The organism is Rudanella paleaurantiibacter (genome assembly GCF_009184635.1).
In the GTDB taxonomy this organism is placed as follows: Bacteria; Bacteroidota; Bacteroidia; order Cytophagales; family Spirosomataceae; genus Rudanella; species Rudanella paleaurantiibacter.
In genome coordinates this window covers 1-115,343 of sequence record NZ_WELI01000011.1, presented here as the reverse complement: position 1 = coordinate 115,343, position 115,343 = coordinate 1, and the positions used below count along the sequence as shown (strand labels likewise).

Annotated in this window: 75 protein-coding genes (1 of these 75 running past the window's edge); 43 read left to right on the top strand and 32 right to left on the bottom strand. The window is 56.1% G+C overall.

Going from position 1 to position 115,343, the window contains the following annotated elements:
• Window positions 1–1,028: the final stretch of a putative Ig domain-containing protein gene (locus tag F5984_RS22095; RefSeq protein ID WP_185155612.1), read on the top strand. 6,775 nt of this gene lie to the left of the window's left edge; only the last 1,028 of its 7,803 coding nucleotides appear in the window; its start codon lies beyond the left edge, outside the window; it ends in the stop codon at window positions 1,026–1,028.
• A 103-nt stretch (window positions 1,029–1,131) separates the two neighbouring features.
• Here the strand turns inward: F5984_RS22095 and F5984_RS22090 are convergent, their stop codons facing one another.
• A complete protein-coding gene (locus tag F5984_RS22090; RefSeq protein WP_152126394.1) occupies window positions 1,132–3,654 on the bottom strand; it encodes a hybrid sensor histidine kinase/response regulator in 2,523 nt (840 codons plus the stop codon).
• Between the two features lie 566 nt (window positions 3,655–4,220).
• Here F5984_RS22090 and F5984_RS22085 point away from each other — a divergent pair.
• The 3 genes from F5984_RS22085 (at window position 4,221) to F5984_RS22075 (ending at window position 10,381) form a co-directional block, all read left to right on the top strand.
• Window positions 4,221–8,192 (top strand): hybrid sensor histidine kinase/response regulator, encoded by a 3,972-nt coding sequence (locus tag F5984_RS22085; protein ID WP_152126393.1) that lies wholly within the window; start codon window positions 4,221–4,223, stop codon window positions 8,190–8,192.
• A 93-nt stretch (window positions 8,193–8,285) separates the two neighbouring features.
• A complete protein-coding gene (locus tag F5984_RS22080) occupies window positions 8,286–9,143 on the top strand; it encodes a chromate resistance protein ChrB domain-containing protein (protein WP_152126392.1) in 858 nt (285 codons plus the stop codon).
• Between the two features lie 89 nt (window positions 9,144–9,232).
• Window positions 9,233–10,381, top strand: coding sequence for a chromate transporter (locus F5984_RS22075; protein ID WP_152126391.1), 1,149 nt, complete (start codon window positions 9,233–9,235; stop codon window positions 10,379–10,381).
• A 92-nt stretch (window positions 10,382–10,473) separates the two neighbouring features.
• On the opposite strand, the gene F5984_RS22070 is transcribed toward F5984_RS22075, so the two are convergent.
• Window positions 10,474–11,322, bottom strand: a complete 849-nt coding sequence (locus F5984_RS22070; protein WP_152126390.1) for a hypothetical protein — start codon at window positions 11,320–11,322, stop codon at window positions 10,474–10,476.
• A 206-nt stretch (window positions 11,323–11,528) separates the two neighbouring features.
• On the opposite strand from F5984_RS22070, the gene F5984_RS22065 reads away from it, so the two are divergent.
• A complete protein-coding gene (locus tag F5984_RS22065) occupies window positions 11,529–12,572 on the top strand; it encodes an NAD(P)-dependent alcohol dehydrogenase (RefSeq protein ID WP_152126389.1) in 1,044 nt (347 codons plus the stop codon).
• 129 nt (window positions 12,573–12,701) lie between these two features.
• On the top strand, window positions 12,702–14,159 hold the full coding sequence (locus tag F5984_RS22060) for a PQQ-dependent sugar dehydrogenase (protein ID WP_246169265.1): 1,458 nt from the start codon (window positions 12,702–12,704) through the stop codon (window positions 14,157–14,159).
• A gap of 18 nt (window positions 14,160–14,177) precedes the next feature.
• Here F5984_RS22060 and F5984_RS22055 read toward each other — a convergent pair whose 3' ends face one another.
• The gene (locus F5984_RS22055; RefSeq protein WP_152126388.1) at window positions 14,178–15,074 is read right to left on the bottom strand and encodes a helix-turn-helix domain-containing protein; all 897 of its coding nucleotides are present in this window, start codon (window positions 15,072–15,074) and stop codon (window positions 14,178–14,180) included.
• A 365-nt stretch (window positions 15,075–15,439) separates the two neighbouring features.
• Here F5984_RS22055 and F5984_RS22050 point away from each other — a divergent pair, with 365 nt between their 5' ends.
• Window positions 15,440–16,036, top strand: a complete 597-nt coding sequence (locus F5984_RS22050; RefSeq protein WP_246169263.1) for a hypothetical protein — start codon at window positions 15,440–15,442, stop codon at window positions 16,034–16,036.
• Window positions 16,037–16,365: 329 nt separating this feature from the next.
• Here the strand turns inward: F5984_RS22050 and F5984_RS22045 are convergent, their stop codons facing one another.
• From F5984_RS22045 to F5984_RS21990, 12 genes are all read right to left on the bottom strand, one after another.
• On the bottom strand, window positions 16,366–16,746 hold the full coding sequence (locus F5984_RS22045) for a hypothetical protein (RefSeq protein ID WP_152126386.1): 381 nt from the start codon (window positions 16,744–16,746) through the stop codon (window positions 16,366–16,368).
• 78 nt (window positions 16,747–16,824) lie between these two features.
• A complete protein-coding gene (locus F5984_RS22040) occupies window positions 16,825–26,790 on the bottom strand; it encodes a beta strand repeat-containing protein (RefSeq protein ID WP_152126385.1) in 9,966 nt (3,321 codons plus the stop codon).
• Window positions 26,791–26,817: 27 nt separating this feature from the next.
• Window positions 26,818–28,386, bottom strand: a complete 1,569-nt coding sequence (locus F5984_RS22035) for a lysyl oxidase family protein (protein WP_246169261.1) — start codon at window positions 28,384–28,386, stop codon at window positions 26,818–26,820.
• Window positions 28,387–29,513: 1,127 nt separating this feature from the next.
• On the bottom strand, window positions 29,514–30,218 hold the full coding sequence (locus F5984_RS22030) for an HlyD family efflux transporter periplasmic adaptor subunit (RefSeq protein ID WP_152126384.1): 705 nt from the start codon (window positions 30,216–30,218) through the stop codon (window positions 29,514–29,516).
• A gap of 3 nt (window positions 30,219–30,221) precedes the next feature.
• A complete protein-coding gene (locus tag F5984_RS22025; protein WP_152126383.1) occupies window positions 30,222–32,513 on the bottom strand; it encodes a peptidase domain-containing ABC transporter in 2,292 nt (763 codons plus the stop codon).
• Window positions 32,514–32,525: 12 nt separating this feature from the next.
• Complete coding sequence (locus F5984_RS22020; RefSeq protein WP_152126382.1) at window positions 32,526–33,758, bottom strand: radical SAM protein; 1,233 nt, start codon at window positions 33,756–33,758, stop codon at window positions 32,526–32,528.
• A gap of 13 nt (window positions 33,759–33,771) precedes the next feature.
• Window positions 33,772–33,951 (bottom strand): hypothetical protein, encoded by a 180-nt coding sequence (locus tag F5984_RS22015; RefSeq protein ID WP_152126381.1) that lies wholly within the window; start codon window positions 33,949–33,951, stop codon window positions 33,772–33,774.
• Between the two features lie 339 nt (window positions 33,952–34,290).
• Window positions 34,291–34,485 carry a hypothetical protein gene (locus F5984_RS22010; RefSeq protein ID WP_152126380.1) on the bottom strand — a complete coding sequence of 65 codons (195 nt, stop codon included), beginning with the start codon at window positions 34,483–34,485 and terminating at the stop codon, window positions 34,291–34,293.
• Window positions 34,486–34,487: 2 nt separating this feature from the next.
• Window positions 34,488–35,549, bottom strand: a complete 1,062-nt coding sequence (locus F5984_RS22005; RefSeq protein WP_152126379.1) for a hypothetical protein — start codon at window positions 35,547–35,549, stop codon at window positions 34,488–34,490.
• A 3-nt stretch (window positions 35,550–35,552) separates the two neighbouring features.
• Window positions 35,553–37,742 carry a peptidase domain-containing ABC transporter gene (locus tag F5984_RS22000; protein ID WP_152126378.1) on the bottom strand — a complete coding sequence of 730 codons (2,190 nt, stop codon included), beginning with the start codon at window positions 37,740–37,742 and terminating at the stop codon, window positions 35,553–35,555.
• A 52-nt stretch (window positions 37,743–37,794) separates the two neighbouring features.
• Window positions 37,795–38,988 carry a lanthionine synthetase LanC family protein gene (locus F5984_RS21995; protein WP_152126377.1) on the bottom strand — a complete coding sequence of 398 codons (1,194 nt, stop codon included), beginning with the start codon at window positions 38,986–38,988 and terminating at the stop codon, window positions 37,795–37,797.
• 164 nt (window positions 38,989–39,152) lie between these two features.
• Window positions 39,153–41,546 (bottom strand): outer membrane beta-barrel protein, encoded by a 2,394-nt coding sequence (locus F5984_RS21990; RefSeq protein ID WP_152126376.1) that lies wholly within the window; start codon window positions 41,544–41,546, stop codon window positions 39,153–39,155.
• Window positions 41,547–41,904: 358 nt separating this feature from the next.
• Here F5984_RS21990 and F5984_RS21985 point away from each other — a divergent pair, with 358 nt between their 5' ends.
• The 10 genes from F5984_RS21985 to F5984_RS21945 all read left to right on the top strand — a co-directional run bounded on the left by F5984_RS21985 (window position 41,905) and on the right by F5984_RS21945 (window position 52,303).
• Window positions 41,905–42,645 (top strand): LytR/AlgR family response regulator transcription factor, encoded by a 741-nt coding sequence (locus F5984_RS21985; protein WP_152126375.1) that lies wholly within the window; start codon window positions 41,905–41,907, stop codon window positions 42,643–42,645.
• 12 nt (window positions 42,646–42,657) lie between these two features.
• Window positions 42,658–43,872 carry a sensor histidine kinase gene (locus tag F5984_RS21980; protein ID WP_152126374.1) on the top strand — a complete coding sequence of 405 codons (1,215 nt, stop codon included), beginning with the start codon at window positions 42,658–42,660 and terminating at the stop codon, window positions 43,870–43,872.
• Between the two features lie 119 nt (window positions 43,873–43,991).
• Window positions 43,992–44,141: a hypothetical protein gene (locus F5984_RS26615; RefSeq protein WP_185155611.1), complete on the top strand. Its 150-nt coding sequence runs from the start codon at window positions 43,992–43,994 to the stop codon at window positions 44,139–44,141.
• Between the two features lie 6 nt (window positions 44,142–44,147).
• A complete protein-coding gene (locus tag F5984_RS21975) occupies window positions 44,148–44,360 on the top strand; it encodes a hypothetical protein (protein WP_152126373.1) in 213 nt (70 codons plus the stop codon).
• Between the two features lie 120 nt (window positions 44,361–44,480).
• Window positions 44,481–44,669 (top strand): class I lanthipeptide, encoded by a 189-nt coding sequence (locus tag F5984_RS21970; protein WP_019991145.1) that lies wholly within the window; start codon window positions 44,481–44,483, stop codon window positions 44,667–44,669.
• A 146-nt stretch (window positions 44,670–44,815) separates the two neighbouring features.
• The gene (locus tag F5984_RS21965) at window positions 44,816–45,010 is read left to right on the top strand and encodes a class I lanthipeptide (protein WP_019991146.1); all 195 of its coding nucleotides are present in this window, start codon (window positions 44,816–44,818) and stop codon (window positions 45,008–45,010) included.
• Between the two features lie 59 nt (window positions 45,011–45,069).
• Window positions 45,070–45,450 (top strand): LytR/AlgR family response regulator transcription factor, encoded by a 381-nt coding sequence (locus tag F5984_RS21960; protein ID WP_152126372.1) that lies wholly within the window; start codon window positions 45,070–45,072, stop codon window positions 45,448–45,450.
• 120 nt (window positions 45,451–45,570) lie between these two features.
• The gene (locus F5984_RS21955) at window positions 45,571–48,708 is read left to right on the top strand and encodes a lantibiotic dehydratase (protein ID WP_152126371.1); all 3,138 of its coding nucleotides are present in this window, start codon (window positions 45,571–45,573) and stop codon (window positions 48,706–48,708) included.
• A gap of 445 nt (window positions 48,709–49,153) precedes the next feature.
• On the top strand, window positions 49,154–49,864 hold the full coding sequence (locus tag F5984_RS21950) for an HlyD family efflux transporter periplasmic adaptor subunit (RefSeq protein WP_152126370.1): 711 nt from the start codon (window positions 49,154–49,156) through the stop codon (window positions 49,862–49,864).
• A gap of 3 nt (window positions 49,865–49,867) precedes the next feature.
• Window positions 49,868–52,303 (top strand): S9 family peptidase, encoded by a 2,436-nt coding sequence (locus tag F5984_RS21945; protein WP_152126369.1) that lies wholly within the window; start codon window positions 49,868–49,870, stop codon window positions 52,301–52,303.
• Between the two features lie 14 nt (window positions 52,304–52,317).
• Here the strand turns inward: F5984_RS21945 and F5984_RS21940 are convergent, their stop codons facing one another.
• Both F5984_RS21940 and F5984_RS21935 read right to left on the bottom strand, forming a co-directional pair.
• Complete coding sequence (locus F5984_RS21940) at window positions 52,318–53,001, bottom strand: response regulator transcription factor (protein ID WP_152126368.1); 684 nt, start codon at window positions 52,999–53,001, stop codon at window positions 52,318–52,320.
• A gap of 35 nt (window positions 53,002–53,036) precedes the next feature.
• Window positions 53,037–54,401 carry a sensor histidine kinase gene (locus tag F5984_RS21935; protein WP_152126367.1) on the bottom strand — a complete coding sequence of 455 codons (1,365 nt, stop codon included), beginning with the start codon at window positions 54,399–54,401 and terminating at the stop codon, window positions 53,037–53,039.
• Window positions 54,402–54,522: 121 nt separating this feature from the next.
• On the opposite strand from F5984_RS21935, the gene F5984_RS21930 reads away from it, so the two are divergent.
• Window positions 54,523–55,311 carry a GLPGLI family protein gene (locus F5984_RS21930; protein ID WP_152126366.1) on the top strand — a complete coding sequence of 263 codons (789 nt, stop codon included), beginning with the start codon at window positions 54,523–54,525 and terminating at the stop codon, window positions 55,309–55,311.
• Window positions 55,312–55,366: 55 nt separating this feature from the next.
• Window positions 55,367–58,171: a TonB-dependent receptor gene (locus F5984_RS21925; RefSeq protein ID WP_152126365.1), complete on the top strand. Its 2,805-nt coding sequence runs from the start codon at window positions 55,367–55,369 to the stop codon at window positions 58,169–58,171.
• Window positions 58,172–58,272: 101 nt separating this feature from the next.
• Here the strand turns inward: F5984_RS21925 and F5984_RS26610 are convergent, their stop codons facing one another.
• The 3 genes from F5984_RS26610 to F5984_RS21915 are packed head-to-tail and all read right to left on the bottom strand — an operon-like array spanning window position 58,273 to window position 58,941.
• Window positions 58,273–58,437 carry a hypothetical protein gene (locus F5984_RS26610; RefSeq protein ID WP_185155610.1) on the bottom strand — a complete coding sequence of 55 codons (165 nt, stop codon included), beginning with the start codon at window positions 58,435–58,437 and terminating at the stop codon, window positions 58,273–58,275.
• A 41-nt stretch (window positions 58,438–58,478) separates the two neighbouring features.
• Complete coding sequence (locus tag F5984_RS21920; RefSeq protein WP_152126364.1) at window positions 58,479–58,709, bottom strand: hypothetical protein; 231 nt, start codon at window positions 58,707–58,709, stop codon at window positions 58,479–58,481.
• Between the two features lie 19 nt (window positions 58,710–58,728).
• Complete coding sequence (locus tag F5984_RS21915; protein WP_152126363.1) at window positions 58,729–58,941, bottom strand: hypothetical protein; 213 nt, start codon at window positions 58,939–58,941, stop codon at window positions 58,729–58,731.
• 568 nt (window positions 58,942–59,509) lie between these two features.
• On the opposite strand from F5984_RS21915, the gene F5984_RS21910 reads away from it, so the two are divergent.
• Window positions 59,510–59,743, top strand: coding sequence for a hypothetical protein (locus tag F5984_RS21910; protein ID WP_152126362.1), 234 nt, complete (start codon window positions 59,510–59,512; stop codon window positions 59,741–59,743).
• 59 nt (window positions 59,744–59,802) lie between these two features.
• On the opposite strand, the gene F5984_RS21905 is transcribed toward F5984_RS21910, so the two are convergent.
• Entirely contained in the window at window positions 59,803–60,930 is a 1,128-nt protein-coding gene (locus tag F5984_RS21905) for a fatty acid desaturase family protein (RefSeq protein ID WP_152126361.1), read from the bottom strand.
• A gap of 557 nt (window positions 60,931–61,487) precedes the next feature.
• Complete coding sequence (locus tag F5984_RS21900; protein ID WP_246169258.1) at window positions 61,488–62,615, bottom strand: DUF5700 domain-containing putative Zn-dependent protease; 1,128 nt, start codon at window positions 62,613–62,615, stop codon at window positions 61,488–61,490.
• A 221-nt stretch (window positions 62,616–62,836) separates the two neighbouring features.
• Between F5984_RS21900 and F5984_RS21895 the strand changes: the two genes are divergently transcribed.
• Window positions 62,837–64,591 (top strand): helix-turn-helix transcriptional regulator, encoded by a 1,755-nt coding sequence (locus F5984_RS21895; RefSeq protein ID WP_152126360.1) that lies wholly within the window; start codon window positions 62,837–62,839, stop codon window positions 64,589–64,591.
• 115 nt (window positions 64,592–64,706) lie between these two features.
• Complete coding sequence (locus F5984_RS21890; protein WP_152126359.1) at window positions 64,707–70,097, top strand: beta strand repeat-containing protein; 5,391 nt, start codon at window positions 64,707–64,709, stop codon at window positions 70,095–70,097.
• A gap of 66 nt (window positions 70,098–70,163) precedes the next feature.
• Here F5984_RS21890 and F5984_RS21885 read toward each other — a convergent pair whose 3' ends face one another.
• Entirely contained in the window at window positions 70,164–71,033 is an 870-nt protein-coding gene (locus F5984_RS21885) for an AraC family transcriptional regulator (RefSeq protein ID WP_152126358.1), read from the bottom strand.
• Window positions 71,034–71,161: 128 nt separating this feature from the next.
• On the opposite strand from F5984_RS21885, the gene fucP reads away from it, so the two are divergent.
• From fucP to F5984_RS21830, 11 genes are all read left to right on the top strand, one after another.
• Window positions 71,162–72,433, top strand: a complete 1,272-nt coding sequence (gene fucP / locus F5984_RS21880; protein ID WP_152126357.1) for an L-fucose:H+ symporter permease — start codon at window positions 71,162–71,164, stop codon at window positions 72,431–72,433.
• 3 nt (window positions 72,434–72,436) lie between these two features.
• Window positions 72,437–73,159, top strand: coding sequence for a (Fe-S)-binding protein (locus F5984_RS21875; protein WP_152126356.1), 723 nt, complete (start codon window positions 72,437–72,439; stop codon window positions 73,157–73,159).
• 160 nt (window positions 73,160–73,319) lie between these two features.
• Complete coding sequence (locus tag F5984_RS21870; protein ID WP_152126355.1) at window positions 73,320–74,723, top strand: lactate utilization protein B; 1,404 nt, start codon at window positions 73,320–73,322, stop codon at window positions 74,721–74,723.
• Window positions 74,716–75,306: a LutC/YkgG family protein gene (locus tag F5984_RS21865; RefSeq protein ID WP_152126354.1), complete on the top strand. Its 591-nt coding sequence runs from the start codon at window positions 74,716–74,718 to the stop codon at window positions 75,304–75,306. The genes F5984_RS21870 and F5984_RS21865 overlap by 8 nt, the downstream gene beginning before the upstream one ends.
• On the top strand, window positions 75,303–76,985 hold the full coding sequence (locus F5984_RS21860) for a UxaA family hydrolase (RefSeq protein WP_152126353.1): 1,683 nt from the start codon (window positions 75,303–75,305) through the stop codon (window positions 76,983–76,985). Before F5984_RS21865 ends, F5984_RS21860 begins: the two co-directional genes overlap by 4 nt.
• A gap of 93 nt (window positions 76,986–77,078) precedes the next feature.
• Window positions 77,079–78,422, top strand: a complete 1,344-nt coding sequence (locus F5984_RS21855; protein WP_152126352.1) for an alpha-L-fucosidase — start codon at window positions 77,079–77,081, stop codon at window positions 78,420–78,422.
• Window positions 78,423–78,503: 81 nt separating this feature from the next.
• Window positions 78,504–79,268 carry an SDR family NAD(P)-dependent oxidoreductase gene (locus F5984_RS21850; RefSeq protein ID WP_152126351.1) on the top strand — a complete coding sequence of 255 codons (765 nt, stop codon included), beginning with the start codon at window positions 78,504–78,506 and terminating at the stop codon, window positions 79,266–79,268.
• Window positions 79,269–79,383: 115 nt separating this feature from the next.
• Window positions 79,384–80,256, top strand: a complete 873-nt coding sequence (locus tag F5984_RS21845; protein ID WP_152126350.1) for a fumarylacetoacetate hydrolase family protein — start codon at window positions 79,384–79,386, stop codon at window positions 80,254–80,256.
• A gap of 69 nt (window positions 80,257–80,325) precedes the next feature.
• On the top strand, window positions 80,326–81,327 hold the full coding sequence (gene fbp / locus F5984_RS21840) for a class 1 fructose-bisphosphatase (RefSeq protein WP_152126349.1): 1,002 nt from the start codon (window positions 80,326–80,328) through the stop codon (window positions 81,325–81,327).
• Window positions 81,328–81,397: 70 nt separating this feature from the next.
• Entirely contained in the window at window positions 81,398–82,177 is a 780-nt protein-coding gene (locus F5984_RS21835; RefSeq protein ID WP_152126348.1) for an L-fucose dehydrogenase, read from the top strand.
• A 151-nt stretch (window positions 82,178–82,328) separates the two neighbouring features.
• The gene (locus F5984_RS21830) at window positions 82,329–86,087 is read left to right on the top strand and encodes a hypothetical protein (RefSeq protein ID WP_152126347.1); all 3,759 of its coding nucleotides are present in this window, start codon (window positions 82,329–82,331) and stop codon (window positions 86,085–86,087) included.
• A 320-nt stretch (window positions 86,088–86,407) separates the two neighbouring features.
• Here F5984_RS21830 and F5984_RS21825 read toward each other — a convergent pair whose 3' ends face one another.
• The 5 genes from F5984_RS21825 to F5984_RS21805 form a co-directional block, all read right to left on the bottom strand.
• Window positions 86,408–87,187, bottom strand: coding sequence for a hypothetical protein (locus tag F5984_RS21825; RefSeq protein WP_152126346.1), 780 nt, complete (start codon window positions 87,185–87,187; stop codon window positions 86,408–86,410).
• Window positions 87,184–88,011: an SDR family NAD(P)-dependent oxidoreductase gene (locus tag F5984_RS21820; protein ID WP_152126345.1), complete on the bottom strand. Its 828-nt coding sequence runs from the start codon at window positions 88,009–88,011 to the stop codon at window positions 87,184–87,186. Before F5984_RS21820 ends, F5984_RS21825 begins: the two co-directional genes overlap by 4 nt.
• A gap of 12 nt (window positions 88,012–88,023) precedes the next feature.
• Window positions 88,024–88,485, bottom strand: a complete 462-nt coding sequence (locus F5984_RS21815; protein WP_152126344.1) for a DUF2147 domain-containing protein — start codon at window positions 88,483–88,485, stop codon at window positions 88,024–88,026.
• An 81-nt stretch (window positions 88,486–88,566) separates the two neighbouring features.
• Window positions 88,567–89,175 carry a TetR/AcrR family transcriptional regulator gene (locus F5984_RS21810; RefSeq protein ID WP_152126343.1) on the bottom strand — a complete coding sequence of 203 codons (609 nt, stop codon included), beginning with the start codon at window positions 89,173–89,175 and terminating at the stop codon, window positions 88,567–88,569.
• A 202-nt stretch (window positions 89,176–89,377) separates the two neighbouring features.
• Window positions 89,378–90,373: a DsbA family protein gene (locus tag F5984_RS21805; protein ID WP_246169255.1), complete on the bottom strand. Its 996-nt coding sequence runs from the start codon at window positions 90,371–90,373 to the stop codon at window positions 89,378–89,380.
• 163 nt (window positions 90,374–90,536) lie between these two features.
• Here F5984_RS21805 and F5984_RS21800 point away from each other — a divergent pair, with 163 nt between their 5' ends.
• Window positions 90,537–90,905, top strand: a complete 369-nt coding sequence (locus F5984_RS21800; protein ID WP_019991245.1) for a winged helix-turn-helix transcriptional regulator — start codon at window positions 90,537–90,539, stop codon at window positions 90,903–90,905.
• 40 nt (window positions 90,906–90,945) lie between these two features.
• On the opposite strand, the gene F5984_RS21795 is transcribed toward F5984_RS21800, so the two are convergent.
• Window positions 90,946–95,070 (bottom strand): hybrid sensor histidine kinase/response regulator transcription factor, encoded by a 4,125-nt coding sequence (locus F5984_RS21795; RefSeq protein ID WP_152126342.1) that lies wholly within the window; start codon window positions 95,068–95,070, stop codon window positions 90,946–90,948.
• Window positions 95,071–95,327: 257 nt separating this feature from the next.
• Here F5984_RS21795 and F5984_RS21790 point away from each other — a divergent pair, with 257 nt between their 5' ends.
• The 9 genes from F5984_RS21790 to F5984_RS21750 all read left to right on the top strand — a co-directional run bounded on the left by F5984_RS21790 (window position 95,328) and on the right by F5984_RS21750 (window position 113,173).
• Window positions 95,328–97,172 (top strand): glycoside hydrolase family 88/105 protein, encoded by a 1,845-nt coding sequence (locus tag F5984_RS21790; protein WP_152126341.1) that lies wholly within the window; start codon window positions 95,328–95,330, stop codon window positions 97,170–97,172.
• 26 nt (window positions 97,173–97,198) lie between these two features.
• Window positions 97,199–100,591 (top strand): SusC/RagA family TonB-linked outer membrane protein, encoded by a 3,393-nt coding sequence (locus F5984_RS21785; RefSeq protein ID WP_185155609.1) that lies wholly within the window; start codon window positions 97,199–97,201, stop codon window positions 100,589–100,591.
• Between the two features lie 21 nt (window positions 100,592–100,612).
• Entirely contained in the window at window positions 100,613–102,481 is a 1,869-nt protein-coding gene (locus F5984_RS21780) for a RagB/SusD family nutrient uptake outer membrane protein (RefSeq protein ID WP_152126339.1), read from the top strand.
• Between the two features lie 344 nt (window positions 102,482–102,825).
• Window positions 102,826–103,794 carry a DUF5017 domain-containing protein gene (locus F5984_RS21775; RefSeq protein WP_152126338.1) on the top strand — a complete coding sequence of 323 codons (969 nt, stop codon included), beginning with the start codon at window positions 102,826–102,828 and terminating at the stop codon, window positions 103,792–103,794.
• Window positions 103,795–103,933: 139 nt separating this feature from the next.
• On the top strand, window positions 103,934–105,244 hold the full coding sequence (locus F5984_RS21770; RefSeq protein WP_185155608.1) for a DUF4861 family protein: 1,311 nt from the start codon (window positions 103,934–103,936) through the stop codon (window positions 105,242–105,244).
• Window positions 105,241–108,408 (top strand): hypothetical protein, encoded by a 3,168-nt coding sequence (locus F5984_RS21765; RefSeq protein ID WP_152126336.1) that lies wholly within the window; start codon window positions 105,241–105,243, stop codon window positions 108,406–108,408. Before F5984_RS21770 ends, F5984_RS21765 begins: the two co-directional genes overlap by 4 nt.
• 19 nt (window positions 108,409–108,427) lie before the next feature.
• Window positions 108,428–110,230 carry a hypothetical protein gene (locus F5984_RS21760; RefSeq protein WP_185155607.1) on the top strand — a complete coding sequence of 601 codons (1,803 nt, stop codon included), beginning with the start codon at window positions 108,428–108,430 and terminating at the stop codon, window positions 110,228–110,230.
• An 11-nt stretch (window positions 110,231–110,241) separates the two neighbouring features.
• The gene (locus F5984_RS21755) at window positions 110,242–111,477 is read left to right on the top strand and encodes an SGNH/GDSL hydrolase family protein (RefSeq protein WP_152126335.1); all 1,236 of its coding nucleotides are present in this window, start codon (window positions 110,242–110,244) and stop codon (window positions 111,475–111,477) included.
• Window positions 111,478–112,303: 826 nt separating this feature from the next.
• Window positions 112,304–113,173: a DUF5694 domain-containing protein gene (locus tag F5984_RS21750; protein WP_152126334.1), complete on the top strand. Its 870-nt coding sequence runs from the start codon at window positions 112,304–112,306 to the stop codon at window positions 113,171–113,173.
• Window positions 113,174–113,207: 34 nt separating this feature from the next.
• On the opposite strand, the gene F5984_RS21745 is transcribed toward F5984_RS21750, so the two are convergent.
• From F5984_RS21745 to F5984_RS27040, 3 genes are all read right to left on the bottom strand, one after another.
• Window positions 113,208–114,176 carry a DUF4886 domain-containing protein gene (locus F5984_RS21745; protein ID WP_152126333.1) on the bottom strand — a complete coding sequence of 323 codons (969 nt, stop codon included), beginning with the start codon at window positions 114,174–114,176 and terminating at the stop codon, window positions 113,208–113,210.
• A gap of 68 nt (window positions 114,177–114,244) precedes the next feature.
• Window positions 114,245–114,958, bottom strand: a complete 714-nt coding sequence (locus tag F5984_RS21740; RefSeq protein WP_317163135.1) for a sulfite exporter TauE/SafE family protein — start codon at window positions 114,956–114,958, stop codon at window positions 114,245–114,247.
• Window positions 114,959–114,994: 36 nt separating this feature from the next.
• Window positions 114,995–115,192 (bottom strand): DUF4249 family protein, encoded by a 198-nt coding sequence (locus tag F5984_RS27040; protein ID WP_152126331.1) that lies wholly within the window; start codon window positions 115,190–115,192, stop codon window positions 114,995–114,997.
• Window positions 115,193–115,343 lie beyond the last annotated feature (151 nt).

The window sequence follows — 115,343 nt, the reverse complement described above, 5'->3', positions numbered from 1 at the left end:
TCACCGGCGGCAACGGTTCACCCGTAGAGTACCTGGCCATCGGGATCACCGGCTGGACGACTAACCCCAATCAAGTGATTGAGGCCGGTCTGCGGGCCGACCCTAAACCCGTCACCGTGCAGATTCGCCAGAACGGCGTGCCCGGCGGGTCGTTTGTGTTCGACTTTGGTAGTTTCTGCTCGGGTAACCCCCAGCCGCCCACCAATACGGCGCCCACAGTGGTCAATGGCGTAGGCCCACAATCAGCGACGGTCGGCGTGGGCTACAGCCTCAATGTAGGTAGTGTGTTCACCGATGCCCAGACACCGGGTAGCATCGTACTTTCAGCCTCGGGTTTACCCGCCGGGCTGAGCCTGAGTGGCAGCACCATCACGGGCACGCCCTCCGCTTCGGGCGTGAGCACGGTGACGCTGACGGCCACCGATCCGGGGGGTCTGAGCAACAGCACGAGCTTTGTCATCACCGTGAGTGGGGCAGGCGGCACCACTCCACCCGTAGGCGGGCCTCTGGCCGCTACGGTCGTGAGCTACAACTGCCAGACTGGGGCCATCACCTTTGGCTTTACGGGGGGCAATGGGGCCGCAGTGGAGTACTTTGCGATCGGGATAACGGGGTGGACAACGAACGTCAACGGGGTGATTGAGGCCGGTCTGCGGGCGGACCCCAAGCCGGTGACGATTCGGGTGCGGCAGAACGGCGCGGAGGGCACTCCGTTTGTGTTCGACTTCGGCCAATTCTGTAGCCGACCCGCGCGGGTGGCTAAGATGAGCGAAACACCACTTACTCTGACCGTATTAGGCAACCCAACAAGCCTCGACGTTGTCGATGTGGTAATTGAGGGAGCCCAGGGGCAACCGCTCTCCATTCAGGTAGTGAACAACTCGGGGCACCTGCTTCATGGGGAAACGCACGCGGTAGCGCCTGTGAGTCTGCGTCAGCAGCTACCGCTGCGGGTTGGGCCGGGCGTGTACCTGATTCGCGTGAGCACCCCAACAGGAACCGTAACGCAAAAAGTCGTGCGGTACTAATTCGATTGGGCTATCCATTTCAGACGAAACGCCCAGCGCATGCGCTGGGCGTTTCGTCTATTTATACGGACTTTTCATTACCGGAACGTATCCCCCTACCCCATCACTGAGTGTCCCGGCTAGCGGATAATGACGCCAGTAACTGTCCCAATTGAGCCATATCGACCGGTTTCACCAGATGATCGTCGAACCCGGCTTCACGGCTGCGCTGACGGTCTTCGGCCTGCCCGTAGCCTGTCAGTGCAACCAGGGTCAACTCGGGGCCAATGGGCAGTTGCCGAATCAAACGGCAGGTTTCGTAACCATCCAGATCCGGCATTCCAATATCAAGCAAAACAAGCTGAGGACGAAGAGTTTGCAGGGCTTCGACCGCTTCGATGCCGCTGTACCGGGTGTAAACTTCGTTTTTAAGGATTTTCAACAGCATGGAAAGGGTATCGGCCGCATCGCGATTATCATCGACGACTAATATTTGGCGGCCCGCCCCTTCGGGTAAACTCAATTCATGGAACGGATTCATGTTTTTTAGGGAAGCATGGTGTAGTGGCAGGCTGATAATAAACTCACTCCCCTGACCCAGTCCCTGACTATGCGCTTCAACGCGACCACCGTGGAGTTCAACAAGTTTCTTCACCAGGGTCAGGCCCAACCCGAGCCCACCCTGCGACCGGGCTAAGGATGTATCGACCTGCACAAACAAGTCGAAAATAGCCGTAAGGTGCTCAGGGGCCAGGCCAATCCCGTTATCAGCCACCCGAAGCTGAGCCTCGTGACCGTTTTGCGTGAGTGTGAGCCAAACCTGCCCACCCTCGGGCGTGTACCGGGCACCGTTGGTCAACAGGTTAACAACGATCTGCGTGAGCCGGGTTGCATCGCCATTTACATACAGAGACGAGGGCGGCAGGGTTGCCCGGAGCAGCCGTCGGCCACTGTCGTAGAGAGGCCGCGTGGCGTCTACTGCCTGCCCCACCAGGGTAGTCAAGTCAACGAGCTGATGACGAAGCTCAATCTTACCCTGACTAATGCGGCTTAGATCCAGCAAATCGTCAATTAACCGAGTCAGATGGCTTACCTGTCGGCTCATCATGGCTATCCCGGAACGCAGCGTTTCGTGGTCACCCTCCGTCATAGAAAGCACCAGCAACATATTGCGGATAGGAGCGAGTGGGTTACGTAATTCATGGGCGAGCATAGCCAGAAACTCATCTTTCCGTTCGTCGTTTTCGCGCAGGGTCTGCTCCATACGCTGCCGGTCGGTAAGGTCGCGGGCAATCTTCACGTACCCGACCAGCTGCCCATCGGCGTCAAACAGGGGGGAGAGCACCCCCGACACATACAAACGCGACCCATCGCGCCGGATGTGGTAGCGCTCATCGGCCGCCCGACCCTGTTGGCGGGCTGTGGTCATCTCGGCCTCGGGCACCCCGTCGGCCCGGTCTTCGGGCGTAAACGTAATAGCCCCCGATTGACCAAGGGCTTCCTCGGCCGTGTACTGAAACATATGCCAGGCCCCCAAATTCCAGCCAGTAATGAGGTTGTGGGTATCCGTGGTGATAATGGCATGATCGGCAATGCTTTCGAGCACAATCCGTAATCGTTCCTCCCCGGCCCGGAGGGCTTCCTGAGCGTGTTTCCGATCGGTAATGTCAAACATCACCCCACTCATTCGGGTCGCTTGCCCGTTTTCTTCTGCCGTTACGCGCCCGTAGCCGCTCATCCAGCGGACAGCCCCGTCGTCAGTGCGCAAGGCACGAAACTCGGCATCGTAGACACTTTTTTCCCGGATAGCCACCTCTAACTGGTTCCGAATCAGGTCAGTATCGTGCGGATGAATATGCCCGAAAAACACCTTGGGCAAAATGGGTTGGCTATGGGGTGTCAGGCCGAAAAGTACAAAATGCTGCTCGTTCCAGTACACCTCATCCGTGAGCAGGTTCCACTCCCAGGTGCCCATATTGGCCGCTTCTACCGCAATCCGGGTGCGGTCTTTCTGCCGACGAAGGGCTCGCTCAACCCGGGCACGACCAACCTGTGATCTGTGAAGAAGGGCCATAGCAACGGGTGCCTGGCTGATGAGCTCTTCGAACTGACGGCTGCGGGCCTCCAGCACCCGACCGGTAGGCACAGACCGGGTAGCCTCATGCCCAACCGCCAGCACACCGGCCACCCGCCCCGTTTCATCGGGCACGGCGCAATAATTGAAGGCCCAGTACATGTTCTGAGGCTGACCGTTTCGCGTTACCGGAATAGTCTCGTTTTCAGAGCAGGTACCCTCGCCCGTGTTGCGAACCTGATCGATGAGTGGCTTAATAGTGGGCCATTTATCGCTCCAGCAGTGCATTGCCTGCTGACCCAGCACCCCCGGATGCAAGCCGGAGTCGGCCAGCACCTGCCGAAACGCATCGTTGTAAAATTGCACCAGGTCATCGCCCCACCACAACAGCATCGGCAACTTGCAGGAGAAGAGGGTACCCAGCATGGTTCGCAAGGGTTGCGGCCAGGCGGATGGCGGCCCCACCGACGTGTCGGACCAGGGAAAGGCGCGCATCAACGCGCCCATCTCGCCCCCGCCCTCCAGAAATGGATACAGGGTATGTACTGAGTTGGTGCCCATAGGTGTGTTCATTAATCAGAAAGAAAGGGCGGTGAGCGTCCGGCGTTGCTGCTAACGCAGGCATCCGGGCACGAGTCGGTGAGATACCGATCGGCACGGGTGGCTGAGCCGTTAGCTAGTCCTGTGGTTTAGCAGATTGGCCTGTAGGGGGCCGGGAGATCACTGGATCCACTGTCGTCTGAAACAGTTGATGAAAAGGAACTTCGAGGAATGAACACAGGCCGGTCCATACGGATTCGGCCAGAAAAATGTCCCTACTGGGCAACCAGACGAAATCAAATTTAACCTAATATGTCAAATAGTCTTCTACTTCGATGTATAAACCGATTTAAAGGTTAATAGAAAGCTCCGGCAGCGGGGCAGAACCGGGGCCGTTGCCGGAGCTCCTCCGGCTTGCGTATGCCCTAACGGCTTAGCTCTGGGCGGGGGTACCGCCTACTCGCAGCTGGTTAGGTGCGGTAGATAAGAAAATAGACAAATCACTTACTTACCCGTGCGGGCATGCCATCTTTCGGACTATTTTATGCTGCAAACCCGTCTTTTAGTACTGCCGTACTAACCTACCCAACCTCCTGGTCATGCCCTCTACCTCAACTCCTTACCCCTCCCTCTCGGTCGACGAGTGTCAACTCGTAATGAGCTCTTTAGCCAACGCCGTTTGGGAAGCCGATTCAGCCGGAAAGGTACGTACCGACGCACCCAGTTGGCGTGCCTACACGGGGCAATCGGTGGCAAACTGGCTTCGCGATGGCTGGCTCGGTACGGTGCACCCCAACGACCGCCCTGTGGTTGAAGGGGATTGGAAGCAGGCAATCAGGAAAGGCACGCCCCTGAGTATGCAAGTTCGGGTAACGGGTAGAGATGGCGACTGGCATTGGATTCATCTGCACGCAACCCCCGTTGCAGATGCGGCAGGGGTTATCCAAAAATGGCTGGGATTAGCCATTGACATAAGCGAAACGAAGAAAAGCGAAAAAGCCTCTGATCGGCAACGGCTTCGGCTCGAAGGGAAACTTACCCAACAAACGGCCGAGGTTGAGGCCGGGCAGCGCCTACTGAACGCAACGCTGGATAGTTCGCTCGATATGATTCAGGTTTTTGAGGCCGTTCGGAACGAGCAGGGAGTAATCGTTGATTTTATCTGGGTGTTGCTCAACCATGCTGCAGAGACTTTCTACGGGCCGGTCATCGGGAAAAGGTTACTGGAAGAAAATCCCGGCGTGGTGAAAGAGGGCATATTTGAGACCTTCTGCCGGGTAGTCCAAACCGGTGAACCCGACCAGTCGGAACGGCATTACACCCACGAACAGTTTAACGGCTGGTTTTTGCAATCCACCGTAAAACTGAACGACGGTGTCGCCACCACAACCGCCAATATTACCGACCCAAAAGAAGCCGAAGAGCAACTCCGACGCAACGAGATGTTTTTACAATCGGTGATTGACAGCTCGCTCGATATTATTCAGGTTTTCAACGCGGTTACCAACGAGCAGGGCACAATCACTGATTTTGTCTGGGTCATGAACAACAGCAAAGCTCAGGTTCAAAACGGCGATGTACTGGGTAAAAGTCTGCTGACAGTAAATCCCGGCGTACGGGAGTCGGGCATTTTTGACCGGATGGTAGAGGTGGTGCAAACCGGCCACCCGTTTGAACAGGAACTGCACTACACCCACGAACAGTTTGACGGCTGGTTTTATCAGGCGTTGGTGAAAACCGACGGGGGTGTGGCTATGACCACCCGCGACATAACCCGGACCAAGCTGGCCGAGCAGGCTGTTTTCAAAAGCCGTGAGTTACTCCATGCCACCATCAACAGCTCCCTCGACCGGATTCATGTGCTCGAAGCGATTCGGGATGAGAAAAAAGAGATTATTGATTTTCGCTGGATTCTGATGAACGAAACCGCGCGTCAGAAATACGGTGACTATGAAGGTAAGCGGCTCCGGGAAACGCATCCGGGGGTGGTTCCGTCCGGTATTTTCAGCCTATTCTGCGACGTTGTTGAATCAGGGCAACCGCAAACGTACGAAATGTACTACGATCACGAAGGCGTAGATGCCTGGCTGCATCAGCGGGTGGTAAAGCTCGGCGACGGTATTGCCAACGCCACCACCGACATTACCGAACGTAAACGGGCTGAAGCTGAAATTCACCGGCTGAACCACGAAATAGCGCAGCGGGCGTCGGACCGCTACTATTCTATTTTCAATTCAATCAGTGAAGGCTTCTGCATTATCGAGCTTTTGTATAACACAGAGGGTTCAGCCATTGATTATCAATTTATTGAGGTGAACCCGGTTTTTGAGAAGCAAACCGGCCTGCGGGAGGTTGTGGGTAAACGTGGCGGCCAACTCACTCCCGGTCTTGAACACTATTGGGTAGCGTATTACGACCGCGTGGCCCAGACCGGCGAACCCGCTGATGTCGAAGATTACCATGCTGCTACCAACCGCTGGTACGTAGCCAATGCGTCGCGCGTGGGCGGGGCGGGGAGTCGGCAGGTGGCCATTGTGTTTCGAGACATAACCGAACTCAAACGGCGTGAGCAGGCGCAGGCCTATTTGCTGGCCTTGAACGACACCTTCCGGTCGGTTGCCGATCCGATGGCCATTGAGCAAACGGTGACCGAAGTAGCTATGGCCCATTTCGGGGCCGATCGGTGCTATTATGCCTCCATCGAGGGTGCCTATGCCACTATCCAGTGCGATGCGTCCTCGGCCGACCTACCCTCGGTAGCGGGCACCTATCCGCTCGAGCAATTCGCCATTTTCAAAAAAGTGGTGGATAATGGGGGACCTATTGTGGTAGAAGATACCGCCAAGACCGATGTATTGGACGACCCCCTGCTCGACATCTGCCGACAGTTGCAGGTAGTCTCGTTTATCAACATCCCCGTAATCAAACAAAATCGGGCTGTTGGCATCTTCTCGCTTGTACAATCAACACCCCGGAAATGGACCGAAGCCGAGGTTGAACTGGTCATTGAAACGGCCGAGCGTACCTGGTTGGGTGTCGAACGCGCCAAAGCTCAACGCGAACTGGTCCGCAGTGAGGCTCAGTTGCAAGCCATTTTTGAACGGGCGCAGGTGGGTATGTCCGAAATCGATGCGTCGGGGCGCTTCACCCGCGTCAACAGTAACTTGTGTCAGTTATTGGGGCATAGCCGCGAGGAATTACTAGCCCTGACCGTAGCCGACGTAACGTATCCCGACGACGTGGCCGCCAGTCGAAAGGCACTACACCATCTGATTCGGACCGGCGAGGCTGTTACACTCGATAAACGGTACGTTCGCTCCGACGGGCAGCAGGTATGGGCCAACAGTTCTGTTTCCAGACTCCCCTCTGCCCAGGGCAGCCCACCGACGTTTCTGGCCATAACGGTTGATCTGACCCAGCGCCGACTGGCTCAGGAGGCCCTCCGCAAAGCCGACGCCCGCAAAGACGAGTTTCTGGCCATGCTCGCCCACGAACTGCGTAACCCGATGGCCACCATTCGAAACGGGTTGCAGATTCAGGACCTGACTACGAAACCGGGCGAAATAGCGCACGAAACCGTGGCGATGATGAACCGCCAAACCGACCATCTGGTGCGTATGGTCGATGATCTGCTCGATGTGAGCCGTATCAGCCAGGGAAAAATTGAACTCAAAACCGAACGGGTCGATCTGGTCAAACTGGTGCAGGAAGCCGCCAAAAGTATGGAGCCGCAGTTTCGGGAAGGGGGCAAATCGCTGACGATATCCGTGCCCGCTACGCCAATCGAGTTGGAGGGCGACGCTACCCGGCTGAATCAGGTAATTACCAACCTGCTCACCAACGGCCTTCGGTACACCGGCCCAAAGGGTATCGTCTCTGTTACGGTTTCGCAACAGAAGCAGCCCACTGGGCCACCAGAAGCAGTCATTCAGGTAGCCGATAATGGCATTGGGCTGGCGGCCGAGCAACTGTCGGCGGTATTTGAGTTGTTTGTTCAGGTCGATCACTCACTCGACCGCTCGCATGGTGGGCTTGGGCTGGGACTTACGCTCGTGAGGCAGTTAGTCCAACAACACGGCGGCCGGGTAGAGGCCCAAAGCGCCGGGCTCGGGCAGGGCAGTACGTTTTCTGTCTACCTGCCTACCTTACCCGCCCAACCAAGTGCCCCACCTCTACCCACCCAAACCGCACCCGAACCCGTGGTCAATCGTCGGATTTTGGTAGTCGACGACAATACCGATTCGGCGTTTACACTGGGTTTGCTGCTCAAGCTGAAAGGCTACGAAACCCATACGCGCAACAGTGGGCGAGAGGGCATCGAAGCCGCCGAGCAACTCAAACCGGCGGTGATTCTGCTGGATATTGGTATGCCCGGCCTCGACGGCTTCGAAACCTGTCAGCTTATCCGTCAACAACCCTGGGGGCACAACATCGTCATTATTGCCCTGACCGGCTACGGGCAACCCGAAGACATTCAGCGAACGCAACACGCAGGCTTCAATGCGCACCTGGTCAAACCCGTGAGCCTGGCCCATATCACCGGCCTGCTGCGTCAGTGGGTGAGCGTCTGACAAGTTTGTTCCGTAAGGGTATCAACGGCTCGACCGGCCACTGTGGTTGCTTTTTCGTAATCGATACCGTTTCTTTCGTCAAAGCACCCAACTATGCACTGGATTACCCGTGAACGACCCAAAATTGACCGGCTGGCCTGCCCCTGGCTTATTGTGCGGTTCATTGATCCATCGGCAGTGATTCATTTTGTACCTGAAGGCGAGGTCATTACACAGGCCAAAGCCCTCGGAGCTATACCGTTCGATGTGCCGGGCGTAGAATACAGCCATTACGAAGACCGCTGCACCTTTGATTATTTTCTGCACAAACACGCCCTTACTGACCCCGCCCTGCACCGGATGGCCCCAATTATACGCGGAGCCGATACCGACGACCACAGCCTAACCACACAGTCGGCGGGTTTGTGGGCCATTTCGGCGGGGCTGGCCCACAACCTTACCGACGATCAGGCCCTAATGGCACAGGGTCTGGTGTTGTACGATGCCCTCTTCAGCTGGGCCAAACATCTCCAATCGGTACGGCACACCCGAAGCCCCACCGAACAACTGTTGTTGGCCGTACTGCACAATTACCTTGGAGCGAAAGGGCGGCAAAAAGTACCAGCCTGGGTTGGGGAGCTGAAAGAAGCCATTCAGGATCAGATTGATACCAATTTGTCGCTCAGCCTGAGTACCCTGGCCGAAAGCCTCGACATTAACCCAGCGTACGTATCGCGCACGTTCGCCCGCTACTTCGACGACCTGTCGTTTGGCGAGTACATTCGGAAGTTGCGTCTCGACAAAGCCCTCCACTTACTCGATACTACCTCGTACACCCTCACTGAAATTGCTTACCTAACCGGCTTCTCCGATCAGAGCCATTTTACCCGGATTTTTAAAAAACAGATGGGACAAAACCCTTCCGAATACCGAAAACAAAGCCGAAAAAGTAAAACAGGTACAAAAGGTTAAATCTGTTCTATTTTGGCTCCTGCGGCCACCTGTATTCTTGCATCGATTGAGGTGGCCGGGCGGGTGTACCGGGCCCTCTTTCGACCGTTATGACTACAAAAGCGCCTTATTCTCTTACTGATCTGGTTCGTTATTTTCTGCGTCTGGGCACGCTTGGCTTTGGTGGCCCACCGGCGCTGGTCAGCGCTATGCACCGGGACCTAGTCGCCGAGCGAGGCTGGATTGCTGAAATGGACTACCGCGAAGGGTTGGCCCTGGCTCAGCTGGCTCCTGGTCCGCTGGCAGCCCAACTAGCTATCTACCTTGGTTACGTACATTACGGTGTGTGGGGCGCTACCCTCACCGGGGTTGCCTTTGTAATCCCCTCCTTCATTATGGTGCTGGCCTTGGGCGTGGCTTACGTACAGTTTGAGGGGCTCCCCCCCATGCAGGCCCTTTTTTACGGGATCGGGGCCGCCGTAACCGGGATTATTGCCGTTGGCACCTACCGACTTACCCGCAAAACTGTCCGGGCCGACGACCCACTCGGCTGGCTTCTACTGGGCATTTCGGCCGGGGCCACTATTCTGACCGAAACCGAGCTGCTTTGGCTGGTTCTTTTGTCGGGCGGTGTTTACTGGCTGTTCAACCGTCGGCCCGGCCTTATCCGGTTCAATACCGGCAACAGTGTGGCCCTTGTGCTGGCGCAGGCGCTCACCCTACCCACCGATTCTATTCTGTGGAAACTAGCCCTATTTTTCACCAAAGCGGGCGTTTTTGTGTTTGGAAGTGGGCTGGCCATTGTGCCTTTTCTGTACGGTGGGGTAGTAAAGGAATACGGCTGGTTGACGGAGCAGCAATTCCTCGATGCCGTAGCAGTAGCCATGATAACGCCCGGTCCGGTGGTGATAACGGTAGCGTTTATCGGATTTCTGGTCGCGGGGTTTCCGGGTGCTGGGGTGTCGGCGCTGGCTACATTTTTACCCTGTTATCTGTTCACCATTCTACCCGCTCCCTACTTTCGGCGATGGGGCAAACATTCCGGTGTAAAAGCCTTTGTCGATGGCATCACGATAGCAGCCGTCGGGGCCATTGCGGGTGCGGTGGTCGTACTGGCGCGTCGGCAACTGACCGACTTACCAGCTACAGCAATGGCCCTCATAAGTATTGGCTTACTGTACCGGTTTCCCAAGCTACCCGAATTGGTACTTATTGGCGGAGCGGCTTTGGCCGGTCTCCTGATACGGTATTTTTTCTGAGAAGACCAGTCTTTTAGCCTCTTGCTTGACAGACGGGGTATGTTCATCAAGGAGAAGCCGGGGCTGGCAAAACCAGCCCCGGCTTCTCCTTGTTACCGGCGCGCGTAGGGCGTTTTTCTCCGGTTCAAGGTGTAGCTAAAATCTTCATTCCCAACGAGCGGCAACCCATCGACACCCGCAAAGAACAGGATGTTGTCATCGCCCTTGAGCAACCGGAGGGGCTGGGCCCATTGATCGAAGCTGAGCAGATAGACTATGCGGCCATCTGGTTCGGTACTGATTTGCCACGTACCTCTTGCCATGTTCTCTTTTAGGTAGCCGTTTCCGGCCATCTGAAAGTACGTGGGTTTACCCGTTAGCGAATCGCTGTGAAGCTGAAAGTACCATTTTATTTTGATGCAGGCGTCGCTTTTGGTAATGCCAATCAGTCCGGGTATTTGATTGCACGGGGTTCGGCCTTCAAACACAAGGGGGCTCGAGGCATTGGTTGGCCTGGCCCGAACATGCACCTCGTTTGTTGAAACCGGGCTGGCGTTGTTCAGGGCGTAACTGTATCCCCCGTTTCCGATCAGCATGCCGTTGTTGCTATCCAGCAAATGCAGGACATTGGCATTCAACTCCGAAATGGCAAGCTGCTTGGTATTGTGCGTCAGTTGATACCCGGTTTCGGACCGGGTAAGTTTACCGTCAAACGCGACACGTTGCTCATTAGAAAATCCATTCGTGCTCGGCTTCGACAGGCCGTACTGACACTGAAGGGTAAATTTTTCAGGATTCAATTCGAGCTTCCACCGGATAAAATCAATGGAATCGGTGGCCGAAATCTGGAGAAATTCGCGCACTGTAGCGTGGGCAGGTGTACTACCTACATACGTTTGCGCAGTTGCGCTGCCCCAAACGCCAATCAGCATGGAGCACAGCAGGTAAAGGTGGGGTTTCATCCGTTTCAGGGGTTTAGAACTGTGTACGCATAACCATTTACTAAACATAGAGTTGATAAAACAGGCGAGCGTTGCACGGCCCCGTTTATTTGGGGCCAGTAAGAGTAGCTTGCCTATGCCGTCGACATTTGAATTTTAATAGCTCTGTCGATTACGGGCTCTCAAAACATCACCAGCAATTTAATCTATTTAACCCTCTACAGTTTATGGTTGCAGCGAAAGGTTATGCCGCGCAAAACAAAGATACAGACCTAGCCCCCTGGAGTTTTGAACGCCGGGAGGTAGGTCCACACGATGTGCAGTTTGATATCATGTTCTGTGGCGTTTGCCACTCCGACCTGCATCAGATTCGCGACGAATGGGGCGGCAGTATTTTCCCGATGGTTCCCGGCCACGAGATTGTGGGGCGGGTTGTGGCCGTGGGCAGCGCCGTAACAAAGTTTAAGGTGGGCGATCTGGCCGGAACCGGCTGTATGGTGGACTCGTGCCGCACCTGCGAATCGTGCCAGCATGGACTGGAACAGTACTGCTACAACGGCAACAGCCAAACGTACAACGGCCGGGAGCAGGACAGGAAAACCCCAACCTACGGGGGCTATTCGAACACCATTGTGGTGAACGAAGACTTTGTGTTGCGCATCCCCGAAAACCTGGATCTGGCGGCCGTGGCTCCGCTGCTTTGCGCGGGTATCACTACGTACTCGCCCCTGCGCCACTGGAAACTTAAACCGGGGCAGAAATTGGCCGTACTCGGTCTGGGTGGTCTGGGCCACATGGGCGTTAAATTTGGCGTGGCCATGGGGGCCGAGGTGACCGTGCTCAGTACGTCGCCCGCCAAAGAAGCCGACGCCCGGCGGCTGGGCGCACACAACTTTGTGGTTACGAGCGACAGGGAGCAGTTTAAGAAAGTCAGAGGTTCGTTCGATTTTATTCTGGACACGGTGTCGGCCGAGCACGACTACCAACCGTACCTCTCCCTGCTGAAAGTCGACGGGGTACATATCTGCGTGGGTGCGCCCCCAACGGCTTCGGCCATTAAAGCGTTTAGCCTGATTATGGGTCGTAAAAGTATTGCTGGGTCGGGTATTGGTGGCATTGCCGAAACCCAGGAAATGCTGGACTTCTGCGCCGAGAAAGGCATTGTGTCGGACATTGAGTTGATTAACATCAAAGACATCAATCAGGCTTACGACCGTATGTTGAAAGGCGATGTGCGTTACCGGTTTGTTATTGACATGGCTACGCTCTAGCGGGTACGATCTGTAATTACCCGGCCCTGATGAGGGTCGGGCTTTTTTATGCGCTTCCCCCAGCCGGTTATACTATTCACCCAAACGGCTTTACATTGTAGAAAGTAGCCTCGGCTGCCAATAAATCAGATGAGAAACCGGATACCATTTACAGCGCAGATACACGAGTTTTTGACCCGATTTTGGGGATGTACACGACTAAGCCTGCTGGCTGCCTGTCTGATAACGTCAGTCCCTTCGGTGGCACAAAACGCGCAGATCATCTACAAAAACCATTGTGCTGGCTGCCACGGGGCTCAAATGCAGGGTAGCGCCGGTCCTGCCCTGAAAAAAAAAGAATGGAAACACGGGGGCGACCGGGCTTCCATTTTGAAAACCATTCGGCAGGGTGTACCCACCACCGAGATGATGAAGTTTGAAGGCATTCTGTCGGCCAGGGAAATAGAAGCCGTTACGGATTTTATCGTCAACGCCCAAACCGCCCCCCAACTGCTCAAAAAAGACGAGCTGCCCCTGAGCGTACAGACCAAGCACTACAAACTAAAGATTGAAAAACTCGTAACCGAGGGCCTGAACAGTCCCTGGGGTCTGGAGTTTATCGACGGCAACCGCGCCCTGATTACCGGAAAGAACGGGGATCTGTATACGCTCGAAAATGGTAAGCTGGACGCGCAGAAAATTACGGGATTACCCAAGGTTTACGGTACGGATTTGGTTGGCGGGATGATGGATTTAGCCCTCGACCCGAATTACAAAACGAATGGCTGGATTTACCTTGGGTTCAGTCACAATCCCCAAAACAGCCCGGACAAAAAGACGCCCGGCATGACCAAAATTGTGCGGGGCAAACTCCGCGATCACCAATGGGTAGACGAACAAACCTTGTTTCAGGTGCCCGACTCGCTGCTTGTGACGGGCGGTACGCGCTGGGGGTGCCGGTTTCTGTTCGATAAGCAAGGCTACCTCTATTTCACTATTGGCGATATGAACCGGGCGAACGATTCACAGATTCTGACCCGGCCCTCGGGTAAGGTATACCGGATCAACCCCGACGGCTCTATCCCGAAAGACAACCCGCTTTATGGCCAGCCAAACGTGTTGCAGGCCATTTACAGCTGGGGCAACCGCAACGTACAGGGGCTGGCGCAGCACCCTGTTACTGGAACTATTTACGCCACCGAACACGGGCCGCAGGGGGGCGACGAACTCAACATCCTGAAAAAAGGAGCGAACTACGGCTGGCCGGTAATCACCTACGGCATCGACTACAACGGCAGCATTGTCTCCACCGAAACCCAACGGGCGGGCATGGAGCAGCCCCTCACCTACTGGACGCCCTCTATTGCCGTAAGTGCCATTGAATTTGTAAAGGGTGGGCAGTTTCCGCGCTGGCAGAACAACCTGCTCGTGACCGCGCTCAAGTTTGAAGAAATCCGGCGGCTGGTCGTAGACGGCGACAAGGTACGCGAACAGGAAGTGCTGCTAAAAGGCTACGGCCGGGTACGCGACCTAAAAATCGGCCCCGACGGTGCCCTGTATGTACTCACCAACGCCCCGGATGGAGTGTTAAGGATCACTAATGAGTGAGTGGGCGGCTTCACCATTTCACTCTTTTACTTTTAGGCCCCGGTATTCATTCGGGCTTACGCCTACCTTCTGCTTGAAGAAGCGGGTGAAGTGCTGCGGGTATTTGAAACCCAGTTCGTAGGAGACTTCACTGACGGATTTGGTGGTATCGAAAATGCGCTCTTTGGCCAGATCGAGCAGTTGTAGCTGAATGTATTCGAGCGCGGTTTTACCGGTTTCTTTCTTGATCAAATCACCGAAATAATTGGCCGACAAATTCAACTCGCCCGCAAAGTGAGCCACGCCCGGAATACCATTCGTTTGTAGCATTTCACTGCGCAAGTACCCGTTTAGCTTCTGGTCAAACTGCTCCAGAATACCCTGATTTACATGCTCACGCGTGATAAACTGCCGCTCATAAAAACGAGAGCAGTAGTTCAGGAGTAACTCCAAATTAGCGACAATCAGCTTTTTGCTGTGCCGGTCGATATTCTGCGTAATCTCCGTAGCAATGTTCCCGAAGCAATTATCGACAATCCCCCGCTCCGAATCAGACAGGTGCAGGGCCTCGTTGGACTGGTAGCTAAAAAACGAGTATTCGTGAATCTGCTTGCCCAGACTCGTCCCCTTAATCAGGTCGGGGTGGAAAATAAGTGCCTTGCCGTAAGGCTGATGGATCTCGCCCTCGGGTTCGTTGATAACAACCTGGTTCGGCGCAAAAAATAACACCGTTCCTTCTGAATAATCGTAATACCGATTCCCGTAGCGCAAATCACCACAGTTCGTTTCCTTGATAACAATGGCATAAAAATCAAGCCGGAATCTGGTGCGTGCCAGCGGAGCCCCCTTGTTTAAATCGACGAAATTGATGAGCGGATGGGGCGTCTTGTTGTTGAACCTCTCGCTGTATTTCCGGATGGTATCGTAAATAATCATGGTAACAGTTCGGCATGGGCCACCCCCTGCCATCCGATTTTTGGTCAAATCTACACATCTCCAATATAGGCAACCCGGTGATCGGTAAAACTGGTATGTAAAACCGTAAAATAGATACAGGCGGGCGCATATGCGAGGTCTACCTTTGCACCCAATCTACTAACTTGTTCTATAACAGTCTTTTAATGTTGCGTTTCTTTACACTCGTACTCGTTACTATTCTTGGATTCATGCCGGGCCTCAGCGCCGGCCAATCGTCTGCCGACAGCACAAAATCCATTTCAACCTTTTCCGGTTCGGTAGGTATTACCAACAATGGTTTTTCTATTGTTCCGACATTCTCACTCAACCGGCCGGCCGCGATTATGAACTTCTACTGGCGTAAAAACCGGTTCAGTTTCGACCCGGACATTCGGCTGGTTTCGGATGCCAGCAAAGGGGGCTTTATTTTCTGGTTCCGCTACCGCCTGATTGAGCAGAAGCGGTTCAGCCTGCGCGTGGGCGTACACCCGGCGTTTTCGCTCGTGCGGAAAGTGGTCAGTGAGAGCGGCACCGACCGCGAGATTACCGAGATGCTCCGGTTTGCAGCGGGCGAAATTGTACCGGCCTACCAGGTTACCCCAAACTGGACCATCAGTGCGGTGTATTTGCACGGCAACGGTCTGCAAAACCACGGCCCACAACAGACCAACGTCCTGTTTTTGAATAACAGTTTTTCAAACATCCACGTTGGGGGCGATTTCCGGCTGACCCTCGTCCCAACGGTGTTTTTTCTTAAAGTAGACGACCATAGGGGCAGCTATTTTTCGGGCACGGCCATCGTATCAAAAAAGGGGTCGCCATTTACCGTGCAATCCACAATCAACCAAACGTTCCGTTCAGATATACCCGGCAACAAGAACTTTATGTGGAATGTGATGCTGGCGTACAACTTCAAAAAGACGCTGCGAGTGATGCCTTGAGTGCTGTTTTTTATCCACCCGTCGAATCTCCATTAAACCTTGCAGGTCTTTGAGACCTGTAAGGTTTGGCAGCAGTACAAAAAACAAACAGAGATGTCATCTCTTAGGGAGCCCTTGCCCCAAAAGGAGACCGGCTTGATTGTCAAATCATTAAACCTTGCAGGTCTTTGAGACCTGTAAGGTTTGATAGCAGCACATAAAAACAAATAGAGATGTCATCTCTCCAAACGAGATGACATCTCTTAGGGAACCCTTATCGCAAAACAGACCGGCTTGATTGTCAAATTATCAAACCTTGCAGAACTCAAAGACCTGTAAGGTTTGAACCCTCAAAGAGCCTCAGCAATTCGTTGCAACTCCCAAACTTTCCAGTAGTTGTAGTTCGTTTGACGAACCAATAGTTTCCGCCGGGTCAACTGAGCCCGATGTAAAACCTGCCGCTGTTTAGAGTCGGGTAGTAGCATCAACAGCGAAGCTAATTGACGAATGACTTTCAGGGTCGTGGATTCATGCCCCAACGCTACCGACAATTTACTCAATTCATCAATTGTCCAGAGTTCGGGATTCTGCCGACGGAGAGTTAAGCTACCTGGGTTGATTTGTGCGATAGACATAACCTCCGAACTGGATAAATCGCCATACGTGATGGCACGAAGAATACTGGCTCGTAGATAGAGAAACGAGCTGATTTGTTGCTTTATCGTAGACATCTGAAAAACAGTTGTAGGAAAGACTGGGTAAAACCGGCGCGAGGATGGTTGCCAGCCAGTTTTACCCAGTCGAACAAACTACTTGATCTTACGCACAACTACCGGTACGCAAACGTTGGTCGGGCAGGCACAGGACTCCACTACGGCCACCGTCAGGTCGCGAGGACAGGCGGGCTGTCCGTTGATCATCAGCCACACCCGTACCGTGTAATTACCCGGTAACAGACCCGTGGATACTACCCCGTTGGCCGGAATCGCAGCCACTGCACCTGCCTGAGCCGGGTTAAAGCTCGTACCCGGCGACACCTGATAGTAATAGCGGCCCGCTGTGCCCAGGTTCACCAGGGTAATCTGACCGTCGGCCTGCGGAGTACTGCCCACACAACTGCTGTTTTTCACCAACGCCGTGTACGAAGGCACCGCTACCTCTTCTATCACGATCGGGCAGCAACCCTGGCTGGGGCAGGTATTGGCCAACCCGCTATCAATGAGCACACTGTAGCTGCCCGGCAGGGTCGCCGTGAAGCTGTTGAGGGTGCCATCGGCCACCAGCGTTGAGGTTGTAGCACCGGGCGCGGTCAGGTACCATTGGTAGCGACTGTACCCCTCAGGCGCATTCACCTTAATCGCGAAGGGTTCGCCCTGACATACCTGCATCGGAACCGTCAGGCACGTTTTTACATCTGTGGTCGGTACACCGGGTATGCTGGCCGTGTTGTATACAAGGCCTTCGCCGGTGATGCTGGCCGAGTAGGTCAGTGTAGCTGTAGCTCCGGCTGGCAGACTGGCAATCGCCCATTGGCCACCATTGAGGCCCGGCGTAAAGCTACCCGCCGAGACGGTCACTGAACCGGGCAATAGGCTCAGACCCGCCGTATGCGTATCGCTCACCACAACGCCCGTGGCCGAAGCCAGACCCGTGTTGGCCAACAGTACCGTAAAGCTTACAACTTCACCCACCTGCGCCTGTCGCTTGCTCACCAGTTTGTTCAACTCCAGCTTAGGTAAACCTATGGCCGTGGTGCTGTAAGGTTGCACGGCTGTGCAACCGTTGGCGTCGGTGAGGCTCACCGTGAAGCTCGCCGGGGTATTGTCGGTGGGGGTTCCCGCCAGCACACCGCCAGTCGATAGGCTCAGGCCCTGGGGTAGGCTACCCGCTACCACCGCGAAGGTGTAAGGTGCCCGCCCCCCGTTGCCGGTTAGCGTCTGGCTGTAGGCTACGCCCACGGTAGCCGCCGGCAGAATAGCCGGGCTGATGGTCGGTTGGCCAAAGACGGTCAGCGTACCGGTGGCCGTAGCCGAGCAGCCCGCAGCCGTGGTCCCTGTTACCGAGTAGGTACCGGCCACACTCACGCTGATGGTCTGTGTGGTTGCTCCGTTACTCCACAAATAGGTGTCGGCGCCGGTAGCAGTCAGGGTCGCCATTTCACCGGCACAGATGCTGGCCGATGTGACCGTCACCACCGGTGCGGGGTTGATGGTCAGCACGCGGCTCACCTGATCAGCGACACAGGTACCGGTTCCATCGGGATCGGCCGAGGTCAGCGTCAGGGTTACACTGCCCGCAGTGGCGTCGGCCAGAGAGGGCAGGTAAGTTACCGTGGCCATGCCGCTAACGACCGATTGGCTGAACGTACCCGTGCCCGAGCTGGTGAGCGAAGCCGAGGTAGCTCCGGCTACCCCGACCGTGAAGCTAACGGGGACCTCTGGGCAGGTTTGCAGTGCAGTGGGCACGAAAGTCAGACTAACGGGCGTCTGGCAGGCGCAGTTGACTACGATCGATTCGGTAGCCGTACAGCTACTGCCCTGCGTGCGAACCACGATCACGGCAGTAGTGCTGACGGGGGCGTTCAGGGTAAAGCTGTTGGCGGTCTGGAAAGCCCCGCCGTTGAGGCTGTACTCAAGTACACCCGAGCCGGTGCTGGTCGCGTTGACAGTCAGGCTGGCCACGTTACCCACGCAGATCGTGCTCTGGTTGACGCTGATAATCTGGGGCTGTCCGTTGACTGTCACGGTGCCCGTAGCCGTGGCCGAGCATCCAGCCGAGCTGGTGCCAGTCACAGAATACGTGGTCGTTGCGGTAGCGGAAACAACGATGCTTTGGGTTGTTGCCCCCGTGCTCCAGCGGTATGTAGCCGCTCCTGAAGCGGTCAGCGTGGTTGACTCCCCGGCGCAAACCGTGGCCGAAGTAACTGTCACGACAGGTGTTGGATTCTGTACTACGGTCGTAGTAGCCGTGCCCGAGCAACCAGCGGCTGAAATGGCCGTTACCGAGTAGGTGCCCGCTGCACTCACCGAGATGGTGGCCGTGGTCGCGCCGTTGTTCCACTGGTAGGAGGCCCCACCCGAGGCTGTCAGGGTGGTTGACTGGCCTGCGCAAATGCTTAGACTACCCGAAACACCAGCCGAACTGATGGTGGCGGTTACGGCCGGATTCACCGTCACGGTACCCACCGCAAAGGTCGTTGAGGTAGCCGTCGTACAAGTCGCTGTGTAGTTGGTGGTCTGCGTGAGGGCCGGAGTCACGAGCGTATTGCCCGTAGTTCCGTTGCTCCAAGTTACCGTACCGGTGCAACCAGCAGCCGTCAGCGTGGCTGATGAACCGGAGCAGATCGTGGCCGATGATACTACAAGAGAAGCAGGCGCTTCGGTGTTCACCACAATCGAAGCCGTTGTAAAGCAGCTTGGCCCCGTCGTACATGTTGCTGAGTAGGTTTGGGTAGCCTGCATCGGCATCACCACGATGCTTGCTCCAGTCGAGCCGTTGCTCCAGGCTACTGATCCAGTGCAACCAGTGGCCGTCAGGGTGACGTTGCTTCCTGCCGTTACCAGCGTCGAGCTGGCTGACAGATTAATTACCGGCAGAGGCAGTACCGTCACGGTGCCCGTGGCCGTGGCCGAGCACCCAGCCGAGCTGGTGCCAGTCACCGAATACGTGGTCGTTGCCGTGGCAGATACGACAATGCCTGGAGTTGTCGCCCCCGTGCTCCAGAGGTACGTAGCCGCTCCTGAAGCGGTGAGGGTGGCTGAGCTACCCGCACAAACCGTGGCCGACGTAACCGTCACAACAGGGGCCGGGTTCTGTACCACGGTCGTAGTAGCCGTGCCCGAGCAACCAGCGGCTGAAGTGGCTGTTACCGAGTAGGTACCAGCCGTGCTTACCGAAATAGTTGCGGTGGTCGCGCCGTTGCTCCACAGGTAGGAGGCCCCACCCGAGGCTGTCAGGGTGGTTGACTGGCCGGCGCAAATGCTTAGATTGGCCGCACTGATGGTCGCGGTTACGGCCGGATTCACCGTCACGGTACCCACCGCAAAGGTCGTTGAGGTAGCCGTCGTACAAGTCGCTGTGTAGTTGGTGGTCTGCGTGAGGGCCGAAGTCACGAGCGTATTGCCCGTAGTTCCGTTGCTCCACGTAACAGAGCCGGTGCAACCAGCGGCCGTCAACGTGGCTGATGAACCGTGGCATACTGTAGCCGATGAGACTACAAGAGAAGCAGGCGCTTCGGTGTTCACGACGATGGATGCGGTGGTAAAGCAAGCCGGACCTGTCGTACACGTTGCTGAGTAGGTTTGGGTCGGTTGCGTCGGGGTAACGACGATGCTGGCTCCCGTGCTTCCATTGCTCCACGCTACTGTACCCGCACAACCTGCGGCAGTCAAAGTCACGTTTGCCCCAACGGTCACCAGCGTAGCACTGGCACTCAGATTAAGCACCGGTTGCGGCAGCACCGTCACCGTACCCAACGCGAAGGTGGTTGCACTGGCGGTGGTACAAGTAGCCGTGTAGCTGGTGGTCTGCGTGAGGGCTGGAGTCACGAGCGTAGTACCCGTAGTCCCGTTACTCCACGCTACCGTGCCCACACAGCCCGAAGCCGTCAGCGTGGCCGAGTTGCCGTAGCATACCGTGGCCGAAGTGACATTGATGGTGGCAGCTACTGAGCAGCTAGCCGGAGCGTTGTAGATCGCTGTGGCCGTGGCGCAGCCGGGCAGGCTGACCGTTACCGTGTGCGAGCCCGTACCCGAGGTTAGGCCCGTCAGCGAGTAAGCGACCGAGGTGGCACCGGCGGGTACCGTGACCGTGGTGCTCTTCGCACCGTCGGTGATGGTGGCCGTGCCGGCTGTGGCACTCGTCAGGCTAATGGTACCCGAAACCGTGTACTGATTGGTCGCCGGATTACAGGTGCTGGCTGTAGCCGTGGTCGCAACTGCGCAGGGAATCAGGCAGGGCGTGTGGAAGCAAGTTGCATTGAGATCAATCCCGTTGGCCGTGCTTAGCAGGTTGATTGGTTCGAATATAAGCTCAATAGCGCCAATGTTCGACAGGTCTGCCCCGCTACCTACTGTGGCGGTAAACGTCGTAAACTCAACCGGGATATTGCTATTGAGGTTTCCGGGCTGATCCATCGAGAAGTAAGACTCCGATACCCGGTTCGCGTCGGTGTACAGGCGGAGTGTAACTTTAAAACGAGCTATATCGACAGCATTTATGACGAAACCGAAGTTTCCGGCTCCCGAGAAGTTAAGGCCGCCCAGCCCGGTTGGATTTAGTGCAGCGGCTGAATTGTCCACGCCATCCCACGAAATCACGACTTTAGAATAACGCCCTGGCCCGTTAGACCATTCAAAATTACCCGCTTCGAGCGCGGCCCCATTACCCGAAAGAGCAAGGCCTGATAAAAACTGGAAACTCAGATCGGTTTCGCCACCCAGTGAACCGGGGTACGACGCCGATTTGTAGAGGGTAGTTGCTGTAGAGCTACCATACAACGAGAGAACGCCGGTCATGGAATCCCACAGGTTATTACAGGTGGGGGCGAGCTGTTGGAAGGTTATCACAACCTGATCAGAGCAACCACCGGGCAAGCTATAGGTCAAGGTATAGGTACCGGGGCTGTCTACAAAGGCGAACGTTGTATCATTGCTATCGTAGAACCTAATATTGGCGCTCGACGCGGTCCAGGTACCTCCCGGAATGCTCGGCCGCAAAACAGATGTGGCCCGAATGCCCGCACTACTGTTACACGACAAATCCTGATCAGGGCCCGCATTGAGGGTAGCACAATCAACCGAGCAGCTGGCCGGAGCGTTGTAGGTCGCTGTGGCCGTGCCGCAACCGGGCAGGCTAACCGTTACCGTGTGCGAGCCCGTACCCGAGGTCAGGCCCGTCAGCGAGTAAGCGACCGAGGTGGCACCGGCGGGTACCGTGACCGTGGTGCTCTTCACGCCGTCGGTGATGGTGGCCGTGCCACCCGCTAAATTGTTTGTCAGGCTCACTGTACCGGTTACAGCATACCTATTCGTAACAGGGTCACAATTGCCGGGCGTAGCCGTAGCAACCAGTGTGCAGCTGTTACAGATATAGGTGTACTCCACCGTCGCGTAGGCATAGGCTTTGGTCCACTGCTTGTAGATCAGATTGCCACCGCCCCCCGAAAGCGTCAGACCATTGAGGGTTGAAGCCGTTAGCGGAATCTGACCGGTACCAATAAACTGAGTCAGATCCCCCGTTGCCGTGTAGCTGTTGGTGCCGCTAAACGTCAGGCTCAGGGGCGGCATCACATACATATCATCGTCCGTGGTGGGATTACCCGTTGCATTGGTTACCCAGCGGGAATCCAGGCGGGGATCGCTGTAGATGTCGATCATAACATCATCCAGCCAGCTTCCCATCCCAAATAAAGTCGACAGTCGTTGGGTGGGCAGGGGCCCGTATAGTACATCTCCGCCATAGGTTCCCTGAGCGGCCACGGTGATACTGGCCGGGGCGGTTTGCGAGCCGGGGGTTGCAGTGGTGGTTTCTGTAGACAGGTTTGTGGCACCCAGATCAATGAAAATGTCAGCGGTTACCGTAGGCCGGAACACCGAGGGAGTAGCGGCCGTATTCTCGAAAAGGAGATTCGTCGCTTCGAACATGCCGTAGGTGAGCTTTACGCCCGTCAGCGTCCGGGTACCTCCACCATCATCGAACTTGGGCAATAACAGCGGAACACTGTTCAACTCGGTCGGCTGGAATGGGGTACGATACGTGTTCGTCACCGTTTGTGGGGTTGCACCCACACAGGCAGCGGCTGCACACTCACCCGGATCAACCACGGTCACCTGCGTAATGCACGTGGTGTTGGTAACGTCGGTGAGCGTCAGGATGATGTTGCCATTTCCCGCCGAACCAACCGGAGCACGGAGGGGTTTCGGGTAGGCATAACTTAAAGCCGTAAACGAACTGCCATCCGACAGGCTCAGGCTGACCGGATTACCATTTTGGGTGGCCGTCAGCGTGAATCGACTTCCCTGCACATTGCTGTACGGCGTCAGCAGAATGTTGATAAAATCGTCTGAAGTGACATCGAGCGTGCCATTGTTGTTACAAGTGGCTTGAGCCGTGGCCGAGGTTGAACACGGTGCCACCGTGCAGCTGGCCGGAGCCACGTACATGGCAGTCGCTGTACCGCAACCGGGCAGGCTTACCGTTACCGTATGTGAACCCGTGCCCGACGTAAGACCGGTCAACGAATAGGCCACCGTTGTTGCACCGGCTGGCACCGTAACCGTGGCGGTTTTGGTGCCATCGGTGACCGTTGCCGTACCGCCCGTGACATTGTTCGTCAGGCTGATGGTGCCCGATACCGAATATTGATTGGTAGCCGAATTACACGTACCGGGGGTAGCTGTCGCCGTAAGCGAGCAAACGAGTGGAACATCGCAGTACACATACGTGACAGTGGCTACGGCATCGGCCGCCGTTCGAATCTGCGTAACCAGATTTCCAGCTCCACTAACAAGAGAAGCACCACGGGCATTGGCTCTTAAATCGAGATTACCCGTGCCGATAAAATTCGCCAGATCGGCCGTTGCACTGTACGAGAAGCTCTTTGAGCCATCCGAAAAGACCGGCGCGAAGTACGTCATGTCATCGTCGTCCGTCGGGTCGCCGGTCACGTTTGTCACCCAGCTCGGCGACAGGGTCGGGTCGGTCAGGCTATTCAAAGCCGTCGTGACAAACGGCATTGCCAGCAATGTTGAGGGGAATGTAGGTGCCGTGTTATCGCCCGGCCACGAGCCCGTTGCCGGAACAAGAACGGCGGCACTGACCGTTTTGGGATAATTGGTTGCCGCAAACACGTTGCTGACAAACGCTACCCCGTTCAAAGAGAACGACGTAGTCCCCGTGGTTTCGATATTCACCTCGGTGGCTTCCGTATCCTGGCTTTCGGCTACGCCCCAGTTTCGGATTGACTGGTTAACCGTAAAGAGAACCGATTTAAGCACCCGTGTTCCGCCCTGCGTATCAAATTTAGGCAACGGCATGGCTTGGGTCCAGTTCGTGGTCGTGAGCGGAATAGCATAGCTGTACGACTCCACACCGCCAGTTTGGGGGCTAACACATACCGATGGCAAACACAGTACCGGGGCTGTATAGCCAGCCGTTGCTGAGCAGGTACCGTTACTGAATGTAGCGATGACAGTCCCCGTTTGCCCGTCAGAGTTGAGCCCGCCAATGGAGTAACTAAGTGGGCTGGTAAAAGGCGCGGTAAAGTCCTGATAGCCTTTGCCGGGTATCCGAACGCGCAGCACCCCCGCCGATGGGGCATTGGTAAAGGTAAGTTGCCCGGTTACGCTGTATTTGTTGGTAGCCGGGTCGCAGCTACTTGCATTGGCCGTGATGGCCAGAGTGCAGGCAACAGTACAACTAGCCGGAGCCGAATAGGTCGCCGTTGCCGTACCGCAACCGGGCAGGCTAACCGTTACCGTATGCGAGCCCGTGCCTGAGGTGAGGCCCGTGAGTGAGTACGCCACGGCGGTAGCACCCGCTGGTACACTGATCGTGGTGCTCTTTGTTCCGTCGGTGATGGTGGCCGTGCCAGCTGTCGTATGGGCCGTCAGGCTAATGGTACCACTAACCGTGTACCCATTAGTAGCCGAATTACAGGCGCCGGGGGTAGCTGTTGCTTTGATTGCACACGTTGCACTGCTTGAGCAGGCCGTTGCGCAGATCCCGTCAATAGCCACACCGTTGTTCGTGTTGGTAGTGGACAGGTATATCCGCATCCGGTCAGACGTGACGGCTGGCGTAAAGTCCAGACAGATGTACTGCCAATTCAGCGTTTTCCAATCGACCACTTGCCCAGCGGCACCTGTGTAGGTAGCACCGGTTGTGGTTTTGACGTTTGTAGACGCGGGCAGTGTCCATGATATGGACTGAAACGAGCCGGATGTACTGGTCGCCGTGGGGGCAATTGAAAAGTTAGACGCTACCCCAGGGCTTAGTACACCAAAGCTGTCTTCGTATTCAAAATTGAAAATGGAAGTTAGCGCAGCGTTATTCGGCGATGCAGGATTAAACTGGGCGGCCCAGAAACAAATTCGGTAGCAATTGCCGCTGGTGTACGCAAACCCTAACGATGAATTAGGGAACAGACACTTATTGGCACCCACATTGGCCGGAATGGCAAAAAGCCGGTTGGCATCCTTGGCACCCAGACCCCCATTGGTTGTCGCGTCGACCCAATACCCTGTATTTGCCCGGAAGCCGGTTATGGGTGTATCGGGTAAGGTATTTCCCCCTGGGTCGGCACTCAAAAAGACGGACTGACTACCACCATAGGTCATCAAGGTGCCGGAAATGCTCGGATTACTTGTGGTGAAGTTGTTGAAATTCCCATTTTCCAGACTCCCATTGCTCAAAAGGTTACCCGGACATCCATCAACTAGGGCTACCACGGTCACACTACGCGTAGCCGTAGCCGTACAGCCGGTTCCATTACTGACGAGCACCGTGTAGGTGTACACACCCGCCGTGGCCGGGGCTACCAGCGTGCGGCTGGCAACGGTAGTAGCCGTGGGGCTGCTGATACCCGATCCGCTCCAGGTATAGCTGGTGCTGCCCGGGGTGGTGTTGCTGGCCGATACGCCCAGGGTCACGGTGGCACCGGGTGCAGGTGTGCCGGGGACGGCCGTCAGGGTAAGGTTTGAGGGCGCTACGCACAGGTCCGCCGACGCGCAGAGATTGGGGCTACAATCAACCGTGTAGACGACGTTGGTCGATGGGTTGTTGGCCTGCACGACGTCGAAAACATTGCCCGCTGTATTCTTATCGCAGAACGCCATATTGGTACCGTTGTAGGCACCTGATAGCGAGATGGTACTCACCCCATTGTTGACAATAATGCGGCCGTTGGCACCCGAAACGGGTTTGTTGATGGTCAGATTGCCCGTTACTTCCAGCGTACCGTTTACAAAACCCGGTCCGTTAAAGGTTACGGTACCGGTTACACTCATACACCCCGTATTGCTGATACTGAATATCTTGCCCGGCCCTTTATCGCCCACAATAAACTCGCAACCCACGCTACCAAACGGCCCGCAGATGGTATTGATCTGTCCGTCGTTGATGATGTTGCCGTGGTTGAAGAAATACCGACCAATGGTGATGGTGGCTCCCTGCGCGTTCCGAATATCGCTTTCCGCGTTCTCCAGGTTGGAGAATGTCATCAGGTTATCGTTCTCTACGTAGCTGTTCGTACCTAACTTAAAGAGCGTAGTCGCCGTGGCCGATACAATACCGGTGGTGGCATTGATAAGCGTAAACGACCCTTCGTTGGTGATAGCACCGGTATTGGTGAAATTGAGGGTACCCTCGTTATTGATCCGAATGGAATTGCCAAAGCCGGGCGTGTTGGTATTCATGGTAGCCCCCGGCTTGATGTTGAACACCGCCTGATTACCCGTTCCGTTGACGTTGTAGCTGCCGTTGGCGTTGATGGTGCCGTACACATCAATGGTCAGGCTGGTGTTGAAATTCAGACCAAACCCGATGGTCCAGGTAGCGCCCGAAGCCACACATATTTTGTTACCCGTACCGCTTACGTTCAGGTTAAAATCACCCACGTTGCCCGTGATACAGAGGGTCTGATTACCCGTGAGGTTGTAACTCCCCCCCGTGACAGCGGTATTCACGCAGCTGGTGCATTGCGCCCAACTTAGCCCACTGCCTGCTGTACAGAGCGCGAGCGTCAGAATGAACAATAGAAATAGACTTTTTTTCATGGAAAGATATATCAGATGGGTAGTGTTTTACTGTTTGGAAAGATGAATAGGCATGGTAAACAGGTTATTGGCTCGGTCGCGCTCCCGAATAGAGCCCGTGGGGTCAATCTCGATTTCGAGTTGGTACGTACCCTTGGGCAGTCCTCGGGGCAGTTTGATAAACTGCCCTTCGTACATCACGCCGTAGGTATCGTACCCGCCCACGCTAATGCCCTGTTTCATGGATTTGCATTCGCCGTAGTTGCCAAGCCCATAATTGGGCAGGTTGCGCTCTCCGTACACCGTGCCGTTGCAGGTGCAGAGGCTATCGCTGTTGTTGCAAATCCCCGAGTCGAACAGGCAGTAGCTGACTTTGCGCCCTTTAGCTATCACCTGCCGACGGGGCCCTGCCCGCGTACCAGGCTTGATCTTGACTAACCGGAACTCCACCCAGTCGTCGACGTGGTAGTGATTGTGTCCGGGCTGATTATCGTAATAGTTCGTGCCGGCCGGTCGGTCGGTGGTGATGAGTTTGTCGCCCTGTTTTTGGTAAACCCGCTGATAAATGCGCTGCCGGGCATACGAACCGTCGGGGCAGCGCACTGTCGAATCCACACGTTTGTCGCCACAGTACCACTCCTGTTTGCCCCAGGTTTCGAGCGGCCCGTCCCCGATGTTGCCAATACTGGCGGCAAAGCGAAGCTGACCGGGGTAGTTGGGGTCGTTCCAGGCATATTCTTTTATCTGGGTCTGGGTAAACCGGGGCAGAATAACCAGATCGGGCAGTAGCTCGCAGTTGGTGCCGGGCGGGCATTGGCAGTAAGCGGGGTTCTCAAACGAACAGGGCGGTTGACCGGCATTGGGCGTGGGGTCGGTCTCGAACGTGAGCGAAACGATGTTGAGGTTGCCCCGTACGCCCGCCCGCAGGTCGGTTACGAGCAGATACCAAAGACCGTTTGGGTCGGTATCGTTGTTCAGAAACGTAAAGCGCCCATCGGGCATGTACTCGCCCTCAAACGGGGCCTTGCCCTGATGAATGTACCCCGAAAAGCCGTTGGACCGGAAACAGGTATTGGCGTAATGTTGCCCATTGTCGCCCCCGTTGCGGTTAGTGAGCCAAATACTTGCCCCGGCCGGGTTCACCAGCTCGACTTTAATATCGGACGACCGGGCGTGAAATACGCTCAGACACACTTTGGCGAGGCCAAAGGTCCGGTTTATCCGGTTCGGCAATCCCTGTACCCGAATCGGGAACGTATCGGCTTTGGCCGTCCCGCGGAAGTCGCGGATGGGGCCACCCTGAGCCGTAAACGTTTGCCCTTGACCAACGGTTGGCGTCGTCCAGAGCAAAAGGAAGAGGCCAAAACTATACAGAAGTCGATAAGCGGAGAATCGAGTCAGCCGATGCGGGCGATGATTAGCAGCGCGGTACCGGGCGAACGGTTCGTTTATAAACGTTGCCCCTCCTGCTACCGGCGATGTACAAAACATGGCAGCCCGGTTGGACGCGTTCTGCCCATCCCAAACGCAATGAGCCGACCGGTGTTCTGCCGGGATGGCCGACAGCCACGAAACGACCATGCGAAACGGATGAATTTTGTACACGTTATTGTTCATAGACCGGGCTCATTTGGGCCAATACAATGGCTCGAACGGTTACTTGCAAAAGGCCTGCCTACTTTTCTGTATGCACTACAATTCGGGTGATAAACCGCATTTTTTGGTAGATAGCCTACATGCGATGCTGGCCCGAATTATACCACTACCATAAATAACTAAGCATAATTACTTACTTTTTCGTCAGACACTTTCTATATCAACTTGCGTGCTAAACTTGGCCCTAACCGCGCCATTTACTGTGCCAATTGTTTAAAAGGCCCTGGTATTCCCTCAAAATCGGTCTGGATGGGTAAGCAAATCTCCGTGGGTAGCCTGTCCAAAAAACACCATCAGACACAGGGTATCCAGTCATTTTTCTTACAGATTTATGCTCGGTATTTGCCCTGAAACGAGATACCTGGAAATAAGCGGCCGCACCGTGATAACTCGCGAAAGTTTTGTAAACTTGCTCAATCGGACGGGGCAATGTTCCTATTTAGATAGACTTTTGGAAAGATTCAATTATAAATTTCCAATTTTTCGCTCTTTAACATCTTGTCAATCAGGCTTGTCACCACTTGAACTCTCAGAGTCGCACTTCCATTACAACAAGGATTAAGACACAAAGATCGGAGAACTAACAAAGGCGTCTTTCGCGCTCAGAGTCGCACTTCCATGACAACAAGGATTAAGACTCCTGTACGTCCTGTACGTCCTGCTCAGAGTCGCACTTCCATGACAACAAGGATTAGCCAAACCTTGCAGGTCTCAAAGACCTGTAAGGTTTTACCGGGTCGAACTTCCGAAACGACGAGGATTGACCAAACCAGATGATATTCGCATCGTGCCGGGTTTGATTAGAGAACGACTTCCGGTAAGCAATGTCTCTCGGTTAAAGATGTCATCTCTCCAAACGAGATGACATCTTTAACCGAGAGACATTATCGTTTCTAACCGGGGTAACTCCACCCAAAAAATACTAACGTATACCTATATACGTTTTACGTTTCGGGGCTTAGTTGGGATATATAGAAGTGGGGATGTCGGGGGCTCGAAGGCCCGCAACGGGGTTGTGACCGATACGGGAATCGAACCCGTGTTTCCGCGGCTTGGCCCGGTTCGGCAATCGCAGAGAAAGAGGCCGGTTAGTGACTCTGAAACAGCCGTTGCAACAGGCTGCGGTCGTCGAGGTAGATGTTGGCATTGCCCACCAGGTGATACTGCACCGGGATGGTGTCGTTGCGGTCGGTGTGGAGGCCGTTGAGCAGGCGCACCGTAGCCTGCCGGTGGTTGTTCAGAATGGTGGGCGAGATCGAGGTGATAACCCCTTCGAGCGCCCCAAATTTATAACTGGGGTAGCTGTCAAGGTGCACGAGCACCCGCTGCCCCACAGCCACCTGACCGTCGCCCCGAGGGGGAATGTTCACGTAGGTTTTGTACTCCGATATAGTCGGGTGGATAATCACCGTGTTTTTCTTCGGGTTGTTTTCAAACCCCTTGGTAATGAGCACCCGGCCGCCAATGGGCGCGAGGGTATAGCTCACCTTGCCGGTTTCAATATCTTCTTCAATCAGCACGGTATCGCCTTTCTGCACGGTTTGGCCCTCACGCACGGGGGTGCGGTAAATGAGGTTGCCCGCGCTGTACCAGCTGGTGTACGAGGGCTGTTCGGAGGCCGTAATCATGACCCGCACCGTCAGAATCTCAGGAAACGAAATCAGGTGGGCACACCCCACACTCACCCCAAACAAAATAATGAGTAGTGAGATACCCCACCGCACAATCCAGGGCGGCACGTGGCCAATAATCTCCTGCATGTCGAGGCTGCTGTCGTTCGGAATAGTCGCCATAGGTTACAGGGTTTCGAGTTGCAGCTGATTTTTGACCAGTTCGTAATAATGCCCGCGTCCCATCACGGTCAGTTCGTGGTGTGTGCCAACTTCCACCACCTCGCCCTTGTCGAGCACCACAATCTGATCGGCATTCATCACGGTGCTGAGTCGGTGGGCAATCACCAACACGGTGCGGTCTTTGAAAAACGTTTGCAGATTATCCATCACAGTGCGCTCATTGTTGGCGTCGAGGGCGCTCGTGGCTTCGTCGAAAAACAGGTAGTCGGGGTTTTTGTACACCGCGCGCGCAATGAAAATACGCTGTTTCTGCCCCCCGCTCAGACCCGCGCCCGTGTTGCCAATGCGCGTAGCAAAACCGAGCGGTAGCCGCTGCACAAAATCGTCCAGATTAGCCACCCGAATGGCGTACCGGAACCGGGCTTCGTCGATCGGTTCGCCGTCTACGGCAATGTTGCGGGCAATGGTGTCCGAAAAAATATAGCCCTCCTGCATCACAGTGCCGCAGCGTCGGCGCCATTCGCGGGCGGGGTACTGTTTCAGGTCGCGCCCTTCCACCGTGATGTCGCCTTCGTTCAGCGCGTAAAACTTCAGTAGCAGTTTGAGCAGGGTGGTTTTGCCGCTGCCACTCGCGCCCACAATGGCCGTTACTTTACCCTTCGGAATGGTCAGGTCTACGTCCCGAAGCACGGGGGTATTGCGCTGCCCCCCGTACCGAAACGTGACCCCGCGCAACCGAATCCCCTCCGTGGTGTTTGTCCGGCGGGCGTTGGCCTGTAGCAAGGTGTTCAGCCGCTGCGACTCGTAAAATGATTCGAGCGAAACGCCATCGGGCTCGTTCGCCGGGGCCGTTGCCCGCTCGTCTTCGTCCTCATCTTCGTCGGGGCGGTTATGAATTTCGCCGAGCCGTTCGATGCTCACGCGGGCGTCCTGCAGGTTGCGCAAAAACCGCGACAGTTGCGCAATGGGCTCGTTCATCTGCCCCACAATGTACGAGATACTGAGCATCACCCCCAACGAAAACTCATGCTCCATCACGGCAATAGCCGCCATGTACGACACCAGAATATTCTTAAGCTGGGTCAGAAACGTAGCCCCCACCTCCTGATACTGCTCCAGCGCCAGGCTCTCAATATTGATTTTGAACAGCTTAGCCTGAATCCGCTCCCAATCCCACCGCCGTCGGCGTTCGCAGTGATTGAGCTTTATCTCGTACATGCCCGTAATAATCTCGTAGATGCTGTTCTGGTGTTCCCGCAAACGCTGAAACCGCTTGTAATCCAGATTTTTACGTCGGCGCAAAAACAGTAACGTCCAGCCGAGAGTAAGCCCGCTACCGAGCGAAAACAACCCCAAAATAGGCAAGCTGTGCATCCCCAGCACGACCGAAAACACCACCAGATTAACGAGCGAAAAAAGCATTTGGAGTGTGGACCCAGTCAGAAAGCTTTCAATGCGGTGGTGATCGCTGATGCGCTGCGAGATGTCGCCGATGTTTTTGGAGTCGTAAAACTGAATGGGCAACTTCATCAGCTTTACCAGAAAGTTAGAGATAATCGACACGCTCACCCGCGTATTCACGTGGAGCAGAATCCAGTTACGAATCAGGTCGACGCTGATACTGCCCAAAAACAGAATCAACTGGGAAAACAGCACAAGGTGAATAAACCGAAAATCCTGCCGCTGAATGCCATAATCGACCAGCCCCTGCGTCAGAAACGGCATAATGAGCGCCAGCACACTCGAAAACAGCATCCCGAACAGAATCTGAATGATGTACCGCTTGTAAGGCCGGAGGTACTGATACAGAAACCGCAGGTCGCGGGGTTGGGCGTCGGCCGGGGCGCTCTGCTCGTAAAAAGCAGGCGTGGGTTCGAGCAGGAGCGCAATCCCTTTCCCCTCGGCCCCGCACCAGCCGTGCATAAACGTTTCACGATCAATCGAAACCATGTCGTGGGCCGGGTCGGCCACCACAAACCGGGCCTCTTTGCGGCCCCATCGGGCGGGCGACACCTTGTGCAACACCACAAAATGCTCGCTGTTCCAGTGCAAAATGCAGGGCAAGGGCGCGTTGTCGAGCAACTGATCGACTGACAGCCGCACGGGCAGCGTTTTGAACCCGATTTTTTCGGCGGCCTCGTTCAGGTCCATCAGGCTCACCCCCTGTTTGGTGATGTGCGCGTTGGCCCGCAGGTAGTCGAGCGAGTAGTCGCGGCCGTAGTACCCCGCCACCATTTTGAGGCAGGTGGGGCCACAGTCCATAAAGTCGAGTTGTCGGTGGAAGGTAAAGGCCATACGTCGAGTGAGTTAGTGTAAAACCGGGCGCTGCGGATAGAGGCTTTCGAACCGCAACCGACGCAAGCCCGTAGCCCGACGGGCGGGTGCAGGCAGGGCGTCGAGCAGCCGGTTCTGAATGTGGACAATAAGCCGCTGAAGGTCGTGGCAGTACACCGAGGGGTTGTCGAAACCCCGTTCCGGGCTGTACCGATGCGGCAAAAATCCACCTCCGCATACCTCCACCACCCGGCAGGCCCGGCACGCGGCCGCAAGCTGATGGTGACTCAGGTGGTACAGCTGAATCAGAGGCACGGCCAAAGCCTCGTCGAAGTCGTGGGTGCGCACATTGGCCCCCACTTTGGTAAAGCCATCCCCACAGGCTTTGAGCGTACCCACAGGTTCAATGGAGCCATCGGTTTCGATAATCAGAAACTCGTTGTGCCGCCCCCCGAAGTACTCAAACCCGTTGTCGATGCCCAGTACCAATCCCATAATCTGGTCAAAGAGCCGGATCGAGACGCGCACAGGCCGGTCATCCATCCACCGGTCAAACAGTCGGATAAGCCAATCGGCAAACGGGGCCCGGTCCATATCGCGCCAATGGTGTAAACCAGTGGGTAACAGGCCGTGGTGGGCGTCGGGCAGGGCAAAGTCGAGATATGGCATTCCCAGATCGGCGAGGTGCTCGTACACCGCCACCGGATCGGCCTGCACGTTGATCACGCTCATCAGGGCGGGCGGGGCCAGCAGGTGAGCCGACCGCCGGGCCAGCTCAATTCCCCGCCGAACGGCTTCGTACGAGCCCCGGCCCTGATGGTCGCGCCGAAACTGATCGTGAGCATCGGGGGTCCCGTCGACACTGATGCTCAGGTCGATACGCAACCGACCGAGCAATTCACACCAGGCATCGGTCAGCAACGTTCCGTTGGATTGTACGGAGAAATACACCCTCACCCCAGTCAGTTGAAGCCGGGCCTGCGCCACAAAGCGTTCATAAAACTGGGGCGGGGCCAGCAGGGGTTCCCCCCCGTGAAAGATAAACCGAAACTGCCGCAAGCCGTGCTGTTGGCAGTGGGTCTGCACCCGTTGCAAGAGCCAGGCAACGGTATCGTCAGCCATGAATTTAGGTTGACGCCGGTAGGTGGTATCGCCCAGATTGTACATGTAGCAATAGCTACAGTTCAGATTACACAAACTGGCCACTTTCAGAATGGCCGTCTGGCAAAAGGTAGGCGCGGGCACGGGGGCGTCGGTTGGTTTCATGGCAAACAATGGGTTAACGGGAGGCTGTGCTCAGCGGGTCGGTATCGTCGATACGGAGCTTACCGGACTCTTTCCAGCCGCCAAAAATTTTGTCGGTGGTCATGTCGATACCGGCCTCTTTAAGACTGTCGAGCGTCTTTTTACGCGTCTCGTCGTCTTTAGGTTTCAGAAAAAACGGCTTCTTTTTGGGCATAGCTAATGAGTGATTGAATTACATGGCACCTTGTATTTGAAGTGGTTTAGGGTCGTCGACCCCACCCCCAACCCCCTCCCCGTTAGGGAGGGGACTTTTAACGCCGACACTCCCCCTCACCCTTCAGTGAATGGCTCTTGACGCCGGGAACTTTCCCGTCTCTGACGAGGAGTGGCTGGGATTAACTCCCCCTCCCTGATTGGAAAAAGGTTCTTCACTCAGGTGACTCCCCCCTCCCTAACGGGGAGGGGCTGGGGGTGGGGTTTAATGAGAGTACGATTGAGCGGGCGAAGCCCGGACACTTGCCCTCGGCCATTCACTCAATCGCTCATTCACTCATTACCCCAGTTGCACCAAAAACCGGGGCATTTGCCAGAGCTCGTGGAGCGATTCGGCTTCGGGTCCCATGGGTGTAAACTCTTTGTCGCCCCCGCGAATCTGTTGCAGGGCCGCTTCATCGAGCAGGTCGATGGCGTCGGGTTGGTCGGCCCCACGGGGCGCGGTCAACTGTTGGCGAAGTGCATCAAGGTACATGGCTAAGCGAGCTGGTTCTGACCGGTTTGACCCGGCAATAGGAAATTAGATTGACCCGGTTTGTACGAAAGTTTGGTGTGGATATACGTCTGAATACGCGCTTCGAGCAGAGGGGCCCGGATACTACGGGATTGCAGACCGAACAGCAGGTTCTGGCAGAGTGAGAATTTTAGCACGTCGAACCGGCGCTCGTAGGGCTCGGCCAGAAATTCGGCCACCTCCTGCGCAAACTGATCAAACGCACCTCTGAAATACACCCGCTTCAGGTACAGCCAGTTATACAGCACTACCCGCTCCAGGCTCGGTGCGGCAAACTCCCCGATATTGCCCAGCAGTTCCTCAAAATGACCCGCTTCGGCTTCGGGGTTGGCGCCGGCCGTCCGAATCAGCATACCGGCGGCTGTTGCCACGTAGGTTTTGAGACACCCCTCGGCCACAAACGCCAGGTACCCCGACCGGAGCTGGGGCACGCTATCGGCAAACGCCGTTCCGAACAGGGCCGAATCTGTCTCACCCAACAAGAGGTACCGAATCAGGCCATTGAGCATCCGTCGTTCAGCGGCCACATTACCCTGTCGGCTGTAGACCAGACACAGGTTTATGTTTTGTTCCAGACTCCTGAACAGCATAGACGGGCAACCCAGCCGCACCAGATAGTCGTTGAGGCCGACGCACTCCACGGTCTGGGCAAAGGCCAAATCGTACCGCCCTTCCTTGTAGGCATACAACGCATCGGCCGACAACTGGAACTGCCGGGCGTAGAGGTGCGCGTACGGGTGTGTGAGCGTTTGCAATGCCTCGACCCCTTGCCGCAGCAACGCCCCGACCGACTCCATCTGTCTGGTTTTCAGCTGATCAACAGCCCGAAAAAAGTAGGTAGTCACGGCCTTAGCCCGGCTGTATTCGTCGGCGGGCATCAGAGCTGTCATCTCTTTGTCCACAAACAGCGTCCAGAGTTTGCGGTCGTCGTGTACGGGTTTGGGGGCCTGCTCAGCCGACGGAAACTCGGGGAATCGCTCGGTCAGGTCGGCGAGGGTTTCGGTAGCGCAGTGTGTCGTGGTCATGACTTAATTCCCGAGTTCGAGTTGGTTTTTGATAAGCTCATAGTAGCGGCCGCGCTGCGACACCAGTTCGGCATGACTGGCCTGCTCCACAATCCGGCCACGTTCGAGCACAATAATCTGATCGGCGTGTTTAACCGTACTCAGCCTGTGGGCTACAACCACCACGGTGCGGCCCTGGCAAAACTTGTTCAGATTCTCCATGATGACCCGCTCGTTGTTGGCGTCGAGGGCGCTCGTGGCTTCGTCGAAAAAGATGATATCCGGGTTTTTGTAGACCGCCCGTGCAATCAGAATCCGCTGTCGTTGGCCCTGGCTGATGCCGTTCCCCTCGGCCCCAATTTTGGTGTTGTAGCCCAGGGGCGAGTTCTCGATAAACTCGTACAGGTTGGCCACGCGGGCGGCTTCGTTCAGGCGTTTTATATCGGGTTGCTCGTCGGCAATGGCGATGTTTTTGGCGATGGTGTCGGAGAAAATAAAGCCCTCCTGCATCACCACCCCGCATTTAGAGCGCCAGAACTGATGGCTGATACTTTTCAGATTGTGGTTGCTCCCGATCCGAATCTGCCCTGAGTCGGGGTCGTAAATGCGGAGCAAGAGCTTAATCAGCGTGGTTTTACCGCTGCCGCTACTGCCCACAATGGCGGTTGTTTTGCCCTGCGGAATACGCAGACTCAACTCCCGCAGAACGGGCTCATTACCCGCACCGGGATAGGTGAAGGAGACCTTGTCGAAACAAATATCCTGATGATCGGGCAGGTGATTGGTGAGGTGTTTCGAGGGGGCCTCCTCCTCCTCAATCCCGTGAATGTCGTTGAGCCGTTCGATGCTGATTTTGGCATCCTGCGCTACCCGCAAAAAGCTAATGAGCTGCTCTACGGGGCCGTTCATCTGGCCGGTGATATACTGAATCGCCAGCATTTCGCCGAGGGTAATGTGGCCCTCCACCACGCCTTTGGCCGCCAAAAAGATGATGAAGATGTTTTTTCCCTGATTGATAAAAAACGCCCCCACCTGCTGATTCTGACTCAACGACAGGCTCTTCACGTTCAGCTTGAATAGCCGGGCCTGAATCTTTTCCCACTCCCACAGTTTCTGGGTGCCGCAGTCGCTCAGTTTGATTTCGTGCACGCCCGTGATAAACTGGATAATGTTGCTCTGATTCCGCGCCGACACTTCGAACCGTTTGTAATCCAACTGCTTACGCTTATTCAAAAACAAGACAATCCAGGCCGCGTACAAAGCACTCCCCAAGGCAAACACCCCCGCTATGGTCAGGTTATAGTACGCCAGAATAGCCCCAAACACCAGCAAATGAATAAACGAAAACAAGGTGCTAAGGGTGGTATTGGTCAAAAACCCTTCAATGCGCTTGTGATCGTTGATGCGTTGCAGAATGTCGCCCGTCATTTTGGTATCAAAAAACGACAGGGGCAACTTGAGCAGCTTGACCAGAAAATCGGACAAAATCGAGATGTTTACCCGTGCGCTGATGTGGAGCAGAATCCACCCCCGCACGAACTCAATGGCTGTTTCGCCCACCGACAAAAACAGCTGCCCGAACAAGACAAGGTAGATAAAATGGATGTCGTTGTTGCTCACGCCCACATCCACAATGGCCTTCGTCAGAAACGGGAACAGGAGTTGCAACACACTGCCGGCCACCATGCCCACCAGCAACTGCACCAGCAGCGACCGGTACTGCATGAGGTATTTGAGCAATTGACCGATGCCCAGCGTAGAGCCTACCTCGTCGGACTGCTCGTAAAAATTGGTTGTTGGCTCAAGCAGGAGCACTACACCCTCTTTCACCCCGTTTTGCTGCGTACTCGCCCAATGGTTCAGAAACTCATCGCGCGAGTACGTCATGAGCGACTTGGCGGGGTCGGCCACGTGGACTTTTTTCTTCGTGATCTTGTGGACCACCACAAAATGGTTCTTGTCCCAGTGGGCCACGCAGGGGAGCATGACGCCTTCTTCGAGCTTTTCGAAGCTCACCCGCCCGCCCAGCGTTCGAAAGCCCAGCGATTCGGCGGCTTTGCTGATGCCCAGCAACGATACCCCGGCCCGGCTGATGCGGGATTTTTCACGGAGCGAGTCGAGACTGAAATTGCGGCCGTAATACTTCGCAATCATCCGCAGGCAGGTAGGCCCGCAGTCCATCATGTCGAGTTGTCGGAAATGTGGGAAAGCCATAACGAAAGAGGAATAGTGGATGTCCGGCCCCGGTCGGCCGGTGTAGGGTCGGTTAAATAGTCATGTTGAGGCCGTCGAAAGGCGGCAGGGTATTGTCCTGATACTGCATCAGCGCAATGCCAATCCCGATCATGCCCCACCCCCACGACACCCGCATGTAGGAGGTTTTGTCTTCGTCGAAGAAGCTATCGAACCCGCCAAAGGGGCCCGTCGGTTTAGCGTACTTCATGATACTGGCGTACCAGTTGTTGGCGGCAGCCGCAAACATGGGGTCGTTGCTCAGGCGGTACAACTTATCAAACACCCCCGCCAGGCCGGCGGCCCCGTAGGTAATCGACGCATCGAAGGTGCAACCGTCGGCTACGGTCCGGTTGCAGCAATCGGCCAGCACGGCGCGGGTCTGTTGCTGTAAGTCGGCCTGATCGGTCAGAATCTGCGACGCCCGAAACAACCCGTAGCCCGTACCGAGGTCGCCGTAACATTGCGAAAACTGCTTCGGCTCCACCTCATCGTCTACCATGATCGGAAACAGCCCCAGGGGTTGTGTGCGCCGGTGCGCCAGCACAAACTGCACACCCGCCCGCAGCAACCGCCGACAGGTTTCGGCCCGGATACCCAACTCGTGCATCCGGGCCAGAAAACTCAGAATCATGGCCGAGCCGTGCGACAGCCCGAAATACACCCGGTTTTGCAGCGTCGGTGCTTTCCAGAACGCTCCGCCCGCGTGGTCGTACTGCGCCAGCCGGTCCACCTCTTCAACCAGTTCGGCTAAGATTTCCCGGGCTGAGGGAGTCGAGGCCAGCCGGGCGTGGAAGTAATGCCCCCCCATCATGGCCCCGCCAAAGAGATCGAGGTCGCCGAAACGGGTTCTCCGCCGAACGGTATCGGCTACTACCTCGTCGGCCTGTTTGAGGAATTCGTTCGTGTCGATGTCCAGAAACCCGTGGCGTTTCGAGTACTCGATATACCGGCCGAGCATCATGATGTCATTCCCGATAAAGTCTTGCCGGAACCGCTTGACATAGCTCCCCGGCCCAACCATTTCAAGCGCCTTGTCGAAGTGTACCTCGGCCGTTGCGTAGTGGCTATCGTCGCCAGTGTAGCGGGCGTAAAAGCAGTAGAACAGGCTCAGGCCAAACAACCCCTGATCGTAACTGGACGTTTGCAACCACGACTCGTATTGGGGCAACTCATTGGCAATGCGCTCAATTTGCTCGGTAATGGGAGTTTTGTTTATCGGCTTCATGCGTATTGAAGGGTTTCTTTTGGATGGGACACGAATTGAAAAGTTGGCACGCGAACGACGCTGAGGGCGCGGATTGAAAAGGATTTATCTGATCCGTGTTGATCGGCTAAATCCGTGTCATCCGCGTACCAACTTTTTTATCCGCGTGCCAACTTTTTATCCGTTTACAATCGGCCTGTCTCCGACTCATTCCCCAGCTTCTTCTCGTTCAGCTGATCCACGGTTTTCTTGCCGAAGTTGTACAGAAGCGTAAGCCCCACCCGCCGACTGTCGCTGTACGTGCGGCTGAAAATCTCAACCGTCGGGTAGTTGATCGTCGTACGGAACACGTTGCCCCGGGTAATGTCGTTGGCCCAGAGTTTGAGCGTCCCGCGTCCCGCCATGACCGGCCGGGTTACACCGAAGTTTATCATGTGGATGCTCTGCTCACTATACACACCGGTCCGGCCGGGCGTGTAGTAATTGGCAGTCAGCTCAGCTTTCCAGTCGTTCGGCAACGTAAACAGGCTCGACAGGTTCAGCCCGCCGTACAGCTGTCGGGCGTTGTAACTGGGCACACCCGGCAGCGCGTTGGCCTCCACACGGTCGTAGTTGACCCAGCCCGAGTACGAGAGTTGCCACCATTTCAGGGGTGAGTGCGAGTTCGATAGGGCGAAGTTCAGCCGGTTTACGCGGTCGAGGTTGCGCTGAGCATAGACCGTGGTGCGGGTGGCCACGTCTTGCCGGGGAGTCCATGACATAAAATCCTGAATGTAGGTATAGCCAAGCAGCATATTCACCCCGCCGAGCGAGTAGTTCAGCTCCACCACATCGTCGAATTGCGGGCGTAGCAGCGGGTTGCCTTCCGAAGCCGTAAACCGGTCGTAAAGCCGGTAAAACGGCACCATATCGTCGTAGGCCGGGCGCGTAATCCGGCGGCTGTACGAAAGCGAAAGCTGCCGACCGGTGGCCACCTCTTTTTGCAGAAACACACTCGGGAACCAGCTCAGGTAATTGAACGACCGCAGGCCCCGCACATCGGCCAGGGTGTGTTCGGCGCGCATCCCGAGCTGCATAGTAACGGCCTTGGCCTTGAGCGACGACATCAGGTAGCCGGCCGTGACGTTTTCTTCGTAGGCCATCTGGTTGCTGATGGCCGGATTGAAACGCCAGGTACCGTCAATGAGCGTTTCCTGCCGGAGTGTGTTGTTAGTAGCCACCCGCACCCGTTTCAGCCCCGACACAAACGACCAGTTACCGCGCGTGGGATGGCTGTAATCGGCCTGAGCCACCGTAATGTTGATGGACACCGGGTTGAACGACCGCAGAAACTGACGTGGCCCACGGAGTTCGTTGCGCCGGTCGAGCACATTGATACCAAACGACTGATCGGTACTCGACGCAAAGGGTGTGTAGGTACCAATCACGGTCAGCTCGCGGCCTACCGAATCGAGGGTACCCCGGTACATGATGCTGTAGTTGTCGGTGCGCCGGTTGATGTCCCAGATCGCATCGGTGCGGTACGTAGAGTCGGTGATATTATTTGTGTTCACGAAGCCGGTTGTCGTGTTCATGTCGCGCCGGGTGTCGGAGAGATTTCGGCTTCCCGTGAAGCTCAGGAGGTGATTTTTGGCCACCTGCCAGTCGGCGTTGAGCCGGAGATTGTGCGACACCACCCGGCCGCGCGTCTGCGTGTTATCGTCGATCAGGGCGAGCGGGTCGTTACGGAACGCCCGGTAGCCGGTTTCGTCATTATACAGCTGCCGGTTGGCGTAGAAGTACTGGCCCAGCAGGCTCAGCTTTTGGGCTCGGTAGGTCATGGTGCCGCCGAGCGTGTGTAGCTGCGGCCGGAAACCCTGCGAAGCCGTTAGGCGGGTTGAGCCGGTCAGTCCGCGCTTTTCGCTTTGTCGGGTGATGATATTGATGACACCGCCCGTTGCCGATGCGTCGTACCGGGCCGAGGGGTTTGTAATCACCTCGATCCGGGCAATATCGTCGGCGGGCATAGCCTCCAGAATCGCCTGCAAACCACCCTGTTGCGGCCGACCATCGATCAGCACCAGCACCCCCGATTTGCCCCGGAGCGAGATGCCGCCGTCGGGCCCCACGGCAACGAGCGGCATCACCCCCAGCAACTCACTCGCATTGCGGCCGAGCGAGATAGGGCTGTTGGCCAGGTTCATCACGAGCCGGTCCGATTTACGCTCCAGCAGGGGTTTCTGGCTTTTTACCACCACTTCCGACAAAACCTTCACGTTTTCGGTGAGCTGAATGCTTCCCAGGTCCCGTACGGGTGTGGCTCCGTTCAGCGTGAAAGCCTCGGTCGTTTTGGGCAGAAAACCCATGTAACTAATTCGCAGGCAGTAGGTTCCGTCGGGGATGCCGTCGAGGGTAAATACGCCATTTTCGTCGGTCAATCTGGCCTTCACCTGCGCCGAGTCGGCAACAGCGACCAGTACCACCGTCGCAAACGATGCCGGGCTTTGCGGCTTTTCCAGAATCAGGCCGCTCACTTTGCCCTGTGCCCAGGCCGGCAGGGCGGCCAACAGGCAAACTACGGTCGTCAAGATTGCTTTCATGCTTATTCGTCCTTTTTTGACCCAAAGCTGCCCCGACGACCGTACGCGGTCAATATTTTTCGACAAACCCCATTCTCATTTCGACAAAATAGGCCGGCCGACACATCGAACATTTTCTCATGTGTTTGTTGATGCCTCTTTACCGATTATTTTTTACTTTTATCGACGCTATTTATCTCACCTCTGCCCCTTCGGTTCGCAACGGAAAGGGTCTGAAACTTTCTTTCCGTGTTCTGATCGCCGGTTAATTCCCTGTTGATCAACCGATGCAATTGACCCCGGATAGAAGGCTTGCAAACGTGGGTGAGGTAATACCAACCTAATTTTAACACCGGTAAAACCGCCATCTGAGTCTGATATGCCCCAACCAATACGATGCCTGATTGTTGATGATGAAGAACTTGCTCAGGACATTCTGGAAGCCCACATTGCTCGGGTCCCCTTTCTTCAATTGGTGCATAAAGCCTCTAATGCCTTCGATGCCATCGACTTTCTGAATGGGCATCCCGTCGACATCGTATTTACCGACATTGAGATGCCCCAGCTCACGGGTATCGAGATGGTGCGGTCGTTGCAGAAAATCCCATACATCATTTTTACAACGGCTTACCCTACGTACGCCATCGACGGATTTAACCTCAGCGCCACCGATTACCTGCTCAAACCCATTGCGTTCGACCGGTTTCTGAAGGCCGTTAACAAGGTGCGCGACCATATGCGGCCGGCCCCAGCCCTCGCCGAACCCACCGACCGCCCCGAGCCGACCCCGGTAGCGGCCCGGCCCAACTTTATTTTTGTGCGCGAAAACGCGAAGGTGGTGCAGGTGTTTTTTGCCGACATTATCTGGGTGGAGGGCCTCCGCGATTACGTAAAAATTATTACTACCAGCCGGACTATCATTACCCACGCGACCATGAAAAAAATGGAAGAACTCCTGCCGGCCGATGAGTTTGTGCGCGTACAGCGTTCGTACATTGCCCGGATTGCCGCCATCAAGGCTATCAACGGCAACCTGCTCGAAATGGTCAATGGGGTGCAGCTCCAAATTGGTCAGCAATACCGCGACGCCCTGATGGAAGTGATCAAGCCGATTAACTAACCCGCCCGCGCCATGCCCCTACGCCAGAACGTGCAGCAATGGGTCAATGATTTTTTGTTCGATAGCCCGCGCTATCGACGGTGGCGGCCTTTGTATCATTTGGTGTTCTGGATCACCGAGCTGGTCATTCAGCTTTGGCTATTCCGCGATTTGCATCCGGGTGCCAAACCGGCCTACGCCTGGGTAGAGGCAAGCAAACACGTCGGGTATAACATACTGGTGTATTACAGCCTCTTGTTCTGGTGGAACCGCGTACCCAGTACGTACAAAGTAGGTACGCTCCCCCTGCTGCTGGCCGTGCTTGTAAACGGCAACATTGTCTTTACCTACCTGCACGATTACCTGATTCTCCAGTACAAACTCCTGCCCGAATCGCGGGCATTCTGGCAACTTATTTTTAAACGAAGCGGGGCTGGCTTCGAGTCATTTTATGCCCAAAACTGGTTAAATGGGTTTATTTTTTATCAGGTTATCAACCCCCAGTCGCTGTGTTACGTAATCAAACTGTCGAAAGAGGCCGTCCGGTACGCCAACCGAAATTTGATTCTGGAACAGGACAATATGCGTATTGCCCAGGAAAACCTGAACCTGGAGCTCAACTTCCTGAAGGCGCAGGTAAACCCACACTTCTTTTTCAACACGCTCAACAGCCTGTATTCACTCAGTATCAAAAAATCGGACCGGGCCCCCGACCTGATCCTGCGGCTATCAGACCTGATGCGGTACGCCTTGTACAACACCGATTTGCCGCAGATGCCACTACAGGACGAAATCGATTTTCTGCAAAATTATTTCTACATCGAACAAACCCGGCTGGGCTCCCGTATCGACCTGACGTTTGAGGTCGAAGGCGACCCAAGCCCGCATGTCATTCCGCCCTTGCTACTTATTGTGTTCGTCGAAAATGCGTTCAAGCATGGGGTCAAGAACGAACTAAAACAAGGTAGCGTACACATTCGCCTGAACCTGACCCCCAACGCCATTACTTTCTGGATTGCCAATAGTATTCCGGCCCATAGCGACCTGATGAAACCGACCGCAGCCCGGCGTGATGGCGGTATCGGCATCGAAAATGCCCGGCGTCGGCTGTCAATTCTATACCCCGGTCGGCACTCCCTACGGATCGAGTCGCATCCCGAACAGTTTGTCGTTCAGCTGGTTTTGCACCCCGCCCCCACCACCCAGCCCGAGCCGATTCCACGCCCTTCGACAATCGACGAAAACTAATTAGTCTGGTCATATTTGAATTTTGTCGAAAAGGTACCCTTGTTCATCGAAAAAAATTGGTCTACCCTGAATGCCATCCCAATTTTGAATCGTCAACCAAACGCAAACCCCAAACAGTCATGAAAAACAAACTCTCTCTTTCGCCCCTCGAACTCCAAAAATCAACCCTTACCCTGCTGGATCACCCCCAGGCTACCACCGACGACCGTAACCGCTCGGCATTCACAACCATCATTATCACGCACGTCAAGTTCAACGCTCAACCCTAATCAGCCATGAACCTGAGTGGGCTTTTTCGCAGCTTCACCCGCACCCGAGGCTCCCTCCTCGAAATAAACCACATCGAGTCGCTGGATGCGAACCAACTGGCCGATGTAGTGGGTGGCAACCAGTTTTTGAGTAAGCTCCAGGAAGCCGAAGCCAATGATACCGGCAATCCGGTATTTACCTCATCGATTGATGAGTTTCTGGCCGAAACCGACGACTGACGGAGCCCTTCTTTCCCCGATAATATCACCCGCGACGCAACAGTATTCAGGCCTGTATCTGTAGGCTGACCGGGGTTATTATATGCCAGTGTTTCACCTTAACAATCCAAAACAAACCTCATGAAAAAGTCAGCTGTATCTCCGCTTGCCCTTGACAAAGAAACAATTGGCAACCTCGACGAGCAGGAGCTCTCACAAATTGCCGGTGGCTCCGACGAGTCGGGCAGCCAGGAAGAGTGCTGGGTCGCAAGCTGCAACAGCGGTAGCTGTAACGGCACCAAAACCAAAGTGGCCATCGAGGCTGAATAAGCCGCTTAAAGTTTTTGGTTTAGGGTTTGAAGTTTATGGTTTGGTAGGGCTCATGTTAAAAAACTGGAGTTGTACAGAACCGTAAGCCACAAGCAAAAAACCATAAACCCCTCAGTGTTTCACCTTCAAAATCCAAATCAATCAACATGAAAAAGTCAACTGTATCTCCGCTCGCATTGGACAAAGAAACGATTGGTAACCTCGATGAGCAGGAGCTCTCGCAAATTGCCGGTGGGGTCGATGAGTCGACTGACGGTGCCGACGAGGAGTGCTACGTAGCCAGCTGCGGCAGCAACAGCTGCAACGCAACGAAAACCAAAGCCGCTCTGCAGGCCGAGTAAATAAACTTACCCGCCGGCAAGGTCATTGGCCCTTGTCGGCGGGCTTTTCTGTTCACACTATGCCTTTGTATTGCCTCATTGCCGACGATGAGCCCCTGGCTCGTGAACTGATTCAGTCGTATGTAGAACGGCTGAGCGGCATTGAGCTTGCGGGGGTCTGCACCAACCTGCTCGATGTGTACGACCACCTGATGGCCAACCCGGCCATTAACGTGGTCTTTATGGATGTAGAATTACCGGTTTACACCGCCCACGACTGGACGGCCCTTGCCGACTTCAACGACCGGATGCTCTGGGTTGTGCTCGTGACGGCCTACCCCCCGGCTTACCTGCCCGCCCAAACCACCGATATGGCCTTTGCCGTGCTGAACAAGCCGGTTTCTTTCGAACGATTCTGCCACGTAGTCGACCAAATCCACGACCTCGCAGCAAAAAAATAGCCAACGGGGAAAGGGCTCGCTGGCTATCCAACTCTAAAGTGTTTCAATTAAAATCCGAGGGTAAATATACAAAAAAGTCGACCTGTTCTATCCTCTTCACCGATTACAGCCTCTGTCGCCATGAAACACACCTTACACGCCGGTTCTTTTTTTCTGGTACGAACGCCTACCCTGCCCCTGGACGAACTGCTGGAAGCTAACGCGCACATTGCCAATGCGGGCCTGACCGGTTTAGCCGACCGGATGCGTCAGGTTTACGGGCAGGAACTCATGCGCGAGGCCATCTACCTGGCGTCGCCGGAGTTATACGCCGAAACGGAGCGGTGGCTCAACGGGGAGAAAAGCAGCCCCGACAAGGTAGAGCGCCTGCTGTATTCCCTCTACAAATACTACCTCCGAATGACCTCCCGCAGCACCCCCTACGGTTTGTTTGCGGGTTGCGCCACCGGAACCATCACCCACCAACCGAGCGCCATTCGCTTTGCTGATACCAAGCTGCGCAAACACGTTCGGCTCGATATGAACTACGTAGCCGAGCTGGCTAGCACACTCGTGCGGCAGCCCGCGATCAGGAGCCAACTCCGATTTTTGCCCAACAATAGCCTGTACCAGATTGGCGATCAGTACCGGTACGTAGAGTACAAACTCCGTAACAAAAACCGGTCATACCTGCTTGCGGGCGTGCGGGCCTCGGCCTATGTGAGCCGCGTGGTGGAAGCGGCTCAGGGCGGAAAAACAATTGACCAACTGGCGCAGATGCTTGTAAGCGACACCATCCGACTCGATCAGGCAACGGCGTTTGTCAACCAACTCATTGACAGCCAGATTTTGACCAGCGAACTGGAACCTACCGTTACAGGCCCCGAGTTTTTTGGGGTACTGCTCGACCGGCTCCGGCAACTGGACGGTACGGATGAGCTGGTGGAGCAACTGAGCAACGTAAAAGCGCTGCTGAATGGGTCCGACAGCCCAATCAGCCGGTATCTGTTTATCAAAGACGTAGTTGACCGGCTCACGGCTACCCAAAGCAAAGACCTTGTGCAGGTCGATACCTACTTTGCAACCGAGCGGGCTAACCTAAACCAGAACCTGCTGAATGAACTGACACAGACGGCCAACCGACTGCTGGAAGCGGGCAACCGGATGAAAAACAACGACCTCGACGAGTTTAAACGTCGGTTTTCCGAACGCTGGGAGGAGCAGGAAGTGCCCTTGCTGCTGGCGCTCGACAACGAGTCGGGTATTGGCTACGGAGCCACGGGGCAGGGTAAGGCCGACAACCTTGTCCTGCTGAAAGATTTGGTGATTCCGCGCCAGAAACGGTCGTCGACGCCCATGAACTGGACGAACGAGGCCCGGCTTCGGCAAGCGGTTTACACCCGGTTTCTGGGCCAGAACAGACAATCGGTGGAGCTGACCGAGGCCGATATCGACTCCATTGTCGACCCCGACCGGCCTAACCGGTTTCCGGCCAGTATGTATATGTTCGGGCAGCTCCTGGCCGGTAGCACCGAGGCTCTCGACCGGGGCGACTATACCTTTGTGTACGGCAACCTCTTTGGGCCAACGGCGGCTAATCTGCTCGGTCGGTTCTGCCACGGCGACCCAGCCCTGGCCCAATCGGTCAACGACCTGCTCCGGCAGGAGGAAGCAAGCCAACCTGAGGCCATTTTTGCTGAGATTGTGCACCTGCCCGAAGCCCGCACGGGTAATGTGCTGTTGCGCCCGCAGTTGCGGGATTACGAAATAGCGTACATGGGGCGGTCGGCAGCCCCCGACAGTCACTGCATTGGCGCCGACGACCTGCTCGTGTCTATTCAAAACGATGAGGTTGTTCTCCGGTCTAAACGCCTGAACCGCCGGATTATCCCCCGGCTTTCAACGGCCCATAATTTTACACAGGGCATTGCCGTGTACCGGTTCCTCTGCGATTTGCAGCATCAGGGCTACAGCCAGCCGTTTTCGTGGGACTGGGGCGTGTACCGCAAGGAGCCGCACCTGCCCCGTATCAGCTACCAGAAGTTTGTCCTGAGCTACGAACGCTGGTATCTGGAATCGAAAACGTACGCCAAATCACTTGAGAAAAGCCCAAATCCGGCAACGTTTGTGGCCGAGTTGCGGCAATCGCTCGGGTTACCCCGCTGGGTGGTCCTGCACGAAGGCGACAACGACCTACCCCTCGACCTCGATTGCTTTGCCGCCGGACAGATTCTGGTCGACAAGCTGAAGAAGAAAGACATTATTCTGTTTGAACACCTGCAAACGGTTGACCAGTGTTTTGTCGGTGATAAAAACGGAACCTACTGCCATGAGTTGCTTTTTCCGCTGCACGTAACTACCTCAACCCCCGTCCAGCCCCGGTTGCAGGCACCCGTCGGCACGGCGCTGCCCCGGCAGTTTATGGTGGGTAGCGAGTGGCTTTATGTGAAACTGTACGGCGGCAACAAAACCGCCGAACGGCTGCTGGTAGAGGTGATTAAACCGCTGGCCGAGGAGATGCTGGCGCAAAGGCAAATCGATAGCTGGTTCTTTATCCGCTATGCCGACCCGCTGCCGCACCTGCGTGTGCGTTTCCACGGTGACCCCAACTCGGGTTTCTGGGCCACGTTGCTGACACGGTTGCAGGCAGCAACTCAACCGTATCTGGACGAGGGTCTGCTCATGAAACTTCAGGTAGACACCTACCAACGCGAAATTGAACGGTACGGCGAGCCAACCATGCTCCTGAGCGAAACGTTTTTTTACCACGACAGTGTGGCTATTACCGACTTCCTGTCACTCATTGAAGGCGACGCGGGCGAGCAGTATCGCTGGCAGTTTGCCCTCCGCAACGTCGACCGGCTGTTTGATGATTTTGGATACTCACTCGACGAACGCCGTGCCCTTATTGATCAGATTGGCGCCGGTTTTCGGGCCGAGTTTGGCGGTTCGCCCACGCTGCTGCACCGGCTCAACGACCGGTATCGGGCCCACCGAGCCCTCGTGAACCAGATTTTGACACCCGAAGCCGATACCGACGAAATTGAGGAAGCCGTGGCCTGTTTCGAAAAACGGTCGCTGGCTCTCAAGCCGATGGCCACCCATCCGCTCGTGCAGGCCGACCGCGACCGGCTGATGCCCAGCTATATTCACATGACGCTCAACCGGTTTTTCCTATCGAAGCAGCGTCAGCACGAGCTAGTCATTTACCACTACCTGAGCAAGTATTACGAGTCGCAGATGGCCCGCCAGAAAAAGGGTGTCCTGCAACCGGCTTGAGAGATGGTTTATGGTTTCTTGTTCTCGCGAAACAACAACTTCATAATGAAAGCAATAATCATAAACCCAAAACGCAAGCTCAGTACGAAAGAATTGGCACGCAGATGACACGGATTAGACAGATTTTCACGGATTATTCATCAGCGCGAATTCGCTATATCGGCGCCATCCACGTTCGATTAGGAGTTTAAAGAATTGGCACGCAGATGACACGGATTGGTGGATTTTCACAGATTACTCATCAGCGCGAATTCGTTGCATCGGCGTTATCAGCGTCCCATTAGGAGTTTAAAGAATTAGCACGCGGATGACGCTGATTGGCTAATTTTCACGGATCACTCATCAGCGCGAATTCGCTATATCGGCGTCATCCGCGTCCAATTAACCTTGTACTTCTTGTCCAGTACTAAGAAACGTAAAACCAAAACCATAAACCCCTTTTCCCATGCCTGCTCAACTCGAAATCCGCAGTGAAGAGATTCAGGAAATTATGGGGTCGGTGCCTAAATGGCTCACCCGTTGGGGCAGCACTATTGTGTTTGCCACGCTCATGCTGTTGCTGATTGGTGCGTTTTTCTTCCCCTACCCCGACGTAGTCAACGCCCGCGTTCGGCTCGAACTCAAACGCCCACCGGAGCTGCTCAAAACCGGGCAGAGTGGTACATTGACCCACCTTGCCGTCCGGGCGGGCGAATTGGTGCGCGCCGGTCAACCGTTATTCACGTACCAACTCCCCGATGGCTCAACCCGGTCGGTGAATGCCCCGCGTAAGGGTCGGGTGCAATGGCTCCGCCCCCTCGCCGTAGGTGATGTGGCTCCAGCCCAGGAAGCCCTGATTGCCCTGCACGACACCACCCGACAATACGTGGCTACCGCCGAAGTAAACGGCGACGACATGGGTAGTATCCGGCCCGGAATGCCCGTTACGCTGCAACTGAGCGCCTATCCCGCCCAGAAATACGGCTCGCTCCAGGGTGAGGTATATGCCGTATCGCCCCTACCGGTAGAAGGCAACTACCAGGTATCGATCAAACTACCCACCGATCTGCGCTTCCAGCACGGGGGGACAGCCCTGCGTGAAGCGGTCCTGTCGGGAACGGCTCAGATCATCACCCAACAACGTCGTTTGTTAACCCAACTTTTCAGCAAATCGTAAGTCATGAACGCGACCCGTTTATTGCATATGCTGGTGCTGCTGAGCATCAGTACGGTGACAGCTTTGGCCCAGGAAACCGGCTACCGGTTGCCCCCGAATGAAATTGGGCGGGTCATTAACGCGACGGCCGCCCCTACGCTCCGGTTCCACCCAATTTCGCGCCGGACGCTACTGATCACGAACGAAGCCAGCCCGTCGATTCATGAAATGGCCCAGCCTGAACTCCGGCTGGCGGGTTTGCGGATCAATCCCCGCAACAACAGTCCCAGCCGTCAATTGTATATGATAGGGCTGGCTACCGGGCAGTTACCAACCACCCCGGCCAAAGCAAAGGAGACGGCCACCCGGCCCATTTTGGGGCTACCCGACGGCGCCCGTTTGAGCGAGCTCCGTTGGTCGCCGGATGGGCACCGCATCGCATTTTTGCGCCATACAGCCACCAAAATCGAACTCTGGACCGCCGATTTACGCACGGCTCAGGCCCGGCAATTGGGTCAGCTAACCGTCAATGCCGTTACCGGGAATAGTTTCGACTGGTTATCGGCCAGCGAGCGATTGCTGGTGAAAACGGTGCCCGCTAACCGCTTACCCCTACCCCAACCCGACGCCCAGGTAAGTGGCCCCCTTGTGCAGCATAACGAGGGAAGCCGAAAGGCCGGACGGACGTACCAGGACTTGCTCCGTACCCCCGCCGACGAGCAGACACTGGCCCATTATCTACACAGCCAATTGACGGTTGTCGACCTGAGCGGGCGCGCCCAACCGTGCGGCCAACCCGATTTGATTACCCAGTTCTCGGCCTCACCGAACAGCCAGTACGTGCTGGTAAAAAGTCTGCGCCAACCTTTTTCGTACACCCTGCCTTATAGCCGGTTTGCGAATAAAACGGTCGTGCTGAACCGGGCAACCGGCCAGGTAGCCTACGAGGTGGCTAACCTGCCCATTGCCGATCAGATTCCGCCCGCCCGCGATGCCGTGGCGACCGGCCCGCGCCAAATCGACTGGCGGAGCGACCAACCTGCCACACTCTACTGGGTGGAAGCGCAGGACGGGGGCGACCCCAAACAAAAAGCCGCTGTCCGCGACCGGCTGATGACCCACTCCGCCCCGTTTACCGGCCCGGCTCGCGAACTGACCCGCTCGGCTTACCGCATTTCAGGCGTGTATTGGGGCAACGACTCCACCGCCCTAATTGCCGACCGATGGTGGGCCAGCCGCCAACGGATCTGGCGACGGATTCGGCCGAATGCCCCCGACCGGACCGACACCCTGTTTGCTTTCTCAACGGAAGACCGGCAGGCCAATCCCGGTGACCCCGAACTGACCCGAAACGCCCAGGGTAAATTGTGCCTCGACCTTACCCGTACCAATCAGCTGGTGTTTTCGGGCACCCGCGTAGAACGGGGCGAAGAAGTCAGTTTTGCCGAACTGGTGAATGTAAACACACGCGCCCGAAAGCCGCTCTGGGCTTCACAAACCGACTTTGCCGAGGCATCGGAGGGTATGATCGACTCGGATAATTTGTGGATGCTCGTGAGCCGCGAAACGCCCGACACCCCTACCAACTACTGGTGTCGGCACCTGCCCACCCAAACCGAGTATCAACTGACCCACTTCCCAAACCCGTACCCCCACTTTACCAACCTCGAACGGATTCCGCTCCGGTACCAACGGGCCGACGGACTTACCCTCACTGCCGACCTTTGGGTATCGAGCGAGCACAAAGGCAAGCGATTACCCGCCCTGCTGTGGGCTTACCCGACGGAGTATCTGCAAAAACAGTTTGCCGGACAAACGGCCAAATCCTCGAACCGATTCAAGGCTTACTCCGAATTACCCACGCTTTGGGCATTGCGCGGATATGCCGTGCTGACCAATGTCTCGTTTCCCATCGTGGCCGATTCCGGCCGCAACGCCAACGATACCTATCTGGAACAGTTGCTGCTTAATGCGCGCGCGGCTCTGCAAGCAGCCCATGTATCGGGGCAGGTCGATACGGCGCGAGTAGCTGTGATGGGGCAGTCGTACGGCGCGTTTATGGTGGCTAACCTACTCACAAACAGTAACCTGTTCAAAGCCGGCATTGCCCTCAGTGGAGCGTACAACCGGTCGCTGACACCGTTCGGGTTTCAGTCGGAAGAGCGTACTCTTTGGGATGCCCCCGAACTGTACAACCGGCTGTCTCCGTTTTTGTACGCTGACCGGGTGGAGGCTCCGCTCTTACTCGTACACGGGCAGGCCGACAACAACCCCGGCACTCACTACATGCAAAGTGAGCGGTATTTCGCGGCTTTGCAGGGCCTGGGCAAAACGGCCCGGTTTGTGACGTTGCCGCACGAAAGCCATGCTTACGTGGCCACCGAATCGCTGCTGCATCTATGCTACGAAATCGACCAATGGCTCAACCGGTACCTGCCCCGCGAGGTGGCCCACAAGTAGCGTTTTGGGGGTATTCAGACAATGAGTTTATACCCCACCCCCCGCACATTGACAATTTGCAGGGCCGGGTCGTCGCGGAGGTGACGTCGGAGCTTCGTGATGAACACATCGAGGCTTCGGCCATTGAAAAAGCTATCGTCGCCCCAAAGTTCGAGCAGCACGGCGTTCCGTTCGAGCACCTGGTTTCGCTGTTCGTACAGTTTGCGGAGCAGTTCGGCTTCACGGTGCGAGAGTTGCACCTCCCGGCCATCGAGCGTTAGCTTCTGCTTGGCGGCATCGAACCGGTATCGCCCAATCGGGACGGCATCGGGCGGGTTGGCAGGCTTACGGTCACGTTCGCTCCGCCGAAGCAGAGCGTTAATCCGCACAATCAGTTCATCCAGGCTGAAGGGTTTTTTGAGGTAATCGTTGCCGCCCAGCTCAAACCCCCGCACCACGTCGGCGGTTTGTGAGCGAGCAGTCAGAAACAGAAGTGGCACGTCGGGGTCGGTTTGGCGCATCTGCTCCGCCATCGAAAAGCCATCAAGGTTAGGCATCATGACATCGGCCACCACAATATCCGGGCACTCCTGCCAAAAAAGGGTTAGTCCGGCCTCCCCGTCGGCTGCGTAGCGCACGGTAAAGCCTCGTACCTCCAGGCTGTCTTTGACAATCATGGCCAATGCCGGTTCATCTTCAACAAGCAGTACAGTTGGCATTGAGTTACGGTTTAGTTGTGGTGATTCAAAATACGTTACGGAAACGTAATGGTAAACTGCGTGCCTTTGCTCAGTTCACTCCGAAGCGCAATGGTCGCCCCATGTCGCTCGATCACCTGCCGGACGTACGCCAGCCCCAGCCCGAAGCCTTTCACCGGGTGTAAATCGCCCGTGGGAACGCGGAAAAACCGGTCAAAAATAGCCGACTGGTACACTTTGGCAATCCCGATTCCATTGTCGGCAACGGTCAGTTGCCAGCCGGTACCCATCCGCTCAAATGTTAGCTGAACCGTCACCTCTTCCCGTGAATAGTTGATGGCATTATCGATGAGATTATTCAGGGCATTGGAGAAGTGAATCCGGTCGACGGTAACGAAGGTACCAACCGGAATATCCACCCCAAACACAACCGGTTTGGGGGCTTTTAGCCGATGACCAGCCAATAGCTCGTCAACCAGCCCATTCAGGTCGACCGGTTCGGGACGGAGGCCGAGTTCGTGTTTTTCTTCGGTAGCCAAGCTCAGGACTTTATCGACCAGATCAGACAGGCGTTGCAGGTTTTGCTGCGAAATGGTCAGGTAAGCCTCTGTTTTGGCCGGGTTGTTCAGAGCCCCAAAATGTTGCAGGGCTTCAACGGCGGCCGTCACGGTGGCAATGGGCGTTTTAAGCTCGTGGGTCATGTTGTTGATGAAATCGTTTTTGATTTCCGACAACTTCTTCTGCCGCAGTATCGTGCTCATCATCAGCAGAAAGCAGCCCGTAGTCAGCAACAAAAGCACCACCGAAACACCCAGCAACCAGCCCATCCGGCGCACCAGATAGAACGAGGGCGTACCGAACGAAGCCCGCGCAAACCGGTTTTCGTTCGGTTTTACGCGCACCAGAATCGTGGTAATGATCTGTTGCAGATCCTCGGTATCCGAACGGATTAGCGACTGATACAGATCAATATCCTGCCCCGACGGCTCCGGGTCGACCTGTAACGTGTCGAGCAGAAATCGGGCGCCGATGCCCCGTTGTTCCAACTCCAACCAATACGCATACGCCAGTTCGCCCAAATCAACCGGGCGCCCACCTGGCTTCTGAACCAGCACCAGATTCGAAGTTCGGCGGAGCCGTGAGCCGGGCTCCGCACGGGGTGGCGGCCCCGGACTCCTCAAATCAGGCTCAGGCCCCTGAGCGGGGGCCAACACACCCGGACTTAGGCGACCAGGCAGCAAACCCTGAGCCTGCGAAAGCTGCCGCTGCTGCAACACCGAAGTGAGCGCATCCTGCACCGAACGATTAAACTGCTGACGGTAAATCTGATACGTACTCCAGAGCCAATACCCCTGAAACGCATAGATGCCAACCATACAAACGGTCATCAATCCCAAAATTGAACGAATACGTCGGTTCATACACAAAACTACACCGGTTGGGGAGCCTTCAAACGGGCGTTAACACTGTTTAACACTATCTAACAGTGCATTACAAAAGTCTGCCAGACCTTTGAGGTGTCAAATCAAACACATCTGATTCATGAAAACGACCTTCTGTTTTCTCGTTAGCGGCCTCACGGCGTTGCTGTTCTCCCCCTCCAGTCAGGCTCAAACAACCCCCACCTGGGCCGGGCAAATCTCGTACGAATGGGTCCAAAAAATTGACCCCGCCAGCCTCAAATTCCTCGACGACAATGGTGAGCTCATGAAACCGAGCGACCCCAACTTTCCGAAGGATATTCCCGACGCCCGCATTACGGAGCAAACCGTGCTTATCAATGGAACGCAGGCCAAAGTGACCCGCAACGACGAGGAGTTTCGGGCCGCCAATGGCCCCGGCGGGCAAAGTCGGGTGATGGGGCGGCCCTTTAGCGAGCAAACGTACCTTGACCTGAATGGCCTCAAAAAAGTGACGATTCTGACGGTGGGGCAAGGTGCCGAAGCCAAAACGTATCAGGCCGAAACGCAGATGACACGCATTAGCGGCTGGCAACAAACCGATCAAACCCGGAAAATAGCCGGGTACACCTGCCGAAAAGCCACCGTGCCATTCAAAAAAGAGACCTATGCGGTCTGGTTCACCACCGACCTGCCATTCAGCTACTCACCCGTGCCTGAACTTACCCCCGAAAAAGGCACGGTGCTGCTCATTGAAGGAAGTAAAGAACAGTTCAGGGCCACCAAAATACGCAAAGCAGCCGCCGACCCAAGCGTGGCCAAACCGAACGTGAAAGCGCAGAAGGTGTCGCCTGAGCAACTGCTCGAACTGCGCCAGAAAGCCGTATCTGACTTTGTACAGAAGCACGCCCGGCCTGGCTTTGGTGGGTAAGCCATCGCCCTACCCTACCCTTTCCGGCTTTATCTACTCCAAATTGACCCTTTGCATGAAACCGGTTTTTCTCATCCTGAGCCTTTTACTGTCTCTGAGCGGGCTCGCTCAACGCACCGCACCGCGCACCGAGTTGGGCGGTATGGTGGTCGATTCGGCCACGGCCAAACCGCTGGGGCAGGCATCGGTCTCGCTGCTGAACGCTCGCGATTCCAGCTACGTGACGGGCACAGTCACCGACAACGACGGCCTGTTTATGCTCCGCAACCTGGCGTCGGGCAGCTACCGGGTTCTGGTTACGTACCTCGGCTACCGAAATGGCTCGCAACTGGTGGCAGTGAAGCCCGGCGAAGCTTCGGTACAGGTGGGTGTGCTGCGCCTGGTGGAGCAGAGCCAACAGTTGGGCGAGGTGGTGGTTCGGCAGGAAAGCGCACCGGTTACGATCCGGCAGGATACGGTAGTGTTTAACGCCGGTTCGTTTAAAACGCAGCCCAACGCGCAGGTCGAAGCACTTCTCCGTAAGCTACCGGGCGTGGAGGTAAGCCGCGACGGCACGATCAAAGCCAACGGACAAACCGTAAACCGGGTATTGGTCGATGGTAAGCCGTTTTTCGGCACCGACCACCGCATGGCTACCCGCAACCTGCCCGCCGATATTGTCGATAAGGTACAGCTGTTCGATCAGTCGTCCGATTTGTCGTCGTTTTCGGGTATCGACGATGGGAACCGCGAACCAACCCTCAACCTGACGCTCAAACCGGACAAACGGAAAGGGTATTTCGGGCAAAATGAGCTGGGTTTGGGTACAGCCCGTGACGATCAGGCAAATCGGTATTCGGGACGGCTAAATTTGAACCGATTCAGCGCCAACAACGACGGCAGGCGGAAACAGATTTCGCTTATTGGGCAGGCCAACAACCTCAACCAGCAGAACTTTAGTCTGGGAGCAGGTGGGCCATCGGGGCCGGTCGGGAACCCGGAAGGCCCCGGTGGCGCAGGCCCCCAGTCGCCCACCAACGTTATTGAGGTACGAGCCGGGGGAGTCAATTACCGTAGCGACGGCCGCCGTAACGACAGCCGCCGGAATAAACACGGGCATCGGGCCGAGATTGCCATGAGTTATTTTCTGACTCAGGGCATCACGGTAACGGATGGGCAAAGTCGGCGTACGAGCATCTTACCTGAACGCCCCCTCACCACCGACGCAAGCCTGTACAGTCAAAACCGGCAACTGAACCACCGGTTCAACGCTCGACTCGACTGGCAACTCGACTCGCTCACCAACCTGCGCCTGACACCGGGCCTCGTGTGGCAAACTGCCGATTTCACCAGTCGGCTGTCCAGCCGGTCGGTGCTGCTGGGCAATGGTATGGGGTCCGCCGTTCAGCCGGTCAATACGGGCGAAACCGCGTTCAACTCGGCCCAAACGGGGTTCAACGGCACCAACAACCTATTGCTCACGCGTAAATTCCGACGCGAAGGCCGTACCCTGTCGGTGAACCTCAACTCGGTCATGACCGATGGGCAAACCCAGGCCCTGAACCGTTCGACCAACACGTTTTTTGATTCAACCGGCACTAACCCTTCGTCCAACCGGCTGAACGGGCAAATAGGGCAAGCGAGTTTTACCAATCAGCACGTGCTGACCCTGTCGTACACCGAGCCGGTTTCGTTTACGCAAAAAGTGGAACTTCGGTACGTGTATTCAATCAACAACAGCCACGCCGACCGGCAGGCTACCGACCAAAATGAAGCAACCGGCCTGTTCGACCGCGTAAACCTCCCGCTCACGAATCGGTTTGGCAGTTCGTTTGGGGCGCACCGGGCGGGTGCTACGTTTCAGACCCAGCGACTGCGCTACAAATGGGCGGTTGGGCTCGATGCCCAGCAGGCACATTGGCAACTCCACAACCGCACAGACCAAACGGCGGAGCAACGGTCTTATGTCAACCTACTGCCCAACGCCCTGTTTAGCTACACCTTTTCGGGCAACCGAAACCTGCGCCTGCAATACCGCACCCGGCTTTCGGTGCCTTCGGTTGGGCAACTGCAACCCGTGCTCGACAATACCAACCCGCTCCAGATTCAGGTTGGCAACCCCCGGCTGGACCCGGAGTTTTACAACACGCTGGTGCTGGTGTACAACGCGGCCACCCGGTTTTCGAACCAGAGTTTCTCGGCTTTCGCGAGTGTCAATCAAAGCAATAACCGGATTTCTACCGCCACCATCATCAGTCCGGCGGGCGTACAAACTACCCAACCGGTCAACGCCGGGGGTTTCTGGTCGGCATACGGGTCGGTTGCGGTAGGGCGCACCCTGCAACCATCCAAATTGGGGCTTACCTTCACCACGAATCTGGGCCTCAGCCGGTCGCGGAGCTTTATCAACGGCGACGCCAACGAGACCATCAACCGGAGTGTGGGGCAGGGCGTGCGTCTGCAATCGAGCTACAACGAGCATTTAGACTACGGCCTTAGCGGCAACCTGACCTACCAAACGGCTTCGTACTCGCTCCTGCCAAACCAGAACGCGGCTTTCTGGTGGCAACACGCCACCGCCGACCTGTTCTGGAAGTTGCCCTTCCGGCTGGCTCTCACCACCGACCTGACTTATACAGGCACCACCGGGCGGGCTGCGGGTTTCAATCAGCGGTTTGTGCTCTGGAACGCGGCCTTATCGCGGCATTTTTTCAAAGGAGACACGGGCGAGCTACGGGTGCAGGTGTTTGACCTCCTCAACCAGAATCGAAGCCTGATTCGTAACACAACCGACACCTACATTGACGATGTGCAGAATCGGATTTTACGTCGGTACCTGCTCGTGAGCTTCGTGTATAACCTGCGTCAGTTTGGGCGTTGAACCGGAGACAAGGCAGCAGTTACCTAAACAAAAAACGTCCTGAACACGCCTAATGGCCTATTCAGGACGTTTTTACGAATTACCCAGCTACTATTTATCCCTTAAAAACGCTTCACCGAAACCGGAATAAGCGCGAAATTAAGGGACCCCAACTGCTTGTTTGGACCGATAACCGGGCGAAATAGTCGCTCGGACATGTCGAGCCACTGCACGATTTGAATAGACAAACTTTCGAGGGTATTCGTGAAATTCTGGTATATATTCATGGGTTGTACGTGTTTTACTATTGAACTTACCTAAGAAGCTGTTAGGCTAAGGGGACAGGGTTGACTGCCAACCCGTGAATCAAATAAACGCCCTCCCGAATGGTTACGTTAAGGTGTTTTCCTTCCCAATTGGCCATATCCACGCTCTGTAAATCAATGGGGGTTAATACCATCGATTTAGGAAAAAGGGTGCCGTTGGGGAGCTGCACCGGTAGCCGGGTTTTGAAACCGGTTGGTGTAGCAATAAACAAGTAGTTAAAAATTATGGTCATTGGGTACGTGTCTGGAGTGTCAATAGGCTGCAAGGGTCCCGTTGGGCCGAATCGTAAATTCATCTTCAAAGCCAAGCACCACCACGGTCAAATCGCGGGCGGCCGGAAACTCGCGCAGAAATCGTTGTGTTGCCAACTCCTCGCTACTATTGAGGTAGGCCTTTCGGCACGGCTTGGGCGAAATAGAGCTGTAGGCAGTAACAACGGTAAGTGTATTGGTGCTGGTTTTCATAACACATGTGTCTGCAACGGTTGGCGGCTAATGGTTTATATTCTAACCGGCTTTTGTAGGTCTGCCTATGCGGGGGTGAAAGAAACGGGGGCTACACCGCCCATATTTCGAGTCTTTTTGCGGGGCCGGTGAGGGTTTCTCAATGCTTGAATGCAGGTGAACTCAGTAGGCCATTGAAAGGTGCTTTATAGTACAACACATTTGACAACAAATCGCTTTAATTACTTTGGAGAATTGTCTCACAAATTTGGATCGGGGTAAATTAAGGGGCGGTGGTGTAATTATTTGCACGCAAGTAGTGTTGCTCTACTGAAAGCAAGGCTGAATATGGACTTAATGCCGGCCGCATCTATCGCCCGCAGAAGTTAATTCCAAGCCACTGTCAATCAAGTACTTTAACAGACAAGCTATCTGTAACCCCTACTTCTGTTTTGCGCTGATTGGGGCCGAGCTTCTTCTCTTTCTCAGGCAGTATTTCTGCTACTTCTCCCCCGATTCCGGCAACAGCCCTTGCATAGTTTGCGACCATGTGCCGATTATTTTTTCACCTCTACATGTCCCAAACAACATGCGCATCAATTTCGACGAGCTCTTCACGGTTGAAGGCCAGATTATTACCCCCAAAGTGCGGATTAATATTTTGAGTGCAATTCGGGGAGGTCCCGAGATTTGTATGCTCAACAATACCATCAATGGCGTTGACCCAATCACCTGGCAGGGTAAAGACTTACAAGTCGATGTTACGGGTTCCGGCGATACACTCGAATATTACATTTGGGGGTTGGCTAATACAGGATTATAGTCTACGCAGAATAAAAAAAGCGCTCTGGGAATCGATCCTCAGAGCGCTTTTTGCTGGCGTTAATACGCACCCACCGACATTCTAACTGGCTCCTTAACCCGCTTCTCGAGCGGCCGACCGAGCTTGTGCAACATACGGTAGTGTGAATAGAGCGCCGAGCCAAAACTTTTGTTTTCGAGGTATGGCAGGCCATACTCTGCCGCCGTAGCCCGGACAATTGGTGCCAGCGCCGGGTAATGAATATGGCAGACCTTTGGGAACAAATGATGCTCAACCTGCCGGTTCAGTCCTCCGCAAATGAAAGCCGCCACAGGGCTACTGGGCGCAAAATTAGCTGTGGTCTGCAACTGATGGCTGGCCCAGGTATCGGGCATGGTGCCCGATCCATGCGGCAACGGAAACTCGGTTCCTTCCACTACATGCGCCAATTGAAACACAAGCCCAAGCACAAGCCCTTCGGCCAAATGCATAGCCACAAACCCCAGCAGTACCTGCCACCACGCCAGCGGCAACACGAGGTACGGCACGATCAGAAAGGCAATGTAATACAGGCCTTTGCCCACAAACAAATTGATGTGCTCGCGCCGTGGGTGTTTAGGCGTTTTGTGCTGCCCAATCTGCTTCTGGTAAAACTTCTTGTAATCTTTCCGGGCCACCCAGGATAACGACGCCAGTGCATAGAGCGGAAAGGTGTAAATATGCTGAAACCGGTGCCAGGCAAACAGCGGGTCTTCGGGGTTGAGCCGTACCAAACCGGGCGCCAGTTCAATGTCTTCGTCGTGTCCCGGAATATTGGTGTACGTATGATGCACCACATTGTGCGTCAGTTTCCAAACGTACGGGTTGGCCCCTAGCAGGTAAAAACTGTTGCCCATCAGCCGATTGACCCACGGCCGGGCCGAAAAGGCGCCGTGGAGCCCGTCGTGCGAGACATTGAACCCAATGCAGGCCGCAAACACGCCCAACACGATACTCAGCCCAAGCATAGCCCAGACCCCGAACAGATTTGACAGAATTAAGCCGTACAAGACTACATATCCGGCAAGAAAAAAAATGGCTTTAAACCACATGGCACCATTGGCGTGGGAGGAAATACCCTGCCCGGCAAAATAAGCGTCGACCCGCCCGCGCAACGTAGCATAAAACGTAGACGAGTGAGCGGCCGTAAACTTCAGATTGTTTGACATCAAATAGGGGTTCAATTACAGAAAACGGGTATGATAACCCATGCAAGCCCCCAACCGTCGGGCCAAATAGGGCATCGGTACAGACAGTTGGGTGCTAATTGAATTGGTAAAATGGATAGACCGGTTGCGGTTTTAATGATGATCGGCCGGGCGATCTCGATACTGATTTAAGCGCAACCGGGATATAAAAATCGGAAGTCCGGCGTGACTAGTGAGCAAGAGAAGAGCCTCAGATGAGCGAACCAAGCTTGTAAGCTACCGCCTTTTGCGCAGAATCCAACCGGAGGAGGATGTTAACCGACAAATTAATAGACGATCTGTATCAATAGAACGACCGATATAGATAAAGATTGCGCATTTGTTAATTTACAGAGGCACCTCCCCTCGAAAGAAGTGCCCTTTTGTCATTTACTTAACCATCAGCTTCAGGTCAAAAACCCCTTTGCCCACTTTCAGTTGTTTCCGGGTTGTTTGGATCAGAACACTACGGGTTGCCCGGTCCTCGGGCGAGAGGGCAAATTCCCCTATCCAGAATACTTCTGTTTAGTTCTGCTCAATTACAGATAATCCTTCCAGACTTTAACTTTATCCACGATTGCTTCTGTAGACCGGCTAAATCGGATTAATTGTTCACCGGGGTTTTCCTTACACACCGTCAGGTATAATTCACAAAACGGAATGGGGCCTTCGCTGATGCACCGGGCCAATGCCTGTTGCCCTTTGTACTTCTCAATTACTTTGGCCATTCGGTATCCCGTATCATAGGCGGTTTCATCAAAGGCAAGGGTAAACCCGATGTTGTACAGCTCGTTGAGGTTGGCGGTCGAATCATGGTAAGCCGAAAACAGCAGGCTCTCAAATAAGGCAAAGTTCTGACGAGCCCGATTACCATTCCGTTGATATCCTTCCCGTTGACTTTTGGCAAACGACTTCGGCGCGTTGATTTTGGTAAAATCCGCCACCAAATTAGCGCTGCCCTCCCCCCAGAGGTTTTCGAGCATCACGTAAGCGTTCACGATTGGCTTAGGTGGGGGCGAAGTCGATTTTTGCTTCACCCGATTCTTGTCTCCAATACCCTGTACAGAGTGGTAGAGTTCATGTGCCACCAGATACACCAATCCTTCGTAATCATCCCCTATTTTTTGCAAGGCCAAATTAAACGTGTTGGGGTCGCCCAAGACAAACCCCAACGCACCACCTCCGACCAGAAAACAAGCCCGGACCGAGGCTTTGATCTGGTTGGGCGTGTAGGGCCGAATCAGGGCTTTGACATCATCAGTAAAGGTAGACTTCGCTTCGAGTTGCCTGATAAGCTGCCGAACTTCGCCCGCATTTGCCTTAACCGACTTCCAATCATAGGGATCATGCCCTTTCACAGTACCCGTTTGGACTACCTCGCGCAACGTTTGTTTGAATACCGCTTCGGTTCCTGACTGGTCGTAACCCGACACTTTTTTGATCAATTGCTGACTACCGAAAAGCCGGGCAATGCGCTCCAGCTCGGCATCGGTCACCTGATTTTGGGTAAGCAGACCCGTAATCGCGTTGGCACTCTCATAATCAAGCTGTATAGCCAACCCGTCGGTACCCGAGGGCGTTGACGTTAGCTGGCCATATGCGGTGCAAACCGACATGCTTACTAAGAGCAAACTAATAATGGGGCGGCACAGAGTCTGGAATCTCATAAAGTCGACAGTTTGCGGACGAGTGAATATATAAAAAACTCGTGCAAACACGTACGCGGGAGGCCTTAATCCCAAACTAAATGCCGGGAAAGACTGTCCCGCACACAACTTAGCGTAAATTTATACTCAGTTACATTTTACTATTAATTAACCTGTTTGTAAGTTTAGAGATTTGGAGTGTGAGTCCATATACATGTCAACACCTTCCTGAGTTTCCATTGATGAATGCTAACCCTTTCTGGAAGATTACGTATCCGTTTTTACCGCTCTTTGCCGTTTTTGTATCGTTTACCACCTTTGGTCAACCGATATTTTCCAAAATTGACCAGGCGCCCCCTGCCGAACGAGTGCGTATGGCGTTGTTGTACTTCGACACGTGTCAGGCCGTCGCGAAAAGTAAGCTGGTAGCCTTTGCGCAATTGGATAAACTGGATGCCATTGCCCGGCGTCGGCAGGACGAGCAGCTTGGGCGGTACGGTCGGATGCTGCGCGACACGTACGCCAAAAACGACCCCAAACGTACTCACACCCAGAATGCCGAACTCTTCCTACAGACGGCCGCACAGGCCGACTCACGCGACGACGAGCAGATAGCCAGTGTGTGCGAGCACTTTGCCGGACAGTATTATTATCTGGCCGAAGACTTCGGCAAGGGGTTTCAGTACCTGCTGTCGGCAAACCGGCGATTTCGTCAGATTGGCTACCGGAACATTCCCGAAATTCACCGCTACCTCTACGAGCTGGCATTTAATTACTATTACCTGAACGACGACGAAAAAGTAGTCGAGCTACTGACCGAAGCCACCCGGTACCCACCTTTCAACCCTAACCTGCATATCCAGACGTACAACACCCTGGCCATGGCGCAGGCCCGGCAACTGGGCGACTCACCGAAAGAATGGGGCCTGGCGGTGCAAAATTACAGGCGGGCTTACCAATTGGCGGTTCACTACCGTGACTCGGTCTGGATCGGGATTGCCAATGGAAACCTGGGGGGCTTATTTGTGAAGCTGAAGCAGTGGCCCCAAGCCCTCAACGCCCTCCGAATTGATTACCGGCTCGTAATGCGCGATGCGGCAAACCGGGGGTATCCGCTCACCACAGCGGTGGCGCTCGCCCGGGTGTTTTATGAACTGGGGCAGCTGGACAGTTGCCGCTATTATCTGAATGAGGGCAAACGGATGAGGCTACTACAGCGCGTAACCGGCAACTATATCGTAAACGTTCAGGACGATTTGTTCTGGCTACGCTATTATGAGACCTATCGACTGTATGCCCTGACAACGGGCAAGCCTATCGAGTCGGCACGGGCGGCTGATAGTGTGCTGAAATACCAAAACCGGATCGACAAACGGTACCGCTCCAAAGCCGCTACGCTGGCCGAACAGCGCCTGCTTATTCAGCAGCACGAGGCAGAGGTAGCCGAACTCAACCAGCGCAGCCAAAATCAGCGCTTGTTTCTGGGCATGGGGGTGGGGCTATCGCTCCTGGTGGCGCTCCTGCTCGGCTTTCTGTACCGGTATAGTCAAGCCCGACGCCAACGGGAAGCGCAGGCCAACGCCCAACGCGAAAAACAACTGGAGCGGGAAAAACAAGCCGTAGCCGCCGAACGCGACCGGGCCCAGGCCGATCTGGCCCTTTTTTTGAGCAACCTCCGGCAACTCGAATCCGAACATCATCTGGCCAATGCCAGCTTGCTTACCCCCGACGATTGGGAGGAATTTCGGAAACGGTTTGAACGGGTACACCCCCAATTTTTTATGCAGTTACGGTCGCAGTTTAACGACCTGACGCCCGCCGAAGAACGGCTTCTGGCTCTCTCGAAACTGAATCTGCACAGCCGTCAGATGAGCCATATGCTCGGCATCTCGACAGATTCAATCCGTAAAACCCGCTACCGGCTTCGCAAAAAGTTTGGTATTGCGGGCGATGCCAAACTCCTCGCCCTCCTCGACGAGCCCGCTACTGATCTCTAGCAAGGAACTATATATCAACGGCTTATAATTTTGTCCACGCTTTTGTCCACGCCCCTGAAAACCGGTTTTCAGGGGCGTTTTAGTAGGTTCATGGGCCAATCACTACCCATATCGTATGTCATACACATCTATTTCCCTGAACCCAACCGGGCAGGCACCAACGCACCGCCCGGCCCCGCGCAACCTTCGCCTGTTTCAAGTTGTACTGGGTATTCTGTTTACCTGTTGCCTGAACCTAAATACGCTGGCGCAGGCCACCTGGACAGGGGCCACCAACACCAACTGGAACACGGCCAACAACTGGAGCACCGGAGCCGTACCCACCGCCAACGTCGATGTAATCATCCCCGACGTGACTAACGACCCCACTATTGGCAACGGCACGGGGGCACTGGCTAAAACGGTGGAGGTACAAGCCGGGGGAAAACTGACCATAGCCAGCTCGGCTTCGCTGACGGTGAACGGTGAAAAGACAGTTTTAGATTTTCCATTTACCTTTTTCAATGATGGCACGGTCACCAACAACGGTAATTTGATCATTGGCAGTACTACCTCTAGTGGTTTTTTTGGATTATGGAATAGATCAACCTTCAACAACAATTCAGGGGCTACCATTCAGATTGACCGCACTAAGAATAGGGGCCTTAGTCATGAAAGGGGTACATTCTCCAACGCTGGCCGTATCATAATCGGGAATAGCACTAATATTGGAGCTTATGGTCTGTATATTGGAGATAATGGGGGAATTACTAATGGAACTTTTACTAATCAGTTGGGGGGGGAAATCCAGATTGATCGCTCTACTCTATCCGGTTTATATGTGCTGGTCGGTACGTTTTCCAATTCAGGCCGACTAATTATTGGCGCAAATGCCAGCGTGGGCAGATATGGTCTCGGTGTCTCAAATAACTTTACAAACGAAGCGAGCGGAGATATCCGGGTTGATCGATCAACAGATATTATTTTGGTCATAACCACAGGTACGATCGTAAACAGAGGGGCTATCCGGTTGGGAGCGAGCGCATTGCTAGGACCGAATGCTCTTCAGGTAGGGTTTATAGATCAAACGGGTACCTTCACAAACGAGGGCTGCTCGGCGTATCTATTCATTGATTCCGACAAAAAGTTAGCGACCTTAAATGGTACATTCACTAACTCGGGAACCATTGTCGAGAAAGGCAGCGGCAACAGCAACATCACCACCAATTCGGGCGTGGTGCAGAACCTTAACGGGGGCACCATTACCATTACTAACAACACAGGCCTACTCAGCACGCAGGCTGGTGCCCTCTGGACGGGCTGCACCAATACCGACTGGAACACGGCCACCAACTGGAGCACCGGAGCCGTGCCCACCGCTACGGATGATGTCGTGATTCTGGACCGCCCGAACAAACCCACCATCGGCAACGGCACGGGGGCGCTGGCCAAATCAATCGAGGTGCAGACCGGGGCTAAACTGACCGTAGCCAGCTCGGCAACGCTGACGATCAATAACTCGAAATCTATTTCGGAAGAGCTGACGGCTGGCTTTTGGAACCGAGGGACTGTGGATAACAGCGGCTTTATCGTATTGGGCAACACGGCTTCTGTGGGGATGCAGGGCCTCCGAAACGAAGGCACCTTCAATAATACGGGCGGGACCTTGCAGATTGATCGAAGCACGAGTCGTGGTCTGCATAATGGTATTTCACCTATTGGTCCCTTTACCCCTACGCTAACCAATTCAGGCGTTATCCGCGTGGGAAGCATTGCCGATATTGGCGACGAAGGCCTGTACGCTTCGGGTATCGTAACGAATCAGGCCGGGGGGGTAATTGAGGTGGATCGGGCAACGGGTAGAAGCATTGAGGTGTTCTCCACCCAAAAGTCCACCAATCAGGGGTTGATCAAAGTCGGCTCAAGAGGGGTTACGTCAAACTGGGGTTTCTACTGCAACACCCAATTCGAAAACGAGCAGGGTGGTCGAATTCAAATCGACAATAGTTCGTTTGCAGGTCTGGAAGTTCGGAATGGGGCCACCTTTACCAATTCAGGCACGATCACCGTTGGCTCGCAGGGTCCCGTAGGGCGATTTGGCATTGGTGCCAACTCCCAATTCATCAATAATGCCGGAGGTATCATCCTGATTGACAATTGTACAGAAGCGGGGATGGAAGTCAATCAGTATGGTTCTAACAGAGGCAACGTAACCAACTCGGGCATCATCCGGATGGGTTCCAACGTCTCCGTTGGCCCCTATTCAATTATAGTCAACTCGGGCACTGATTTCTACAACTCGGGTTGCTCGGCGCTTCTATTGATCGACTCCGATAGTCAAATCACCACTTACCCATTTTCCAATTTCACCAACTCGGGCACCATTATCGAAAAAGCCAGTGGTGATAGCAATATCCGAATCAATTCGGGGGTGGTGCAGAACCTCAACGGAGGGGCGTTTACCATTGACGATAATTCAGGCCTACTCACCACACAGGCCGGTACGCTCTGGACGGGCTGCACCGATACCGACTGGAATACAGCCTCTAACTGGAGCACCGGGGTTGTACCCACCGCCAATGACGATGTCGTGATCGCCAACGTGACCAACAAGCCTGGCATCAGCAACGGCACAACCGCTCTGGCCAAATCGGTTCACGTTCTGAGCGGGGCTACACTCACCCTTAACAACTGTGCATCGCTGAGTGTATTCGGTACGTTCCGCAACGAGGCTACCGTAACCAATAATGGCTTTCTGACCCTCAACACCAACCAAACCCATACCAACACCGGCTCATTTATCAACGACGGTGTGCTGGTCTATCCGCAGGGCAACCCCATTCAGGGGGTGACCAATAACAAGATCATTGCCCAATCCATTCTGAATTCCTGCGGATTAACCGTGAACCCCGCCCTGCAAATTGGCGGCAGCAACAACCTCACGGTGGGTACAACCTGGTACCAGAACGCCAGCCTGACAACACAGGCCGGTACGTATGCCGCCAACACCTTTACCGCTACTAACCTCACAGCTGGGGGCACCTACCCGGTGTTTTTCACCATTACGGACCCAGCCAACAGTTGCACCCGGACCATTTCCATTCCTGTTACCCTCAACACCCCGCCCACGCTCTCGTTGGCGGCTTCCGGCTCGGTCACCTGCGCTAACCCAACCGTCACCCTGACGGCCTCGCCCGCCGGGCAGGGTACCTACCGATTCGCCGGGCCGGGCCTCAATCAGACGGGAGCGGGCAACACCGCCACCATTGCAGCCGGGGGACTCTACTTCGTGACCGTCACAGCCGCCAACGGCTGCACCGCCACGGCCACCACTACGGTTGAAAGTGCCACCAACGCCGTCAACGCGACCCTTGTCGCGTCCGGCTCTATTTCCTGTAGCAATCCGACTATCCTCCTCACCGCTGCACCCGCCGGAGCCAGTTACGCCTTCAGCGGACCCGGCCTCAATCAAGCAGGCCAAACCAATACCGCTACCGCATCAATTCCGGGCACCTATTCCGTCATCGTCACCGGTGCGGGTGGATGCACCGCCCTGGCCACCGTATCCGTCACCGGCAGCACATCAGCCCCAATCGTAACCATCAACGCGGCTCCAGCAGCCACCGTATCCCAGGGACAGAGCGTCACCCTAACCGCCAACGGGGCAACTGCCTTCCTCTGGAACACCGGAGCAACCACGGCCGCCATTCAGCCACCCACCTCCGTCACCGGCTCAACCGTCTTCTCCGTTACCGCCACCGGGACCAACGGCTGCACGGCTACCGCCCAGTTTACCCTTACCGTGCTCAACCCAACCGTATTCTGTGGGGCTGATCCCGCTACCCTAGGCACGCCCCTCACCCTGCTCGAACCCGCCTACAACTGCAACACCGGACAGATCCAGTTCCGTATCAGCGGGGGCAACGGGGCTCCTGTCACCTACGCGGCCATCGGCATCACCGCCCCCACCACCTCCTGCTCGGCCATGGTCGACACCCAGCTCGCTCAGGACATCCGCAACCTGAGCCCCAACGTGGAGCCCTTCACCATCCTGGCCACCCAGAATGGCATCACCGTCTCCCTCCGCTGGGACGCCCGCGCCACCTGTGCCGGGGGCGGAGGCAACACCCCGCCCACCCTCGCGAATGCCGTCGGACCACAATCGGCCACCGTCGGTGTGGGCTACAGCCTCAATGTGGGCTCTGTGTTTACAGACAGCCAAACTCCCGCCAGCTTAGTACTTTCAGCGGCCGGCCTGCCCGCCGGGCTGGCTCTCACCGGCAACACCCTCACCGGCACACCCTCTCTGTCGGGTGTGAGCACCATCACCCTCACCGCCACCGACCCCGGCGGGCTCACCAGCAGCACGAGTTTCCAACTCACCGTCAGCAACCCCGCCAGCCAAACCACCACCCCGCCCCCCTCGGGCAGCGCCCTGGCCGCTACCCTGGTGAGCTACAACTGCTCGGCCGGGGCCATCACCTTCGGTTTCTCCGGCGGCAACGGGGCACCTGTTGAGTACCTGACCATCGGCGTGACGGGCTGGACGACCAACCCCAGCCATATCGTTGAAGCGGGTCTGCGGCTCGATCCTAAGCCCATCACCATCCGCGTCCGCCAGAACGGTGTGGAGGGAACGCCCTTCCTCTTTGACTTCGGTGCTTTCTGCGCAGGCAACCCACCCGCTCCCCCGTCCAACACTCCACCTACCGTGGCCAATGCCGTAGGGCCGCAGTCGGCAACCGTGGGCGTGGGCTACAGCCTGAATGTGGGCAGCGTCTTTACAGACGCCCAGACGCCGGGCAGCATCGTACTATCAGCTTCGGGCCTGCCCGCTGGGTTAAGTCTCAACGGCAGCACCATCTCAGGCACGCCCTCCGCATCGGGCGTGAGCACGGTGATTCTGACAGCCACCGATGGGGGCAGCCTGAGCAACAGCACCAGTTTTGTGCTCACTGTGAGTCCGGTAGGTAGCAGCACCTCGACCCCACCCGTGAGCGGGCCGCTGGCCGCGACGGTGGTAGGCTACAACTGCCAGACCGGGGCCATCACCTTTGGGGCAACGGGCGGCAACGGATCAGCGGTGGAGTACTTCGCCATCGGCATCACGGGCTGGACATCGAACCCCAACGGCACCATCGAGGCCGGACTGCGGGCCGACCCCAAGCCCGTCACGATTCGGGTACGGCAGAACGGTGTGGAGGGCACGCCGTTTGTGTTCGACTTTGGCCAATTCTGTAGCCGACCGGCCCGGATAGCGACGGAGGCCCTAACCGAGCTGGAGGTGGTTGTACTGGGCAACCCCACGTCCGAGAACTGGGTGGACGTAGAGGTAGCCAACCCCGCCGGGGAGGCTGTTCAACTACGGGTCGTCTCGGCACAGGGGCGGGTGGTGAGCAGTCAGCTGGCTGCTACCACAGGTGGTCCGGTGCGGCAACGGGTGCAGTTGGGCACCGGTGCGGGCACATATCTGCTGCAAGTCGCGACGCCCACCCGTCAGAAAACGGTGAAGGTAGTGCGGCAGTAAAATCTGAATTAACTAACCTATATGAAAACGGGTAGGGTCTCCAATGTCCTACCCGTTACTTTTTCGCTACTTCTCAGCAACCAACCGGCGGTACTCCGTTGGGCTTTTGCCTGTAATCTGCCGGAAATACTTGTTGAAGCCCGAGAACTGGTTAAACCCGCTCTCGTAGCAAACCTGCGCCACACTCAGGTTCCCCTCCATGAGTAGCTTACAGGCGTGTTGAATGCGCAACTCGAGCAAAAACTGGCTGTACGACTTCCGGTTGCGGGATTTAAAGTACCGGCAAAACGAATTAGGGCTGATATTGGCTACGGCAGCTATCTCTTCCAGACTTATTTTCCGCCCAAAATTAGCCAGACTATACGCGTAAATCTGGTTGATCCGGTCGGTGTCGGCATCGTCGAAAACGGGCGAATAGCCGTTCCGGCACAGGACCTCCAGTTCGTCGGACTGGGCTAACAGGGCCAGAATCTGCAGCAACCGAATGAGCCGGTCTATCCCCGCGCTGCCCGCCAAATGGCGAAGTCCCGCTACCACCTGATCGCGGCAATGCCCCTGCACCCGGAGCCCCTGCCGGGCTTTCTCGAGCAGGCTTCCCAACAGTCGGTTTTCGGGCAGGGCCAGAAACACATCACCCCAGAAGTCGGGCCGGAAGTGGACCACCGTCGCCTGAGCAAACAGCCCCTCCTGCTGGGCGAAATACACCTCGTCGCAACGCCAGTAATGCGGCAGATTAGCTCCCACCAGCAACACATCGCCGGGGCCAAAGTGCTGAATACTGTCGCCCACAAACTGGGTTCCGCTGCCCGACTCGATATACACCAGCTCAATTTCGGGGTGGTAATGCCAGCGATTGTAGAAGTAAGGGGTCACATCCCGACGCACACTGAACGAGTTATCGGCCAGCAGCGGCACTTTGAGTAATTGTGGCTTCATCCACCAGATTGCCCGAATAGGCGCTTTATTAAGCCCAAAAATGCTAATTGAGTGGTAAAAGTAGCTAATCTGATAAAATTTGTTCGCGGGATTATCCTATTGTTTTGCATTACCTTTTTGTAAGCGCCATGCAGACCCAATCCCGATTTCCGTTTATTCTGATTACGGCTCTGTTTTTCCTGTGGGGATTTGCTCATAATCTGAACCCGATTCTGATTCCGCACCTGAAAAAAGCCTGCGAGCTGACCGATTTACAGTCGGCGCTGATCGACGCGGCCTTTTTCATTGGCTACTTCGTGACGGCCCTGCCCGCCGGTGCGTTCATGAAACGGTTCGGGTACAAGCGGGGCATCATTACGGGCCTGCTGGTTTTTGCGGCCGGGGCTTACCTCTTTTACCCGGCAGCCGAAACTCGTCAGTACGAGCAGTTTCTGTTTGCGCTGTTTGTGATTGCGAGTGGGCTCACTTTCCTCGAAACGGCCGCTAACCCCTACGCCACCATGCTCGGCGAACCGGCTACGGCCACCCAACGGCTCAATCTGGCGCAGTCGTTCAACGGGTTGGCGGCAACACTGGCCCCACTTGCCGGCGGTCTGTTCATTCTGTCGGGCCGTAGTATTTCCGAAGCCGACAAGACGCGCTTATCGCCCGATGCCTTCGATCAATTACTGGCCGCTGAGGCTGCAACCGTTCAGGTGCCTTACCTCATCATTGGCACGGTCGTTTTGCTGGTGGCCGGTATCGTGGCCTTTACTCAACTACCTGAGATCAAGGAAGAAACCGATCAACCCGGCACCAGCCAGAGCAAGCGGTCGATCTGGCAGGAGCGTAACCTCTTGCTTGGCGTGCTCACGCAGTTTTTCTACGTCGGCGCGCAGGTGTGCATCACGAGCTTTTTTATCCGATTTGTAGGGCAGGCGGCCGACATCGACGAGAAAGCGGGAGCTTACTACCTTTCAGTGGCCTTGCTCGGCTTTATGCTGGGCCGGTTTGTGGGGACGTTCCTGATGCGCTACATTGCCCCGCACCGGTTACTGGCCCTGTACGCCGTTATCAACGTCGGTTTACTCGTCCTCGCCGTTTTTGTGGGAGGCATTGCCTCGGTTTACGCGCTCATTGGGGTGGGCTTCTTCATGTCCATCATGTTCCCAACCATTTTTGCCCTGAGCATTGCCGGGCTGGGCGAACAAACCAAACTGGGCTCATCCTTGCTGATTATGGCCATTGCGGGTGGAGCCCTGTTTCCGCTCATCATGGGGCAGGTGTCTGACCTGACCAATATTCGGCTGGCGTACCTGGTTCCGGCCGCCTGTTTTCTGGTGGTGCTGTATTTCGGGCTCACCACCTCGGCCAAACACACGGTCGGGGCGGGTGAGGCTCTTCAACCTGTAGCTCATTAAGCCATGCGCGTTGCCTTGTTTGTTCCGTGCTATGTCGATCAGTTTTACCCGCAGGTTGCCATTGCCATGCTCCGGCTGCTCCAGCAACTTGGGTGTACGGTTGACGTACCGGCCGGGCAAACCTGCTGCGGTCAGCCAATGGCCAACGCCGGTTTCAATAGTCTGAGCGGCCCTTGTTTTGGCCAGTTCAACCGGGTGTTTGTGGGTCATAAAATAGTTGTTGTGCCATCGGGCTCGTGTGTGCTACACCTGAAAGAGCACAACCCGGCCTTTGAGGGACAGATTTACGAACTCTGCGAATTTCTGACCGATGTGCTGGCGATAAAGTCGCTCCCCGACAGCTCATCGTCGCAACGGGGTACCGTCCGGGTCGGACTGCATCAGAGTTGCCACGGGCAACGGGGCCTGCGCCTGGCGGCCATGTCGGAGCGCAACGAACCCGCTTTCTCCAAACCCGAAACCTTGCTCCGGCTGGTGGAGGGTGTGGAGCTGGTGCCGCTGAACCGGGCCGACGAGTGTTGCGGCTTCGGGGGTACGTTCTGCGTGACCGAAGAGGCTGTGTCGGTGAAGATGGGCAAAGACCGCGTGGCCGATCACCTGCGGGCGGGGGCCGACGTGATTACGGGAACCGATATGTCGTGCCTCATGCATCTGGAGGGCATTCTCCGGCGGCAGGGGTCAACGGTTCAGGTCAAACACATTGCCGAAATACTGTACGAATGCTGATCGGCAATGTGTTGATTGACTAGCTAATCTTGAATTTGACCCATTGAGAGAATGAACCATGTAAAATGCACAATGAAAAATTCTACTACCTGCTGACAATCAGCTATTTCACTACACATTTTACATTCTTCATTATACATTTAATCCAGTCTGACTACTAATGCCGAACGTTGTTGAACATGCGGCCGGTGCCCGGCAGTTTGTGACCGATGAACCCCGTACCGACTGGCACGATCAGACCCTGTGGTTTGTTCGCCAGAAACGGGACCGTATGGCTCACAGCCTGCCCGAATGGGAAACGCTGCGCCAATGGGCCTCACAAATTAAAGACCACGCCCTCGCGAATCTGAGTCAATACCTCGAACGACTCGAAGCGCAGGTAGAGGCCAACGGGATTCAGGTGCACTGGGCCGCCAATGCCGAGGAGCATAACCGGATTGTGGAACAAATTGTCCGGCAGTCGGGTGGTCCGGGCGGGGTGCGGGTGGTCAAAAGCAAGTCGATGCTGACGGAGGAGTGCCACCTCAACGACTACCTGATTCGGAATGGGATTCTGGTAGTCGACACCGACCTGGGCGAGCGAATTGTGCAGCTACGGCAGGAGGCACCAAGTCATATTGTGCTGCCCGCCATTCACCTGAAAAAGACGGATGTAAGCCAGACGTTTGCCCGGCACCTCGGCACCGACCCGACCAACTCTGACCCCCAATACCTAACCGAAGCCGCCCGCCAACACCTGCGCGAAGAGTTTCTGGGTGCCACCGTTGCCATTACGGGCGTCAACTTCGCCGTGGCCGAAACCGGTACGCTGGTGGTGTGCACCAACGAAGGGAACGCCGATTTGGGCGTGCACCTCGCCGACGTACACATTGCCTGCATGGGCATCGAAAAAGTAATTCCCCGGCAGGAGCACCTGGGCGTGTTTCTGCGGTTGCTGGCCCGCTCGGCAACGGGGCAGCCTATCACAACGTACTCAAGCCATTTTGTCCGGCCCCGGCCGTTGTCCAACGGCAAACGGCAGGCTATGCACCTGATTCTGGTCGACAATGGCCGGAGCACGCAGCTGGGGCGGCCCGATTTCAGAAACTCGCTCAAGTGCATTCGGTGCGGGGCCTGTTTCAACACTTGCCCCGTGTACCGGCGCAGTGGCGGGCACAGCTACCACAATGCCGTGGCTGGCCCCATCGGGTCTATTCTGGCCCCGAACCTCGACATGAAAAAGAATGCCGACTTGCCCTTTGCCTCTACGCTTTGCGGCAGTTGCGCCAACGTATGCCCCGTCAAAATCGACATCGACAAGCAGCTTTGGCTCTGGCGGCAGGAACTCACCCGGCAGGGTATGGCACCGGTTTCTAAAACCCTGGCCATGCGCCTGATGAGCACCGTGCTCAGCTCACCGGTTCTGTACGGCTGGTCGGGTAAAATTGGCCGCCGACTGATGCGCCTGTTTCCGGGTCTGGTCAGCAACCGGTTCAACCCCTGGTACCGGGGCCGCGAGATGCCGCAACCCCCGCAGCAAAGTTTTGGAGAGTGGTACCGCCAACAGCCAAAAAAGCATGAATAGTCGCGAACGTATATTGTCTACCGTTAGGCAAAATCAGCCCATATCCGTGGCCCTGCCCCTGGTAACGCCCCCCGACCCGGTGGCACCGCTTTCCGATACCTTCTGTAAAGGTGTCGAACGGATTGGCGGGCAGGTGATTCGGGTGCAAGACCCCGGTCGGATTACCGCCTATGTCCGCGAAGCCTTCGGGCCGGAGATGGATTGGGTGAGCGCGGTAGATGGGCTGGCGGGTACGCGGCAACTTGACCAAAACCTCCACCGGGGCCACACCCTGGCCACCGTCGAGCTCGCCATATGCGCGGGTCATTTCGGGGTAGCCGAGAACGGGGCTATCTGGGTCACCGACGATTCGTTGCCGCACCGCGCCCTGCCGTTCCTGTGCCAACATCTGGGGCTGGTAGTGGCCGAGTCGGCCCTGGTAGCTACGATGCACGATGCCTACCGACTGCTCGACGGGCGGACGTTCGATTACGGCGTGTTTATCGCTGGACCCTCCAAAACCGCCGACATTGAGCAGTCGCTGGTGATTGGCGCGCATGGCCCCCGCAGTTTAACCGTATTTCTCCTTGCCGATTCGCTATGACACACCTCACCGCCGACGTACGCACGTTTCTGCACATTCACCCCACCGACACGGTTTTGGTGGCTCTTCAGGACCTCCCCGCCGGGTATCGCATTGTTCATGGGGGAAAGGTGCTGGTGTTGCCTCACCCCGTTTCGGCCAAACATAAGCTGACCACCGTACCCCTCGCCGTGGGCGACCCGGTGCAGATGTACGGGGTACGCGTAGGCCGGGCTACACAACCCGTGGCCCCCGGCGAACCGCTCACGACGTTCAACCTGAAACACGAGGCCGACCCCTACAGCCTGAGCCGTCGGCAACCGTACCATTGGCAACCGCCTGATGTGTCAGCTTTTACCTCGCTCACGTTCGATGGGTATCACCGGGCCGATGGGTCGGTAGGTACGCGCAACTACTGGCTGGTGGTGCCGCTGGTGTTCTGCGAGAACCGTAACATCCGCATGTTGCAGGAAGCGTTTGAGCAGGAACTGGGCTACGGACAACCCCAAACGTACCGGCAACAGGTTCGGAAACGGATTGAAAGTTACCGGCAAACGGGTCGTCACGACCGGGAGACAGCCGCGCCGACCGACCAACCATCCAAAATTACCGAAACCGAAACCGCCGGGCGGCTTTTTCCGAATCTGGACGGTATCCGGTTTCTGACCCACGACATGGGTTGCGGTGGCACCAATACCGACGCCGACCGCCTGTGCGCCTTGTTGGCGGGGTATCTGGTTCACCCCAATGTAGCCGGGGCTACGGTGCTCAGTCTGGGTTGTCAGAAATCGCAGATTGATACGCTCTGGCACGAGATTCGGAAGCGCCAACCGGCTTTCGACAGGCCCCTGCTTTACTTCGACCAGCAGACTTACGGCACTGAAGCCGCCCTACTGACCGATGCCATTGACCAAACCTTCGCCGGGCTGATTGAAGCCAACCAAAACGAGCGTCGGCCCGCCCCGCTTCACAAGCTGAGTGTGGGGCTTAAATGCGGAGGCTCCGACGGTTTTTCGGGCATTTCGGCCAACCCGGCTCTCGGCCATGCGTCGGACCTGCTTGTGCAACTGGGGGCCACCACGTTACTGGCCGAGTTTCCTGAACTCTGCGGGGTGGAACAGGAACTCATTGACCGCTGCGAGCGCGAAGACGATGCCGCCCGGTTTGTGGAACTGATGGAAAACTACGCCCGCCGGGCAGCTGCCGTGGGAGCCCATTTCGACATGAACCCCTCGGTTGGAAATATCAAAGACGGCCTCATCACCGACGCTATTAAATCGGCCGGGGCGGCCCGCAAAGCTGGTCATGCGCCAGTTGCCGGGGTGCTCGATTACACCGAACAGCCCACCCGGCCCGGCTTGCATCTGCTCTGTACGCCCGGCAACGATGTGCTGGCCACCACAGGCATGGCGGCATCGGGGGCCAACCTGATTGTGTTTACAACCGGGCTCGGCACGCCTACGGGCAACCCCGTGGCCCCGACCGTCAAAGTCTCGACCAACACAAGGCTCGTTCAGCGGATGCCCGACATTATTGATTTCGACGCGGGGGCGGTGGTCAACGGGACCGAAACCATTGCCCAAAATGGGGAACAGATGCTCCGGCACCTGATTGACGTAGCCTCGGGGCGGGTGCTCACCAAAGCGGAACAACTCGGCCAAACGGACTTCATCCCCTGGCAACAGGATGTAAACCTGTAAGACTTCTCCGTAACCCGTAAAAGGTCTAAAGTCCAGTATCTAAAATCCGAGGTCCGGTACTTGAGTATACTCAAAGCAAACCCTTATTCAATCATGAAAAAACTTCTTTTACTGCTGCTGATCGGCCTAAGCCTGACTTCGGCTCAGGCGCAGCAAACGGCCAATAAACCCGAGCGTGAGCAGTGGTTTATGGACCTCGGTTTCGGCATGTTTATTCACTGGAGCCTCGATTCGCAGGTGGGAGCCGTGATTAGCCATTCGATGGCCGGAGCCTCGGACGATTATCTGAAGCGGTTCACCACGGAGCTTCCTGCCACGTTTAACCCAAAAAAATTCGACCCCGACGAGTGGGCCACCCTCGCCCGGCTCGCAGGCATGAAATACGTGGTATTTACGGCCAAGCACCACGCGGGATTCTGCATGTGGCCTACCAAAACAACGCCTTTTAGTGTAGCTCAAACACCCTTCAAGCGCGACATTGTGCGTGAGGTGCTCGACGCCTTTCGGAAACAGGGTATTGCTGTTGGGCTTTACTTCTCTCCCGAAGATTTTTATTACCTGTACGAGCAAAAAATCCCCATCGGGCGGTTGCAACACCCGCAGCATTTTCCGGCCAATAACCCTGGCCTGATGGCCCACGACAAAGCCCAGTTGAAAGAACTGCTGACCAACTACGGCCCCATTGATATTATGTTCTTCGACGGGCCGGCCGAGGGGCTGAAAGAATACGCCTGGCAGTTGCAACCCAATCTGGTAGTAACCCGGGGGCAGATGAACACCCCCGAACAAAAAATACCCGACAAGCCGCTGCCCGGCCCCTGGGAGTCGTGCTACACCATGGGCACCGACTGGCAGTACAAACCCACCAACGACCCGCACAAAACCGGCACCGAAATCATCAATATGCTTATTGAAACCCGCGCCAAAGGCGGTAACCTGCTCCTGAACGTTGGCCCCAAGCCCAACGGTGAGATTCAGATTGAGCAGGAGGCCCTACTGCGCGAGGTGGCGCTTTGGAACCTCGTCAATGGTGAGAGTATTCACGGCGTTCGGTCGTGGGACATCACCCGCGAAGGCCCTATTTGGTTTGTGAAAAGCAACCGCGAGAATGCCGTGTACGCTTTTGTGCCGGGTGGCAATGAATGGAAGTACGGCGACCGGAAAGAGTTTGTGCTCAAAACCCTCGAAGGCAGCGCACAGACCAACGTAAGCGTGGTGGGGTACGACAGTAAGCTGGTGGAATACCGCGAGGGCTTCGATGCGTCGATCAACTGGCAGGCTACGCCCCTCGGGCTGGTTATCAGCGCCGTGAACGGGCACCGGCTGTACACCAACAACAAGTGGCCGAACCCGGCAGTGCTCAAAATCACCAACGCCCGGTTTAAACCGCTCGAACTGGCCGGTGAAAAACGCAGCAAGCTGGATGGAGCGCACTAATGAGTGAATGAGCGAAAGAGTGCCGGGGGGTATGAGGTAACGGAAGAATTGTGCCCCATTGAGGGATGAAACACCAAAACCATGTTTAAACTAACCGATAAAATCGCCGTGATAACCGGCGGGGGCAGCGGAATTGGAGCGGCTATCTCGCGCCTGTTTGCGCGGCAGGGAGCCACCGTGCACCTCCTCGATTTTGATACCGACACAGCTAACCAAACCGCCGATGCCATCCGGGCTGAGGGCGGCAACGCCTACGTCCATGCCTGTGATGTGGCCAATAGCCGGCAGGTAAACCATACCATTAGCAAAATTCGCCGGATAGATATACTGGTCAATAACGCGGGCATTGCCCATGTCGGGAAACTCCACCAAACCACCGAAGCCGACTTCGACCGGGTGGTGTCGGTCAACGTGAAAGGGGTGTACAATTGCCTGTCGGCGGTGGTGCCGCTCATGCAGGCGCAGGGAGGTGGGGTCATTCTGAACCTATCGTCCATTGCGGCTCTGGTGGGTATTCCCGACCGGTTTGCCTATTCCATGAGCAAAGGAGCCGTGCAGGCCATGACCCTCTCGGTAGCCCGCGACTACCTGACCGACCGTATCCGCTGCAACTGCATCAGCCCGGCGCGGATACATACCCCGTTTGTAGATGGCTTTCTGGCCCGAAACTACCCCGGCCGGGAGCCCGAAATGTTCGAGAAACTGGCCCAAAGTCAGCCGATTGGCCGCATGGGCAAACCCGACGAAGTGGCCGCCCTCGCCCTGTACCTGTGTTCCGACGAAGCCGCCTTTATCACTGGCTGCGATTACCCCATCGACGGCGGGTTTGTCCGTCTAAACAACTGATTAAGAACTTGAATTAAATGTATAATAAACAATGTAAAACGTATAATGAATTAGCTGATTATCAGCAGGCAATCCAATTGTTCATTATGCATTTTACATGGTTCATTCACTTACCATGAAACTGCTACGTTTTGGCCCCGTCGGGCATGAGAAACCCGGCCTTGAACTGGGCGGAAAATTTTACGACGCATCGGCCCTCGTGCGCGACTACGACGAGGCTTTTTTTGCCGAAGACGGCCTCATCCGATTGCGGAATCACATCAACAGCATTCCGCAACAGCTTGAAAATCTGCTGCCGCCAATTCCCGAAGGCACGCGATTAGGCTCGCCAGTGGCGCGGCCCTCCAAAATTGTGTGCATTGGTCTGAACTACGAAGACCATGCCCGCGAAACCGGAGCAGCCATCCCAACCGAGCCGGTCATTTTCCTGAAAGCGAGCACCGCCCTCTGCGGCCCCAACGACCACATCGAAATCCCGCGCGACTCCACCAAAACCGACTGGGAGGTGGAATTGGCGGTGGTGATTGGCAAACGGGCGCGCTACGTGACCGAGGCCAACGCCATGCAGTACGTAGCGGGGTATTGCCTGCACAACGACGTGTCGGAGCGAGCGTTTCAGCTGGAGCGCGGGGGCACCTGGGACAAAGGCAAAGGCTGCGACACCTTTGCGCCAATGGGCCCGTATCTGGTGACGCCCGACGAAATTACCGACGTGAACAACCTGCGCCTGTGGCTCACCGTGAACGGCCAACCCCGGCAGGATGGCAACACGCGCACACTCATTTTTGGCATTCCGCACCTGATTGCGTACGTCAGTCAGTTCATGACCCTGCTACCCGGCGACATTATCTCTACCGGTACCCCGCCGGGCGTGGGGCTGGGTATGAACCCGCCCACCTACCTGCAACCCGGCGATGTGGTGGAGCTGGGTATCGACGGTCTGGGCACCGCCCGGCAAACCGTGCGGGCTTTTACAGAGGAAGATTAGTTCAAAATAGGTTAGTCAGATAGCCTTCGTCGGCTTGAGCGGAGGCTATCTTTTTTTCACGACACACGTATGCGCACAGACGAACATCCGCTTGCCCTGCCCGTTGGCATCACGCTCGACCGGTTTATCATGCAGAATCAGGCCGCGTTTCCGCACGCGTCGGGCGAGCTATCGCAACTCCTGCGCGACATTGCGCTGGCGGCCAAAGTAGTAAACCGCGAAATCAACCGGGCGGGCCTGATCGATATTACGGGCGCTTTCGGAACAGCCAACGTGCAGGGGGAGAGCCAGCAGAAACTCGATGTGGTGGCCGATATTCGGTTTATCCGCGCCCTGACCAACGGGGGCGAAGTAGCCGCTATTGTCTCCGAAGAACGTGACGCCATTATTCAGACCGGCAACCGGCACGCGCACTACGTGGTTGCCATCGACCCGCTCGACGGCTCGTCGAACATCGACGTAAACGTGTCGATTGGCACTATTTTCTCGATTTACCGACGCGTCACGCCCGCCGGTACCGAGCCCACCGAAGCCGACTTTTTGCAGGGTGGCCGTCGGCAGGTAGCGGCTGGGTACGTGTTGTACGGCTCCTCGACCATGCTCGTGTATGCCACCGGGCATGGCGTCAACGGGTTCACCTACGACCATTCGCTGGGTGAGTTTTTTCTGTCGCACGCCCTCATGCAGATTCCGCAGCAGGGCCGCATTTACTCGTGCAACGAAGGCAACCGGCGGCTCTTTTCCGACGGGGTGCAGCAGTACCTCGACCATTGCCACGAGCAACACTACGCGGGGCGGTACATTGGCTCACTCGTGGGCGATTTTCACCGAAACCTGCTCAAAGGGGGCATTTATCTCTACCCACCCACGACCGCCTTACCCCTGGGCAAACTGCGGCTTTTGTACGAATGCTACCCCCTGGCTTACCTCATGGAGCAGGCCGGTGGGCAGGCCATCGACGGAGTCCTTGATATTCTGGACATTCCGCCCCAGTCAATTCATCAACGGAGCCCGCTTTACCTCGGCTCCACGGCGATGATTGATGAGCTACTCACATTTTTCGTTCAATAAAAAAGGTTGGAGCAACCGAAAGCCACATGCATTTGCGTGCTGGCTTTCTTTTTTTCTAAACAAGTCAAACATGGATTTACAACTTACCGACAAGGTTATTCTCGTAACGGGCGGGGCCAAGGGCATTGGCGAAGGCATCTGCCGGATTCTCGCGGCCGAAGGGGCCATTCCCGTCATCATCGGCCGGAATAAAGCCGACAACCGGGCCACCGTCGCCACACTTGAAGCCGCCGGGGGCCGTGCATTGGCCGTTCAGGCCGAACTGACACAACCCGACCACTGCGCCCGTGCCGTAGAGGAGGCCGTCGCGGCTTTTGGCCGAATTGACGGACTGGTGAATAATGCCGGTGTGAACGATGGCGTGGGTCTGGAAAACGGGAATCACACCGCTTTTATCGACTCGCTGCACAAAAACCTCGTGCATTATTACCTCATGGCGCACCACGCCCTCCCCTACCTCAAGGCGAGCCGGGGAAGTATTGTGAACATCGGGTCAAAAACGGCCGAAACGGGACAGGGCAACACCTCGGCCTATGCAGCCGCCAATGGTGGGCGCAACGCCCTCACCCGCGAGTGGGCCGTAGAACTCCTGCCCTACGGGATTCGGGTCAATGCCCTTATCGTGGCCGAATGTTTCACGCCCCTGTACGCCCAATGGATTAGCACCTTCCCCGACCCGGCGGCCAAGCTGGCAGCCATTACCGCCAAAATTCCGCTCGAAAACCGTATGACAACCGCCGACGAAATCGGGCAGATGGTGGCCTTTTTGCTCTCGGCAAAATCGAGCCATACCACCGGGCAACTCTTCCACGTCGATGGCGGGTACGTGCACCTCGACCGGGCTCTCTAAAACGGCCAGCCGAAGCGCGTTTTTTCACATAAAACCTCGCCAGAAGCCAACAATGAGACGTTGAGAACAGGAATTGACCGACTGAGACAAGCCCAAAAGGGGCTGTACACCTTGTTTTGTAGAGAATCTCACTCGCTTCAATCTGCCTTCTATGCACCCACGCTTACTCCTTTTTTTCTCGTTGTTCTGGCTGGCGGGGTTATCCCTCCGAGCCCAATCGAACCTGATTACCGACCCCGGTTTTGAAGTCATCACGGCGGGCACCAGCAGCTACACCACCAACCTGAGCGGCACCGTTTCGGGGACGGCGGTGCAGGGTCGGTGGCAACTTACGTTCGTGACCGGTACGTGCAGCACCACCACACTCTGTTCGGGCCCGACAACGGGTTGCTCAAGCGGCAGCTCGGTCATTACCACCCTCGACCGCAACTCGGGCAATCAGTCGCTGTACATGCGGATTACGAAGCAAACCAATCGCAACGATATAAAACTGTATCAGGTAGTGGCGCAACCTGTAGCGGCCGGGAGTTACGAAGTGAGCTTCTACATGAAGTCGGACGGGGTATCGCTCGTGACGTTGAATGTGTTCAAGTCAACGGCTGCGGCCACCGCCAACGGGGGCGAAACATCGGGGACAATCACCGGTACAGCCTCTTCGTTTTCGTCGACCACCGGCTGGCGTAAGTACCGGGCGGTGGTCGATGTATCGGGCTGGACCGAAGCCGAACGTACCGGTATGCGGATTTCAATACGGCCCAATACGGGCACCGGTGCCACGGGGGCCTCGTTGCCACAGGGCCCCTGCCCCAAGCAGTTTTGGTTCGATGATTTTATCATGCGCCCGGCCTCAACAACCGGCACGCTGGAAGATTTGCGCCTGACAGCCATTCAGGTAGCCCGCGAACGGCAGGAGTTGGCCGCCAACGCGGGCTTTACCGACGAGGCCGCGGCCTTACTCGCCGACATATCAGCCCTGACGGCCACCAGCGCGCCCTTAGTTCCCGATAAAGGCGTGGGCTTTTTCCCAACACCCATTCACACCTCGGCCGCTACCAACCCGTTCATTCAAGCCATGAACACCTGGGCGGGCACCTACCTGGGGCAGGCGTTTCCGCCATCGCAATCGGGCTTACCCCCGCTCACAACCACCAAATCCACCTCAGCTTCGATGGTATTTCCGGGAGGGCGCGGGTTGGCCCCCATCATCCGGGAAACGGGTGCCACGGCCGAAGGTCTGTACTGGTTGCTGGTGTCGCCCCTGAGTGAGTATCGGTACAATCCCGATTTGTTTTACCGATTCCTGCATATTCTGTATGCCTCGGCCGACGATTACAGCATTCACGGCGCGAGCGGTGAAATTGATGAAGTACCCGGTGCCACCACAAACGGTCTGAACGACTGGTTTGCATCGCCCACGTTTGCCTACGGTTGGCGCATGGCCGACTATTCGTTTTCCGACTATATCCCCACCACTTTCAAAAACCGCCTGCGCAACGCGTCCGACATTATGGGCGGCATTTATTTCACCATTGCCCAAACCGGACTGGCCGGTGGCACCTACGTAAACCGCGATGTTTCGTATGCCGAAGTGCTGGCCCAGACCGGTCTGCACCGAAACCGCACCGACTGGACCAATTTTGCCCGGACCATTGTGACCTCGCTCAACACCCAGTGCATTTACCCCGACGGGGCGTACAGCTACATTCGGGAGCAAAACGAAGTGGCCAATTACCACGGCGGTACCACCACCTCGCTGGCCAAAATCCACGCCGTACTTGATGTTCCCGAAGCCCTGACGGCCATTGCCAAGACAGCCAATTATGAGCTAATCAGCATTGAGCCCACCGAAGTACCGGAGTTTTTTTCGGCCCCCTCCTGGAAAACGCAGTGGAACGGCCAGTCGGGTTTTTCGGGCGAACCACTCGTTTTTGTGACCGGCAACCCTTATCTGAAAGGGCAACTCGACCAGTTCAGGGCGTTGTTCGGAACGGGGTATAATTCTGTTTTCCGCAAGCAGCTCCCCACTCCGCTCAACGTATCATTCTACCGTAACGACATCACAGCGAAGCCCCTGCCCGATAACTATGTTGTGTACGACCGGAACATTCAGGGGCCCCGCGCCCGGTATGGGCGTTTCTCGTACGCCATTTCGGGTCGAGATGTGGATGCAAGCGAAGTGGTCGGAACCTCTGCGCCGGGTGGCTTACCGGGTATGCAAACATTTGTGGGTGCGATGATGACGCAGGCAGGCCGCCAGACGGTCAATGGCGTAAACCGCGACGAACTGAATGCTGCCCTGATGGCAGTACACTCAAAAGTACACGTTCGGACATCGGCTAACCAGGAGTGGCGCGACTGGGCCTACACCAGCACCCGCATCAAACCCAAAACGAACGTAACGAAAACGGCCACGGCATTTTCAGCTTCGGGTGGGCTGCAACGGCAAAATGTGGGGCCTACTACGTTTGATAGTGACTGGGGGACGTTTCAGCAATGGATCACCCTCCCCGACCGGGTTATTGGGGTCGTAGAAACGTTTCCGAAAAATGGCAACCCGGCTCAGGCTCTTGAAATAGACGGGCGGGTGCGGTTTACCTACGGGCGGGGTGAACAGCAAAACCCCAAAAGCATCACGGTGCTGGAAGCAAACAAGCGCTATGCGTACGGTAATCTGCAAACGATTATTCACAACCACGACTTTACGCAAATCAGTACCGGAACGGCCGGGATTCTGCGCGATGATTTTCCGACGGCCGAAGAAATCGTTTTCCGCTACAACCTCTCCGACGGCACAAACCTGTACACCTACCCCGGCGACACCCGGAAGTTTTTTGTGGTCGAGATTCGGCAAAGCGGAGCCGTGGGCGATGCGACCGTCAGCCGGGTATCCAATGGCGACCTGAAAGGACTGGTGGTGCAGCTTAACGGGCAATCGTACCGGGCGTTCCGTAACCTCGGCAACGCCCAGATTACCCTCGATGTGAGCACCTCGCTCACGGCGGGCACCATTCACAAGCTGTATTATTCCCGCACCGACAACGAGCCGCAGACTCCACAAACGTTCACAGCCACGCCGGGCGCACCGGCCAATCTGGTTCTGCCTGCCAACGAGCAGGTGTTTCTGGTGTCGAGCGTACAGGGGGAGCCGCTCAGCGACGGTTTTTCCAATTTCAACACCCTGCTCAACGCCATGGACACCCCGCCGGGGGCGCAGTTGCTGGCATCTAACAACGGCCTACTCCCCTGCAACAATCCCTTGCTGACGCTCGCGGTGAGCACCAGTGCGGCTACCGGCCCGCTAACGTACGCATTTTCGGGGCCGGGTATTGTGAGCACGTCGGGCAGCTCGGCGACGGTGAACACGGCTGGCGTGTATTCGGTGACGGTTACAAACACAAGTAACGGCCTGAACAGCACGACGAGCCTCAACATTGGTACAACCGGCAATACCGCCTTTGCAAGTACACCCAGCCCATCGTCGACCACCGCCCGGGCGGGGAGTGCATTGAATATAAGCTATTCGGCCGACCCTGCCGGATGCCCATTCGACCTCATTACCCCGTTTTCGGTTGAGCTGACGGGGGCACAATCGGCCACGGTAGCCAGCCTCACGAGCAATACCACCGGGCTACGGTTTGCGATTCCGGCCGGTTTGCCTCCGGGCGATTATCAGGTGCGGGTACGGTACGGCTCCGACGTGCTGAGTCAACCCTTCACGCTGACGGTAACTGCGGCCGAGGTGTTTCGGATTGTGGCCACCAAAACGGATATCTGCGAAGGGCAAACCGTGCGGCTCACCGCCCTCGGGTGTACGGGCACCGTGCGCTGGAGTACCGGGCAGGAGGGGCCGTTTATCGACGTAACACCGGCCAGTACCACAACTATCTCAGCCAGCTGTGTAGAGAACTGACCAGGGGTATGGCACTCAATTGAGGGTTCGTAGATTTAGGGTAGGTAGTGTAAACAGGCGGTGAACGTGGGGTTCACCGCCTGTTTTGTTAACGTGAATTATGCATAATGGCTGACGCAAGGGCCTTCGACAGGCTCAGGCTGACTGTAAACTTGAGAGCCGCCAGTCAGCCTGAGCCTGTCGAAGGCCCTTGCGTCAGCAATCATTTGTTAAACAGCTGGTTGTAATACAAATTATCCATAATTCACGTTTTGTTAAAAAGAGGAGGAGGCTCAGACCCACACTCCCGGGCGACATGAGTCCCTTGAGTCCAGTCCCTCTTAGCCCAGAGCCGCCCACAGGCCTGACAGCGGGCGGCCTATCAGCGCCTGAATTAATACGCCCACCGTCACGAGCGCATACAGGAGCGCCACGAGGATTACCTGCCACAGGTCTTTGAACAGGTAGTGAGCCAGTAACGGGATTACTTGCAGGGCGTGCATGCCCAGAAAATGGGCAATTCGCAAATCGCCATTCTTACGGCTCCAGTTTAGTACGGGAAGGCCCGCTCCGCCGTCGGCCCCTCCCACCGTATGCGCCATCCGACTGCCCATCATTAACCCCTGCAACGAAAACAGGATAAACCAGATTAGCCCGAACCGAATGGCCCACAGGTACCCCTGCGGTAAGGGGGTAACTTCACCAAAAAACTGGGTTGTCAGGTACGCTGTCCAGACCGAAACCCCGATGGCCGCAAGCGCCATTCCGATCCACATAAACGAGTAAAACGGGGTAGATGTATTGAAGTGTGAGGCCTGCCCCCGACTTGCCTGCACGGTGATGTAAACCAACTCCAGACTTAACAAAACGGTTACGCCCCACGAGAACCACGAGAGCGAATTTGTTGGCGGCAGGTAGGCGCTATACCAGCCCATTGTCCAGGAAAAGAGTGCCACCGACAAGTAAAACTTGAAGGGCTTGTACCAGACATTAGCCCCGTACACTTCCGTTCGGCTAAGGGCCGTCAGCAACAGGCAAACGACCGCTCCGGCCAGGCACAGCCACCCGAACGCCCAAAGAAGTTCGTTTCGAACGCGCAAGGTTTCCAGAAAGTATCTCATATGCTTAGCGTTGATACGCGTTGATGACGGGTCATACCGCCCATGACCTGCTCCATGATACGCACTTTGACCGGACGTGGCACCAGTTGCAAACTGTAAACCAGCAGTTTAGTGAGCCACCCCGGCAACACCGTCGTTTGCCGACCCAGGGCCTTCAGAATGGGCACGCCGACTTGTGCAGGTTGTGACGTCATATTCATCTGCATATTGGCACGGCTACCAAACCCACTCTGAACCGGCCCCGGAGCTGCGGCCAATACATCTACCCCGGCTGGCTTAAGCTCCCGATTTAGCCCCTCAGCCAGGGTTTGCACATAGGCTTTGGTAGCCGCATAGTGGGCTGCAAAGGGAACTCCCTGAAAAGCCACCATAGACGACAACAGAATGATTCCACCCCGCCCCTCACTGGTAAACCGACGGCCAAACTGATGGGTCAACCGCAACAGGGCTTCACAATTTACCCGCAACATGTTTACCTCGTCCTCCAGATCGGAGTCGACCAGCCGACCCGACGTGCCGAAGCCAGCTGATGCCACCAGCAGCCCCACCGGAAGCGACTCCGTTGCCTGAATCAGTAAAGTAACGCCCTCCGGCTGGGCCAGATCGGCCAGAACCAGCCGAACCTCAGTTTGATAGGTTTGTTGAAGTTCCCTGGCGACCTCGGCGAGCACTGCTTCGCGCCGGGCGACCAGCACTAACCCAAAACTTGCACTTGCCAGCTGTTTGGCCAACTCCCGACCGATACCCGACGAGGCCCCGGTTACTACCGCCCACGAACCGTACCGGTTTCGCAGACGCTTTTTCTCGTTTTCTGATAGTGTCATAATTGATAGATATTACTGGTTTGGGACCCGAGTCCAGACGTCGGTGCGGCCAAACATTGACAGCCCCATAAAGCCCCTGATGTTTAACCGGTTATTACTTTCCAGGCTCACCTTGCATGCATACGTTTTTCCCTCCCGTGGGTCATAAATCGTCCCATCTTGCCAGGTGTTTTTACCATCAAAACGTAGGTTTTGTAGCAAGACCAGTCCAAGTAAAGGACGATTCCGAAGGGTTGGATTTGGGTTTTTCTCGTCATTACTGACGGTCCCAGTTCCCCAGGTGATGCGGCCGAAGTAGGAGCCTCCCTGTCTGTAGATCTGAATGCGCCTATCCTTCTGGTCCGAAAGCCATTCACCTACAATCGCATTAGGGTCTTTTTGCGCGGAGGCTGCGTTGGTCAGTGAAACCCACACGAGCAGCGATACGATCACAAACCTGGCGGTCAGTAGATAGCCAGATAGATTCTGTTTCATTTTGGTCCAATTAACGGTTTAAAAATTCAATTTTGAACTACGATTTATATTTGAACAATGTTCAATAAACAGGTAAAAAATTTAGAGCCTGTCCAGCATTCGCAAAAACTCAGTCAATCCCTCGCCTACCGGATTGTTTAATTCAGTGACCGACGCCCGTTTCATGATGGACAGCGAGCAAATACCATGCACCGCACCCCAGATCAGATACGCCAGCGCGACCGGTTGATGCCCGCTGAAATGACCGGCATCTACACACGCCTGAACCATATCGCGCAAAAAGTTGAACGTACTCTGCCCCTCGTGCCATTTACCGTCAGGAGCACACTCAACGTGATCAATGGGGTCAGCGACACTAAACATCAGCTGATACATGTGCGGGTTTTCAACCGCAAACTGAACGTAAACGTGGCCGGAAGCCTTCAAACGTTCCATTGGGTCAGCCACGTACGTTAGAATCTGAAACCGGCTGCGTAGGTCCGAAAAACCTTGGGTATGCAAGGCGTGCAGAATGGCACTTTTGTCTTTAAAATAGACATAAACGGTTCCTACGCTGTATTCAGCTGCGTCGGCAATGTTTCGGATTGTTACATTGTCTACCCCTTTTTCGGCAAACAGCCGCATGGCCGCAGCCAGAATATGATTGCGTAACTCTTCTTTTTCCTTCGCTTTGCGTTCGGCAACTCCCATGACTTATTCGTTCGTCACAAAACTAAGCGCAAATTTTGAACATTGTTCAAAATCTAACAGAAATTTTACACCTTCACTCGTTTTATCGTAAGGCACAAAAATGATACAGGCTTAACTGACCATCTCCCGCATCGTTGGAAATAGTCAGTTAAGCCTGTCGACTGTGTCTGATAGATGGTATCAGCCCGTTCAATGAACCTCTCTACCGACGGGTATTTTTGATGGTCCAGATAGATCCGTTTTTGGTGGTCAACTTTTCCAGATACCCCTGCGCGGCCAGTTCGTTCAGTTGTGCTTCGGCCGTAGCCCTTGGCGTACCCGACAGTTCGGCATACTCCTTGGCGGTCAGTGAGTGGTAGGCCGCAAAAAGCGATTGTGGGTCTTTGCCGTACTCCTTTTTGGTGGCGGCTCCGTGCAGTTTCAACACTGCCACTTCGTAAAACGAGTAGGGTTTGGTGCCATATACCACCTCGCCGTTGCCCTGACTATTGGCAAAAAACAGCGTTGGGAAACCCCGCACCCCCATCGATTTGGCCAGTTTCAAATCGTCTTCAAACGCGACTTTGGCCTTACCATCAACATCCGCTTTAAGTTGATCTACATTCAACCCCACTTTGCGGGCCGCAAGGGCCATGTTTTCCCACTTCGCAATGTTCTTTTTCTTCAGGAAAACCAATTCCCGGAGCTCGCGCAAAAACAACAAAGCTTTTGCTTTGTCCTGCATCTGGGCCGCTTTGAATGCAATGGAGGGCGGGTACGACGACGCAAGCGGATCTTCGAGCCAAACATCTCCGTCGATAGGCATATCGTAATACACGCTCACCTCATCCCAGTGATGGGCTACGTCGGAGGGCTTGCTGATGCCACCGCTGTTGTAGCTCCAGTCGGGCAGTAAACCGCCCATCCGGTACTCAATATCCACACTGTTGCCGTATTCCAGCTTCAGCTTTTTGAGTTGGGGTTCTATACCCCAACACGACGAACAAATGGGGTCGGTGAAGTAGATAACCTTGATGGGTTTGTCGGCGGTTTGTACCGAAACGGTGTTGCCGGTGGTGCTATCGGGTATGGCGCAGATGCCCTCGGCCGGGTCGCACAAGAGTGGATTTTTAAGTTCTTCCATTTTTCTCGTTGTCTGAGCTCCGCAGCCTACGCTGCCAAGCATGGTCAGGATGGTTAATACCAATTTGTAAATCATGGTCGGTTGCCGATCCAGTGCCGTATGGCGGGTGAATGACAGAACAAAACTACCGAGCTAATGCTGTACATTTGCTATGCGTTTCCTTTTAGAAAGTAGTTTCCTCGAAGAAACTACATCTACCCATCACTCAGAAAATCAGCCGGTTAATCAGAAAAAGACAATGAAAAAGAAGGCACAGGTAAACGACACGCCCGTATGTCAGGTTCGGATGCAGGCCATTGGCGATGCGATGAGCGTACTGTCGGGCAAATGGAAATTTCAGATTCTGGGCACGCTTATTGAGGGCAACAAGCTCGGTTTTATGGATTTGCTCCGGGAGGTTCGGGGGATCGGCACCAAAATGCTCTCAAAAGAGCTCCAGGACTTGGAAATGAATCAGTTAGTCAGCCGAACGGTAATGAACACCAAGCCCATCACGGTGGAATACAGCATCACCGAGCACGGCAAAACGCTGGCCCCGCTTATTCTGGAACTGGCCAGTTGGGGCATCGCCTACCGGAAATCGGTGTATAGTCAGCGCGAGGAATAAGCCAGCCTTTGCCCGAAGCCGTCACCTCGTTTAGGCAGGGTTAGGGTGACAGCTGCCCGGCAAGTTTATCGCTCAGATATTCGCTGGGTGCTTTGCCAAACTGGTTCCGAAACGCCTTGCTAAAAGCCGACGCACTTTTGAAGCCAACTTCAAAGGCTATCTGCGAAATATTCAGCCGACGTTCGAGCAGGAGTTGCTCCGCGTGTTTGAGCCGGAGGTAGTAAATAAATTCGACCGGGGTTTGATCAGTGAGGGCTTTCAGTTTTCGAAACAGGTTGCTCCGACTCATGTTTACCCCTTCGCCGAGTTGCTCCACACTAAACTCATCGTTGCTCAGGTTGGCCGTTACAATATCCATCACTTTTTGCAGGAAAGCCTCGTCGAGCGGATTCCGGGCGATGTCTTTGGGAAGAACGGCCCCACCCGCCCGAAACTTTTCGAAGAGCCGTTGCCGAGATTCCAGCAGGCTCTGCACCCGCACCCGCAGCAGTTCGGGGTGAAACGGTTTGGGCACGTAATCGTCGGCCCCGGTGCCAATGCCTTCAATATGATGCGCAATAGCCGAACGGGCCGTCAGCAAAATAAGCGGAATATGGCAGGTGTTCAGGTCGGTTTTGAGCGTGCGACAGAGGGTAATCCCGTCCATTTCGGGCATCATCACATCGCTGATAATCAGGTCGGGTTCGCGTTTCCCAATCGCTTGCAGAGCCTCCACCCCGTTACCCGCCCGAACGATTCGGTAATTGTCCGCAAACAGCCCTTCCAGATAATCGAGAATGTCATCGTGATCGTCGGCAATGAGCAACACCGGCCGGTCGTCAAGCTGAGGCAGGGTTGGGCGAGCGGGCAAAGCCGGAGCCACAACCTCCGGCATTACCGCCCGAACCACCGGCGAAACCGAGGCCATGAGCGGAGCAAGGGGCGCGGGCAACGTGACCGTAAAGCAGGTCCGCCGACCGGGCTCACTCTCCACGCTAATCTGACCGCCATGCAGTTCAACCAGGCTTTTGGTGAGCGAAAGCCCTACGCCCACGCCATACTTATTGGTTTCCGACTGGAAAAACCGCTCGAACAGGTGCTGCCGTTCGGCGGGGGTGATGCCTTTCCCGGAATCTTCTACCTCAATCGTCACCTCCTGCCGACCGGGGTTCACGGTCAGCCTCAGGTAGACATACCCGCCCGAGGGCGTAAACTTGATGGCGTTGTTCAGGAGGTTGTTCAGAATCTTCTCCAGCTTGTCGGGGTCGCCAGCAAACCGCAAAGTATTCACCGAAGCCGTAAACTGGTAATCAAGCCCATTTTTTACCGTCAGGGGTTCAAAACTATCAAACACCTCACGGGCAAAGGCCACCAGGTCCAGCTCCTCCGTTTTGAGCTTAAGCTTACCCTGTTCGAGCTTCTGAAAGGTCATCAGCTCATCGAGCAAATGAAGCAGTTTGCGGCAGTTGCGTTGAATCAGCTGCACGGTCGCGCGGGTTTTCCGGTCGAGGGCAGGATTGGTCAGTAAGTCCTCAACAGGGCTGGTAATAAGCGTTAGTGGGGTTCGGAACTCATGCGAAATGTCCGTAAAAAACTCCAGCTTGAGGCCGTTCAGTTTCTGCATCTGCTCCTTCTCACGCTGCTCAAACAGCAACTGTTGCCGTTGGCGGGCCACCAGCAACAGGTACCGCCCAACCGCGTACAAGACGCCCGCCAGCAACAGCACATAGAGCGTGTAGGCCCACCATGTTTTCCAGGGGGGCGGCAACATCTCCACCGTCAGCACGGTGGGCGCACTCACCCAATGCCCCACGTTGTTGGCCGCCCGCACCTCAAACCGGTACGTACCGGGGTCGAGGTTGGTGTACGTAGCCGACCGGTTGCCTGCATCGGTGAGCGTCCAGTTTCGGTCGAAGCCCACGAGCCGGTAGGCGTACCGGTTCCGGGCGGGGTTCACAAAATGAAGCGCCGTAAAACCCACCGTAAACACATTGTTACGGTAGTTCAGTTGGAGCGTAGGCAAGTCAGAAAGGGCGCGGGGCAGTAGAACGTCGTCGTTCAACGTCTGCCCGATACCCACCTCCCGGTTAAACAGTTTGAGGTTGTCGATTACTACCCGCGGGGGCGAATCGTCGGTTGGAATCCGGGCGGGATCGAAGAGCACAAACCCGTCGGCAGTGCCAAACACCAGCCGACCGTCGGGAAAGCGGTAATGGCAGTTATGGCTGAAAACGAGGGTAGGCAGGTAAACCCGCACCGACGCCCGGGCGGGCTCGAACCGCACCAGTCCTTTGAGCGTGCTAATCCACAAATGGCCCTGCCGGTCGGGCAGAATCCCGTTGACCGAAGGGTCGGGCAGGCCGTCTTTTTCGGCATACTGCGCCACCGTAAATGGCCCCGGTGCCGAAGTTCCCGCACCTCGGGAAGCGGCCCCGAGCGTCAGTTTATTCAGGCCCGACTCAGTGCCCACCCAAATGGTGCCTTTGGGTTGCTCAACAATGGCGTAGACCGTTGAGCCTAGTAGCCCCCGCCCAGCCGACGTAGCCGACAGGTGTGTAACCTGCTCCGTGTTGGGGTTCAGGTAAAACAAGCCCGCATTTTCAAACCCAATCCAGATACCGCCCCGGTGGTCTTCAAAAATAGCCCGCACCAGTTCGGCATTGGCCGCTTTGATGGGAATGTTGGTCCGCGCCCCGTCAGCCCCGATACGGAGCAGCCCCTGCCGGGTGCCAACCCAGACCCGCCCGCGCGAATCGGTCAGCATGGCAAATACGGTGGTTCCCGGCAGCACGTCGGTCACGGCCGAGGGTTGCCCGGCATCGAGCCGAAACACCCCGTTGAGCGTACCCACGTACAGGCGTTGCGCGCTGTCGATAGCTACCGAGCGATGGTAGTTCTGAAAACCGGCATCGGCCCCCAACCGATAATACGCCGACGAGCGGTCGGTGGGTTGGTACGCGTACAGGCCCGATTTGCTGGTGCCGAGCCAGATGGTGCCCCGGCGGTCGGCGGTGATGCTGCGGACCTGATCTTTCGATTGTTGATTGGCAAAGGTGAAATACCGGAAGGGCATCTGACCCAGATCGAGCTTGTTCAGACCCATTTCGGTGCCGCACCAAAGCACCTGCGTCCGGTCGAGCAGGAGCCGGTACACCCGGTCGTGACTAAGGCTTTGTTCCACCACGGGGTTGTGCTGTACCAGTTGCAAACGGGCGTCGGGTTGCCCCAGCCGGTCTATGTGGGCCACGCCCCGGTTGGTACCCAGCCACACCCCCCCGGTGGGGGTAGGGCAGATGTCGTAAATCTCGGTACGGTCGAGGGAAACCCCACTGCCCGCAAACCTATTGACCGGCTCAAAGCCCGTGTAGCGGTTCTGTTTAGCATCGAAACGGAGCCGGAGTAGCCCGTCGGCCCCCGTGCCTAAGTACAGTTGCCGGTTCAGTTCAACAACCGACCAGAACCGCTCGCCGTACGGACCGGGTCGGGCCTGTACCGCAAAGTGCTGCCCGGTTTGTGTCCGGGTATCGAACCGCACCGGCCCGGCATTGGTCGCCACCCAGAGGTAAGGGCCATCGGAGCGGATAATCCGGGCAATGTAATCGTTGAGCGGGTATTGCCGCACGGGCCGAAATGTCCGGCGCACCGGGTCGTAAGCGCACAGCCCGCCCGCCGTGCCAATCCATAATATCCCCTGCCGGTCGAAACAGAGCGAGGTAATCAGGTTATTGACTAACGAATTGGCCCGGCCGGGCTGCTGCCTGAACGTGGTAAACTGCTCCAGTTGGCGGTCGAAAAAGCTGAGTCCTTCTTTGGTGCCAAACCACAGGTTCCCGCTGCTGTCTTCACAGATGGCATTGATCCAGTTTCCGGCCAGCCCATTGGCCCCTGGTTGCCGGTAGAATTTCCGAAACGAGTACCCATCATAGCGGGCAAGGCCATTCATGGTGCCCACCCAGAGGTAGCCCTGCCGATCCTGATGAAAGGCCCGGGTGCGGTCGTCGGGTAGGCCCTGTCGGCTACGGAAATGCTCAAACAGGAGGTCAGAGATTATAACCGGTCGGTTTTCGGTTTGCAACCCCGGCCCGGCATGGGCCACCTGCGTAGCCAACAGCGCGGCCAGAAGGCACAGCCATCGGACCAGAAACAAAGCGCAACGTATAGTTCGGTAAGGATAGACGTCCATCATGGAAATAAGCGACAGTCACGGTCTTGTCAGCCTGGTAACCCCCTTTCGTTGTCCAATTTGACCCGGAAGCTTCCCATTTTCCGCATGTTGCAACACCGAAACCAGCATTTGCAACACTCAGACAAGCCCGGCGAGCCGCCAGAAATAAACTTTGTGCAAAATAATACCGCCAAGGTTCTATTTCACCCATACCCTATTGTTTTAGGCTATTTCTCAACCTGTCTGGCCCAGACAGAACGGCTTTCCAGATCATACGCATGAAAACGGTTTCTGTATTCCTCATTGCCCTGCTCGGCTGGGGCGGCAACACAATGGCTCAACCGGGCACGCCCGAAACCCCGCTCGCCGTGGTGAAGCGCATTGGCGACAAGCTCATCCGCGACACCCCCTTCCGGTACCAACTGGTGCCCCGGCCCGTGGGCCAGACGTTCAACGGCCTGCACGTGGTCGATTTTGGGCGGAGCCTGACCCTCGGCAAACCCGCCGTGGCCTACGCCTATACCCACCTCACCAGTCCACAGGCCCAGACGCTCACGATGCAGGTTGAGCACAACGATGGCTGTAAAATCTGGCTCAACGGGCAGGTGGTGTACGAAAAAGAAGGCGACCACACGATCAAACTAGAGCATGAGGAGCGTAGTATCGAGCTCCCCAATCAGCTGCAACTGACCCTGAAACAAGGCCCCAACCAACTGCTCATCAAATCCGAAACGCGGGGCAACGAATGGCGGGTGTACCTGCAACCGCCGAGCCAGAAAGGGGCTATTCTGGCCCAGAAAATAAACTACCCGGCCATTGGCCTGTCCAACGTACCCGACGTAGACCCCCGCGTGGCCAAAATGACCAATTGGCTCATTATGGGGCCGTTTGCCAACCCGGTCACCGCCAATACCCGCACGGGCCTGCGCACGGCTTACGGGCCCGAAAAAGAGATTCGATTTGGGCGGATGTACGCCGGTCTCGATAGCCCCGTGACCTGGACCATCCCGAAAGTCGACGTGCTGGGTGATCTAATCGACTCCAAAGAATGGGGCACCAACTACCACTGGAATTACCATAACGGCGGTGTTGCCTGGGCGATGCAGCACCTGGCCGAACTATCGGGCCAGAAACAGTACAACGAATACGCTAGTCGGTTCTGCGACTTTCAGCTCGAAAGCATTCCGTTTGTGAGCCATCAGGTAGGTGCTCTCAACGCCGTTACCTCGGCCAATTACCACCTGGTAAACACGCCCCTGCTCGATTTCACGCTCGCGCCCTCTATCCCGTTTGTGTACCGACTGCGGCAGCAACCGACGTTTGCCCGACGCTCGGAATACGTGCAGTTTATCGACAACATGCTGCACTACGCCCAAAAAGAGCAGCTTCGGTTGCCGGGTTCGGGCATTTACACCCGCACCACACCGGAGAAATACACCACCTGGGTCGACGATATGTTTATGGGCATCCCGTTTCTGGTGCAGGCTTCGCGCTATGTGACCGACCCGGCCCAGAAAAAAGCCTTTCTGGATGATGCCGCTAATCAGGTCATAGGCTTCAACGAGCAGGTTTGGGATGCTGACGCCAACCTGTACATGCACGCCCGCTACTCCAACCGCCCGGCCAAGCTCCCCCACTGGTCGCGGGCCAACGGCTGGGCGGTGTGGGCCATGAGCGAGGTGCTCATGAACCTCCCCGCCGATCACCCCCGGTACAAGCCTATTCTGAATCATTTCCGCAAACACATGGAATCGCTGGCTCGCTGGCAGGACAAGAGCGGGTTCTGGCTCAACGTGCTCGACCGCCCCGACTCGCCCAAAGAGGTATCGGGTACGGCCATTTTCGCTATGGGCATGGCGCGGGGTATACAGCACGGCTGGCTCGACGCCAAACGGTACAAATCGGCAGTCATGAACGCCTGGGAAGCGCTCAAAACCCAGGTTGAGCCCGACGGCACGGTGCACAATATCTGCATGGGTACCATGTGCTCCGAAGACGTGAACTACTACCTCACGCGCCCCTTCTACGACAACGACACCCACGGCCTGTTTGCGGTGCTCTTTGCCGGTATCGAAATCGAAAAAATGCTCAATAACCAACCCCCGACCCAATCGGGACGCTGATTCAACCCGCTTTCACTCGTATGATTATGACACCAACTTTATCCTTATCAATCCACCCTCGGGCGGCACAACGCCCCGGCCCACTCCAGTTGCGGCCTGGCCGACCACTCCTCCTGGCCCTGTTGCTAACCCTGCTGACCCTGTCGTTTGCCTCGGCTCAGCAAACCCGTATTTCCGTGACCGGCACCGTAACCGACGCCAAGGGAGGCACCCTGCCGGGCGTGAACGTGGTGGTGCAGGGCACCAACACCGGCACCACCACCGATGCCGACGGCCGGTTTTCGATTCAGGTGGCTTCAGAACGCAGCATCCTTCTGTTCAGCTCGATTGGCTTTCTGAAAAAGGCCGTGACCGTGGGGAGTCAGAAAAAACTGACCGTCACCCTTGCCGAAGACAATAACAGCCTCGAAGAGGTGGTGGTTGTGGGCTACGGCGAAGTACGCAAGAAAGACGTGACCGGCTCGGTGGGCAAAGCCAACGTGGAAGAGATGCAGCGGGCCCCGGTGCCCTCGTACGATCAGGCACTTGCGGGCCGCATTGCCGGGGTTGTGGTTACCTCCGGCGATGGCCAACCGGGCTCAGCCGCCAACATTGTGGTGCGGGGCAGCTCGGTGAGTCAGGACTCGTCGCCCTTGTTTGTGATCGACGGGTTTCCGATTGAGAACATGGACATCAACGCCATCAATCCCAACGACATTGAGTCGCTCGAAGTACTCAAAGATGCCTCGTCGATTGCTATTTACGGAGCGCGCGGGGCAAACGGGGTTATTCTGATTACCACCAAACGGGGCAAACCCGGTCCGGTCCGGGTTACGTACAACGTGTCGGGCGGGATTCAGCGCGACGTGCGCCGGGTGAAGATGATGAGCCCCTACGAATTTGTGCGGCTTCAGCTCGAACTCGACAGCATCACGAGCACCCCGGCTGCGCCCTTCAACCGGTTTCGGGCCATTTACCTCGGCCAAAACGACCCCAATAAAACCCTCGAATCGTACCGCAACGTAGCCGGTACCGACTGGCAGGAGCAGGTGCTGCGGCAGGGCTCACAAATGACCCACTCGCTCAACATCAGCGGGGGCAACGCCGACACCCGGTTTGCGGTGTCGGGTTCGCTTTTCGACCAGAAAGGGATTGTGATCAACACGGGTCTGCGCCGGTACGACGGCCGTTTCAGCCTCGACCAACACATTCGGAGCCGCCTGAAAGTTGGGCTGGCGGGCAGCTACGCCAACACCTCCACCTACGGCACCGTACCCTCAGGGGCCAACGGGGGCGGGGTTATTCAGGGCATGTGGCAGTACCGCCCGGTAGCGGGCCTGGGCAATCAGGACCTGGCCGCGGCCCTCATCGACAGCATCGCGTTTCAGGATTTTTCGAGCGGCAACAGCACAGCCTCGCTCGGCGACAACCTAATTAACCCGTTGGTACAAGCCCAAAACGAATACCGCAAGAATATTAACAACACAGCCACCATCAACGCCTATCTGGAGTATTCGTTTCTGAAGAATTTCAAGCTGCGCGTTTCGGGCGGCCTGAACACCACCACCCTGCGGCAGGAAACGTTTTACAACTCGCAGACCATACAGGGCAACCTGTTTCGCAACGCGGCCGGGGCCATTGCCAATCCCAACGGCATCAATGGGGGCTACACCAACGTGATCAATGGCAACTGGCTCAACGAGAACATTCTGAGCTACCGAAACCGGTTTGGTAAAGACCACAGCCTCGACGCCCTCGTGGGGTTCACGTACCAGTACGCCCGCACGGCCTCGCACGGGTTCCGGGTCATTAACATCCCGCCCGCTACGGAGTACCTCGGCATTATCAGCCTCAACACCGGCACCGCTACGGGACCGGCTACGTCGGGTTCGCACTGGCAGATGTTCTCGTTTCTGGCCCGCGCCAACTACACCTTTCGCGACCGTTACCTGTTTACGTTCTCGGCCCGGTCAGATGGTTCGTCGAAGTTTACGCCCGGCAAGCAGTGGGGCTACTTCCCATCGGGGGCGTTTGCCTGGCGGTTTGGTTCGGAGCCATTCATGAAGAAGTTCAGCAATATTCTGAGCGATGGCAAACTACGGCTCAGCTACGGGGCTGTGGGCAACAACAAAGTGGGCGATTTCAGCTATCTTTCGCAATACGGAGCCCTCAACACGGGTCACGGCTACCCCTTCAACAATGCCTACAGCCTTGGGGTAGTGCCTTTTTTCTACGGTAACGACAACCTGACGTGGGAAACCACCAACGAGTTTGACCTCGGTTTGAACCTGTCGTTCCTGAACAACCGAATCGAAATTGAAGCCGATTACTACAACCGCCGGACGCGCAACTTTCTCCTGGGTGTACCACTTCCGTTTCTGGCAGGTTACAGCAATGGAACGAACTCACAGTTTCAGAACACAGGAAACCTCCGCAACTCAGGCTTTGAGTTTACGTTGCAAACCACCAACGTGCAGCGCAAAAACTTTAGCTGGACGAGCAGTTTTAACATCAGTTTCAACCGGAGTAAAATCCTGAATTTTTACGATGGTCTCGACGCCCGACTCACGGCCTGGGGCCTGCCCGGTGGCGCGTCGGCCTGGATTGCCCGCGCCGGAGCCCCCATCTCGCAGTTTTACGGCTACAAATGGGGGGGCGTGTACCAGTTTGACGATTTCGACCGACTGGCCAACGGCTCGTACGTACTCCGCAACGGCGTACCTACCTACTCAGCCAACGTACAGCCCGGCGACCCGAAGTACGTAGATATTAACGGCGATGGGGTGGTAGACGCCAACGACCAAACCACGCTGGGTACTCCTCTACCCATCCATACCGGTGGTCTGTCGAACAATTTTACCTACAAAGGGCTTACGCTGAGCGTATTTGCCCAGTGGAGCTACGGCAACAAAGTGCTCAACGCCAACCGGATCGCGTTTGAGTCGACGGGTGGGTATTTCCTGAACGGCAATCAGTTTGCCACCTACGCCGACCGCTGGACCCCCTCGAACCCAACGAATGATATTCCACGCGCCCGCTACAACCTCAAGGGCGATGCTGGTTCGCCTAATCCCCGGCCTTCGTCGCGGGTAATTGAAGATGCGTCGTTTTTGCGGATTAAAACGGTACAACTGAGCTACGGCTTGCCCGCCCTGTGGGCCAAGAAGATCAGTGCCAACAGCATCCGGGTGTTCGGCTCGGCCCAGAACCTGTTCACGTTCACCCGGTACTCGGGCATCGACCCCGAAGTATCAACCTACCGCTCCCCGAACCCAGCCAACAGCCCCATCGGTGGCACGGGCGTCAACGCTGCGGCAACCGGCACGGGCTACACGTTTATCCAACCCAGTTCGGGCTATTCGGTGCTGGCGGGTGGCTACGATTTCACGCCCTACCCCCGCGCCATTACCATTACGGCCGGTGCTACCGTCACGTTTTAACCGTCTTTTCAGCGCAATTCCATGAAAAAATCATACATCACCATGTTGTTAGGTTCGGTGCTGGCGCTGACCACATCGTGTCAGAAAGACGTCAGTCTGGAACCCATCTTTTTCCGCCCCACCACATTTACGTCTGAAGCCCAGCTTTCGGGACAGCTGGCGGGCGTGTACAACGTACTCTCGCAAGACCAGCTTTATGGACAGGGCCTGTGGGGCTACCTGGTTGCCGGGGCCGACGAGAGTTTTCGGAATGGAGTTACCAACGGCACCATTCTGACCGAGTTGTACAACATTGGCAGCAACGAGGCCAACATTGGCAACTTCTGGCGAAATCTCTACATCGGGGCCGAACGGGCCAGCGTGTTGCTCGACGTAGTGGATATTCCAAAAATGGACGAAACGGCCCGGAACAACATCAAAGGGCAGGCTATGTTTCTGCGGGCGTTTTACTACTATCTGCTCGTGACCCACTTCGGCGATGTGCCGCTGAAAACCCAGCTCACCACGGATATGGGCACCAACTTCAACCTGCCCCGCACGCCAGCCAAAGACGTGTATCAGTTCATCATCGACGAGATGACGAAAGCCCAACCGCTGGTGCAAACCATTCAGCAGACCGGTACGCCCACCATCGTAACCCGGTCGGCGGTGCAGGCCATGCTGGTACGGGTGTGCATGAGCATGGCGGGTAACCCTGTCAACGACGGCGCCAAGTACCGGCTGGCGCAGGAATGGGCGCAAAAACTGATTACCAGCAACGCACACAGCCTCAATGCCACGCCCCTGCCGCAGGCTCCGAACACCCCGGCCTACGCCCGGCTGTTTATCAACAACATGCAGAACAACGTAAACGACCCCAACATCACGGAAGGGATCTGGGACGCGGCTTTTCTGTCGAAATCGAACCAGACGGGGGCGTTTGCCGCTACGGGCTTCCCCGTTACACAACAGTTGGGGGCACTAATGGGCGTAACCAGCCCGAACGCCAGCGCCAACGCACCGGTAGGCTTTTCATCGGGCACGTACCGGGTACACAACCGCCTGTTCCGGCTCTTCGCCCCCGGCGACCAACGGCGCGACTGGGCCATTGCCCCGTTTATCTACCGCGACAACACCACCAACCGGTTCGATATTCTGCGCGTAAACCTGACCGGCGGAGGTGGCACCGGAGCTACTGCACTCGCACTCACTTCGCCTACGGGGGCTATCAGCTCTATTGTGATCGAAAATCCGGGGCAGGGCTATACCTCAGCGCCCACGGTGAGTTTTTCAGCTATTGCCGGCACCGGGGCTGCGGCCACGGCCGTGGTGGAAGGGGGCCGGGTTACCGCGGTTAACGTGACGGCTGCGGGTAGCGCCTACCCCACCGCCTACGACCGACCCGTGGGCAAATGGCGTCGGGAGTACGAGCTGAACGTGCCGCAAGTGCGCTTGCAGAACAACACCTCGTGCAACTTCCCGATTATCCGCTATGCCGATGTGCTCCTGATGGCCGCCGAAGCCGATTTGCGCATCAACGGGACACCGAGCGCGCAAGCTGTGGAATACTACAATCAGGTGCGTCGGCGGGCGTTTGGGCAGAACCCACGCACACCGTCGCCCACGGTCGATGTGGCTACATTTTCGGTGCAGGACATAATGGACGAACGGTCACGGGAGTTGTGCTTTGAGGGCGTCCGCCGGGCCGACCTCCTGCGCTGGGGCATGCTGCAACAGGCGATGCAGCGGATTCAGGCCGACGTAGCGGCCAATGCACCTTCCACGTTCCAGACAGCTGCTTCGGTAGCCGCCAACAACCTAGTGCAGAATTTCCCCCGCCATGCCCTGCTACCGATTCCGGCCACCGAAATCGACCGGGCACCGGCTATTACCCAAAACCCTGGCTGGTAAAGGGGTTTCTGGTTTATCGTTTTTGGTTTTTAGTTCAGGAAAAGCGGCTTATCAGACGCAACGCAAATCAAGAGTAAAGCTAGACATAACCCTCTGTGAAATAACGTGAGTTATGGATAATGCGCACTGTACAACCCCTGTCCCACAAGTAGTTGCTACGCAAGGGCCTTCGACAGGCTCAGGCTGACTGGGGGCTCTCAAGACGAATGTCAGCCTGAGCCTGTCGAAGGCCCTTGCGTCAGCTAGTATGCATAATTCACGTTAAAATAGAAGGTTGCTGGCACCCGAACGAACATGGCTTGACCAAAAACAATAAACCAGAGCCCAGAAACTAAACATCCATCATGAAAGCAATTCGATATTCAATAGGCATCATGACCCTGCTGGCCAGTTGCCAACTCGTTCAGGTTGAGGCTCCCGACCTCTTTTCCGTTACGACCGAAAAAACAACCTTCCGCGTGGGCGAGCCCGTCCGGTTTAACTTTGCGGGCGGCAACATCGACCAAGTCGTTTTCTTCTCCGGCGAAATTGGTCGCCGGTACGAACAGCGCACCCGCACAAGTGGCACAGGCGAAAACCGGCTCGTGTTTCAAAGCTCTATGCAGCAGGGCGTTTTGCCGGGTCAGGATTCGCTGCGGCTGCTCGTTTCGACCAATCTGACCGGGTACGATGCCGCCAGCGTAACGGCCGCGCGCTGGACCGACATCACCACCCGCAACACCCGCTGGCCCTCCACCCTCGCCACCACCTTTACCACCTCGGACTCGGTGAATCTGAATGATTTTGCCACGGCCGAAAAGGTGAACCTCGCTTTCCGGTTTATTGGAAAACAGAACCCCGCAGCGGCTCAGCGCCGGTGGCAGATACAGAATGCGGTGCTGATTAACCGGCTTCCCGATGGCACCGTTACGAACCTCTTCAACACCTTTGCCAACACGGGTTGGGTGCAGGTAAGCCTTAAAAACAACGCCGTCGCCTGGAACGTCGGAACGGCCGGGGTGTCGGCAGCCAACAGCCTCTCGAACACCAGCGGGAGCCTAATCCGAACGGCTTACCCCATTTCGCTCGACCCCGGCACAGCCACCGGAGTTGAAGACAACGACGACTGGCTCATTACCTCGGCGGTGAACCTGAAAACGGTGCGCCCTGATGTAGGCTTAACCGTGAAAAACACGGGGGCCAACATGCCCCCAGCCTACCTGTACACCTTTACGCGGGCGGGCACCTATACGGTCACATTCATCGGCATGAACCGCGACGTAGACACCGCCAAAGAGGTGGTTCGGCAATTGCAACTGACGATAACCCCGTAGAGACCGGTCCGCCGGAGCGGCAAAATATTGCGTCTCATCAGCCGGATGGTTCATCAGCCGGATGGTTTGGCTGGCGCATGATGAGACCGGTCCGCCGGTGCGGCAAAATATTGCGTCTCTACGATACCTCATTACACGTATGTTCCTTTCTCACCTCCTCATTCTCTTACTTTTAACCGGCGGGGTAACTTCTGTGCCAACGCCACCGGGCAAAAAAATCGGTACGCTGCAGGTCAGCAATGCGTCGGCGGTGGGGCTGACCCAGAAAGCAGTTCGGCTGGGTCGCAAGGTACTTGGATTAGCCCCCAACACCCGGCTGTATCCGGTGCTGCTCGATGAAACGGGTCAGCTCATTCCGGCTCAGTTAGACGATACCGATGCGGACGGTCAGTGGGATGAGCTGTTCTGGGTGATGGATATTCCCGCCAAAACAAGCCGCAAGCTGATGGTGCAGCTCGTGGATACGCTGCCCGTTTATCCGAATCAGGTACGGGTGCGGTTTGGCAAACGCAGCAGCGCCTATACCCCCGTGCGGCCGCTAACCGAAGACACGTTTTACGCCCACGAGTTGCCCATTCGGCAGGGTTACCAACCGTACCAAACCGACGGCCCGACCTGGGAAAACGACAAAGTAGGATTCCGGCACTACTTCGACGGACGCAACGCTAAAGACTTGTTTGGCAAACGAAGCCCGGCCCTCTCACCCGATAGCGTCGGGCTCACTCCCACCAGGGCCGTGGTCGACAATTACCACGTTCTACGCGATTGGGGCCGCGATGTATTGCCGGTGGGGAATGCCGAAGGGCTTTCGCTTGGGCTGGGGGGCGTGGGTTTGCAGATTGGCAACGAGCTGTACCGGGTGGGCGTGATGGCTACCGATTCGGTGCATACCGTCGAAAGCAGCCGACTCCGGGTATTGGCCTCTGGCCCGGTCAGGGCCGCTCTGGAACTCGATCATCGAAACTGGAAACCCCGCCCCGACCGCGACTACCGACTGGTGGAGCAACCCACCATCTGGCCGGGCATGTACGCTTACCAGAACACGGTGCAGGTACATAATCTGCAGGGCGACGAAACCCTGCTGATTGGCTTACCCCGCGTGGCTACCCCGAAGTCTGTCGAACAACTCCAGACTGACGATTGGGTGGCCTTGTTCACCCACGACAAACAATCGTATAACCGCGAACACTGGCTCGGACTGGCCATTGTGGTGCCCCGGTCCCTGTTTGAGGGCGTGGGCGAAGCCCCGGCCAAAGGACCCGTTGCCCTCAGTTACTACGCCCGGCTGAACGCCAGGGCGGGTAAGCCCCTCACTTACTACGCGCTGGGCAGCTGGGAATTATCGGACCCCGGCTTTCGGGACCCGGCCTACTTCCGCGAATACCTGCGTCAGTTTATGCAACAGATCGCGCAACCCGTTGCGGTGAAAATGATTCCAAATTCTCCATGAGTTACCCAGTAAGAATATTTGTGGTTGGGGTACTGGCCTTGCTTACACCGAACGTCCAGGCCCAATTGGTTACGGCCCAAACGCCCACAGTTTTGCCTAAGGATACCCCCTCCTCGGCCTTGTCGATACTGTCGGCCCCTCCGCAGGACAAGGGTCTGCCTTACACGCGCTCGGCTCAGAAGCGGGCCCTGTCGGCTCTGAAAAACACCATTGCCCTGTGCGCGGGCGGGCGTTACGCCTACGTGTACGGCTACAAAGTACGGCTCGATACCCTCGATATTCTCCGGGGCGAAGCCTTTCGGCAAAACGACAAGCTGTTTGTGCCCGAAGCCGCGGCCGGGCTGGCTCAACTGAATCAGTTTACCCCCAAACCCATGCCGGCCGGTCTCAACCTCCTGGCCGACCGCTGGGTGTACGACCTGCCCCGCACGGCCATCAAACTGCCTCCTTCGGTCGAACGCCGGAAGGTTGGCAACCAAACCTACATAGCCCTGACCGACTATGCCCGGCACCTCGGTCGGCAAGTAAAACAAACACCCCGTGGCCTGTTGCTGATAGGCACCGGCCCCATTGGTTACGACGAAGCCAAAGACCCCGTGCTGGCCGACGCGATCATCAGCCTGTTCGATACGCCCGAAAAATACATTGAGCCTCAGCTGGCTACCCGTTACATTCCGTTTCTGAACAAACAGGGCGACGTGACGAAGCACGCCCGCATCACACCCGCCCAACTGGCCGACCTCGACGGCCCCGAACCTACCTGGCCCGAACCGCCCCGGTCCAGCTACGACCTGACCGGTTTCAACGCGCAACTACTGGGGTCGGTCGTACCGGCACCGGGCGTGTACCCCCGGCTGTTGTTCAGCCCGCAGGATATTCCAATGCTGCAAGCGCACATCCGGGCCAACAAGGTGACCCAAAAAGCCCTGATTGAGATGGAAGTGCTGTTTGCCAAAAGCTGGTTGAACCCACAGAGTAGCGACGGGAAGGTTTTTGAACAGCTGGCATCGGGGGCCCTGGATACGAAAGCCGTGGTCACGGGCAACGCAGGCCCAGCAGCCTATCATGTAGCCGCCCTCACCAACGACCACAAGCCGGGCATTTTCAACACCCACATCAATTACGTGAGCAACTGCCTCACCACTATGGCGTTGTACTGCCTGCTGACCGACAACAAAACCCTCGGCCGCAAAGTCGCCAACGCGATTTGCAGCTACTACCGTCTCGTGGAGCCCAAAGTAGACGAACACCTGCGGACCTCCGACTCAGAGTTTGGCACCAGCCCCGACAATGCCGGGCATTCCGTTCATCAGTGGCGGGGCATGCACACCGTGGTGCCCCACATGGACCTCGCTTTTTCGCTCGATTTTGCCGGAGCCTTTATGACCGATACGCAGCGCCGGTTTATGCAGCAACTCATTGCCAAAGCCACCTACGGCCGCCGAACCAACGGGGGCGATGGACCCCGCCGGGCCTGGCGCGACATTAACCACGTAACCTGGCACCTCACTCACCACATCTGTCAGGCCACGATTGAAGGGCTTGACGGTTTCGACCCGGAAGGATACGCATCGGGCAGCGAACTCACCCGCGATTTTCTGACCTGGGGCATCGACGAAGACGGGTTCGCGTTTGAAAGTAACGGCAAAAGCGGAGGTGGCCTTCAGTTTCAGATTCTGGCCATGATTGTACAGGCTCGCCGGGGCGACAACCTCTGGGGGCATCCGCACTGGCGGAAATTCCTGACCGGACAGGCGTACATGACCGCGCCCAACGGCCGCGAAACGGTAACGAGTGGCACCTGGGGCGGCAGCCCGCTCAGCGCGCAGGCCATCTCCGAAATCAAAGCGTTCTACCCGAACGACCGAGCAGCCGACTGGCTCCTGAGTACCCAATACCCCAACCTCGACTGGGCAACGTTCGACCTGGCGGCCTACCGTAAGCAAATCGAGTTGAACAGTGACCGACTGCGGTTACCTGGCCCCACCTACCCCGGCTTTGTGCTGGGCTTCCCCTACGCGGCCGACTGGAAACCCACCCGCCGGAGCGACCTTGCCCTTGACAACTCCTGGAAAACGGACACGTACGGCTACCTCTCGGCTACCAGCGATTCGACCGCCGATGCAAGCTGGATGGCCCTACACGCCCGTGCCAACCATTACATCGGATCGGGGCACCACCATGCCGATTTGGGGATGTTTTACTTTTCGGGCCTGGGTGTGAACTGGTTTACCGAATCGCCGTTTCCGAAAACCTACACGGGTAAAAACCACAACCTGGTTATTATTGACGGAAAGGCCGAAGCCGACGGACCACCCGCCGGGGTGCAGTATCTGGGTGTGCAAACAAGCCCACAGGTAAGTTTCGGAAGTATCGACCAAACGTATGCATACACCTGGCAGTGGTGTACGCAGGTGATGGACTGGGGCACCGGCTTTTCACGGCTCGACTCGGCCGTGGCCCGAAACGGCTGGGAGCTGGAGCCCAACCCCGATTTGATTCGGTATTTCCGGGGAACAAAACGCTACAAAATGCGCCCGTGGTGGCCAACGGCTAATTTCTCAAACTGGACCCCAACCCTGCGGGCGCTCTGGAACCCGGTGCAGTATGTGTACCGGTCGGCCGGGTTGGTACGGGGAACCCACCCGTACGGACTCGTGGTGGACGATGCCCGAAAAGACGATCAACCCCACCGCTACGAGTGGGCGGCCATGCTCGCCAAAGGGGTTTGGCAGGCCAACGTCCCGAATCTGCCCACGGGGGCCGTGGTGCTGGCGCACCGTTCTGAACTGGAAAAAGGCTGGGCGAAACCAAAGCCACAGGCCCCTCTGAACCCGAAAGCGGGTGACCCCCTCCTTCTGGTGTACGACCTGGAAGCCAACACGCCCGCCGTGCAAACCGCCACCGATGGCCCCGACGAAGGCAAAGGCCCTCAACCGTACAACCGGTTAACCTTTACCCGAACGGCCGACAAAGCCCGTTTTCGGGTATTGATGCTGCCATTTCGGGCGGGAGAGGCATTACCCAACATCTCCTACCAAAATAATCGGGCGGTGATTCAGTGGGCCGATCAGACCGATACGCTTATTTTTGACGACTCAACCGACAACCGCACCCGAATCACCGTAAACCGAAACGCTCTGACCATCGGGCAAAGCCGGTAAAACAGACCCTATCCAGACAATGACCTTCGTTCGCACAATGATCCCGCTGCTGAGCCTGAGCGCCTTTCTTTTCCTGTACGCACCTGCCTGGGGCCAACCCTCGACCGCCATTCAGCTGAACTCCATCCGGCTGAGTCAACCGCAACAGCAAACTCTGTTGAAACTGCTCGAAGGGATTCACAAACGGTACGACGAGAAGGCCCGGATGCTTTCGACAACGGTAGACGGCTACCAGTACCACCGCGACGCCACTTCGGGCACTTTGCACGAGATTCGGGGGTCGATGGTGTACGCGCTGGCCCTGCTCAACACCGGCGACGCCCAACTGCGCGACCGAGCCCACGGTATCATTGCCCAGTGCGTAGGCTTGCAGGACACCCTGACCGGCTCCCCTACGCGGGGCATCTGGGGGTATTACCTCGAAGAGCCTTTACAAACCAAGAAGTCGCCCCCGGATTTTAACATGGCCGACTTCAACGCCGTGACCCTGCTCGACATCTGGATGAGCCACGGCCCTACCTTGCCCCCGGCCTTGCAACAGGCCGTGCGTCGGTCGCTGGTGTTGGCGGCCGGGGCCATTCAGAAACGAAACATGGGGCCGCATTACACTAACATCGCCGTGATGGGCAGCTACGTAACCTACCTGGTTGGCCACCTGTTTGACCTGCCTACGCTGCAAACCTACGGCCGCGACAAGATTGAAACCCTGTACCAATACACGCTGCAAAAAGGGGGCTTCACCGAATACAACAGCCCAACTTACACCATTACGGCCCTGGAAGACCTGAACCGGATGCAGCTGCACATTGTGGAGCCGGGCACCCGCCAACGGATTGATTCGTTATACAATCTGGCCTGGTCGATGCTTGCCCGCCACTACCATCAGCCTTCGGGTCAATGGAGTGGGCCACACAGCCGGGCCTACCGGTCGTTGGTGTTGCCGGGTTTTTACAACCTGTTGCACGAGGCTTCGGAGGGCAAACTGTTCGCTGAAAACCCCAAAGCCCTTGATTGGGGCAATTATGGCCGGTTACGACACCGGCTCCCCGCCTATTTGCTCTCGTACTTCACCAAACCTACATTTCCGCGCACCGAACGCGACGTGTTTGAGCCCGATGCCCCCCCGATTGTTGGCACAAGCTACCTCACCGACCGTTTTGCCCTTTCGTCCAGCAATCGCTCGTCGATGTGGAATCAGCGTCGGCCCCTGCTGGCATATTGGGGAACGCCCGACAAGCCAAAGTACCTCCAACTCCGGTTTCTGCACGATGAGTATGATTTCAGCTCGGCCAGTTTTTACAGTGAACAGCGCAATGGCAAGGTGCTGGCGGCTATCAACCTGAGCAAAGGGGCAGGCGACAAACACATTCATATCGATTTGCTGAAAGACGGCACGTTTGAGGCCCGTGACCTCCGGGTACGGTTTGAGTTGGGCAATGTGCAGTTGCCCGATACGCTGCGCCTGCCCGAAGGTCCCAACCAACCGATTCGGCTGGTGCTCGAAGGTTTACCCCTGAACCTCAATCTGTTCGAAGCTACCCTCGACGGGCGGCCCGGCCGATGGGAAAAAGGTGGCAACGCAACCACCGCCTGGCTCGACTACGTTATCTACAGCGGCCCCACCACCCGTTTCGACTTAAACACCATCCAGAAAGCGGTTTGGGGGCTAACCCTGTCGGTTGGGGCACCCACGCCCGACCCGAACGCCATGCGGCCCCAAATTCAGCCCGACCCGGCCGTGTTGAAAGCCACGTGGCAGGGTATGAGCCTTTCTGTTCCTACACAAGTATTACCCCAGCCCAAACACGTAGGCTGGTATTAATAAACCGTTTTATGCGCCAACTCACGTTTCTTTTCCTCGTTTTGCTTTCGTTTTCAGCCTCGGCTCAGGATAGCATTCGCTCGGCCACCGAAGCCAACTACCGCGGAGGGCTCCCCTATTTCTTCGCGTCGATTAAAACGGGTCAGCCGGTTCGGGTGGCGTATCTGGGTGGGAGCATCACCCGCGCCGATGGCGGCTGGCGCGACCAAACGTTTCGGTGGTTGGGGCAGCAGTACCCGACCGCCCGGTTCGAGCCGATTATGGCGGCCATCGGCGGTACCGGCTCCGACTTTGGCGCTTACCGGGTGGGGTCTCATGTGCTCGCCTTCAAGCCCGATCTGGTGTTTGTCGAATTTGCCGTGAACGATCAGGGCCGACCCTCGCGGGCGGTGAAAGCGTCGATGGAAGGCATTGTCCGGCAGATTCGGCAGGCAAACCCCCAAACCGACATCTGTTTTGTGTACACATTTTCAAAACCGCAACTGGAGAACTACAGTCGCGGGCAGTTTCCGGTGTCGGCCTCGGCCATGGAAGCCGTCGCCGACCACTACAACCTGCCTTCGGTGGCAATGTGTCTGCCCGCCGTGCGGCAGGTGCTCGACGGCCAGATGATTATGCAGGGTAAACCAAAAGACTACCCCGACAAACCCGTTTTTTCGGAAGATGGTGTGCACCCGTTGAACGAAACCGGGCAGCGGGTCTATGCCGAAACCGTTCAGAAGCATCTGCTTGCGCTGGCTGGGGTGGGTAAACCGGCTCGTCGGCGGCTACCCAAACCGCTCGTTGCCGATAATCTGGAGAAGGCCACGCTTATCCTGGCCGATGCCGTCGACCGGAAGGGAAACTGGCAGGCTGTGGACTCCGTGACACGAGGCAAGGCCTACGCGCAGTTTTTGCCCCGGGTGTATGCCACGACCGACACAGCCGCAACGGTTCGGTTTCAGGCCAATGGTACGAGCTTCGGCATTGTCGATGTGGTGGGGCCGGGTGCTGGACAGATCGTGGTGAAAATTGACAACGACCCTCCCCGGTATCTGGACCGGTTCGATGCGTATTGCACCTATTACCGGATGTTTTACAGTCTGATTTCGGGGCTGAAACCGGGTCTGCATCAGGTCGAGATTCGGGTGTCGCCTACCCGGCTGGACAAGGCCGCCATCCTGAAAAAGCGTAACCAAACCATTACTAATCCGGCCCTGTACGAAGCCCACGCGTTTTACTTGGGCGGGATACTGGTGCAACAATGAGAACGTTCATCCTGCTCCTTCACCTTTTGGGCGGTTCGGCCTACTTTCATACAAACGATTCATCGGTTAAACGCCAAGAATTGTTTTAACGTAAATTATGGATAATTTGTAATACAACTAGCTGTTGAACAAATGATTGCTAACGCAAGGGCCTTCGACAGGCTCAGGCTGACTAGCGGCTCTCAAGTTTATAGTCAGCCTGAGCCAGTCGAAGGCCCTTGCGTCAGCCATTATGCATAATTCACGTTGTTTTAAGTAGTCAGACTGCATTGAGTGTATAAGTAACAATGTGAGTACTGGACATTAGACGTTAGACCGCCATATATACAGGTAGTAAGTCTAACGTCCAGTGTCTGAAGTCCGAAGGTCCAGTACTGAGATGAACAATGTGAAATGTATGATTAAATAGCTGATTGTCAGCAGGCAACCCAATTACTCATTATGCATTTTACATTCTCTTAAGTAGTGGAGCAGAACTAGTTTAGACTCTGCTTTTGTCATCCCGACGAAGGAGGGATCTTACAGTTAGTTAATTAGAAAGATCCCTCCTTCGTCGGGATGACAAAAGTGTCTGTTTTGAATCCTTCTGTTTAATTCTGCTCCATTGCTTATTTGAAACAAGCTTTTCACCGTTCCAACGACATTAGTATCCTGATAATGACCTGTTTCAAAGATCACTACTCCGACAACCCTGCCCTGTCATTTGAATGCCAAACAATAGTATTCTACAAACGTATTTTATTCCTCATCAATTGATAGTAGTGACTACCTTATATTTACACATTCAAGCCATTTATATATTTACAGTACTCATCAACGCCTAAAAATGACACACCTGTTGGGCAAGGTTGCTCTTGTCTTTCTCTTTCTGTCTAGTCGAACTCCGGTGGCTCTCGCGCAGGAGGCACCGTCTGCCCAGGTCATGATTGTGGGCTTCGATCACCTCAATCAACTTTACAATAATCAGCCCCAATCGGATGTTTACAGTACCAAAAAACAAGCCGAACTGACCAAGCTTAACAACTGCCTGATGGAGTATGCCCCCGATATGATTTTGGTGGAGGTGGACCCGAGTGAACAGAGCCGCATCGACAGTTTGTATCAACTTTTCTCAACGGACAAGTTATCGCTCTCGGAAATAAAAGAGGGGCGTAGTGAAACCTTTCAGGTCGGGTTTGTTCTGGCAAAACGGCTAAAACACAAGCGAGTCTATTGCGCCGATCATTACGAAGCCACTGCCCAGTCGCTGCTGGCCGAAGGCGAAAACATTGAGGTATTCAGGCAAGGTTTGCAGCAGCTTCAAGGGTTGGCTCGCCCCTTGAAAAAACAGGTGCAACAGGACAGCGTGTCGGTATACGATTACATCACCCGGCTAAACCAACCAGACCTTATTTCGTTCACCCACAGGCTGTTTTACAACCTACCTGCGGCCGTAGTGGACGGAGAATTTTCCAAAACCGCCACCAACACGGTCGACGTAAGTAAGGTAGATAAACGCTACATCGGCGCAGAATATATCAGTCTGTTTTACAACCGCAATCTGAAGATTTACAGTAATGCGCTGCGTTATCAACGGCAGTATCAGGGCAAACGGCTCCTGCTCATGTTTGGCGTGACCCATGTGGGTGTTCTTCAGGAGCTTTACCGGGTCAACCCTGCTTACGAACTGGTTTCTCCGCTTTCGTACTGCCGTTAATTAAATTTGACTGCCAGGCCAGGCTTACGACTCATTACTCACCAAGCCAAACCGGGCGTGATTTTGCCAGCCGGCGCTCTCGCCTGACGGTCGACCAGGCCGTTTTTTTGAGCTTGCGGGCAAACGATTCATCAACTTCGGCGGGCCGGAAGGTCAGTTTACGGGGCGATTCGTTGAACAGGAACCCGTACCACACCAGCCCACCCAGATAGCAACCGGCCGCATTGGCATGGTGCGAATCGAACGCCAGCCTGGCTCCATCCCAGCGGTAGCCTACATGCAGCGAATGGGTTTGGTTAGGCAATGCCGGAGCTTGAGGCTGGGCAAAATTGTAGGCCGGGTCCCGATGGTACGCCCATTTAGAGCGGCTACCGACGCGCCAGAAGGCATCGCCATTGGGGATGATGGGCAGGCCCAGCTCATTGGCAATAGCATGGTAGGCCGCTCTCGATTTTTGCCACATCTGCGCGGCATTATCCGCCGAATCGCCCTCGGCAATCCGGCTAAAATCATTGGAATCGGAGCGGTACGCCCAGGTTTGGTGGATAACCACTGTCGCGTTGGGCTGCAACTTCCGAACATAATCGTAGAGCTTTTGGGCATAAGGGCGGTATGTGGCCGGGTCGCCGGAAAGGATAGAAGCCTGCTGAATCGTCACGACATCCCATACCCCATCAGACAGCAACATTTTCAGCGACTTACCTCCGTAGGGTTTCCCGTTGGGGTCGGCCGGGTCGCGCTCGGCGGCCTCAACGTGGCTCCAGTGCCGTTGTAATGAACTTCCGCCAATTTCGGCCCGACCGATGATGAGCGGATGCCCGCCCTCTTTACTCAATTGCGGCAGATAGCGCGATGCGTTTTGCGAAAAACTATTGCCGATCATGAACAGCCGCAGGGGTTTCGCACCCTTGCCCGAAGGCGTTTGCGCCTGAGCAACGCCCAGTAAAAAAATCAGAAACAGAAAAACGGAACCGGGTCGGGCAATGGGTTGGTAGGACTTCATGAAGCGGGTTTTGGTTTCATAAGGTCGGTCTGCTGACTGCCTACCCATTAACCCACCGCCTTTCAACGCTACGAAACCTCGCGCAGGAGGATGTAAACACCCAGCAGGATCACAAAGTAACCAAACGATTTTTTGAGCCGCGACCCCGATACGTACCGCGACAGGTACGTGCCAATAAAAACCCCTGTGATAGATAGCAGCGTGAAACAGAGCAAAAAGGGCCAGTCGATAGCAACATGACGTAGGTCGCCGGTGAAGCCAATCAGTGATTTCACGGCGATGATGAGCAGCGATGTCCCAACGGCCATTTTCATGGGCAACCGCGCCAATAGCACGAGTGCCGGAATAATCAGAAAGCCCCCTCCTGCCCTAACCAGTCCGGTCAGCAGCCCAACAAGAGCACCCTCGGCTCCAATCAAGGGTAGTTTTAGACCTTTGGTCCGGCCCACCCTACCCGTACGGCCCCCGTCGCGAATCATCGACAGGGCGGGCCCCAGCATGAGCAGACTAAACAGGACCATGATTAATCCATTACGGGTGAGCATAAGCGGCCCCACGGCACCGAGTGTTTCGGGAATGGCCGGAAGCAGAAAATGGCGCGAGACGTACACTGCGACAAACGAAGGCACCGAAAAAACCAGTGCTACCCGATAGTCGACCTGTCGCTGCCGCATATACGTGATAGCCCCCACGAGAGAGGTGGTTCCGACCACAAAGAGCGAGTAAGCCGATGAGGTGACCGGGTTTATGTGCAACAGGTACACCAGAATGGGCAAGGTCAGAATGCTGCCCCTCCACCATTAACCTGATTTCAATTTTCACAATCGTATAGTGACGGTATCGCTGTTGTACGACAAAATAATGCCGTATCCACCTTTTACATTGGAGTAACGTACCTGGGGCGGCTGAAAAGCCTGAAGAAACCCTTCATTTGCATTGAAAGCACGGTTATACTCAAAGTACCCCCGATTCGCGCGGATTAAACTTACGCGTAACTGATCCACTTTGCCTCTCATGCCCCCCGATTGTACGGGTCCTTCTAGAGTGTGTGGACAATTAGGATAAACTTACCCAATCCTACGATCTTTGTGGCATGAGACGCTATGAGATCACCGAGCAGGAATGGACTAAAATCACCCCTCTTCTACCAGGACAGGCAGGCTCAGC

Excerpts from the sequence above, each read along its gene's own strand:
- F5984_RS21970 (WP_019991145.1), top strand. The coding sequence starts at position 44,481 with ATGAAAAAGTCAGCTGTATCTCCGCTTGCCCTTGACAAAGAAACAATT.
- F5984_RS21945 (WP_152126369.1), top strand. The coding sequence starts at position 49,868 with ATGAACGCGACCCGTTTATTGCATATGCTGGTGCTGCTGAGCATCAGT.
- F5984_RS21775 (WP_152126338.1), top strand. The coding sequence starts at position 102,826 with ATGAAAGCAATTCGATATTCAATAGGCATCATGACCCTGCTGGCCAGT.
- F5984_RS22000 (WP_152126378.1), bottom strand. The coding sequence starts at position 37,742 with ATGGCTTTCCCACATTTCCGACAACTCGACATGATGGACTGCGGGCCT.
- F5984_RS22090 (WP_152126394.1), bottom strand. The coding sequence starts at position 3,654 with ATGAACACACCTATGGGCACCAACTCAGTACATACCCTGTATCCATTT.
- F5984_RS21795 (WP_152126342.1), bottom strand. The coding sequence starts at position 95,070 with ATGATGGACGTCTATCCTTACCGAACTATACGTTGCGCTTTGTTTCTG.
- F5984_RS21985 (WP_152126375.1), top strand. The coding sequence starts at position 41,905 with ATGCCCCAACCAATACGATGCCTGATTGTTGATGATGAAGAACTTGCT.
- F5984_RS21765 (WP_152126336.1), top strand. The coding sequence starts at position 105,241 with ATGAGTTACCCAGTAAGAATATTTGTGGTTGGGGTACTGGCCTTGCTT.
- F5984_RS22010 (WP_152126380.1), bottom strand. The coding sequence starts at position 34,485 with ATGTACCTTGATGCACTTCGCCAACAGTTGACCGCGCCCCGTGGGGCC.
- F5984_RS21955 (WP_152126371.1), top strand. The coding sequence starts at position 45,571 with ATGAAACACACCTTACACGCCGGTTCTTTTTTTCTGGTACGAACGCCT.
- F5984_RS21850 (WP_152126351.1), top strand. The coding sequence starts at position 78,504 with ATGTTTAAACTAACCGATAAAATCGCCGTGATAACCGGCGGGGGCAGC.
- F5984_RS22030 (WP_152126384.1), bottom strand. The coding sequence starts at position 30,218 with ATGGCGACTATTCCGAACGACAGCAGCCTCGACATGCAGGAGATTATT.
- F5984_RS22065 (WP_152126389.1), top strand. The coding sequence starts at position 11,529 with ATGGTTGCAGCGAAAGGTTATGCCGCGCAAAACAAAGATACAGACCTA.
- F5984_RS22075 (WP_152126391.1), top strand. The coding sequence starts at position 9,233 with ATGACTACAAAAGCGCCTTATTCTCTTACTGATCTGGTTCGTTATTTT.
- F5984_RS21950 (WP_152126370.1), top strand. The coding sequence starts at position 49,154 with ATGCCTGCTCAACTCGAAATCCGCAGTGAAGAGATTCAGGAAATTATG.
- F5984_RS21785 (WP_185155609.1), top strand. The coding sequence starts at position 97,199 with ATGACACCAACTTTATCCTTATCAATCCACCCTCGGGCGGCACAACGC.
- F5984_RS21755 (WP_152126335.1), top strand. The coding sequence starts at position 110,242 with ATGCGCCAACTCACGTTTCTTTTCCTCGTTTTGCTTTCGTTTTCAGCC.
- F5984_RS21960 (WP_152126372.1), top strand. The coding sequence starts at position 45,070 with ATGCCTTTGTATTGCCTCATTGCCGACGATGAGCCCCTGGCTCGTGAA.
- F5984_RS21900 (WP_246169258.1), bottom strand. The coding sequence starts at position 62,615 with ATGAGATTCCAGACTCTGTGCCGCCCCATTATTAGTTTGCTCTTAGTA.
- F5984_RS21760 (WP_185155607.1), top strand. The coding sequence starts at position 108,428 with ATGACCTTCGTTCGCACAATGATCCCGCTGCTGAGCCTGAGCGCCTTT.
- F5984_RS22015 (WP_152126381.1), bottom strand. The coding sequence starts at position 33,951 with ATGCCCAAAAAGAAGCCGTTTTTTCTGAAACCTAAAGACGACGAGACG.
- F5984_RS21940 (WP_152126368.1), bottom strand. The coding sequence starts at position 53,001 with ATGCCAACTGTACTGCTTGTTGAAGATGAACCGGCATTGGCCATGATT.
- F5984_RS21860 (WP_152126353.1), top strand. The coding sequence starts at position 75,303 with ATGACACACCTCACCGCCGACGTACGCACGTTTCTGCACATTCACCCC.
- F5984_RS21815 (WP_152126344.1), bottom strand. The coding sequence starts at position 88,485 with ATGAAACAGAATCTATCTGGCTATCTACTGACCGCCAGGTTTGTGATC.
- F5984_RS22040 (WP_152126385.1), bottom strand. The coding sequence starts at position 26,790 with ATGAAAAAAAGTCTATTTCTATTGTTCATTCTGACGCTCGCGCTCTGT.
- F5984_RS21800 (WP_019991245.1), top strand. The coding sequence starts at position 90,537 with ATGAAAAAGAAGGCACAGGTAAACGACACGCCCGTATGTCAGGTTCGG.
- F5984_RS21780 (WP_152126339.1), top strand. The coding sequence starts at position 100,613 with ATGAAAAAATCATACATCACCATGTTGTTAGGTTCGGTGCTGGCGCTG.
- F5984_RS22085 (WP_152126393.1), top strand. The coding sequence starts at position 4,221 with ATGCCCTCTACCTCAACTCCTTACCCCTCCCTCTCGGTCGACGAGTGT.
- F5984_RS22005 (WP_152126379.1), bottom strand. The coding sequence starts at position 35,549 with ATGACCACGACACACTGCGCTACCGAAACCCTCGCCGACCTGACCGAG.
- F5984_RS21930 (WP_152126366.1), top strand. The coding sequence starts at position 54,523 with ATGAAAACGACCTTCTGTTTTCTCGTTAGCGGCCTCACGGCGTTGCTG.
- F5984_RS22025 (WP_152126383.1), bottom strand. The coding sequence starts at position 32,513 with ATGGCCTTTACCTTCCACCGACAACTCGACTTTATGGACTGTGGCCCC.
- F5984_RS21995 (WP_152126377.1), bottom strand. The coding sequence starts at position 38,988 with ATGAAGCCGATAAACAAAACTCCCATTACCGAGCAAATTGAGCGCATT.
- F5984_RS21810 (WP_152126343.1), bottom strand. The coding sequence starts at position 89,175 with ATGGGAGTTGCCGAACGCAAAGCGAAGGAAAAAGAAGAGTTACGCAAT.
- F5984_RS21805 (WP_246169255.1), bottom strand. The coding sequence starts at position 90,373 with ATGATTTACAAATTGGTATTAACCATCCTGACCATGCTTGGCAGCGTA.
- F5984_RS26610 (WP_185155610.1), bottom strand. The coding sequence starts at position 58,437 with ATGAATATATACCAGAATTTCACGAATACCCTCGAAAGTTTGTCTATT.
- F5984_RS22035 (WP_246169261.1), bottom strand. The coding sequence starts at position 28,386 with ATGAACAATAACGTGTACAAAATTCATCCGTTTCGCATGGTCGTTTCG.
- F5984_RS21885 (WP_152126358.1), bottom strand. The coding sequence starts at position 71,033 with ATGAAGCCACAATTACTCAAAGTGCCGCTGCTGGCCGATAACTCGTTC.
- F5984_RS21745 (WP_152126333.1), bottom strand. The coding sequence starts at position 114,176 with ATGAAGTCCTACCAACCCATTGCCCGACCCGGTTCCGTTTTTCTGTTT.
- F5984_RS21975 (WP_152126373.1), top strand. The coding sequence starts at position 44,148 with ATGAACCTGAGTGGGCTTTTTCGCAGCTTCACCCGCACCCGAGGCTCC.
- F5984_RS22060 (WP_246169265.1), top strand. The coding sequence starts at position 12,702 with ATGAGAAACCGGATACCATTTACAGCGCAGATACACGAGTTTTTGACC.
- F5984_RS21890 (WP_152126359.1), top strand. The coding sequence starts at position 64,707 with ATGTCATACACATCTATTTCCCTGAACCCAACCGGGCAGGCACCAACG.
- F5984_RS21750 (WP_152126334.1), top strand. The coding sequence starts at position 112,304 with ATGACACACCTGTTGGGCAAGGTTGCTCTTGTCTTTCTCTTTCTGTCT.
- F5984_RS27040 (WP_152126331.1), bottom strand. The coding sequence starts at position 115,192 with ATGAGAGGCAAAGTGGATCAGTTACGCGTAAGTTTAATCCGCGCGAAT.
- F5984_RS22020 (WP_152126382.1), bottom strand. The coding sequence starts at position 33,758 with ATGAAACCAACCGACGCCCCCGTGCCCGCGCCTACCTTTTGCCAGACG.
- F5984_RS21935 (WP_152126367.1), bottom strand. The coding sequence starts at position 54,401 with ATGAACCGACGTATTCGTTCAATTTTGGGATTGATGACCGTTTGTATG.
- fbp (WP_152126349.1), top strand. The coding sequence starts at position 80,326 with ATGCGCACAGACGAACATCCGCTTGCCCTGCCCGTTGGCATCACGCTC.
- F5984_RS21845 (WP_152126350.1), top strand. The coding sequence starts at position 79,384 with ATGAAACTGCTACGTTTTGGCCCCGTCGGGCATGAGAAACCCGGCCTT.
- F5984_RS21980 (WP_152126374.1), top strand. The coding sequence starts at position 42,658 with ATGCCCCTACGCCAGAACGTGCAGCAATGGGTCAATGATTTTTTGTTC.
- F5984_RS22050 (WP_246169263.1), top strand. The coding sequence starts at position 15,440 with ATGAACTTCTACTGGCGTAAAAACCGGTTCAGTTTCGACCCGGACATT.
- F5984_RS26615 (WP_185155611.1), top strand. The coding sequence starts at position 43,992 with ATGAAAAACAAACTCTCTCTTTCGCCCCTCGAACTCCAAAAATCAACC.
- F5984_RS21910 (WP_152126362.1), top strand. The coding sequence starts at position 59,510 with ATGCGCATCAATTTCGACGAGCTCTTCACGGTTGAAGGCCAGATTATT.
- F5984_RS22055 (WP_152126388.1), bottom strand. The coding sequence starts at position 15,074 with ATGATTATTTACGATACCATCCGGAAATACAGCGAGAGGTTCAACAAC.
- F5984_RS21915 (WP_152126363.1), bottom strand. The coding sequence starts at position 58,941 with ATGAAAACCAGCACCAATACACTTACCGTTGTTACTGCCTACAGCTCT.
- F5984_RS21990 (WP_152126376.1), bottom strand. The coding sequence starts at position 41,546 with ATGAAAGCAATCTTGACGACCGTAGTTTGCCTGTTGGCCGCCCTGCCG.
- fucP (WP_152126357.1), top strand. The coding sequence starts at position 71,162 with ATGCAGACCCAATCCCGATTTCCGTTTATTCTGATTACGGCTCTGTTT.
- F5984_RS21825 (WP_152126346.1), bottom strand. The coding sequence starts at position 87,187 with ATGAGATACTTTCTGGAAACCTTGCGCGTTCGAAACGAACTTCTTTGG.
- F5984_RS21770 (WP_185155608.1), top strand. The coding sequence starts at position 103,934 with ATGTTCCTTTCTCACCTCCTCATTCTCTTACTTTTAACCGGCGGGGTA.
- F5984_RS21875 (WP_152126356.1), top strand. The coding sequence starts at position 72,437 with ATGCGCGTTGCCTTGTTTGTTCCGTGCTATGTCGATCAGTTTTACCCG.
- F5984_RS21835 (WP_152126348.1), top strand. The coding sequence starts at position 81,398 with ATGGATTTACAACTTACCGACAAGGTTATTCTCGTAACGGGCGGGGCC.
- F5984_RS21895 (WP_152126360.1), top strand. The coding sequence starts at position 62,837 with ATGAATGCTAACCCTTTCTGGAAGATTACGTATCCGTTTTTACCGCTC.
- F5984_RS21920 (WP_152126364.1), bottom strand. The coding sequence starts at position 58,709 with ATGACCATAATTTTTAACTACTTGTTTATTGCTACACCAACCGGTTTC.
- F5984_RS21870 (WP_152126355.1), top strand. The coding sequence starts at position 73,320 with ATGCCGAACGTTGTTGAACATGCGGCCGGTGCCCGGCAGTTTGTGACC.
- F5984_RS21925 (WP_152126365.1), top strand. The coding sequence starts at position 55,367 with ATGAAACCGGTTTTTCTCATCCTGAGCCTTTTACTGTCTCTGAGCGGG.
- F5984_RS21830 (WP_152126347.1), top strand. The coding sequence starts at position 82,329 with ATGCACCCACGCTTACTCCTTTTTTTCTCGTTGTTCTGGCTGGCGGGG.
- F5984_RS22070 (WP_152126390.1), bottom strand. The coding sequence starts at position 11,322 with ATGAAACCCCACCTTTACCTGCTGTGCTCCATGCTGATTGGCGTTTGG.
- F5984_RS22045 (WP_152126386.1), bottom strand. The coding sequence starts at position 16,746 with ATGTCTACGATAAAGCAACAAATCAGCTCGTTTCTCTATCTACGAGCC.
- F5984_RS21790 (WP_152126341.1), top strand. The coding sequence starts at position 95,328 with ATGAAAACGGTTTCTGTATTCCTCATTGCCCTGCTCGGCTGGGGCGGC.
- F5984_RS22080 (WP_152126392.1), top strand. The coding sequence starts at position 8,286 with ATGCACTGGATTACCCGTGAACGACCCAAAATTGACCGGCTGGCCTGC.
- F5984_RS21820 (WP_152126345.1), bottom strand. The coding sequence starts at position 88,011 with ATGACACTATCAGAAAACGAGAAAAAGCGTCTGCGAAACCGGTACGGT.
- F5984_RS21865 (WP_152126354.1), top strand. The coding sequence starts at position 74,716 with ATGAATAGTCGCGAACGTATATTGTCTACCGTTAGGCAAAATCAGCCC.
- F5984_RS21905 (WP_152126361.1), bottom strand. The coding sequence starts at position 60,930 with ATGTCAAACAATCTGAAGTTTACGGCCGCTCACTCGTCTACGTTTTAT.
- F5984_RS21855 (WP_152126352.1), top strand. The coding sequence starts at position 77,079 with ATGAAAAAACTTCTTTTACTGCTGCTGATCGGCCTAAGCCTGACTTCG.
- F5984_RS21965 (WP_019991146.1), top strand. The coding sequence starts at position 44,816 with ATGAAAAAGTCAACTGTATCTCCGCTCGCATTGGACAAAGAAACGATT.